The 115,343-nt window shown below is 63.7% G+C and carries 106 protein-coding genes and 3 tRNA genes (2 of these 109 only partly in view); 57 read left to right on the plus strand and 52 right to left on the minus strand.

Annotation, left to right across the window (positions count from 1 at the left end; translation table 11 throughout):
* The 4 genes from AB0323_RS09320 to AB0323_RS09335 all read right to left on the minus strand — a co-directional run.
* Positions 1–1,239, minus strand: the 5' portion of a protein-coding gene (locus tag AB0323_RS09320; protein WP_366177067.1) for an FAD-dependent oxidoreductase. It extends 42 nt beyond the left edge of the window; only the first 1,239 of its 1,281 coding nucleotides appear in the window; the start codon lies at positions 1,237–1,239; its stop codon lies off the left edge, out of view.
* A gap of 164 nt (positions 1,240–1,403) precedes the next feature.
* Entirely contained in the window at positions 1,404–3,389 is a 1,986-nt protein-coding gene (locus AB0323_RS09325) for a penicillin-binding transpeptidase domain-containing protein (RefSeq protein WP_366177068.1), read from the minus strand.
* A gap of 94 nt (positions 3,390–3,483) precedes the next feature.
* Positions 3,484–4,143 carry a response regulator transcription factor gene (locus tag AB0323_RS09330; RefSeq protein ID WP_366177069.1) on the minus strand — a complete coding sequence of 220 codons (660 nt, stop codon included), beginning with the start codon at positions 4,141–4,143 and terminating at the stop codon, positions 3,484–3,486.
* Positions 4,140–5,501: a sensor histidine kinase gene (locus tag AB0323_RS09335; protein WP_366177070.1), complete on the minus strand. Its 1,362-nt coding sequence runs from the start codon at positions 5,499–5,501 to the stop codon at positions 4,140–4,142. Before AB0323_RS09335 ends, AB0323_RS09330 begins: the two co-directional genes overlap by 4 nt.
* A 194-nt stretch (positions 5,502–5,695) precedes the next feature.
* Here AB0323_RS09335 and AB0323_RS09340 point away from each other — a divergent pair, with 194 nt between their 5' ends.
* Complete coding sequence (locus tag AB0323_RS09340) at positions 5,696–6,787, plus strand: FtsX-like permease family protein (RefSeq protein ID WP_366177071.1); 1,092 nt, start codon at positions 5,696–5,698, stop codon at positions 6,785–6,787.
* 40 nt (positions 6,788–6,827) lie between these two features.
* Entirely contained in the window at positions 6,828–7,538 is a 711-nt protein-coding gene (locus tag AB0323_RS09345) for an ABC transporter ATP-binding protein (protein WP_366177072.1), read from the plus strand.
* Here AB0323_RS09345 and AB0323_RS09350 read toward each other — a convergent pair.
* Positions 7,525–7,917, minus strand: coding sequence for a helix-turn-helix domain-containing protein (locus AB0323_RS09350; protein WP_366177073.1), 393 nt, complete (start codon positions 7,915–7,917; stop codon positions 7,525–7,527). The genes AB0323_RS09345 and AB0323_RS09350 overlap by 14 nt on opposite strands.
* Positions 7,918–7,999: 82 nt before the next feature.
* On the opposite strand from AB0323_RS09350, the gene AB0323_RS09355 reads away from it, so the two are divergent.
* A complete protein-coding gene (locus tag AB0323_RS09355) occupies positions 8,000–8,605 on the plus strand; it encodes an NAD(P)H-binding protein (RefSeq protein ID WP_366177074.1) in 606 nt (201 codons plus the stop codon).
* Between the two features lie 167 nt (positions 8,606–8,772).
* Here AB0323_RS09355 and AB0323_RS09360 read toward each other — a convergent pair whose 3' ends face one another.
* From AB0323_RS09360 to AB0323_RS09380, 5 genes are all read right to left on the minus strand, one after another.
* Positions 8,773–10,218 carry an NAD(P)/FAD-dependent oxidoreductase gene (locus AB0323_RS09360; RefSeq protein ID WP_366177075.1) on the minus strand — a complete coding sequence of 482 codons (1,446 nt, stop codon included), beginning with the start codon at positions 10,216–10,218 and terminating at the stop codon, positions 8,773–8,775.
* Positions 10,211–11,782, minus strand: coding sequence for a glycosyltransferase 87 family protein (locus AB0323_RS09365; RefSeq protein WP_366177076.1), 1,572 nt, complete (start codon positions 11,780–11,782; stop codon positions 10,211–10,213). Before AB0323_RS09365 ends, AB0323_RS09360 begins: the two co-directional genes overlap by 8 nt.
* Positions 11,783–11,921: 139 nt before the next feature.
* Entirely contained in the window at positions 11,922–12,062 is a 141-nt protein-coding gene (locus AB0323_RS09370) for a hypothetical protein (protein ID WP_234752948.1), read from the minus strand.
* A gap of 580 nt (positions 12,063–12,642) precedes the next feature.
* Positions 12,643–13,227: a histidine phosphatase family protein gene (locus tag AB0323_RS09375; protein WP_366177077.1), complete on the minus strand. Its 585-nt coding sequence runs from the start codon at positions 13,225–13,227 to the stop codon at positions 12,643–12,645.
* Positions 13,228–14,724, minus strand: a complete 1,497-nt coding sequence (locus AB0323_RS09380) for a CCA tRNA nucleotidyltransferase (protein ID WP_366177078.1) — start codon at positions 14,722–14,724, stop codon at positions 13,228–13,230. It lies immediately after the preceding gene.
* A gap of 217 nt (positions 14,725–14,941) precedes the next feature.
* Here AB0323_RS09380 and AB0323_RS09385 point away from each other — a divergent pair, with 217 nt between their 5' ends.
* From AB0323_RS09385 to trxA, 5 genes are all read left to right on the plus strand, one after another.
* Positions 14,942–15,442, plus strand: a complete 501-nt coding sequence (locus AB0323_RS09385) for an NUDIX hydrolase (protein WP_366177155.1) — start codon at positions 14,942–14,944, stop codon at positions 15,440–15,442.
* A 60-nt stretch (positions 15,443–15,502) separates the two neighbouring features.
* A complete protein-coding gene (gene murJ / locus AB0323_RS09390) occupies positions 15,503–17,584 on the plus strand; it encodes a murein biosynthesis integral membrane protein MurJ (protein WP_366177079.1) in 2,082 nt (693 codons plus the stop codon).
* Between the two features lie 143 nt (positions 17,585–17,727).
* Complete coding sequence (locus tag AB0323_RS09395) at positions 17,728–19,392, plus strand: ABC transporter substrate-binding protein (RefSeq protein WP_366177080.1); 1,665 nt, start codon at positions 17,728–17,730, stop codon at positions 19,390–19,392.
* A gap of 185 nt (positions 19,393–19,577) precedes the next feature.
* Entirely contained in the window at positions 19,578–20,534 is a 957-nt protein-coding gene (gene trxB / locus AB0323_RS09400; RefSeq protein WP_364538719.1) for a thioredoxin-disulfide reductase, read from the plus strand.
* Between the two features lie 36 nt (positions 20,535–20,570).
* On the plus strand, positions 20,571–20,897 hold the full coding sequence (gene trxA / locus AB0323_RS09405; RefSeq protein ID WP_133203770.1) for a thioredoxin: 327 nt from the start codon (positions 20,571–20,573) through the stop codon (positions 20,895–20,897).
* 5,965 nt (positions 20,898–26,862) lie between these two features.
* Here the strand turns inward: trxA and AB0323_RS09410 are convergent.
* The 8 genes from AB0323_RS09410 to rpmH form a co-directional block, all read right to left on the minus strand.
* Positions 26,863–28,050 (minus strand): ParB/RepB/Spo0J family partition protein, encoded by a 1,188-nt coding sequence (locus AB0323_RS09410; protein WP_366177081.1) that lies wholly within the window; start codon positions 28,048–28,050, stop codon positions 26,863–26,865.
* Between the two features lie 67 nt (positions 28,051–28,117).
* Positions 28,118–29,173, minus strand: coding sequence for a ParA family protein (locus AB0323_RS09415; RefSeq protein ID WP_366177082.1), 1,056 nt, complete (start codon positions 29,171–29,173; stop codon positions 28,118–28,120).
* Between the two features lie 86 nt (positions 29,174–29,259).
* Positions 29,260–29,910 carry a 16S rRNA (guanine(527)-N(7))-methyltransferase RsmG gene (gene rsmG, locus AB0323_RS09420; RefSeq protein ID WP_366177083.1) on the minus strand — a complete coding sequence of 217 codons (651 nt, stop codon included), beginning with the start codon at positions 29,908–29,910 and terminating at the stop codon, positions 29,260–29,262.
* Positions 29,911–29,916: 6 nt separating this feature from the next.
* Positions 29,917–30,492, minus strand: coding sequence for a R3H domain-containing nucleic acid-binding protein (locus tag AB0323_RS09425; RefSeq protein ID WP_366177084.1), 576 nt, complete (start codon positions 30,490–30,492; stop codon positions 29,917–29,919).
* Positions 30,492–31,463 (minus strand): membrane protein insertase YidC, encoded by a 972-nt coding sequence (gene yidC, locus AB0323_RS09430; protein WP_366177085.1) that lies wholly within the window; start codon positions 31,461–31,463, stop codon positions 30,492–30,494. Before yidC ends, AB0323_RS09425 begins: the two co-directional genes overlap by 1 nt.
* 17 nt (positions 31,464–31,480) lie before the next feature.
* Entirely contained in the window at positions 31,481–31,870 is a 390-nt protein-coding gene (gene yidD / locus AB0323_RS09435) for a membrane protein insertion efficiency factor YidD (protein WP_364538863.1), read from the minus strand.
* 1 nt (position 31,871) lies between these two features.
* Positions 31,872–32,279 (minus strand): ribonuclease P protein component, encoded by a 408-nt coding sequence (gene rnpA / locus AB0323_RS09440; RefSeq protein WP_078107069.1) that lies wholly within the window; start codon positions 32,277–32,279, stop codon positions 31,872–31,874.
* 40 nt (positions 32,280–32,319) lie between these two features.
* Positions 32,320–32,457, minus strand: coding sequence for a 50S ribosomal protein L34 (gene rpmH, locus AB0323_RS09445; protein WP_011776797.1), 138 nt, complete (start codon positions 32,455–32,457; stop codon positions 32,320–32,322).
* Positions 32,458–32,922: 465 nt separating this feature from the next.
* Here rpmH and dnaA point away from each other — a divergent pair, with 465 nt between their 5' ends.
* The 12 genes from dnaA to AB0323_RS09505 all read left to right on the plus strand — a co-directional run bounded on the left by dnaA (position 32,923) and on the right by AB0323_RS09505 (position 46,191).
* On the plus strand, positions 32,923–34,344 hold the full coding sequence (dnaA, locus tag AB0323_RS09450; protein ID WP_078107068.1) for a chromosomal replication initiator protein DnaA: 1,422 nt from the start codon (positions 32,923–32,925) through the stop codon (positions 34,342–34,344).
* A 532-nt stretch (positions 34,345–34,876) separates the two neighbouring features.
* The gene (gene dnaN / locus AB0323_RS09455) at positions 34,877–36,001 is read left to right on the plus strand and encodes a DNA polymerase III subunit beta (RefSeq protein ID WP_366177086.1); all 1,125 of its coding nucleotides are present in this window, start codon (positions 34,877–34,879) and stop codon (positions 35,999–36,001) included.
* Positions 36,002–36,061: 60 nt separating this feature from the next.
* Positions 36,062–36,982, plus strand: a complete 921-nt coding sequence (gnd, locus tag AB0323_RS09460) for a phosphogluconate dehydrogenase (NAD(+)-dependent, decarboxylating) (RefSeq protein ID WP_366177156.1) — start codon at positions 36,062–36,064, stop codon at positions 36,980–36,982.
* 23 nt (positions 36,983–37,005) lie between these two features.
* Positions 37,006–38,199, plus strand: coding sequence for a DNA replication/repair protein RecF (recF, locus tag AB0323_RS09465; RefSeq protein ID WP_366177087.1), 1,194 nt, complete (start codon positions 37,006–37,008; stop codon positions 38,197–38,199).
* Positions 38,186–38,740 (plus strand): DciA family protein, encoded by a 555-nt coding sequence (locus AB0323_RS09470; RefSeq protein WP_234752970.1) that lies wholly within the window; start codon positions 38,186–38,188, stop codon positions 38,738–38,740. The genes recF and AB0323_RS09470 overlap by 14 nt, the downstream gene beginning before the upstream one ends.
* Before the next feature lie 397 nt (positions 38,741–39,137).
* Positions 39,138–41,213 (plus strand): DNA topoisomerase (ATP-hydrolyzing) subunit B, encoded by a 2,076-nt coding sequence (gene gyrB / locus AB0323_RS09475; protein WP_366177088.1) that lies wholly within the window; start codon positions 39,138–39,140, stop codon positions 41,211–41,213.
* Positions 41,214–41,275: 62 nt separating this feature from the next.
* Entirely contained in the window at positions 41,276–44,011 is a 2,736-nt protein-coding gene (gyrA, locus tag AB0323_RS09480; RefSeq protein ID WP_366177089.1) for a DNA gyrase subunit A, read from the plus strand.
* Positions 44,008–44,706, plus strand: coding sequence for a DUF3566 domain-containing protein (locus AB0323_RS09485; RefSeq protein ID WP_366177090.1), 699 nt, complete (start codon positions 44,008–44,010; stop codon positions 44,704–44,706). Before gyrA ends, AB0323_RS09485 begins: the two co-directional genes overlap by 4 nt.
* Positions 44,707–44,819: 113 nt before the next feature.
* Positions 44,820–44,893 (plus strand) — tRNA-Ile (locus AB0323_RS09490).
* A 57-nt stretch (positions 44,894–44,950) separates the two neighbouring features.
* The gene (locus AB0323_RS09495) at positions 44,951–45,067 is read left to right on the plus strand and encodes a DLW-39 family protein (RefSeq protein WP_234752975.1); all 117 of its coding nucleotides are present in this window, start codon (positions 44,951–44,953) and stop codon (positions 45,065–45,067) included.
* Between the two features lie 72 nt (positions 45,068–45,139).
* Positions 45,140–45,215: transfer RNA gene (locus AB0323_RS09500), tRNA-Ala, on the plus strand.
* A 67-nt stretch (positions 45,216–45,282) separates the two neighbouring features.
* Entirely contained in the window at positions 45,283–46,191 is a 909-nt protein-coding gene (locus AB0323_RS09505; protein ID WP_366177091.1) for a DMT family transporter, read from the plus strand.
* 15 nt (positions 46,192–46,206) lie between these two features.
* On the opposite strand, the gene AB0323_RS09510 is transcribed toward AB0323_RS09505, so the two are convergent.
* Together AB0323_RS09510 and AB0323_RS09515 are read right to left on the minus strand one after the other, a co-directional pair.
* Entirely contained in the window at positions 46,207–47,091 is an 885-nt protein-coding gene (locus tag AB0323_RS09510; protein ID WP_366177092.1) for a glycosyltransferase family 2 protein, read from the minus strand.
* Positions 47,092–47,216: 125 nt separating this feature from the next.
* A complete protein-coding gene (locus AB0323_RS09515) occupies positions 47,217–48,212 on the minus strand; it encodes a hypothetical protein (RefSeq protein ID WP_366177093.1) in 996 nt (331 codons plus the stop codon).
* Positions 48,213–48,365: 153 nt separating this feature from the next.
* On the opposite strand from AB0323_RS09515, the gene AB0323_RS09520 reads away from it, so the two are divergent.
* The gene (locus tag AB0323_RS09520; protein ID WP_364538684.1) at positions 48,366–48,908 is read left to right on the plus strand and encodes a peptidylprolyl isomerase; all 543 of its coding nucleotides are present in this window, start codon (positions 48,366–48,368) and stop codon (positions 48,906–48,908) included.
* Positions 48,909–48,929: 21 nt separating this feature from the next.
* The gene (locus AB0323_RS09525; RefSeq protein ID WP_366177094.1) at positions 48,930–49,799 is read left to right on the plus strand and encodes a rhomboid family intramembrane serine protease; all 870 of its coding nucleotides are present in this window, start codon (positions 48,930–48,932) and stop codon (positions 49,797–49,799) included.
* A gap of 26 nt (positions 49,800–49,825) precedes the next feature.
* On the opposite strand, the gene AB0323_RS09530 is transcribed toward AB0323_RS09525, so the two are convergent.
* The 9 genes from AB0323_RS09530 to AB0323_RS09570 all read right to left on the minus strand — a co-directional run bounded on the left by AB0323_RS09530 (position 49,826) and on the right by AB0323_RS09570 (position 56,703).
* Positions 49,826–50,317: an SRPBCC family protein gene (locus AB0323_RS09530; RefSeq protein ID WP_366177157.1), complete on the minus strand. Its 492-nt coding sequence runs from the start codon at positions 50,315–50,317 to the stop codon at positions 49,826–49,828.
* Positions 50,271–50,675: a metalloregulator ArsR/SmtB family transcription factor gene (locus AB0323_RS09535; RefSeq protein ID WP_366177095.1), complete on the minus strand. Its 405-nt coding sequence runs from the start codon at positions 50,673–50,675 to the stop codon at positions 50,271–50,273. Before AB0323_RS09535 ends, AB0323_RS09530 begins: the two co-directional genes overlap by 47 nt.
* A gap of 621 nt (positions 50,676–51,296) precedes the next feature.
* A complete protein-coding gene (locus AB0323_RS09540; RefSeq protein ID WP_366177096.1) occupies positions 51,297–52,652 on the minus strand; it encodes an FtsW/RodA/SpoVE family cell cycle protein in 1,356 nt (451 codons plus the stop codon).
* A 142-nt stretch (positions 52,653–52,794) separates the two neighbouring features.
* On the minus strand, positions 52,795–53,814 hold the full coding sequence (locus AB0323_RS09545) for a cation diffusion facilitator family transporter (protein WP_366177097.1): 1,020 nt from the start codon (positions 53,812–53,814) through the stop codon (positions 52,795–52,797).
* Positions 53,811–54,173 (minus strand): metalloregulator ArsR/SmtB family transcription factor, encoded by a 363-nt coding sequence (locus AB0323_RS09550; RefSeq protein ID WP_364538673.1) that lies wholly within the window; start codon positions 54,171–54,173, stop codon positions 53,811–53,813. Before AB0323_RS09550 ends, AB0323_RS09545 begins: the two co-directional genes overlap by 4 nt.
* A gap of 304 nt (positions 54,174–54,477) precedes the next feature.
* Positions 54,478–55,080, minus strand: coding sequence for a DNA-3-methyladenine glycosylase I (locus tag AB0323_RS09555; RefSeq protein ID WP_366177098.1), 603 nt, complete (start codon positions 55,078–55,080; stop codon positions 54,478–54,480).
* A 56-nt stretch (positions 55,081–55,136) separates the two neighbouring features.
* A complete protein-coding gene (locus AB0323_RS09560) occupies positions 55,137–55,832 on the minus strand; it encodes an alpha-ketoglutarate-dependent dioxygenase AlkB (RefSeq protein WP_366177099.1) in 696 nt (231 codons plus the stop codon).
* Between the two features lie 67 nt (positions 55,833–55,899).
* Positions 55,900–56,409, minus strand: a complete 510-nt coding sequence (locus AB0323_RS09565; RefSeq protein WP_366177100.1) for a methylated-DNA--[protein]-cysteine S-methyltransferase — start codon at positions 56,407–56,409, stop codon at positions 55,900–55,902.
* A gap of 42 nt (positions 56,410–56,451) precedes the next feature.
* Positions 56,452–56,703, minus strand: a complete 252-nt coding sequence (locus AB0323_RS09570; RefSeq protein ID WP_366177101.1) for a cell division protein CrgA — start codon at positions 56,701–56,703, stop codon at positions 56,452–56,454.
* 298 nt (positions 56,704–57,001) lie between these two features.
* Here AB0323_RS09570 and AB0323_RS09575 point away from each other — a divergent pair, with 298 nt between their 5' ends.
* Together AB0323_RS09575 and AB0323_RS09580 are read left to right on the plus strand one after the other, a co-directional pair.
* Positions 57,002–57,730 carry a class E sortase gene (locus AB0323_RS09575; RefSeq protein ID WP_366177158.1) on the plus strand — a complete coding sequence of 243 codons (729 nt, stop codon included), beginning with the start codon at positions 57,002–57,004 and terminating at the stop codon, positions 57,728–57,730.
* A gap of 170 nt (positions 57,731–57,900) precedes the next feature.
* Positions 57,901–58,542, plus strand: coding sequence for an aminodeoxychorismate/anthranilate synthase component II (locus tag AB0323_RS09580; protein WP_364538663.1), 642 nt, complete (start codon positions 57,901–57,903; stop codon positions 58,540–58,542).
* On the opposite strand, the gene pknB is transcribed toward AB0323_RS09580, so the two are convergent.
* The 7 genes from pknB to AB0323_RS09615 are packed head-to-tail and all read right to left on the minus strand — an operon-like array spanning position 58,539 to position 68,092.
* Positions 58,539–60,455: a Stk1 family PASTA domain-containing Ser/Thr kinase gene (pknB, locus tag AB0323_RS09585; protein ID WP_366177102.1), complete on the minus strand. Its 1,917-nt coding sequence runs from the start codon at positions 60,453–60,455 to the stop codon at positions 58,539–58,541. The genes AB0323_RS09580 and pknB overlap by 4 nt on opposite strands.
* Before the next feature lie 54 nt (positions 60,456–60,509).
* Complete coding sequence (locus AB0323_RS09590; protein ID WP_366177103.1) at positions 60,510–62,315, minus strand: protein kinase; 1,806 nt, start codon at positions 62,313–62,315, stop codon at positions 60,510–60,512.
* Positions 62,312–63,769 carry a penicillin-binding protein 2 gene (locus AB0323_RS09595; RefSeq protein ID WP_366177104.1) on the minus strand — a complete coding sequence of 486 codons (1,458 nt, stop codon included), beginning with the start codon at positions 63,767–63,769 and terminating at the stop codon, positions 62,312–62,314. The genes AB0323_RS09590 and AB0323_RS09595 overlap by 4 nt, the downstream gene beginning before the upstream one ends.
* The gene (locus tag AB0323_RS09600; protein ID WP_366177159.1) at positions 63,766–65,133 is read right to left on the minus strand and encodes an FtsW/RodA/SpoVE family cell cycle protein; all 1,368 of its coding nucleotides are present in this window, start codon (positions 65,131–65,133) and stop codon (positions 63,766–63,768) included. Before AB0323_RS09600 ends, AB0323_RS09595 begins: the two co-directional genes overlap by 4 nt.
* Entirely contained in the window at positions 65,130–66,866 is a 1,737-nt protein-coding gene (locus tag AB0323_RS09605) for a PP2C family serine/threonine-protein phosphatase (protein ID WP_366177105.1), read from the minus strand. The genes AB0323_RS09600 and AB0323_RS09605 overlap by 4 nt, the downstream gene beginning before the upstream one ends.
* Before the next feature lie 3 nt (positions 66,867–66,869).
* A complete protein-coding gene (locus AB0323_RS09610; RefSeq protein WP_364538857.1) occupies positions 66,870–67,352 on the minus strand; it encodes an FHA domain-containing protein in 483 nt (160 codons plus the stop codon).
* Positions 67,353–67,357: 5 nt separating this feature from the next.
* Entirely contained in the window at positions 67,358–68,092 is a 735-nt protein-coding gene (locus AB0323_RS09615; protein ID WP_366177106.1) for a DUF3662 and FHA domain-containing protein, read from the minus strand.
* A gap of 362 nt (positions 68,093–68,454) precedes the next feature.
* Here AB0323_RS09615 and AB0323_RS09620 point away from each other — a divergent pair.
* Positions 68,455–68,537 (plus strand) — tRNA-Leu (locus tag AB0323_RS09620).
* A gap of 105 nt (positions 68,538–68,642) precedes the next feature.
* Here the strand turns inward: AB0323_RS09620 and AB0323_RS09625 are convergent.
* Positions 68,643–69,326: a TetR/AcrR family transcriptional regulator gene (locus AB0323_RS09625; RefSeq protein WP_364538649.1), complete on the minus strand. Its 684-nt coding sequence runs from the start codon at positions 69,324–69,326 to the stop codon at positions 68,643–68,645.
* 139 nt (positions 69,327–69,465) lie between these two features.
* Here AB0323_RS09625 and AB0323_RS09630 point away from each other — a divergent pair, with 139 nt between their 5' ends.
* The 5 genes from AB0323_RS09630 to AB0323_RS09650 all read left to right on the plus strand — a co-directional run bounded on the left by AB0323_RS09630 (position 69,466) and on the right by AB0323_RS09650 (position 75,857).
* Positions 69,466–70,857, plus strand: coding sequence for an NAD(P)/FAD-dependent oxidoreductase (locus tag AB0323_RS09630; protein ID WP_366177107.1), 1,392 nt, complete (start codon positions 69,466–69,468; stop codon positions 70,855–70,857).
* A gap of 162 nt (positions 70,858–71,019) precedes the next feature.
* The gene (locus AB0323_RS09635) at positions 71,020–71,778 is read left to right on the plus strand and encodes a 5-oxoprolinase subunit PxpA (RefSeq protein ID WP_366177108.1); all 759 of its coding nucleotides are present in this window, start codon (positions 71,020–71,022) and stop codon (positions 71,776–71,778) included.
* Positions 71,775–73,412 carry a 5-oxoprolinase/urea amidolyase family protein gene (locus AB0323_RS09640; protein WP_366177109.1) on the plus strand — a complete coding sequence of 546 codons (1,638 nt, stop codon included), beginning with the start codon at positions 71,775–71,777 and terminating at the stop codon, positions 73,410–73,412. Before AB0323_RS09635 ends, AB0323_RS09640 begins: the two co-directional genes overlap by 4 nt.
* Entirely contained in the window at positions 73,409–75,142 is a 1,734-nt protein-coding gene (locus AB0323_RS09645) for a biotin carboxylase N-terminal domain-containing protein (RefSeq protein WP_366177110.1), read from the plus strand. Before AB0323_RS09640 ends, AB0323_RS09645 begins: the two co-directional genes overlap by 4 nt.
* Positions 75,143–75,170: 28 nt before the next feature.
* Positions 75,171–75,857, plus strand: a complete 687-nt coding sequence (locus tag AB0323_RS09650) for a GntR family transcriptional regulator (protein ID WP_366177111.1) — start codon at positions 75,171–75,173, stop codon at positions 75,855–75,857.
* Between the two features lie 32 nt (positions 75,858–75,889).
* Here AB0323_RS09650 and AB0323_RS09655 read toward each other — a convergent pair whose 3' ends face one another.
* Positions 75,890–76,507, minus strand: coding sequence for a hypothetical protein (locus tag AB0323_RS09655; protein WP_366177112.1), 618 nt, complete (start codon positions 76,505–76,507; stop codon positions 75,890–75,892).
* Positions 76,508–76,658: 151 nt separating this feature from the next.
* Positions 76,659–77,108, minus strand: a complete 450-nt coding sequence (locus AB0323_RS09660) for a DUF5997 family protein (protein ID WP_366177113.1) — start codon at positions 77,106–77,108, stop codon at positions 76,659–76,661.
* 133 nt (positions 77,109–77,241) lie between these two features.
* Here AB0323_RS09660 and AB0323_RS09665 point away from each other — a divergent pair, with 133 nt between their 5' ends.
* The 4 genes from AB0323_RS09665 to AB0323_RS09680 are packed head-to-tail and all read left to right on the plus strand — an operon-like array spanning position 77,242 to position 80,534.
* Entirely contained in the window at positions 77,242–78,045 is an 804-nt protein-coding gene (locus AB0323_RS09665) for an ABC transporter permease (protein WP_284982816.1), read from the plus strand.
* Positions 78,042–79,106 carry an ABC transporter ATP-binding protein gene (locus AB0323_RS09670; RefSeq protein ID WP_366177114.1) on the plus strand — a complete coding sequence of 355 codons (1,065 nt, stop codon included), beginning with the start codon at positions 78,042–78,044 and terminating at the stop codon, positions 79,104–79,106. The genes AB0323_RS09665 and AB0323_RS09670 overlap by 4 nt, the downstream gene beginning before the upstream one ends.
* Before the next feature lie 48 nt (positions 79,107–79,154).
* On the plus strand, positions 79,155–79,910 hold the full coding sequence (locus AB0323_RS09675; RefSeq protein WP_366177115.1) for a LysR family transcriptional regulator substrate-binding protein: 756 nt from the start codon (positions 79,155–79,157) through the stop codon (positions 79,908–79,910).
* Positions 79,911–79,913: 3 nt separating this feature from the next.
* Complete coding sequence (locus AB0323_RS09680; RefSeq protein ID WP_364538627.1) at positions 79,914–80,534, plus strand: LacI family DNA-binding transcriptional regulator; 621 nt, start codon at positions 79,914–79,916, stop codon at positions 80,532–80,534.
* Positions 80,535–80,672: 138 nt separating this feature from the next.
* On the opposite strand, the gene AB0323_RS09685 is transcribed toward AB0323_RS09680, so the two are convergent.
* Positions 80,673–81,776 (minus strand): RelA/SpoT domain-containing protein, encoded by a 1,104-nt coding sequence (locus tag AB0323_RS09685; protein WP_366177116.1) that lies wholly within the window; start codon positions 81,774–81,776, stop codon positions 80,673–80,675.
* A 153-nt stretch (positions 81,777–81,929) separates the two neighbouring features.
* On the opposite strand from AB0323_RS09685, the gene AB0323_RS09690 reads away from it, so the two are divergent.
* From AB0323_RS09690 to AB0323_RS09705, 4 genes are all read left to right on the plus strand, one after another.
* Positions 81,930–82,739, plus strand: a complete 810-nt coding sequence (locus AB0323_RS09690; RefSeq protein ID WP_364538855.1) for an alpha/beta hydrolase — start codon at positions 81,930–81,932, stop codon at positions 82,737–82,739.
* Positions 82,740–82,808: 69 nt separating this feature from the next.
* Positions 82,809–83,777, plus strand: a complete 969-nt coding sequence (locus tag AB0323_RS09695; protein ID WP_366177117.1) for a carbohydrate kinase — start codon at positions 82,809–82,811, stop codon at positions 83,775–83,777.
* Positions 83,774–84,298 (plus strand): YbhB/YbcL family Raf kinase inhibitor-like protein, encoded by a 525-nt coding sequence (locus tag AB0323_RS09700; RefSeq protein WP_366177118.1) that lies wholly within the window; start codon positions 83,774–83,776, stop codon positions 84,296–84,298. Before AB0323_RS09695 ends, AB0323_RS09700 begins: the two co-directional genes overlap by 4 nt.
* A 46-nt stretch (positions 84,299–84,344) precedes the next feature.
* Complete coding sequence (locus AB0323_RS09705) at positions 84,345–85,154, plus strand: HAD family hydrolase (RefSeq protein ID WP_366177119.1); 810 nt, start codon at positions 84,345–84,347, stop codon at positions 85,152–85,154.
* Between the two features lie 48 nt (positions 85,155–85,202).
* Here AB0323_RS09705 and AB0323_RS09710 read toward each other — a convergent pair whose 3' ends face one another.
* Positions 85,203–86,477, minus strand: coding sequence for a LuxR C-terminal-related transcriptional regulator (locus AB0323_RS09710; protein WP_366177120.1), 1,275 nt, complete (start codon positions 86,475–86,477; stop codon positions 85,203–85,205).
* Between the two features lie 139 nt (positions 86,478–86,616).
* Here AB0323_RS09710 and hxlB point away from each other — a divergent pair, with 139 nt between their 5' ends.
* The 4 genes from hxlB (at position 86,617) to AB0323_RS09730 (ending at position 89,165) form a co-directional block, all read left to right on the plus strand.
* On the plus strand, positions 86,617–87,237 hold the full coding sequence (gene hxlB, locus AB0323_RS09715) for a 6-phospho-3-hexuloisomerase (protein ID WP_366177121.1): 621 nt from the start codon (positions 86,617–86,619) through the stop codon (positions 87,235–87,237).
* Positions 87,238–87,289: 52 nt separating this feature from the next.
* Positions 87,290–87,913: a 3-hexulose-6-phosphate synthase gene (gene hxlA, locus AB0323_RS09720; protein WP_366177122.1), complete on the plus strand. Its 624-nt coding sequence runs from the start codon at positions 87,290–87,292 to the stop codon at positions 87,911–87,913.
* Between the two features lie 158 nt (positions 87,914–88,071).
* Positions 88,072–88,341, plus strand: coding sequence for a hypothetical protein (locus tag AB0323_RS09725; protein WP_236814027.1), 270 nt, complete (start codon positions 88,072–88,074; stop codon positions 88,339–88,341).
* Positions 88,342–88,379: 38 nt separating this feature from the next.
* On the plus strand, positions 88,380–89,165 hold the full coding sequence (locus tag AB0323_RS09730; RefSeq protein WP_366177123.1) for a glycerophosphodiester phosphodiesterase family protein: 786 nt from the start codon (positions 88,380–88,382) through the stop codon (positions 89,163–89,165).
* Here AB0323_RS09730 and AB0323_RS09735 read toward each other — a convergent pair.
* The gene (locus AB0323_RS09735; RefSeq protein WP_366177124.1) at positions 89,107–90,396 is read right to left on the minus strand and encodes an RNA polymerase sigma factor; all 1,290 of its coding nucleotides are present in this window, start codon (positions 90,394–90,396) and stop codon (positions 89,107–89,109) included. The genes AB0323_RS09730 and AB0323_RS09735 overlap by 59 nt on opposite strands.
* Positions 90,397–90,403: 7 nt before the next feature.
* Entirely contained in the window at positions 90,404–90,754 is a 351-nt protein-coding gene (locus AB0323_RS09740) for a YciI family protein (RefSeq protein WP_366177125.1), read from the minus strand.
* A gap of 132 nt (positions 90,755–90,886) precedes the next feature.
* Here AB0323_RS09740 and AB0323_RS09745 point away from each other — a divergent pair, with 132 nt between their 5' ends.
* Both AB0323_RS09745 and AB0323_RS09750 read left to right on the plus strand, forming a co-directional pair.
* Positions 90,887–92,029 carry a glycerate kinase gene (locus AB0323_RS09745; protein WP_366177126.1) on the plus strand — a complete coding sequence of 381 codons (1,143 nt, stop codon included), beginning with the start codon at positions 90,887–90,889 and terminating at the stop codon, positions 92,027–92,029.
* 262 nt (positions 92,030–92,291) lie between these two features.
* Positions 92,292–92,756, plus strand: a complete 465-nt coding sequence (locus tag AB0323_RS09750; protein WP_366177127.1) for a GatB/YqeY domain-containing protein — start codon at positions 92,292–92,294, stop codon at positions 92,754–92,756.
* Between the two features lie 79 nt (positions 92,757–92,835).
* On the opposite strand, the gene AB0323_RS09755 is transcribed toward AB0323_RS09750, so the two are convergent.
* Positions 92,836–94,188: a solute carrier family 23 protein gene (locus AB0323_RS09755; protein ID WP_366177128.1), complete on the minus strand. Its 1,353-nt coding sequence runs from the start codon at positions 94,186–94,188 to the stop codon at positions 92,836–92,838.
* Positions 94,189–94,376: 188 nt separating this feature from the next.
* Here AB0323_RS09755 and AB0323_RS09760 point away from each other — a divergent pair, with 188 nt between their 5' ends.
* Both AB0323_RS09760 and AB0323_RS09765 read left to right on the plus strand, forming a co-directional pair.
* A complete protein-coding gene (locus tag AB0323_RS09760) occupies positions 94,377–94,982 on the plus strand; it encodes a malonic semialdehyde reductase (RefSeq protein ID WP_366177129.1) in 606 nt (201 codons plus the stop codon).
* Positions 94,983–95,180: 198 nt separating this feature from the next.
* Positions 95,181–95,681: a 2'-5' RNA ligase family protein gene (locus tag AB0323_RS09765; protein WP_366177130.1), complete on the plus strand. Its 501-nt coding sequence runs from the start codon at positions 95,181–95,183 to the stop codon at positions 95,679–95,681.
* 6 nt (positions 95,682–95,687) lie between these two features.
* Here AB0323_RS09765 and pgm read toward each other — a convergent pair whose 3' ends face one another.
* Positions 95,688–97,352 (minus strand): phosphoglucomutase (alpha-D-glucose-1,6-bisphosphate-dependent), encoded by a 1,665-nt coding sequence (pgm, locus tag AB0323_RS09770; RefSeq protein WP_366177131.1) that lies wholly within the window; start codon positions 97,350–97,352, stop codon positions 95,688–95,690.
* Positions 97,353–97,559: 207 nt separating this feature from the next.
* Between pgm and AB0323_RS09775 the strand changes: the two genes are divergently transcribed.
* Positions 97,560–98,174 carry a DUF4190 domain-containing protein gene (locus tag AB0323_RS09775; protein ID WP_366177132.1) on the plus strand — a complete coding sequence of 205 codons (615 nt, stop codon included), beginning with the start codon at positions 97,560–97,562 and terminating at the stop codon, positions 98,172–98,174.
* 82 nt (positions 98,175–98,256) lie between these two features.
* Here the strand turns inward: AB0323_RS09775 and AB0323_RS09780 are convergent, their stop codons facing one another.
* Genes AB0323_RS09780 through AB0323_RS09790 form a run of 3 tightly spaced genes read right to left on the minus strand, consistent with a single transcriptional unit; the run spans position 98,257 to position 101,984 of the window.
* Positions 98,257–99,756, minus strand: coding sequence for a peptide MFS transporter (locus tag AB0323_RS09780; protein WP_366177133.1), 1,500 nt, complete (start codon positions 99,754–99,756; stop codon positions 98,257–98,259).
* Positions 99,757–99,790: 34 nt separating this feature from the next.
* Positions 99,791–101,242: an amidase gene (locus tag AB0323_RS09785; RefSeq protein WP_366177134.1), complete on the minus strand. Its 1,452-nt coding sequence runs from the start codon at positions 101,240–101,242 to the stop codon at positions 99,791–99,793.
* A complete protein-coding gene (locus tag AB0323_RS09790) occupies positions 101,235–101,984 on the minus strand; it encodes a peptidase E (RefSeq protein ID WP_366177135.1) in 750 nt (249 codons plus the stop codon). Before AB0323_RS09790 ends, AB0323_RS09785 begins: the two co-directional genes overlap by 8 nt.
* 185 nt (positions 101,985–102,169) lie before the next feature.
* Here AB0323_RS09790 and AB0323_RS09795 point away from each other — a divergent pair, with 185 nt between their 5' ends.
* The 3 genes from AB0323_RS09795 to AB0323_RS09805 all read left to right on the plus strand — a co-directional run bounded on the left by AB0323_RS09795 (position 102,170) and on the right by AB0323_RS09805 (position 103,834).
* Positions 102,170–102,496 (plus strand): rhodanese-like domain-containing protein, encoded by a 327-nt coding sequence (locus AB0323_RS09795; RefSeq protein ID WP_364542642.1) that lies wholly within the window; start codon positions 102,170–102,172, stop codon positions 102,494–102,496.
* Between the two features lie 27 nt (positions 102,497–102,523).
* Positions 102,524–103,471, plus strand: coding sequence for a prephenate dehydratase (gene pheA / locus AB0323_RS09800; protein WP_366177136.1), 948 nt, complete (start codon positions 102,524–102,526; stop codon positions 103,469–103,471).
* Positions 103,472–103,600: 129 nt separating this feature from the next.
* Positions 103,601–103,834: a hypothetical protein gene (locus AB0323_RS09805; protein WP_364542647.1), complete on the plus strand. Its 234-nt coding sequence runs from the start codon at positions 103,601–103,603 to the stop codon at positions 103,832–103,834.
* A gap of 27 nt (positions 103,835–103,861) precedes the next feature.
* Here the strand turns inward: AB0323_RS09805 and AB0323_RS09810 are convergent, their stop codons facing one another.
* Positions 103,862–104,908, minus strand: coding sequence for a diacylglycerol kinase family protein (locus AB0323_RS09810; protein ID WP_366177137.1), 1,047 nt, complete (start codon positions 104,906–104,908; stop codon positions 103,862–103,864).
* 110 nt (positions 104,909–105,018) lie between these two features.
* On the opposite strand from AB0323_RS09810, the gene serS reads away from it, so the two are divergent.
* The 3 genes from serS (at position 105,019) to AB0323_RS09825 (ending at position 108,372) form a co-directional block, all read left to right on the plus strand.
* On the plus strand, positions 105,019–106,299 hold the full coding sequence (gene serS / locus AB0323_RS09815; protein ID WP_366177138.1) for a serine--tRNA ligase: 1,281 nt from the start codon (positions 105,019–105,021) through the stop codon (positions 106,297–106,299).
* An 85-nt stretch (positions 106,300–106,384) separates the two neighbouring features.
* Positions 106,385–107,422, plus strand: a complete 1,038-nt coding sequence (locus tag AB0323_RS09820; protein ID WP_366177139.1) for a hypothetical protein — start codon at positions 106,385–106,387, stop codon at positions 107,420–107,422.
* Between the two features lie 101 nt (positions 107,423–107,523).
* A complete protein-coding gene (locus AB0323_RS09825) occupies positions 107,524–108,372 on the plus strand; it encodes an HAD family hydrolase (RefSeq protein ID WP_366177140.1) in 849 nt (282 codons plus the stop codon).
* A gap of 37 nt (positions 108,373–108,409) precedes the next feature.
* Here the strand turns inward: AB0323_RS09825 and AB0323_RS09830 are convergent, their stop codons facing one another.
* From AB0323_RS09830 to AB0323_RS09840, 3 genes are all read right to left on the minus strand, one after another.
* On the minus strand, positions 108,410–109,492 hold the full coding sequence (locus tag AB0323_RS09830) for an aromatic acid exporter family protein (protein WP_366177141.1): 1,083 nt from the start codon (positions 109,490–109,492) through the stop codon (positions 108,410–108,412).
* Positions 109,493–109,559: 67 nt separating this feature from the next.
* On the minus strand, positions 109,560–110,159 hold the full coding sequence (locus AB0323_RS09835) for a hypothetical protein (protein WP_366177142.1): 600 nt from the start codon (positions 110,157–110,159) through the stop codon (positions 109,560–109,562).
* A 200-nt stretch (positions 110,160–110,359) separates the two neighbouring features.
* Positions 110,360–110,848 (minus strand): inorganic diphosphatase, encoded by a 489-nt coding sequence (locus AB0323_RS09840; RefSeq protein ID WP_364542665.1) that lies wholly within the window; start codon positions 110,846–110,848, stop codon positions 110,360–110,362.
* A gap of 136 nt (positions 110,849–110,984) precedes the next feature.
* Between AB0323_RS09840 and dacB the strand changes: the two genes are divergently transcribed.
* From dacB to hpt, 4 genes are all read left to right on the plus strand, one after another.
* Positions 110,985–112,532 carry a D-alanyl-D-alanine carboxypeptidase/D-alanyl-D-alanine-endopeptidase gene (gene dacB / locus AB0323_RS09845; RefSeq protein WP_366177143.1) on the plus strand — a complete coding sequence of 516 codons (1,548 nt, stop codon included), beginning with the start codon at positions 110,985–110,987 and terminating at the stop codon, positions 112,530–112,532.
* Positions 112,533–112,609: 77 nt separating this feature from the next.
* Positions 112,610–113,713, plus strand: a complete 1,104-nt coding sequence (locus AB0323_RS09850) for a zinc-dependent metalloprotease (RefSeq protein ID WP_366177144.1) — start codon at positions 112,610–112,612, stop codon at positions 113,711–113,713.
* A gap of 104 nt (positions 113,714–113,817) precedes the next feature.
* A complete protein-coding gene (gene tilS, locus AB0323_RS09855) occupies positions 113,818–114,855 on the plus strand; it encodes a tRNA lysidine(34) synthetase TilS (RefSeq protein ID WP_366177160.1) in 1,038 nt (345 codons plus the stop codon).
* 31 nt (positions 114,856–114,886) lie between these two features.
* On the plus strand, positions 114,887–115,343 hold the 5' portion of the coding sequence (gene hpt / locus AB0323_RS09860) for a hypoxanthine phosphoribosyltransferase (RefSeq protein WP_059388924.1). Its footprint extends 95 nt past the window's final position; the window shows 457 of its 552 coding nt (coding positions 1–457); it begins with the start codon at positions 114,887–114,889; its stop codon lies off the right edge, out of view.

Consider the following 115,343-nt stretch of genomic DNA (forward strand, 5'->3'; position numbering starts at 1 on the left):
GTCCGGAGCGTGCTCCGGCCGCGGTCCGAAGGCGATCATGAGGGCTGGAAGTTTTCCGAACCAGGGACCGTGGCGGAGGACAGCGACCACGGGAGCCGGCGGGCCCACCAACTGCCCTTTCACTGCGGGGCCGAAGACCGCCTTCTGGATGAGGAGCTGCACATTCTGGATCACCACGGTGGGGAACCAGCGCCTCTTCTGCACCGAAGCGAGATCCGCCTCGCCAAGGGTGCCCTGAAGCAATGGACGGGCGATGCGCTCGGCCGCGGCCACGGCGTCCTGGATGGCCAGGTTGATTCCGACACCGCCCGCGGGAGACATGGCGTGGGCGGCATCTCCGATGAGGAGGAGGCCCGGCTTGTGCCATGGCTTGATCCGGTTGAGCTTCACATCGAGCAAATGGAGATCGTCCATGGACCTGATTTCATCCACGCGGTCCGCCAGATCCGGGCGGATCCGGGCCACGCGGGCACGGAAGCTCTCCACCCCCTCGGCACGCATCTGCGGGTCCTTGCCCTTCTCCGCGATGTAGCCGATCTGGTAGAAGTCCTTGCGGGTCAGGCTGAGGAGCACATCGGTGCCGGAGAAGCGGGGCATGATCGAGGCCAACTGTCCCTGTTCGTCCGCGCGCCGGGAGAGCCTGAACCACCACGTGTCGAACGGCACGGGGAACTCGCGGGGGACCAGTCCTGCCTTCTGCCGGAGCACCGAACCACGGCCGTCGCATGCCACCGTCAACATCGCTCGAAGCTCCCCGGTCCCGGTTTCCTCTCCCGACGCCGCGTCCCGGGTGCGGTACGCCACCCCGGCGACCTTCCCGCCGTCGTCGTACAACAAGTCCGTGGCCTCAGTGTTCATCCGGAGCGTGAACTGCGGCTCTTCCTGTGCGGCGTCCACCAGGAAGTTCAAGAGGTCCCACTGCGGCACCATGGCTACGTAATCGTAGGGTGGCTTGAGGCGATCGAAGTCCACCAGGGTCACTTCCTTTCCCCGCGCGGGGAGTTTGAAATTGCCGAGCTTGCTTTGCGGCAAGGCCCGGAATCCCTCGCCCAGCCCAAGTTCATCCAGGAGTCGGATGGTGGAGGCATGGACGGTGTCGCCGCGGAAGTCGCGCAGGAAGTCGGCATGCTTTTCAAGGACGGTGACCTCGACGCCGGCCCGGGCCAGCAGCAGTCCGAGCATCACCCCGGCCGGACCCCCGCCCACGATGACGCATGTGGTGGTATCAGGCTGGTCCATGGCCGCTCCCGCGAGATGCAACTAATTCAACAAGCGATGAATTAAGTGTGCCCCCGTCGGGAAATGGTGTCCAGAGGGCGCCCATCCCCCCTGCGACGCTCGCTCACATATATCCCCCTTTCCGGCGACGCTCGCTCACATATCGCGCCGAAATACGGCGGGCGTCAGCCGGCCGCGGTCAGGAACGACTTGAGCAGGGGACCGCTGGTTGTCGCGCCGAGCCCGCCGTCTTCCACGAACACTGCCACCGCCAGGTCTCCGTGCACTGCAACGATCCAGGCGTGCGTCTTGGGCGGGTTGTCGTTTCCGAATTCGGCCGTCCCGGTCTTGGCGCCAACGGGCGCCCCCGGCACCGACGCGAGGAAACCGGCGTGACCGGAGGTCACCACGGCCCTCATCATGTCGCCCAGCGCGGCTGCCTCCGCCGGGGTAACCGGCTTGTCGGACGCCGGGGCGGCGGGAGACGCTGGCGTGGCTGAGGACGACGACGGCGCGCCGGACGCCGTCGGGGTGGCACCCGCGGAGGGTGGGACTACGCCGGGGTTCAGGACGAGTTGCGGCGACACGGGCGCGCCGTGGGCTACCGAGGCAGCCATGATGGCGGCGGCGAGCGGGGAAAGCAGCACCTTGCCTTGGCCGATCATCGAAGCTGCGTGCTCGGTGCCGTCAGCGTTTCCCGGCACCGAGCCCAGGAAGGCGTCGGCCCCCAGCTTCGGGGCTTGGACTGCCAACCCCAATGAAGTTGCCGCAGATTCGAGCTGGGCCTGGCTGACCTTGTCCCGGGAACTGATGAAGGCAGTGTTACACGAATGCGCAAAAGCGTCCCGCAATGCAACAGAGCCGAGCGACGACTCCGGATAACCCTCCGCGTTCTTGAAGGTGCGGCCGTCCACCGTAATGGTCGGAGTGCATTCAACCTTGGAATCCGGCGTCATTCCATTGCGGATCAAGGCGAGGGAATCAACGATCTTGAACGTGGAACCAGGCGCGTACTGGCCCAGCATTGCCGTGTTGTAGCCGTTGCTTCCAGGGCCGGAGGCCGCTGCGAGCACGGCGCCGGTGGAGGGGCGGAGCGCCACTATGGCCGAAGCCGGGCCAACGCCCGCCAAGGTGTCTTCAGCGAGCTGCTGCAGACGCGGATCCAAGGTGGTCTTCAACGGATCGCCGGGCTTCGTATCGACCGAAAAGAGGACCCGGCGGGGGTCCGGCTTGGCTGCCTTGATCTGATCGTCGGTCATGCCTGGCGGCCGGACCTTGATGGAGACTCCATCCTGGCCGCGCAGCTGGCTGTCGTATTGTTCCTCCAGGCCGCCGGTCCCGACGACGTCTCCGACCTTAAGGGAACCCCCGGCCTTTTGGATCTGTTCGGCGCTTGCCTCGGCGACAGTACCCAACACAGCACGGGCGAAGGTGCGTGTCGGTGCCAAAGGCAGGGAATCTGGAATGCCACGGGCGCCCGGAATCGCAGCAATCTGCTGGTCCGTGATCGTCCGCCCGTCCTGACGCAATGTGATGGCGCTGACGAAAGCCTGTGGTCCGGACGCCTGGACCTGTTTCACATACGCGGCTTCGTCCACGCCGACCAGTTGCGCGAGCTTCGCCGCCGAAGCTGCAGGATCCGCGGATCCGATTATGGTCTTGTCGATGCCGACGTAAACCACGGGACGGTAACTGATCAATTTAGCGTCCCCGGCACCAAGGATTTCTGCCCTGGCCGGAGGAGTGACCGTTTTGTCCAGGACTTCGCCGTCCTTGAGGTCCGGCTCCAAGAGCGCCGGACTCCATTGGACGGCCCATTTGTCGCCGGATTTCTTCAGTGCGGCCTGGGAGGTGTATTTCCACTCCGCAGTTCCGATCTTCCACGTGAAGTTGAGCGGGACCGACGCTTTGTCGCCGTCGAGCTTCACCGCGCCGCTTTCAACGGAAGGCTTGGCAGGATCGAGGGCCGCAAATACCGACTTGAGCTGCTCGTTTGCCGCCGCGGCATCCTTGCCGTCAACGGCGAGCGATCCGACGTCGAGCGCTGCGAGGGATGAGGCGAGCTGCTTGGCAGCGCCCTCCGCTCCCGAGCGGCCGTCATCACAAGCGGACAGCGAGCCGGCAATCAGCAGGGCGGCAAGCCCCAGGACAAGATTCTTGGTTTTCCCCATTTGCGTCATTATGCCTTCTTGGGCCGACATGAATGATACAAATCACAGCACGTTGCGCTTTTGTGATGGTTCCGGCGTTCAGTGACGCGCGAACTTATTGGCTCCGGATGATCCTGCGCTGGGTGGCCACCGCGATGGCCGCCGTCCGGTTATCGACACCTAGCTTGCCGTAAATGTGCACCAAATGGGTCTTGACCGTGGCCTCGGAAATGAAGAGTTGCTTCGCCATCGCACGGTTGCTCATCCCGGTGGCGAGGAGCTCTACGAGTTGGACTTCACGCGCACTCAGGGCGTGCACCGGATTCCGGATCCGTCCCATGAGCCGCGCAGCGACCTCGGGTGCAAGGGCCGTCTGACCCGCTGCGGCAGATACGACGGCCTGCCGGATTTGCTCCGGTGGCGCGTCTTTGAGCATGTATCCGCTGGCACCGGCTTCTACTGCGGCGAGGATGTCGGCGTCGTTGTCGTACGTGGTCAGGATCAGGACCGGCGGCGGGGGAGTCCCGGCTTCACCGGCTTTGATCTTGCCGGTCGCGGTGACGCCGTCCATCCCAGGACCCATTTGCAAGTCCATGAGGACCACGTCCACAGGTTCGCCGAGGGTGTGGAGCTTCGACAGTTCGGCCAATGCGGCGCCGCCGTCGGCCGCTTCCGCCACGACTTGGACTCCTTCGAAGTCGGCAAGCATGGCCCGGAGTCCCGCACGGACCACGGGATGGTCATCAACGAGCAAGACCCTGATGTTGTTGTTCATGAGATCGCTTCCGAAGCCGGGTTGCCAGTACCCAGCGGCAGCCGGATTGCCACCACGGTCCCCTCTCCGGGGGCCGACTCGACGTCGAGCGTTCCATTCAGGGCAGCGAGCCGCTCGCGCAGGCTTTTGAGCCCGACGCCGGTTCCGTCACCGCGTGTTGCCGCGGCAGCTGCCGCTGCGGGATCGAAGCCCACACCGTCGTCGAACACGTCCATGGTCACTTCGGCGTCCAGGAAGGACAGGGTGACGACGGCGGTACTCGCCTGGGCGTGCGCCCACACGTTCGCCAGGGAAGACTGAGCCGCGCGCAACAATGTGGTCTGGTAAGGGCTGGGAAGCGCCACCGGCGCCCCCTGGAGCTCGAAGCGGCAACGCAACGTGGCTCCGCGTGCGGCGGCCTCGGCCTCGGTCTTGGTGCACAGGCGCCGGAGTGTGTCTGCCAGCCCGGACTCGGCCAACTCCGGTGACCCGAGTCCGCGGACAAAATTGCGGGCCTCCGCCAGGTTGCCGGCTGCGGTCTCCCGGACTGTCCTGAGACGGTCGCGGGCCGCGGCGTTGTCACCGGCGTCGAGGGCCTTCTCCGCCGAGCGCCCCATCAGGACGATGCTTGAGAATCCCTGCGCCAGGGTGTCGTGGATTTCGCGGGCGAGCCTTTCGCGCTCTGCCAGCACACCGGCGTCGTGCTGGCTTCGTGCCAATTCGGCCCGGGTACGGCGCAATTCCTCAGCGGCAAGGCGTTGGTTCTCCGCCTCGACGTAGAGCGCCCGATACGCCAGGCCGGTGACAACCGCGAAGGCGGCCCCGAAAACAGGTCCGAGGACCATGGCAAGTTGCAGGGCATCCGCCCCGGCACCCCGGTTATGGAACCACATCGCCGCGATCAGGAGCGCGGTGCTGGCAGCGATCGCGGGAAGAGCGAAGCGTCGCGGGAGGATATGCAGTTGCAGGAAGAACAACGGGAAAGCTATCCAAGCGAAGTCCGGACTGATGAGCATGAGCAACAGCCACAGGAAACCGACGACGGCGAGCCACCAGCGCGCGTAAGGCAGCGGATCGAAGCGCTCAGGATTGCCGGCGTGCCTTTTTTCGAGAACCGTCCCCGCGAGGTAGACAGCAGCCAGTAGCAGCGCAAGACCGAGGCCGGCCCCGGTGGCGAACGGGGAAAGTCCCGCGACCGCAAGCCTGATAACTGCCACCAACAGAAGCACCGCAAAACCGACGTGCAGGCTGACGCGCAAGACCCGCAAAATCACGGCGGAGCCACTGGGCTGCGCCGTGACGCTGGGCTGCGCCGTGTCACCTGGTTGCTGCCGCGGCGCAGGCTGCGCAGTGGCTTGCGGTGAATCGTCTCCTTGCATGCCCTCCAGCGTAGCCTCGCCCGCCGACACTTTTGCCCCTATTCCGCGCCATGCGGGCCCAATCAACCAAACGGTTGATCCGCGGGTCAACCAAGGCGATCGGATGAGTCCATCCAGTTCCCGATGCTTCACGCGCCGACTACCCGGACAGTTGAAACAGGACCAGAAGACCGCCTCCGAACCAAAGGAATTCCATGTTTCTCGCCCTGCGCGACATCCGCTTCGCCAAGGGCCGCTTCGCCCTCATGGGAAGCGTCGTCGCCCTCATCACACTCCTCCTCGTCATGCTCTCCGGGCTTACCGCGGGCCTCGGCAACCAGTCGACGTCGGCCATTGCAGCCCTTCCGGCGCAGCAAATCGCCTTCGGCGCGCCCGCCGGGGGCCAGGCCAAGGCGTCTTATACGGAATCGGAAGTCTCCAAGCAACAGCTCGAGGCTTGGCGGAACCGGCCGGGCGTTGCTTCTGCCGAAGCCATGGGTATCAGCCAGACGCGGTTCCAGTCCTTGGATTCCTCCAATAATGCTTCGGGCACTGCAAACGTCGCGGTCTTCGGGGCCGACGGCGGCATCCCGCCTGTGGCGGTCAAGGAAGGCGAGGTGGTGGTCGGAGAGTCCTTGGCGAAGGAACTCTCGCTGCGTACCGGGAGCCGGGTGACCGTGGGCGGTACCGCCCTGACGGTTTCCGCCGTTACCCCGGACGAGTGGTACTCCCACACGGGAGTCGTCTGGACCTCCCTGGCTACATGGCAGAAACTCGCACATATTCCTGCCGGGGCATCCATCGGGACGGTTCTCGCGATCACGTACGACGCCGGTGCCTCAGTGGACCCCGACGCCGCCAATGCGGCGGCCGGCACTGTCAGCGCCACCCCGAGTGGCTCGTTCCAGGCCCTCGGCTCCTACAAGAGCGAAAACGGCTCCCTCATGATGATGCAGGCTTTCCTCTACGGCATCTCGGCCCTCGTCATCGTGGCCTTCCTGACCGTCTGGACTGTTCAGCGCACGCGCGACATTGCAGTGCTCAAGGCCATGGGTGCCTCGTCCGGTTACGTCGTGCGGGACGCGCTGGTCCAAGCGGGAATCGTCTTGCTCGCCGGGGCCGGGCTGGGTGGCGGCCTTGGCGTGCTGGGCGGCTTCTTCGCTGCCAAGGCTGCCCCGTTCCTAGTAACTCCGCTGACTACGCTCGTCCCGATTGCCGGGATCGTGATCCTCGGCATTGGCGGTGCAGCGGTTGCCGTACGCAGCATCACCCAAGTGGATCCGCTGATCGCCCTCGGCGGCAACTAGGTCATCTCCGAACACTTAATATTCCGCGAAAGGCATATCGATGAATCCCGTACTCAACCTGGTCAACGTCACCCTGGAGTACCCGGACGGTAACTCCACCCTCAAGGCCCTGGACGCCGTGGATCTCCGCGTGGACGCCGGCGAATTCTTTTCCCTCGTGGGGCCGTCCGGCTCAGGGAAGTCCTCGCTTCTAGCCGTGGCAGCAACGCTGGTCCGGCCGAGTTCCGGGCTCGTCGTCATCGACGGCATGGATGCCGCCGGACTCAAGGACACCGAACTGACTTCCCTGCGCCGGGAAAAAGTGGGCATCATCTTCCAGCAACCCAATCTCCTGCCGTCACTGACCGCCGTCGAGCAGTTGATCATCGGCGACCACTTCCGGGGGAAGCCCGCAGCCAAGGCGCGCAAGCGCGCCACGGAACTACTCGACGTCGTCGGGCTCGGGCCTTCGCTCAACAAGCGGCCGCATCAGCTCTCCGGAGGCCAGCGGCAGCGCGTGAACATCGCGAGGGCGCTCATGGGACAGCCCCGGGTGCTGCTCGTCGACGAGCCGACGGCAGCTTTGGATCACGAGCGCAGCGAATCGATTGTGCGGTTGCTGCGACGGGTCACGGACGAATTCGCGACGGCGACAGTCATGGTCACGCACGACACCGAGTTCCTGCCGCTCACAGACTCCGTCGCAACCATGCGGGACGGGCGGCTTACTGCGAGTCAGTTGGCGAAGGCCGGAAGGATCAGCCCCCGATGACAGCCTCGTCCTGGGCATCGTCATAGGCGTCGCGGGCCTTGAGGATGGTGGGCACGTGGTCCTCCGCCCAGAGACGCAAAAGAGTCAGCGGCTCCAGCAAGGAAGCTCCAAGCTCGGTCAGTTCATAGTCGACCCGCGGGGGCACCTGAGCGTGGACAGTCCGGGTGATGAGACCGTCGCGCTCCAGAGTGCGAAGAGTCTGCGTGAGCACCTTTGGCGTCACCACGTGGACCATCTTGCGAAGCTCGGAGAATCGGATGGGGCCGTCTGCGAGGACCTGGACCACCAACGAGGCCCACTTGTCACCGATGCGCTGAAAGATCACCCTCGACGGGCAATCGGGGTCGAGGACGTTTGCTGGCAGATCTTTGGTATCCATGAGGTAACTAAGTTCCTTTGAAGCTATCAGTATCAATTAGATACCGTATTCATATTGCAAGGATAGCAACCCAAGGAGAGTCATGAAAATCGCAGTTTACGGCGCAACGGGCATGGTCGGAAGCCAGATCGTCAACGAGTCCCTCACCCGCGGCCACGAAGTCACCGCCATCTCCCGCAAGGGTTCAGAGGTTGCCGGAGCGAACGCCCTCGCCGCCGATCAAGCGGATGGCCAGAGTTTCGCGGAGATCGCCAAAGCGCACGACGCCGTCATTCTCGCCACGGGCCCGAGCCGCACCGGTGGCGACCACCGAGAATGGCTTGCGGCAATGGACACCGCCTACAGCAACGCCGAAGGCACGCGCCTCATGATCGTCGGCGGCGCAGGTACGCTGGAGATCGACGGCGTCCGCCTCCTCGATTCGCCCGACTTCCCTGAGGCCTACAGGGCCGAGGCAACCACGGCGGCCGCGGCTTTCGCAGCCGTCAAAGAAGCTCCCGAGAACCTGGACTGGACCGTACTCGCCCCCGCGCCCGTCATCCAGCCCGGTGAGCGCACTGGAATCTACTCCATTGCCAAGGATTCTCCAGCGGGCGACACCATCTCCACCCAGGACTACGCCGTCGCCATGCTGGACGAACTCGAAAACCCGGCCCACCGCCGTGCCCGCTTCACGGCAGCCAACTAAGCCGACGCCCGCTCACATCTGAGGGCCGATTTCCGAACGCCCGCTCACATCTGAAGGAAAACAACGGAACGCTCGTGCAGACCATCTGCAGGAGCGATCCGTCGGTTGGGCACATAGGTGAGCGAGCGTTGGGAGAAACCGGCACATAGGTGAGCGAGCGTCGGGGGTTATGTGTCCAGGCCAAGCCCGGGTAACCGCAGTCCGAACATGTCCTTCAAGGCATATTTGGCAGCGTGGTACCCGGGCATTCCTGTCACTCCTGGCCCTGGGGGCGTGGACGATGAGCACAGGTACACGCCCGGAAGCGGCGTCCGCCAGGGTACCGGCGATAGCACGGGACGCTGCACCAGCCCTCGAACGTCCATGATCCCCGCGCTGAAATCGCCGCCCTGATAGTTGGCGTTATAGTCGGCCAAGCCTGCCGCCGTCGTCGTTTTCCAGCCCACCACCACGTCGCGGAATCCCGGCGCGAAGTCCTCGATCCTGGAGATGACCGCTCCGGCCATGTCCACGGTCGATCCTTTGGGAACGTGGCAGTAGGACCAGAGGATGTGCCTCCCGGCGGGAGCGCGCCCGGGATCCACAATGGATGGCTGGGCCACCAGGACGTAGGGCTTCTCGGGATGCCGGCCCGCAGCTACCAGGTTCTCGGCCTCGGCCATGACGGCACGCGTGCCGCCCACGTGCACGGTCCCGGCGCCGGCCAGTCCCGGAGCTGCCCAGGGCACCGGCCCGGACAGGATGAAATCCACTTTGCACGCCGCATTCCCGAAACGGAATGCTTCCAGCGACCGCCTATAGCGATCGGGAAGCGCCGTACCCGCCATACGCAGCAGTCCAGACGGCGCAACGTCCAGCAGGACCGCCTTCGCGGGACGCAGCTCCTCGAGGGAATCGATCTGCACGCCGGTCTCAATCACCCCGCCGTGGGCTTCGATATCCCGGACCATGGCATCCGCTAAGGCCACAGAGCCCCCAACCGGAATGGGCCACCCGCCGGCATGCGCCAACGCACCCAGGAGGAGTCCAGCCCCCGCCGCAGCGAGCGAAGGCAGGGGAGCCACAGCGTGTGCCGCGACCCCCGTCAAGAGTGCGGGAGCCGCATCGCCGGTGAACCGCCGGTTCCACCACGGCGAGCCCTGCTCCAGGGTCGCCAACCCTAGTCGTACCGCCGTCACCGGATCCGCCGGCATCCGCATCAGTTGGTTCTGCGTCACGTCCAGCACTCCGCCGATCCGCTCGACCAGCGGTCCCATCAAGCGGACAAACGCAGCTCCGTCAGTCCCGAGTTCAGAAGCGGTCCGCTCCAGCGAGCGGTATGCAAGGGCTGCCCTGCCGCCGTCGAGCGGAGTTCCGTATTGGACTTCCGGCAAACGCAGCTCCACGCGCCGCTCGAGCTCAAAATCCCGGAAGAAACGCGAAGCCAAGGCCATCGGATGGACTGCGGAACACACGTCGTAGGCGTGCCCGGGTTCCAGCAGTTCAGCTGTCCGAGTTCCCCCACCGACCGTCTCGGCGGCCTCGTACACCCGCACAGCCAGGCCCGCGCGGGCCATGACTACTGCGGCGGCCAAGCCGTTCGGTCCGGAGCCGACGACGGCGACCTCAGCCATCGCGGTCGGCCTCGCCGTGCCTGGAGGGCACTGAGTCGTGGGAAGGTTTGGAGGTGTCGAGCCTGGATTGAGCGTCGAGGCTCGGCTGCTCCTCCACGGAGTCCGAGGCAACGCGCCGCCAGGGCAGCACTGATGCCGCCGGACTCTTGAGGTCTAACCGGAACCAATCCTTGGCCCCGTTGAACACACCACCGTGAGGGTCGTCCGCACCCTGGACCCGAAGGGGATCCAGCCGGGGTTCCCAGATGTCCCACGCAACCCTCAACATCAAATATGCCGTTGCGAACATATGTAGCATTACGGCCATGACGTAGTACGGCATGTCGATGTTGTTCTGTGCGGCCCCGCCGCTGGTTGTCTGGCCCAGATACATCCACGTGGCGGTCCAATGCAATGCCTCGGCTGCCTGCCAGAGCAGGAAGTCGCGCCAGCGGGGCCTGGCCAAAGCGAGCAACGGTACTAGCCAGAGCACATATTGGGGGGAGTAGACCTTATTGCTCAGGATGAAGGCCGCCACAATCAGGAACGTCAATTGTGCCAGCCGCGGGCGACGTGGCGCCGTCAATGCCAATCCAGCAATCAAAAGGCAGGCAACGAGGAACATGTCCATCGCCAGGGCATTGATGGCTTCAGGACCAAGCTGGACGAGTTGAAGCCGTTCCGCAACAAGGTTGTAGGCGAACCACGGCGAGCTGTATCCAGCGGGACGATCACGGGTGTAGTCGAAAAAGTAGCGCCAACCGGACGGGTTGACGGCTGCGACCGGGATATTGACCGCCAGCCAGGCTCCCGTGGCGGACAGGGTGGTCACAAAGAGGACCCGCAGCCGGCCGCTGCGTAGCGCGAGTAGAAAGACTGCGCCCAGTATGAGCAGCGGGTAGAGCTTGGTGGCCGTCCCCAAACCGATGAACAGACCGGCCAGGACGGGACGGTCCTTTGCGAAAAAGTACATCCCCACCGCGAGCAGGGCCACGGCCCACATGTCCCAATTGATGACTCCCGCCAGCACAATTCCAGGCGCCAGGGCAACCATGGCAGCGTCCCAAGGCCGGCGCCGATCGATTCGCGCTGTGGCCAGAACCACCACGATCCACATGGCCGCAATCAGGGTGGCATTTACATCGAAATAGCCAAGGATCCGTTCGGGGCTGGCGCCGTGCCCCGGTACGAGCCATGCAGTGACACCCGCTATGAGCCCCGTGATGACGGGATATTCGAAGAGGGCTTTCTGATCGAAGAGCGGAAACACTCCATCCGCAAGGCCGCGGCTGCTGAAAAGTTCAGGGAAGTCCGAATAGCAGGTGGCGTAGAACTGCTGGGGAGTGTGCCAGCCGTTGACGCGGCAATAGCCCTTGATCATGATCGACAGGAGTGCCGCAACGATCGTGAGGATGATCAGGACCCGCTCAACCGTGAAGAATCCCGGAGAGACGACCCCGGGGGAGGACCGCCGCCCGAGGGGTCCTCCGATCAACTCGGTGAAGTTCCTGAGCAAGGAATCACTACGGCTGGGAACCACAAAGCGGGCACGCTTTTCCTGGCTGTGCGGCTTCGTCTCCTGCATGGAATCGAGCTTACCTTCAGGCGCGGCGGACAGGTTCCAAGAGAAAAGGCGGAAGCCCACGCATTGCCGCGTGGGCTTCCGAGGCGAACGGTCCGATGTGTGCCATCAGTCCCTCCTGAAGTGCAGTGGCGGGGGACACTCAGCGGATGATGCCCATTTGGTGCAGGACAACGTAGACGTCTTCCCGGCGTTGGTCCAGCAGTTGTCCGTTGAAGAGGGTCTTGTCTTTGACGACCGGCTTGCTGTTGAAGACCATCAGGTCCTTGAGGCGCTTGGCCAAGGGTTCACCTCCTTTCATCATTGAAGAGAATTGCCGGAATTCGGGCATGACAATTAAGCCCCCTGAATTCGAAAAAACAGGGGCGGAATTAGGCGCGTGAATGCCCGGCAATGAAGGGTGGATTAAGCGGATTTCCCGAACACCGTGTGAGTACCGGAGCATCGAGTTCCAGTACGTGGTATCCAGGGGCAGGCGTCCCCAACAAGAAGCTGGTTCCGAACTATGAGGAGACTGCGCACCACGTCAATCGCGTGATACCGCTCAATGGCAGGCCCGACTCGGAGCCTGATTGCACCGTGAACCGCCCCAAATAATCAGGGGAGGAAGTACATCAGGGGGAGTTAGGCCGCAAAACGGCGTCGAGCAGCGAAGGCCGGGGTGCCAGCAACGGTCATCTTCCATCCGCTAGTCAAAGTAATCATTTTCCCAACCTCCTTTTCTGCTTTGGCACTACCGCAGCTGACTGACTGGGTACTGCACGCCTCAATCCCGGCGGATCGCTCTGGGATCAAAAATAAAGTTACACCATGAATCGCGCTATTGACCAGCCAATTACAAAGAATTTATAAATTAATTCTTCCTACAGTCCCCAGCGAAGAATGGCAGGCGTCCGCTTGTCCCATCCCAAGGTACAAACTTTGGCTGTTCCCAAGATAAAGTGGCGTCCTTCCCGGGCATCCAATTCAAGCCAGCGGGCCGTGAGGATGCGGGAGAAATGGCCATGGGCGACAATCAGGACGTTGTCCATCCCAGACTCGAGGACGCGGGCAATGATCTTGTCGGCACGGGCCGCCACGGAGTCGAGCGTCTCGCCGTTGGGAACGCCGTCAGTCCAGATGAGGTAGTCCGGGTTGTCTTTGCGGATGAGGTCCGAACTGATGCCTTCGTAGTCGCCGTAGTTCCACTCAACAGCGAGCGGTTCATGAACGGCGTCGGGGAAGCCCGCCAACTCCGCGGTACGCCGGGCTCGGCGCAGCGGCGATGTCAGGACCAGGTCGAAGTCGATGCCTTCCAGGATCTTGCGAGCTTCCACGGCCTGCTGCTCGCCTTCCACCGTCAAGGGAAGGTCCGTCAAACCGGTGTATTGGCCACTCTTGGACCATTCCGTCTCGCCGTGACGCATGATCCAGAGCTGTGGCCGGGAGGGCCTGGCTGCAGGGTTCACTTAGGACTCCTCTAGTTCGGCGGTGCCTACTTTGGCATCGACGGCTGGTTCCGATGAAAGTTCGACGGCGGACTCGGGTTGCTCGGCCCACCACGCCAGGAGCTTGGACTCGGCTTCCTCCTGGGACAGCGGACCGTTTTCCATGCGTTCCTCCAGGAGGAACTTGTAGGCGCGGCCAACGACAGGTCCGGGCTTGAGTCCCAGCAAAGCCATGATCTGCGCTCCGTCCAGGTCCGGCCGGATGGCATTGAGCGATTCCTGCTCGGCCAGGACCTCAATCCGTTGCTCAAGGTCATCGTAGGCAAAGGAGAGCCGCTCCGCCTTGCGCTGGTTACGTGTGGTGACGTCGGACCGGGTCAATCGGTGCAGGCGCTCCAGCAAGGGGCCGGCGTCTGCCACGTAGCGGCGGACGGCGGAATCGGTCCAGCCCGCGTCTCCGTAGCCGTAAAAACGCATGTGGAGTTCCACAAGCCGCGCCACGGCCTTGATGGTGTCGTTGTCGAAGCGCAGTGCCTTCATGCGTTTTGCTGTCAGCTTGGAGCCCACCATGTCGTGGTGGCGGAAGCTCACCGCGCCGCCCGGTTCGAAACGGCGCGTCGCCGGCTTCCCGACGTCGTGCATTAGCGCGGCGAAGCGCAACACAAAATCCGGACCCGGCACAGGGCCGTCCGGGCCCGTCTCGAGCGACGCGGCCTGCTCCAGGACCTGCAGGGAGTGCTGGTAGACATCCTTGTGCCGGTGGTGCTCGTCGGCTTCAAGGCGCAGCGCAGAGACCTCGGGCAGGACGAATTCGGCCAGTCCTGTCTCCACGAGGAGGTCGATGCCCGCGCGCGGGTGCGCACCATTAATAAGCTTGACAAGCTCCTCGCGCACGCGCTCGGCGGAAATGATCTTGATTCGCTCGGCCATCCCGGACATGGCGAGGCGCACGTCCTCGTGCACTGCAACGCCAAGCTGCGCCGCGAAGCGGGCAGCGCGCATCATGCGGAGGGGATCGTCGGAGAACGACGATTCCGGTGATCCCGGGGTGGCGAGGACCGAGGCATGGAGGTCGCGGACACCGCCGAACGGGTCCACGAGTTCCAGGGAAGGCAGCCGGAGCGCCATGGCATTGATGGTGAAGTCGCGGCGTAGGAGGTCGTCCAGGAGCGAGGAGCCGAAGGCCACCGCGGGCTTGCGGGAATCGGCGTCGTACGCCTCGGCCCGGTACGTCGTGATCTCAATCTGGAAGCCGGATTTCTTCATCCCGATCGTTCCGTAGTCGCGGCCGATCTCCCAGAAATTGTCGGCCCACCTCTTGATGATGGAAAGGGTCTGGTCCGGAGTGGCGTCAGTGGTGAAATCCAGGTCCGGCGAGACACGGCCCAGGAAGAGGTCCCGCACCGGCCCGCCCACCAGCGACAGTTCGAATCCAGCGTCCACAAACCGCTGTCCGAGGTCCAGGACCACTGGATCCATCTGGAAATTAACTGAGGAACTGTCCAATACTCGCGCCATAGTTCCTTAAGCTTGTCAGATTTCGGAGCGCCATCCCACCGGATCCTTTGTCATTGCGCTGCGATTGCATGGCAACGGCACCGGGATCACCGCCGAACGCCATCCGCACGTCACCGTCAGTCCATGTCCCGGTCATCACCAACGGGCAAGAGTCGTTAGAGTGGACTTCATGGCCAACCCGATCCCGAGTGCTCCTGGCAGGAGGACGAACGCACCATTGCCGTCGGCAATTGGTGCCCACGTCGCGCCCGCTCCGCACCCGGCACAGGCTGCCCTTCCGACGGTGGAAGAAGTCTCCGCCGGCGGCGTCGTCGTAGACACCTCCGACGGCGAACTGAGGGTTGCGATCATTGCCCGCCTTAATAGGGGTGGCCGGCTCGAGTGGTGCCTTCCGAAGGGGCATCCAGAGGGCAAGGAAAACAATGAGGAAGCAGCCGTCCGGGAGATTGCCGAAGAGACCGGAATCAAAGGCAACGTCCTTGCTCCCCTCGGCAGCATCGACTACTGGTTCACCGTGAGCGGGCACCGCGTCCACAAAACCGTGCACCATTTCCTCCTGCGCGCCACGGGCGGGGAGTTGACCATCGAGAACGATCCCGACCAAGAGGCCATCGATGCCGCTTGGGTTCCCCTCCAGGATTTGGCCCGCAAGTTGTCCTTTCCCAATGAGCGGCGCATCGCCGATCTTGCCCGGGAAGTCCTCCCCGAACACCTCTAATGCGGCCGTTTATCCAGTCTTGACGCAACAGGCAGCCCGGCTCGTGGGACGATAATGACAATGTCTGCCGCCAAACCAACCCAGTCAGTCCAGTCCGGAGAAACACGTTCCAGCGCCGTCATGGCCGCCGGGACGCTCGTTTCACGGTTCCTCGGCTTCGCCAAAACCTGGATGCTCGGCGCCGCATTGGGGCTGGGATCGACGGTCAATGACACATTCATCAACGCCAACAACCTGCCCAACCTGATCTTCCTCCTGGTGGCAGGTGGTGTGTTCAACGCCGTACTTGTCCCGCAAATCATCAAGGCCAGCAAAGGCCCGGACCGCGGCGCGGACTACATCAGCCGGCTCCTGACCTTGGCCGTGCTGGTTCTCTTGACGCTGACGGCGCTGGTCACGCTGGCCGCGCCCATGGTCATCGACCTCACTACCCAAGGCTATTCACCCCAGCAGAAATCCCTGGCCGTAACGTTCGCGTTCTATTGCCTGCCGCAGATCTTCTTCTACGGTTTGTACGCTCTGCTGACCCAGATCCTCAACGCCAACGGCGCCTTCGGGCCCGCCATGTGGGCGCCGATCCTGAACAATGTGGTGGCCATCGCCGGACTGGGCATGTTCATCTGGATCCTTGGTGCCAACAACACCAACCCCCACACCTTGGATAATTGGGGACCCTTCCAGACCTTCCTCATCGCCGGCTTCTCCACTATCGGCGTGCTCGCGCAGACGGCCATACTCCTCGTCCCGGTAATCCGCCTGCGGCTCGGGCTCCGGCCCCGCTTCGGGTGGCGGGGCGTGGGACTGGGCCAAGCAGCAAAACTGAGCGTCTGGACGCTCCTGACCGCCGCCGTCGGGCAGCTCGCTTTCCTTTACGTCATGAGGATCGCCACGATCCCCGGCTCCGAGCGACTTCGCCTGGAGCACGCGCAGGACCCTGCGGCCGCCACCCTCCCCGGTAACGCGGTCCTGGAAGTAGCCAGCCAGCTGTACCTGTTGCCGCACTCGATCATTGCGTTGTCGCTCGCCACGGTACTCTTCAACCGGATGGCCCACGCGTCACAGGCCGGCAACAAAGCCCAGCTGCGCGAAGCACTTTCGCATGGACTGCGGACCATGGCCGTCGCCACTGTCTTCGGCGCACTGGCCCTGTTCGCCCTCGCCGGACCGCTGGGCATGTTCTTCTCCGGCGGGAAGCCACAGGACGGCGTCATGCTCGCCCAGACTCTGACAATCCTCGCGCTGAGCACGCCGTTCATGAGCGCCAACTTCATGATGTCCCGCGTCTTCTACGCCAACGAAGACGCCCGGACCCCTTTCTACATCCAGCTCATGCTTGCCCTGCTCAACGTTGTGGGCGCGTTCATCATCCAGTTCCTGCCGGTGGGCCAGATCATCTTCGCGATCGCCGTCCTGTATACGCTTGGCAACATCCTGTCCGTGGTCATCAGCGTCTGGTTCCTGCGACGCCTCCTCGGCCATGTGGACGGTCCCCGGATCGCGAACTCGTACATCCGCATGGGCTATGCCGCCTTGGGCTCGGCGATCGCCGGCGCCTTGGCTTTGTGGCTCCTGGGCAGCTACCACGCTGACGGTTTCGCCTGGAGCAGCAGGCCTGCCGCCTTGGTGACGGTCGTCGTCGTCGGGCCCGTCATGCTGCTTGCGTACCTGTTCCTGCTGCGCGTCTTCCATGTCAGCGAGCTGCGCGATCTGCTCCGGCCCGTCCTCGGCCGGCTTGGCCGGGGCGTTCCGGTTGCCAAGACGCCGTCCGCGAGCGGAAAGCAGAGCCCGACGGCGGTCCGCGCCACGGTGTCCGACGACACCGGGCTCATTCCGCGCATCTCGGGCGAGTTCGACGCAGCATCCTTCCGCGCCGGTCCCGCATTGCAAACAATCCCCTCCAAGGACGGATGGGATGGCGGCCACGATCCTGACCACCTTGACGATCGGGGCATTGCGGAACGGAAGGAAAAAGTGGACGCGTGGTCCGACGTCGAGAAGTCATATCTGCCGGATGAGGACCTCCCCAGCACCGCGCAAGGGGCCGCAGGCCGCCCGGGCATCCCGTTGCCTGGTCGCCGCACCTATCAGGGGACGCTGGGAAACAACCCATATTTCCGTGGTGGACCCCGCCGCAAAAGGTGACGCATCCTCGCAAACCGGGAGCCGGAAGGGCCCAATCAGCTAGGATCAGAAAATAATACAGGTAGTTGCAGACCACGGGTCAGCCGGCTGGCCGGATCCCGTATTCAGGACCCGCAGCTTCCGGACAGTCATAGGAGGAACCCGTGTCCCACCCGATCGATGTCGGATCAGTGCTTGGCGGCCGCTACAAAGTCACAGCCACCGTGTTGACTTCGCACGACCAGGATCTGGTGCTCGACGGCGTGGACCAGGTCCTCAACAGGCCTGTCAGTATCCTCGTGGCTGGCCCCGGAAACGCCGAGCAGGTTGCCAAGAGCGCCCGCGAGGTAGCCACTGGGGAACGGCCCGGGCATGTCCAGATCCTTGATCTCGGCGTCAGCGACAGCACCACGTACCTCATCACCAACCACAGCAGCGCCCCTGACCTGCTGGATCTCGTCGTGGCCACCAACCCGCCCTACGTCGAACCGTTCTTTACGGACACCCTCGGCAGCGAGATCTTCGGCCAGGCCAGGTCCCACGAACCCGAGACCTACGACGGACTGTACGACGACGAAGAGCACGACGCCGAGTACATCAGTTACGCCGAGGTCGAGCCCACTCCCGCAGGCGAACCACAGCCGGATGCCCCAGCACCTGTTGACCCGCGCCGCCCGGTGGTTCCTCCCATGCCCGCCGGCCGGCCGGCGTCGGCCTCTGGGGGTATCGGTTCCCGCATCGCTGCTGCGGCAGCGGGTGCAGGGGCGGCTGCAGCAGCGGCCGCGGCCGCCGTGAAGGGTACCGGCAGGGCAAACAGCGACGACGGCGAAGCCGCGCCTTCGGGGAGGACTGGATCCCCTTCGGCCAGCGAGTCCACCCGGAGCGCTGAGTCGAGCCGGACCGCTCCGCAGCAAATCCAAGAGGCGCCCGCCACGCAGGCTGTTCCGGCGTCCACCCCTCAGGCGCCTACCTCCGCGAACCCTGCCCAGGAATCCAAAGTATCTCTGTGGTCCGAAGACGACTACGGCTTTGTCAATGAGGGCGCCGGCTCCCGGGGTGCGGGCGCTTCGCGGGATGCGGCTGCCGCTACCGGCGGATACAGCCGAGGAGCATCAAGCTTCCCGGCGACTGCGCGTGAGCAGGCAGAGCCCCTTGACGAAGACGAATACTACGACGAGGAACCAGTCCGCGAGCCCCGTTCCTTCCGTTGGCTCGTGGGTGGAGTCCTTGCCGCCGTCTTGATCGTGGGTTTGATTCTGGCTGTCACCAACCTCGGCAACCTCATCCCCGGAGGGTCGCCCGCGGCCAAGCCATCCTCCACAGCGTCCCAACCAGTAAGTGGACAGCCGAGCAGCAGTGCATCTGCACCTCCGGTCGCAGCGCCTCCGGCCATCGATGGAGTCACTCGCATGGGCGATTTCGAGTTCGCCGCGACCTACGACAAAGACCTGGTCAAAGCCTACGACGGCAATGCCGCGAGTTACTGGTCGGACATGGAATTCGCCACTGCGGACTGGGGTGGGCTCGCTGCTGATGGAGTTTCGCTGCTCGTCAAGCTCAAGGCCCCCTCGCAAGTGACATCGGTCACATTGAGCCAGTTGGGCGCGTCCGGTGGAAACATCAACGTTTACACGAACGACCGTCCGGCCATGGACGGCGCCAAATTGGTGGGCACCAACAGCTTCACGTCACCGGAGCTCACCATGCCGCTCAGTTCCCCTGTCACGGCACAGTACGTAATCATCTCCATCAAATCCCTGCCCAAGCTGACCGCGCCCAAGACACGCTACGGGTTCGGCCTCCGCCTTGCGGAGATCAAGGTCCAGTAGTCGACGGCGGGAGGCGCCTTCGGGCGCAGGCGCTTCCATGCCCTGCGCCGCCGGAAGGTACCCTGAATGGTGGCGGATATTAGGGTCCCCGGGAACATCGGAATATTCCGCGCCGACAGAGGGTTGTGCCATGTGGCCGGCCGCAAGGATCCGGTGCATCGACTAAGGAAGAGGTTCACCCACCAGTGAGCAACGCAGAAAACACCGCGTCCAACGTACGTGATGTCATCATCGTAGGCTCAGGGCCTGCCGGTTACACGGCGGCCGTCTACACGGCACGCGCCAACATGAACCCGCTGCTCATCGCCGGTTCCGTGACTGCCGGTGGCGAACTGATGAACACAACAGACGTCGAGAACTACCCCGGTTTCCCCGAAGGCGTCATGGGACCTGATCTCATGGAGAACTTCGAAAAGCAGGCGGCACGCTTCGGGACTGAAATTCTGTTTGAGGATGTCACCGAACTGGACCTCGACGGCGACATCAAGTCCGTGACCATTGCCACGGGGGAGACCTTCAAGGCACGCGCCATCATTCTGTCGACCGGTTCGGCATACCGTGAACTCGGCTTGGAGAATGAAAAGCGCCTTTCCGGCCACGGCGTCAGCTGGTGTGCAACCTGTGACGGTTTCTTCTTCAAGGACCAGGACATCGCAGTGATCGGCGGCGGCGACTCTGCCATGGAGGAAGCACTCTTCCTGACCAAGTTCGCCAAGTCCGTCACAGTGGTACACCGCCGCGACACCCTCAAGGCTTCCAAGATCATGGGTGACCGTGCCCAGGCCCACGAAAAGATCAACTTCGTGTGGAACACCGCCGTCGAAGACGTCATCGGGGAGGCCAAGGTGACCGGCCTGAAGCTGAAGAACCTCGTTGACGGCACGGAGTCCGAACTCGCCGTCACCGGCGTTTTCGTGGCCATCGGCAACGATCCCCGCACGGAACTCGTAAAGGGAAAACTGGAGCTGGCCCCTGAAGGCACCATCGCCGTCGACGGCCGCAGCTCCAAGACCAGCATCAAGGGCGTCTTCGCCGCCGGCGACGTCGTGGACCCCACCTACCGCCAGGCCATCACGGCTGCCGGTTCCGGTTGTGTCGCGGCCTTGGACGTCGAGCACTATCTTGCAGACCTGCACGCCTAATCGGCACAGCAGCCATCCATTCGAAGGGAAAGAATTATGAGCAACGCTAAAGACGTTACCGACGCCAGCTTCAGCACCGACGTCCTGGCCGCTGAAAAGCCGGTCATCGTGGACTTCTGGGCAGAATGGTGCGGCCCGTGCCGTAAGTTGGGTCCCATCCTCGACGAGATCTCGGTTGAATACGGAGACAAGGTTGACGTCGTCAAGCTGAATGTCGACGACAACCCGGCTATCGCCGCTGAATACGGCATCACGTCGATTCCTGCGGTTTACCTCTTCAGTGGGGGAGAAGTGAAGAGCACGGTTATCGGCGCCAAGCCGAAGCAGTTCTTCGAAAAGGAATTTGAGTCCGTACTGTCCTAGGTCGCACCGCGCCCGCATAGCGGTCGCTTCTGATTCAGCCGGTGGTCCTCGCTTTTGAGCGAGGACCACCGGCTTTTTCGTGCCTTCGGGTACGCTGACCCAGGGGTTCTTCTGCGCCCGGCTAGTGTGATGGTGGTGTTTGCCGGAGGTATTGGTGGGCAGATGGAAGGCCTGCTGCTGGCTTCGCCTGGACACCTTTGTTTATGAACCTTTTCCATATTCAAAGTGAGCAATTCTTCTTGGTAACGGCTTGGACAGGCTAGAGAATTCAGGCGGACCGGAACCCGGCTGGGATCAGCGCAACTGCAGGCGGGTATAGCCTGCAACACGGTCGAAGGCGCACCTGCTCATCTTTGCTTTTTTCGGTCGCGGTTAGTTCCGGGAAGTTCGCTCTGGTACGGCGTTTCCGTTTCGGATATCAAGTTGGGAGTAGTAGATCCCGCTGTTTCACGTGAAACGTCGTTGGCTGACCGCTGAGTTCCGAGCAGATCGCGCTTTTAGGAACGATTCTGGATGATTTCCTGTGCGCGCTCAGCAAGCGCGTCGTTTCACGTGAAACATGGCTACCTGCTTGATTGGTTTCGAGCTGCGCACTCGTTTCACGCCCAGATGCAGGCAGTTGGATGGTTTCCCATGAAATCCCGGCAGTCCTGCGCCCTTGCACGGACCGCGGGCGCGTGCCGAATTGCCAGTCGGTACTGATGCCGCGCTGAAACTCCGTCCGGGATTCGGATCCGTTGACTCCTGCGAGCGGTACCTCTTGCCGACTGCTCTCGGCTCGCCGCCGGTTTAGCGAAGATGCCCGGCCTTGACCAACCTCTCTGTCTAGCGGGGAGTATCCGCAGATACTTCTCCGTGCCCCATGTTTCACGTGAAACACCGTCCCAACCGGAAATCCTAATCACGTGCTCATCGGCCCGGACTCGGTTCACTTGGTTCACTTGGTTACCAGCGTCCTTCACCACCGAACACCCGCAGTCCGTCGTGAGGCGGGTTCCGCACGTTGTAGCACTCAAGGGGTTCCGGCTCTTGGGATTCGGCATCCGAGCAACATTCCTGGAGATAGCAGCTGAACGAATCACCCGCCGAGGTCCTCGCTTCCGAAATTTGTCGTCAGAACTCTGTCCAGGCGACGACGACGCTGGGGCAGAGCTGCTTCGTCGCGCCATACTTCGACACTGTCTTCCGGAAAGGTGCGCCTTGCAATTAAATCTGGTTGTTTCAAGCCTTGCGGTTGGGACTCCGTGCCATGAAATCCGGTCCACCATCCATGCGGGGACGCCGGTGGCTTACGGACGTAGTGATTCTTCCTTTAGGGCGGGCAGGTTAAGGCCCAAACGGCTGGATACTGATCGGGATGAGCCATCGTTGCGCTGCGATTCGATACGCGTGCCGAGACCTGGCCCTGGCATCTAGGCTTTGCAGGCCGACGCTGCGTCGAAACATCTGCCTCCGTAGCCCCAGAAGAACGGTGACTGGCGCTCCCGGTATCCACACGAGGTAGATTTCAAGCTGGTCACGTTGACGGCCCCAGGCGCGTTCGGGGGCCAGGTCGGAATGTGGGTCCGCCCAAGCGCCGCTCAAGGGATTGAATTTGGCGTCTTGAAATCAGCCTTCGAGCATCAGAACCGACAACCAACCGTGGCAGAGAACGAAGGCGTCAGTACTGCACGCTGCACAGGAGCGCCCGGGAGGCTGGCCGGCCGTTATCACCATCTACTTCGCGCAGGGCAGCCGTTGGGCGATTGAACCGGGACTGATGGCGGGGGATAGGGGCCGATCGTGGCGGTCAGGTTCTCAAATACAGCGCCCGATAGCCAGGTCAGGGTCGTCGACCAGCAGTGGTCCGGATCCAGGTAGACCGAGGCTGCGCCTCATTTGCCCTGTCAACGGAGCCCAAACCCCAGCTCACACGTAGGAAGCTTGTCGGAACAGGGTTCGAGAGGACACTGACGCGACCCTGCACCGATGAGCGTGGCCACGGTGTCTAATCCTGAATCACGGCGCCGCGGCCGGCGCCCAGCTCGCTCCCATCGAGCTACTGCCCGGACTTCGGCAGACCCAGTTCCTACCTCACACCTACTGACTTGGTGTTACGAAGCCAGTCCCCCAGCAACGCCGGCCCCCGGAACGATCATCCAGACGCGAAAGGACTATGGGCGCCGAATCGAACATGAACATGCAGCGCCCAGGCAACCTTCGCGAGCCTGGACCCTCCCTCACTGAAAAGTGCAGGCATTGGAAGGTTGGAACATTGGAAAGGCTGGCGCGTGCAGTGCTGATCGCGCCTCCCGGTTTGTTCCAAAGCGCAAGCGAATCCACACGCACCGAGGAAGAGTTCGTATCCCCAGGGAGTGAGTCCTGAGGATACGGACTGCTGAACGTCAGCCGACGATTCCCCTTGTCGAGTGTTCGCTCGGCCCGTGCACCCTCGGCTTGTGGGCCTCCGGTCCGCCAACGGTTCTTTATGACTCCATGTGCTGACTCAAGTGCGGCGGGGCGCAGGCGGCCGTTGCTTCAGAATCGATTGGAAGCCGCAAGCCATCACACACTTAATTTGCGGACCGGCACCGCGATCGGCGACATGCCCACGCCATGAATGAACCATTCGCAGGGCAGGAGAGCGTGCGGTCCGATGGATGTCAGGACTAGATCCTCGTAGTCTAAACGGCTGCTTCTGCGTCGGGCGGCTTGGTGTGCGTCTGCCGAAAGGCAGCCTGCGCCTGCCCTTCCCCCTTCAGTGCCGAGAGAGTCCCCGCTATTGGTAGCGCGAGGCGGCCACAGTTTCACGTGAAACATGACAAGACCTTGAGCCGATACTCGCTCACGTTGGCTCAGAATTCTCGCAGGCCCTGAACCTGCTGACGGGATACGGACACTTGTGGACAATATGGCACCGACCTTCGCCAGCAGCTGCATCGAGACCGCTAAGGATATCCACCGACCGGTCCAAAGTTATGCACATAGTTATCCACAGGGATATCCACCGGGGAAAAGAGCCCGCCTGTGCAGCGACCCAAGCGTGGGCCGGACCGCCATTAGTCCGAACCAATGAGCCGCTCAGCCTGCCACTCGAAATCAGACTTACTCTGGGTCGGAAGCCTTTTGAAACGCCCGCAAATTCGCCAAAATTCGGCCAAATCGAGGTGAAATCGAGCGGTTTGAAGACGATGGTCTTGTTTCACGTGAAACAGAGCCATTGAAGAGCGCAGACACCCGCCCGTGTCACAGCATCGGCCGGATAACGAGCCGCGGAGCTAGGCCCTTCGACGCCTCAAGCCGGCCGACTTATCAACAAAGTTATCCACAGCGATATCCACCGCTGCCCTCAGACTTTTCAACAGCGGTCCGCAGGTATCGAGAGGGGTGGGAGCATCGTGCAAGGGCCACGCTTGGTCTCCCGCCTACCGAGCGACCCTCGCACCGAGCCGCGCTTTTGTACCTCCGTTGACGTCCAGGATCGTCGATAGTTCCAACCGTTCTGTTGAAGTGTCGGACTGCCCCAGTCTCAATGTTCCGACGCTGATCAGCCTAGAGACCCATCTGAATGTTTCCACACCTCCACAATTCGAATGCCGATGTGAACTGGCGGAGGTTCGCGCGCTCAACGTGCGCCGAGAATGCCGCGGATTCTTCCTCCGAAAGTCACGGTGCAGGCGACACGAGTCCAGGCGAATCCAGATACGGCGCGGGCTGCCGTGCGGATGTCTCCCTTCCAACGAATCGCTCGCTATCCGGCTTGTCTCGGAGCAAGCTCATCGCACGGGCACGCACGAACCAAAGATCACTCACACCCGAAACAGGGCCGCGCCGGGAAGGGTAGGCCCAGAACGGGTAGGCCCGGTCAAAGCGCCGAGGATGAACGTGGCGTGAGGACCGTGGGGGAGACCACTCTGCAAACAGCTTCATTCCAAACGAGCACCGCGGCCGATGCCCCGTCTGAAAATCAACCGTCCGGCCATCGGCCTGGGCGCGGATAACCGCTCCAGCATCGACCCTCCCACGCTCGCATCCCAGCCGCTTCGGACTGCAGGGCAATGCGATCACCTTGCCGGTGGAGCCGTTGACGATACTGACCATTGGTTGCCGAGTCCCGGCCGAGGGCAAGCCGAGTCAACTCCCACCCTACGGCTTGGGACCTTCGCTCACGATCCTGGGCGAGCCCCCGCATCGAGGACGCAACAATCCCGGTGGCCGGCTCGGACTCGACCCAGGCTCATCGGTGCCGCCGGGGTCCAGGAGGATCACGGAACGCTCCAGTATGTTCAAATCCAACCGCCAAGCCAACAGGGGAGCAGTACCCGAGGTCGGGGCCTCGAGCTCATGTCGCAGATCCCAGCAAAAGGGTTCAGCATCGCTTAGGTGCGAGATCTGCAGTGGCAATCACTCGCAGTCCCAGACACGAGACGACAACCAGCGCGAGCAATCGGCAAGCCCCCCACCTACCGCTGCATAGTCGCGGATAGCTCCCCGCCCTTGGCTGTTCCCACCGAGCCGAGACCAGCTGCTGGCAATTCCACGTTCCAGACGCCCAAAAGCGCCGCCTAACGCACGCCGCACTCAGTCGTCCGGATCCGCCATCGTAATGATCCTGGGCACCCGTCAGCACGCGTCACGGGCAGACGATGCTTGCTTCTCCTATTGCCACGCTGCCCAGCCAGCCTGCCGGGCAGGGTCGGTGGAAGATGGCAAGTTCGACGCATGGGAAGAAATGGTGGCAAGGCCTGGTCGAGCCCATCGCCACTGAGCCCATCACAACTAAAGACAACTTTCCTTCAGTACTCCAACCTTAGCCGGGTCCCGGGTGACCCGATGGGCGTAGCCCAATGCAGGAAATCCCCTTCTAAACGCTGAGTGGACAGAAGCAGGCCAATCAAGTGGCGCCTTCTGAGGCGCCTCACCGAGCCGGTTCGCAAGACATTGGTTACGTACTGCGAGTCCACTATCAAATATCGAACCGCAAGCCCTGAATTGCTCTTGGCCCAGCCTGTAGTCCCCGGTTTCACGTGAAACCGAGCGTACTGACAGCCGACCTCAGCGTGGCTACCAGGCCACCTGCCGGACTGACCTGTTCAGGCGAAAGTGAGATCAAGGTGTGCGGCCATCAGGGACGCACGCGCCGGGCCGGCTGTTTCACGTGAAACATCTGCACCTCAGCGAGACACAGAGAAGGTGGCCAACTGGGCGCAGCGTGCCCGGACCAGCACGCCCGGACTATTGGGGCATTACCGACTGTAGTTCAGCCCAAGGTCTGGCGCTGTGCAGGCGCAGGCGCAGAGTCCAGGTTGAAGGTTCTTCAGATGCGCCCTAGCGCGGACCTTGTCGCGAACACATGGGAAGGACGACCGTTATCTCCATCCACAAAGGAAGGCGAGCGAAATGGACCCGAAGGCCCAAGGTCAGATCGACCACGAACCGCAGATCCCTGAGTCAACAGCGAAGGATCGAGCGAGGCTCACAGGTCAACAGTAGGAGAAGGCGAACGTGCCCTACGGTTCACGTGAATCGCAAAGACATGTGGTCGCAAATGAGGCTGGCAGCCACGACCGAAACTTAGGGGAGCCCGGCATTCCTGTCACGTAGGCATGTTCCAGCGAGCTCGAGCGGAAGCGTTCGAGAGAGCACTCAACCGTGCGTTTGCCGAGGCGACTCAAATCGGACCATCGCAGCGGGCAGATGAGAAGACCGACTCCTACCTGCTTATGGGCCCAGCCCGATGCGTTTCACGTGAAACACAAGTGACAACCCGGAGCAGAGCGGCTGGCCGCGACGGACACTCCAGGGAAAGCGTGCAGGACCGCTGTACCCGCAGGGGAAGGCGCCAGCCCGAGAGCACGTACACCGCTCCAACTACGATGAACATCGCCACGGAATCAACTGATCTCCGCACACCCACGAGCACCATTAAATGAAAATGGGGCCTGCCTCCTCAGAAGCAAACCCCAGTTCCTGAGAAATCGAGCGGCTAGCCTTCATCTCCGGGCGCCAAAACATCCATGATGCGGTTCAGATCCTCGACGCTTGCAAACTCAATGCTGACCCGACCCTTTCGGGCCCCGAGGGTGATCTTGACGTTGGTGTCCAGCCGATCGGAAAGAGAAGATGCGAGGTAGTCGAGGCGCTCATGGCGCGCATTCGGGCGCGGGATGCTGTTCTTAGGCGGCACCGTAGGATCCTGGTACAACGCCACTGCTTCCTCAGTTGCCCGTACGGACATTCCTTCAGACACAATCTTCTGTGCGAGACGCTCCATCGCGGCTGCGTCGGGAAGAGCGAGCAGTGCGCGGGCATGGCCGGCCGAGAGTACGCTGGCGGCAACGCGTCGCTGCACGAGGGGAGGAAGTTTGAGGAGGCGAAGGGTGTTGGACACCTGCGGGCGGGACCGTCCGATCCGATCGGCCAGCTGCTCGTGGGTGGTACCGAAGTCCTCCAGCAGTTGCTGGTAGGCGGCTGCTTCTTCCAGAGGGTTCAGTTGGCTGCGGTGCAGGTTTTCCAGCAAAGCATCGCGCAGGAGGTCATCATCATTGGTGTCGCGAACGATCGCGGGAATGGTTTCGAGCCCGGCGGCCTGTACAGCCCTCCATCGCCGTTCACCCATCACCAGTTCGTACGGTTCTCCACCCTTTTCGGTTGAAGTACGCACAACAATTGGCTGGAGGACGCCTATTTCCTTGACGGAGTGAACCAGCTCCGCCATGTCGTCCTCGTCGAAGACGCTGCGTGGCTGCTTGCGGTTGGGATGAATGTCCCCGACCGGGATTTCGGCGAAGCGCGCCCCGGGAACCTCGACAAGTTCGACCCCGGACGATTCCGCGGGAACGGACTCGGAAAAAGCGCCATCGGCAGTATCATCGGCAGGCTCAGACGCGGCCTGCTCTTCATCGGCGGTGACCTTCGCAGCGGGCGACTTCGCAGCAGGAGCCTTTGCCGCCGTCGTGCTCCTGGACGAAGAGCCTCGCGAAGGCGAGCTCTTCGCTACCTCGGTCTCAGGCACTTCAGGAGCATCCACCGTCTCCGGGGTCTTGCGTGCGTCAGGGAAGAAGAGGTCCACAGGCCGGGACGTCGGAACGCCATTGCCCGATGCACCGGCCGAAGCGGAGCTGGGAATGAGAGCCCCAAGACCCCTACCCAGGCCTCGTCGCTTTTCGCTCATTAGTATGTCCCTCCGGTGGAATGGCAAGAATAGAGCCCGCCAAGGATATTGCAGTGATTAAGGAAGTCTAGCGCTCGGCGATTTCCGCGGCGGCTTCCATGTAGGACAACGCGCCGCTGGATGACGGATCGTAGGTCATCACCGTCTGTTGGTAGCTTGGAGCTTCCGAGATGCGCACGGAGCGAGGAACCACGGCACCGAGAACTTGTTCCGGGAAATGCTGCCGGACTTCGGAAGCCACCTGTGCGGCCAGGTTCGTGCGGCCGTCGTACATGGTGAGGAGGATGGTGGAAACGACCAGATCAGCATTGAGGTGCTTCTGGATCATTTCGATGTTCTTAAGGAGTTGGCTCAGGCCTTCCAATGCGTAGTACTCACACTGGATCGGGATGAGTACCTCGCTGGCCGCGCAGAAGGCGTTGACCGTGAGCAGGCCCAAGCTGGGCGGGCAGTCGATGAAGATGTAGTCCAGGCGACCTTCACCATTCTTTGCGCGTTCCTTCGAATACACATCGATTGCGCGGCGCAGGCGTTGCTCCCGTGCCACGAGGGAAACCAATTCAATTTCGGCGCCCGCCAGGTGAATGGTTGCCGGGGCGCAGATGAGATTGGGAATATCAGGGCAAGGAGCCACAACGTCACGTAGCGGGAGATCGTTGATCAGCACGTCGTAGATACTGTCGACGTCGGCGTGGTGCTCAATGCCGAGAGCGGTGGACGCATTTCCTTGGGGATCGATGTCGATCACCAGGACATTAAGTCCAGCAGAAGCCAAAGCGGCCGCAATATTGACGGTAGTGGTGGTCTTTCCGACGCCGCCCTTTTGATTGGACACGGTAAAGATCCGGGTCTTCTCCGGCTTGGGGAGCTCGCGCCCCAGCAGCCGTTCGCGACGTCGGGTCTCGTTGGCGAGCTGGCGCGCAATAGGGCTGGAGTCGTCGATGGAGTCCATGACGTTGTCGTGTCCGGCAATCAGGGTTTCACGTGAAACAGCGGCGTTCGCAACCGAATTCGTGCGCATCAGCGCCGATTCAAAGGACGCCGAGGGTGCAGCCATGGCCCGAGCCGACCCCAAGGAAATAAATGGCGGGATCCGCTGGGTGGAGGTTTCGCTACTGCCCACTGTCACACTCTCACTCTCATTCGGCTCTAGCTGCCGTTCTCTAGCTTAACCGCTCAGTCGGGGACACGCGGGACACAGCGCCGAAGCTAAGCGATCTTCCCCTGTTTGTTAACGACAATCCGCACCACGGTGGTGGGTTCTTCCAGCAGCTCCTGCCCACAAACCACAACAGACGTTTCCACGCCGCCGAGCCTGCGGATCACTTTTGCTGCTTGCTCGATCTCCTCAGCAGCACTGCGGCCCTTGATCGCAACCACTTCACCCTTGCCGTTGAGCAAGGGAATGGTCAAGCCAGCGAGCTTGGACAGCGCAGAGACAGCCCGCGCCGTGACAACGTCCGCGTCGACCATTCCCACTGCGAGTTCGGCCCGGGTGCGCATGACGGTGACGTTGCCCAGCCCGAGGTCGTCCACTACTTCCTGAAGCCAGATGACGCGTCTCTCCAGGGGTTCGATCAGCGTGAGTTCAAGATCGGGGCGTGCAATCGCCAGGCACAAGCCCGGAAGCCCCGCGCCAGAACCAACATCTGCAACGTGGCTTCCGTGGGCAATCACCGACTCGATGACCGCGCAATTGAGAACGTGCCGGCTCCACAGGCGGGGAACCTCGCGCGGGCCAATCAGCCCGCGCTCGGTTCCCGACGTCGCCAGATGTTCTACGTACCGCTGGGCGAGACCAAGACGGTCACCGAAAATCTTCTCTGCCGCCTGGAGTTCGGCTGCCGTAATTTCAACCATGATCCGTTAGTCGGCCGAAACCACAATGTGGCGGCCGGCGCCCTCGCCCTCGGACTCGGATACAAAGCCGAGGTCCGCGACAGCGTCGTGCACAATCTTGCGTTCGTAGGCGCTCATTGGTTCAAGTGCCACAGAGGCGCCGGTCTCCTTGACCTTCGCGACGGCGTCTTCGGCAATCTGCTGCAGATCGCCGGCACGTTCCTTGCGGTAGCCGTTGATGTCGAGCACCAGGCGGGACCGGTTTTCAGTCGCCGACAGCACGGACAGGCGAGCGAGTTCCTGAAGGGCTTCAAGCACTTCACCGTCGCGGCCGACCAGGCTCTCAAGCCCCTCGGAGTCGTCTTCAGCCGCGATGGAGATGTAGGTGCGTCCGTTGCGGATCTCAATGTCGATGTCGCCGTCGATGTCGGCAATGTCGAGGAGTTCCTCAAGGTAGTCGGCGGCGACGTCCCCCTCTTCCTCGAGGCGGCTCACGGAAGTGCCTTTGCCGGCAGCAGTGCCTTCTTCAGAAGTTTCTTCTGTGGCTTCTGCCGGTTCCTGAGCGGCAGCGGCCGTTGCCTCTTCGGTGCTTTCAACAGACATTACTTCTTCTTCCTGTTCTTACGTTGTGGCTGGATGCGCTGCTGTGCCTTGACCTCGACGGCGGCCACTTCGGCAGCGACGTCTGCGTCCTTCTTACCGCCCAGGAGTGGGTGGGAAGGCAAGCCCTTGGCTGCGCGACGTTCAGCAAGCGCCTTCGCCGCAGGGGAACCCGGAGTCGGCATGCGGCGGATGACAAAGAACTGCTGGCCCATGGTCCACAAGTTGGTGGTGGTCCAGTAGATAAGCACGCCAATCGGGAAGTTGATGCCACCCACACCGAAGACGAGCGGCAGAATGTAGAGCATCATCTTCTGCTGGCGCATGAACGGGCTGGCCATTGCCTCTTCGGACATGTTCTTGGCCATGATCTGCTTCTGCGTGATGAACTGCGACGCCGTCATGGCCAGGATCATCACGATGGAGAGAACCCACACGACCGTCTGGTCGCCGCCACCGCCGCCGTGAAGCAGCGAAGCCGAGAGGGGGGCGCCGAAGATGCTGGATGCATCGAACTGCACTACCTGCTCATGGCTCAAAGCCCCGATGCCGGTGCCGCTTTCCTTCGCAGCACTGATACCGGAAAGCACTTGGAACAGCGCGAAGAAGAACGGCATCTGGATCAGCATGGGCAAACAAGCGGAGAACGGGTTGGTGCCGTGCTTCTTGTACAGCGCCATCTGTTCCTGCGCCATCGCCTGGCGGGAGAGCTGGTCGGTCTTGCCCTTGTACTTCGCCTGCATCTTCTTCAGATCAGGTTGAAGCAGCTGCATGCCTCGCTGGGCCTTGATTTGCTTGACGAAGACAGGGATCAGGGCGGCACGGATCACCAGCACCAAGCCGATGATGGACAGCGTCCAGGTCCAGCCGTTCTCCGGCGGCAGGCCGATGAAACTCAGCCCGTCGTGGAACCCCAGCATGATCGCGGACACTAGCCACTTGAACGGGGCCAGAATTGTTCCAAAGATGTCCATACGTTTTCCCTATTTCCTCAGGCCGCTGTGCGGCGACCGTCTTCATCAGACCACACAGCCAGGAACTGGTCCGGGTTGTTCAGTACAACAATTGTGGGCGTCCGGCCTTCGGGCCAGTGACGATGTCCGGCGGGGACGTGGTCCACACCGCCGGCGTTCCAGGGGTGGCAACGCGCAAGGCGCCGCACTGCGAGCCAGCTTCCCTTGACGGCACCGTGTACCGTCACCGCTTCGAGGGCATACGCCGAGCAGGAAGGGAAGAACCGGCACACCTGGCCGTACAAGGGAGAGATGATCCTGCGATACGTCTTCAGCAAGATGATGAGGACGTTGCGCGGCAGCTCCCACAAAAATGTTCCGAGGATCCTCGGAGCGACTCTAAAGAAGCGGACGACGGCGGAGCTCAGCTCATGCACGCGGTGTCCCTTCCGTTGTGGTGCCCTGGGTGGGCGAAACAACCCGCGGAGAGGATCCGCCGAGCCGTTTCGTGGTTGCCGCCAAGGCGGCATTGTAATCCGTCAGCAGCTGGTCCCAGCTCGCCGTCGCAGCCGCGGGCAACGCCCGGACCACAACAGCAAGACCCGTGCCATGCCTATTCAAAGACAATGCACCTGCTTCTCTCAGTCTCCTCTTAACGAGGTTCCTGGTCACAGCGTTCCCGACAGCTTTGGAAACGATGAAGCCGATGCGGCTCGGTTCTCCGGCACCGATAGGTGCCGTATATAACACTAAGTTCCGGCGTCCATTGCGGACGCCGGAACGTACAGTTGTTGAAAAGTCGGTAGAAGTCCGCAGACGGTTACGGGTGGCTAGCACCTATTGACTCGCTTGGAAGGCTGACCGACGAGTCAGTTATTTAGGCCGACAGTTCGACGCGGCCCTTGCCACGACGGGCGGCCAGGATGGCACGGCCGGCACGGGTGCGCATACGAAGGCGGAAGCCATGCTTCTTGGCCCGACGGCGGTTATTCGGCTGAAAAGTCCGCTTGCTCACGTTAGTTACTCCAGTGGATCAAAGGTGCGCCCACCCGATCAAAAGGGGAAGAACTGGCCGACGCTAAGTTTATTGAGTATCCGCCGCCGCCCAACGCCGGAATTACCGGAGGTACGGGCGGTCAAAAAGCGGACACATAGGACTTCACAACGTTAGGGCAAAAAGACCCCCCAGGTCAAACCGGAAGCCGCGGAGCCCGCTATCCCCAGCTGTGGCTAAGTACCCCAGCCAGCCTGTGGATGAAGTGGCTCACAGAGCCCGTTTCAGAACCACAACGGTGTAATTATCCACAAGCTTCTTCCCAGCTATCTTCTGGAGTTTCCATCCCCTAGAGTGTCTCAGTAGCCGATTATCCACGGACTGTGCATAACCCTGTGGATTCGGTTCGGAATCCACGCCCTTTGATCGGCCACGGACCTTCGGCTGCCGCAATCCAGGCAAGCAAGCACTCGAGGGAACCAATTGATGACGGTAGACGAAGCCAACCACGCCAACACGGTCGGAAGTTCCTGGCGGCGGGTGCTGAGCCTGCTGGAACAAGACGATCGCGTCACACCCCGGCAGCGCGGTTTCGTTATCCTTGCCCAGGCGCAGGGCCTGATCGGCTCCACCCTCTTGGTCGCCGTGCCCAACGAGCTGACCCGTGAGGTTCTCCAGACGCAGGTCAAGGACGCCCTCGATGACGCCCTCCGCAGCGTCTTTTCCGACGACATCCGGTGCGCAATCGACGTCGACACGGATCTGGTTCCCATCCACGAAGAGCCGGCCCCCGCCGTCGAACTCTCTTCCGCGAACGACCTGGCCGTGGAACTGAAGCCGCAGCCCACCCCGCCGAGTACTTCGCACGAATTCGGCCGGCTCAACCCTAAGTACGTCTTTGACACCTTCGTGATCGGTTCTTCCAACCGGTTCGCGCATGCCGCCGCCGTCGCGGTCGCGGAAGCACCGGCCAAGGCCTACAACCCGCTGTTCATCTACGGTGACTCCGGGCTCGGCAAGACGCACTTGTTGCACGCGATCGGCCACTATGCCCGCCGGCTCTACAGCGGGATCCGGGTCCGCTACGTGAATTCCGAAGAGTTCACCAACGACTTCATCAACTCCATCCGCGACGACGAAGGCGCCAGCTTCAAGACCACCTACCGCAACGTCGACGTGCTCCTGATTGACGACATCCAGTTCCTGGCGGGCAAGGACCGCACGCTCGAGGAGTTCTTCCACACCTTCAACGCCCTGCACAACAACAACAAGCAGGTGGTCATCACCTCGGACCTCCCGCCGAAGCAGCTTGCCGGGTTCGAAGACCGCATGAAGTCCCGTTTCGAATGGGGCCTGCTGACGGATATCCAGCCGCCGGAACTCGAAACCCGCATTGCGATCCTCCGCAAGAAGGCCCAGAGCGAGGGATTGTCCGCCCCCGACGACGCCTTGGAGTACATCGCTTCCAAGATCTCCAGCAACATCCGCGAACTCGAAGGCGCCCTGATCCGCGTCACTGCGTTCGCCAGCCTCAACCGCCAGCCCGTGGACGTGGCCCTCGCCGAAATGGTGCTGAAGGACCTGATCACCGACGACGGCGCCCAGGAGATCACGGCCGACCAGATCCTGAAGCAGACGGCCGAGTACTTCAAGCTCAGCATGGAAGAGCTCTGCAGCAAGTCCCGCACGCGCACCTTGGTGACCGCGCGGCAGATCGCCATGTACCTGTGCCGCGAGCTCACGGACATGTCCCTGCCGAAGATCGGCCAGGAGCTTGGCGGCCGCGACCACACCACGGTGATCCACGCGGACCGCAAGATCCGCGAACTGATGGCCGAGCGCCGTGTGATCTACAACCAGGTGACTGAGCTGACCAACCGCATCAAGCAGCAACAACGCGATTCCTGACTCACTCCTCGAGGTACTACATACCTTATTAACAGGCACATGTGGATAAGCCTGTGGATACTTAAGGGGACAAGCACGGTTAATGGGCTTAAAACCCTTAAGCCGTCTGTGGATCGTTAAAAACGGCCCTGGGGGTTATCCACGTCCACACCCTGTTTAAAACCCCTGTCACCCACATATCGTGAACAGGGCTTAACCGCGGAACTGCGGGTCCAGAGGCGGTTATCCACAGTTTCCACAGGGGTTATTAACACTACTAATCCCAAAAAAATGAATTCCCTCAAATAACAATCTCCTTCCGCCCACCCATCGACGCAGCCCGTGGCTGCCTCGAACCACAAGCCAGCAGGCCGGGGATGGGTTAATGCCCGAAGTTCCGGCTAAGCTGTCTGCATCGCGTCCATCCTTGGCGCTGCTTTGTAGTTCGCTCACTGCGGACCCGGCAGCTTCGGGTTCCGGGCGCCGGATTTCGGGGCTCCTGGGGAGTTTCCGGTGGAACACTGGCAGCAGCAATGAAAGGCGGCACCCTTCCGTGAAGTTCAGAGTCGAGCGGGATGTCCTGGCAGAAGCCGTCACATGGACAGCCCGGTCCTTGTCTCCGCGGCCGCCCGTCCCGGTACTCTCAGGTCTCCTGCTCAAGGCAGAAGCCGGAACAGTGAGTCTCTCGAGCTTTGACTACGAGACCTCCGCCCGTCTCGAGATTCCAGCTGACATCACCACCGAGGGAACCATCCTGGTTTCCGGGCGCCTTTTGGCCGACATCTGCCGCAGCCTCCCCTCGGCTCCCGTCGAAATCGAAACCGATGGCAGCAAGGTCACCCTCACGTGCCGTCGAAGCAGCTTCCATCTCGCCACGATGCCGGAATCCGAATACCCGCCGCTTCCGGCGCTTCCCGCCATCAGCGGAACCTTGCCCGGCGACGCCTTCGCCCAAGCCGTTTCACAGGTCATCATCGCGGCCAGCAGGGATGACACCTTGCCGATCCTCACCGGCGTCCGGATGGAGATCGAGGATGACATGATCACCCTCCTCGCCACGGACCGATACCGCCTCGCCATGCGCGAAGTACCGTGGAAGCCGGTCACCCCGGGAATTTCCACGAGTGCCCTGGTGAAATCCAAGACCCTCAACGAGGTAGCCAAGACCCTCGGTGGCAGCGGCGATATCCATCTCGCCCTCGCCGATGACGACAGCCGGCTGATTGGCTTCGAAAGCGGCGGGCGGACTACCACTTCCTTGCTCGTCGACGGCGACTATCCCAAGATCCGGTCCCTGTTCCCGGATTCCACGCCGATCCACGCATCGGTCCAAACGCAGGAACTCGTTGAAGCCGTTCGCCGCGTGTCCTTGGTCGCCGAACGAAACACCCCGGTTCGCCTGGCGTTCACCCAGGGACAGCTGAACCTCGACGCCGGTACCGGCGAAGACGCTCAGGCATCCGAGGAACTCGAAGCCCAGCTCAGCGGTGAAGACATCACGGTGGCCTTCAACCCGCACTACCTCGTGGAAGGCTTGAGCGTGATCGAGACCAAGTTCGTGCGCTTCTCCTTCACCACCGCGCCCAAGCCGGCCATGATCACCGCCCAGGTTGACGCCGACGGCGATGACAAGGGCGACTACCGCTACCTCGTGATGCCCGTCCGCCTCCCCAACTAGCTAGCAATTGTTGTCGTTCCGGGCTCCCCAAACGACAACAAGTGCGAGCCAGTCGGGTCAATACCAAATACACCAACGCAGAAAAGAGTTCACACCGTGCACATCGGACTGATCGGCCTTGGAAAAATGGGTTTCAACATGCGCGAACGCATGCGCAAGGGCGGAATCGAAGTCACTGGCTTCGACCGCAATCAGGACATCGCCGACGTCGCATCCGTTGACGAACTGATTGCTGCCCTTCCAACGCCGCGCCTGGTCTGGGTCATGGTTCCTTCCGGCGACATCACCAATGCAGTGATCAGCGAACTCGGCGAGAAGCTTTCCGCCGGGGATATGGTCATCGACGGCGGCAACTCACGCTTCACCGAAGACCAGAAACACGCGGCTTTCCTGGCGTCCAAGGACATCCGCTTCGCCGATTGCGGTGTTTCCGGCGGCGTCTGGGGCCTGCAGAACGGCTACGGACTCATGGCAGGCGGCGCGGATGAGGACATCGAACTGGCCATGCCGGTATTCGACGCGCTCCGCCCCGAAGGCGATCGCGCCGACAGCTTCGTCCACGTGGGCGGCGTCGGAGCGGGCCACTACGCCAAGATGGTCCACAACGGCATCGAATACGGTCTGATGCAGGCCTACGCCGAAGGCTACGAGCTGCTCGCGGCCAAGGACATCATCAAGGACTTGCCCGGCACCTTCCGTGCCTGGCAAAAAGGCACGGTTGTCCGTTCCTGGCTCCTGGACCTCATGGTCAAAGCCTTGGACGAAGATCCGGGCCTGGCCTCCATCGGGGACTACGTCGAGGACTCCGGCGAGGGCCGATGGACCGTTGAAGAAGCGATTGCCAACGCGATCCCCGCCCCGGCAATCACCGCGGCGCTCTTCGCCCGCTTCTCCTCCCGCGAAGACAACTCGCCGGCCATGAAGATGGTGTCCGCGCTGCGCAACCAGTTCGGCGGCCACGCCACCCGTCCGGCCAAATAGGCCCCGGTCGCCCAGCAGTACGCGTGTACCTCGAACATCTTTCGCTGACCGATTTCCGCAGCTACGCGCAGGTTGACCTCAAGCTCGGCCCCGGTGTCACCGTCCTGGTGGGGTCCAACGGCATGGGCAAGACGAACCTCATGGAAGCCATCGGATACCTGGCCGCCCTGAGTTCACACCGCGTGAGCACGGATGCGCCGCTCCTGCGTTTCGGCACGGATCGCGCGTTGATCCGGGCGAAGCTCGTCCGCGGGGAACAATCGACGGTGGTGGAGCTCGAAATCAATGCCGGCCGTGCCAACCGAGGCCGGATCAACCGTGGAAATCCTGTACGTGCCCGCGACATCCTGGGCATTTGCCAGACCGTGCTTTTCGCACCTGAGGACCTTGCCTTGGTCAAAGGTGATCCGTCCAATCGCCGTCGATTCCTCGACGAACTGCTGGTCAGTCTCATGCCGGTGCACGCGGCGACCCGCAGCGACTACGACCGCGTGCTCAAACAGCGCAACGCCCTCTTGAAATCGGCCCGCACCGGAAAATTCACCACGGGACACGAGGCGACGCTCGATGTCTGGGACCAGCACATGGCGCGGGCCGGTGCGGAACTCCTGCATGCGCGGCTGGAACTCGTGGAACGGCTCCGACCTCATCTCAAGAGCGCTTATGCGCAACTGACGGATGGATCCAAAGAGGCCGGCGCGGTCTACCGCTCCACCATTCAAGGCGTCTTGGACGACGACGGCGGTCCCGCCGAGCGGCCCGCTGAAGGTTCGGAGGGGGTGGAGGAGCTCCGCTTGCTGTCCGTGGATCAACTCACTGAGCGCTACGTCCAGGCCTTCGCTTCCTCGCGCCGCAAGGAGTTGGAGCGCGGGATTTCCCTCGTCGGACCCCACCGGGACGAACTGGAACTGGTTCTGGGCCAAGCTCCGGCCAAGGGCTATGCCTCCCATGGCGAGACATGGTCCATGTGCCTCTCCCTGCGCCTGGCCTCGTACTACGTCATGCTCGATGACACCCGCACCGGCGGTTCCGCTCCGATCCTCATCCTCGACGATGTGTTTGCCGAACTGGATGTGCAGCGCAGGCGTAAACTGGCTGCAATAGTGGCCGGCGCCGAGCAGGTATTGGTGACGGCCGCCGTCGACGCCGACATTCCCGAGGAACTGGCGGGGCGACGCGTAAAGGTTGTGCCCGGAGGCATTGATGGAGAAGGATAGCCCAGGCGGACGCCAGCCGGGCAGGGACCCTGACGAGATTGACGCTGCCCAATCAGCTTTGAACCGGATGCGCGAAGCGGCCGCCGCGCGGGGCGAAATCCGCCGCGCCGCCCCGCGGACGGGCGCCGCTCCTAAACGCAAAGGCGTCCGCGACACCCGCGGGTTCAGTCAATTCCACGGCACCGGCCGGGATCCGCTTGGCCTGGGGAAAGTCGTCGGGAGGCTCGTGGCCGAACGGGGCTGGACTTCTCCAGTGGCCGTCGGCTCCGTGATGGCAGAGTGGGATGCCTTGGTGGGGCCGGAGATTTCCGCGCATTGCACTCCTGAGAGCTTCACGGACACCACGCTCCATGTCCGCTGCGATTCCACCGCGTGGGCAACGCAGCTCAGGCTCCTGAGCACCAGCCTCCTGGACATGTTCCGAAGGGAACTCGGAGACGGAGTGGTGACGTCCATTCAAGTACTCGCGCCCACGGCACCGAGCTGGCGCAAGGGCGGCCGAAGCGTCAATGGGCGGGGCCCGCGGGATACCTACGGGTAACTTCATCGGCTCCCGCGTCAGCGGATTTGCGTGAACGGCGCACAGGGGCGAGAAACCTCCCCGGACTGTACAGCTCCCTAGAGGGTGCCGTTTTGGCGGCTTGCAGATGGGGCCAGCGGCCTCCCAGAGCTAGTTTCCTGAGCATAAGGGCCGGGTTTTGCAAGGAACAGCGCTCAGTCACGATAGAATCGGGATAGACAACTGGGCGCCGGTGAACGTTGATTGGCTCCGCTGAACAGCACTTGTAACAGCGGATCAGCCAATCACGAAGTAGCCGGCGTTAGCAGTGACGTCCCTGTTGGCGGCTGCCGTATCCCTGTGGTGTGTCCTGACGGACATGCTTCCTTGGTGCGGTGACGGCCGGCGACCATCGAACACGGAGGAGTCGAAAGCGCCTGTGGCTAACGACAATGCAGAGACCTTGGCAGTAGATCCCGCGAAGGAGAACGCCCACAAGCCTGACACACCCTCGGGGGCCAAGGAGTACGGTGCGAGCGACATCACCGTCCTTGAAGGTCTCGAAGCGGTGCGCAAGCGCCCGGGCATGTACATCGGATCCACCGGCCCGCGCGGTCTCCACCACTTGGTGTATGAAGTGGTGGACAACTCGGTGGACGAGGCTCTTGCCGGGTACTGCAGCCACATTGAAGTGACCCTCCAGGCCGACGGCGGCGTGAAAGTCGTGGACGACGGCCGCGGCATTCCGGTGGACATGCACCCCACGGAAAAGAAGCCGACCGTCGAAGTTGTCATGACCATTCTGCACGCGGGCGGAAAGTTCGGGGGCAGCGGCTATGCGGTGTCCGGCGGCCTCCACGGCGTCGGTATTTCCGTCGTCAACGCGCTGTCGCGCAGGGTCGACACCGAGGTGCGTCGCCAGGGCCACGTTTGGCGGATGAGTTTCGCTGACGGCGGCAAGCCACAGGGCGGACTCGTCCAGGGCGAAGCAACGGACCAGACTGGAACGTCCCAGACGTTCTACCCGGACGGCACCATCTTCGAGAGCACCGAATTCGATTTTGAAACCCTCCGCGCCCGGTTCCAGCAGATGGCCTTCCTCAACAAGGGGCTGCGCATCACCCTCACGGACGAGCGTCCTGTCGCAGGAGCAGGCGACGACGACCTGGATCTCGACGCCGTTGCCACCGAGGGCGAAGTGGCGGCAGAACACCGCACGGTGGTTTACCAGTACAACGACGGTCTCCTCGACTACGTAAAGCACCTGAACTCGAACAAGAAGGTGGACGTCGTCCACGAGGACGTCATCGCCTTCGAAACCGAAGACACTGAGCGGCACATCGCCGTCGAGGTCGCAATGCAGTGGACCACGGCCTATTCCGAGAGCGTCCACACGTACGCCAACACCATCAACACGCACGAGGGCGGAACCCACGAAGAAGGCTTCCGCGCCGCGATGACGTCGCTCATCAACCGCTACGCGCGCGAGAAGACCATCATCAAGGAAAAGGATGACAACCTCACCGGTGACGACATCAGGGAGGGCCTCACCGCCGTTATCTCGGTGAAGTTGTCCGAACCCCAGTTCGAGGGCCAGACCAAGACCAAACTGGGCAACTCCGAGGTCAAGGGCTTCGTCCAGCGGGTGGTCACCGACCAGCTTGGCGACTGGCTGGAACGGAACCCCGGCCCGGCCCGTGACGTCATCCGCAAGGCTGTCCAGGCGGCCCAAGCCCGCATGGCCGCCCGGAAGGCACGCGACAACGCGCGACGCAAGAGCCCCTTGGAATCCTTCGGTATGCCGGGCAAGCTGTCGGACTGCTCCTCAAAGGACCCTTCGCGTTGCGAGGTCTACCTCGTCGAGGGTGACTCCGCAGGCGGTTCGGCCAAGCGTGGCCGGAACCCCGAAACCCAGGCCATCCTGCCGTTGCGCGGCAAGATCCTGAACGTGGAGCGCGCACGCCTGGACAAGGCCCTCGGCAACAACGAAGTCCAGTCCATGATCACGGCTTTCGGAACCGGGATCGGCGAGGACTTCGACATCTCCAAGCTGCGGTACCACAAGATCGTCCTGATGGCCGATGCCGACGTGGACGGCCAGCACATCACCACGCTGCTCATGACGCTGCTGTTCCGTTACATGCGTCCGCTGATTGAGAACGGCTACGTCTACCTGGCCCAGCCGCCGCTGTACCGGATCAAGTGGTCGAACGCCCCTCACGACTACGTCTACAGCGACCGTGAACGTGACGCCAAGCTGGTCTCCGGCCAGGCCGCCGGCCGCCGGATCCCCAAGGACAACGGCATCCAGCGCTACAAGGGCCTCGGCGAAATGGACTACACCGAACTCTGGGACACCACCATGGACCCGGACCACCGCACGCTCCTGCAAGTAACCATGGACGATGCCCTGGCGGCGGACCAGACCTTCTCCGTACTGATGGGTGAGGATGTTGAATCGCGCCGGAACTTCATTCAGCAGAACGCCAAGGACGTCAGGTTCCTGGATATCTAGGGACGTCAAAGCCCTAGGAATATTCCAGTACTGACATATACCTGAAACGGAAATCATAAAATATGAGTGACGAAACACCCGAGATTCCCGCCGAGTCGGCCGGCATTCCGGAACCCGTGCTTGAGGGCGATGTGCTGACCGACCGCGTAGACCAGGTGGACCTGCAGACGGAAATGCAGCGTTCATACCTGGACTACGCGATGGCGGTTATCGTTGGCCGCGCGCTTCCGGACGTCCGCGACGGCCTGAAGCCCGTCCACCGCCGAGTGCTCTACGCGATGTTCGACGGCGGCTACCGCCCGGACCGCTCCTTCAACAAATGCGCCCGCGTCGTGGGCGAGGTCATGGGCCAGTACCACCCGCACGGTGACACCGCGATCTACGATGCCCTGGTCCGCCTCATCCAGGACTGGACGATGCGCTATCCGCTGGCGCTGGGCCAAGGAAACTTCGGTTCCCCGGGCAACGACGGCGCTGCGGCTCCGCGATACACCGAGACCAAGATGGCCCCGCTGGCCATGGAAATGGTCCGCGACATCGACGAGGAAACCGTCGACTTCCAGGACAACTACGACGGCAAGAACCAGGAACCCACCATCCTGCCGGCGCGTTTCCCCAACCTGCTGGTCAACGGTTCCTCCGGAATCGCCGTCGGCATGGCCACCAACATCCCGCCGCACAACCTCCGCGAAGTGGCCGATGGCGTGCAATGGTATCTGGCCAACCCCACGGCCAGCCGCGAAGAGCTGCTTGAGGCGTTGCTCGTCCGCATCAAGGGTCCGGACTTCCCGACCGGTGCAACCATCCTCGGCCACAAGGGCATCGAGGACGCGTACCGGACGGGCCGCGGCTCCATCACCATGCGCGCCATAGTCAACGTCGAGGAACTCCAAGGCCGCACATGCCTGGTGGTCACCGAGCTTCCCTACCAGGCAAACCCGGACAACCTGGCCATCAAGATCGCCGAACTGGTCAAGGACGGCAAGATCCAGGGCATCGCGGACCTCCGCGACGAGACGTCCGGCCGTACCGGACAGCGGCTGGTGATCGTGCTCAAGCGCGACGCCGTTGCCAAGGTGGTGCTCAACAACCTCTACAAGCACACCCAGCTCCAGGACAATTTCGGCGCCAACATGCTGGCGATCGTCGACGGCGTACCCCGCACCCTGAGCCTGGACGCCTTCATCCGGCACTGGGTGGCCCACCAGATGAGCGTCATCGTCCGGCGTACCCGCTACCGCCTGCGCAAGGCCGAGGAAGAGGCGCACATCCTGCGCGCACTTCTCAAGGCCCTGGACATGCTGGACGAGGTAATCGCGCTCATTCGGGCCTCCAACACCACCGAGGCCGCCCGCGATGGCCTGATGGGGCTGCTGGACATCGACGAGCTCCAGGCCCGCGCCATCCTGGACATGCAGCTCCGCCGGCTTGCCGCGTTGGAACGGCAGAAGATCCAGGACCGGCACTCCGAGCTTGAGGCCATGATTACGGAGTTCAACTCGATCCTGGCCTCCGAGCAGCGCCAGCGCGACATCATCAGCCAGGAACTGGCCGAGATCGTGGCCAAGCATGGCGATGACCGCCGGACCCACATCCTCATGGGCTTCGACGGTGACATGTCCATGGAAGACCTCATCCCCGAGGAAGAAGTGGTGGTCACCATCACCCGCGGCGGATACGTCAAGCGGACCCGCAGCGACAACTATCGTTCGCAGCAGCGAGGCGGCAAGGGCGTAAAGGGTGCCCAGCTTCGCGGCGACGATGTCGTGGAGCACTTCTTCGTCACCACAACGCACCACTGGTTGCTGTTCTTCACCAACCTGGGCCGCGTGTACCGTGCCAAGGCGTACGAGCTTGCCGAGGCCGGCCGTGACGCCAAGGGACAACACGTGGCAAACCTGCTGGCCTTCCAGCCGGACGAACACATCGCCCAGGTCCTTGACTTGCGCGACTACGAGCAGGCCCCGTACTTGGTGCTCGCCACCAAGAACGGCCTCGTGAAGAAGACGCGCCTGGAAGACTACGACACCAACCGCACCGCCGGCGTGATCGCCATCAACCTTCGGGATGGGGACGAACTTGTCTCGGCGCAGCTAGTGTCCGAAACCGACGATCTCCTCCTGGTTTCCCGCAAGGGCCAGTCGATCCGCTTCACAGCGACCGACGAGGCACTGCGTCCCATGGGGCGCGCCACCTCGGGCGTGACCGGCATGAAGTTCCGTGAAGACGACGAACTCCTCGCGGCCGACGTCGTCCAGGATGGCTCGTTCGTGTTCGTGGTGACCGAAGGCGGGTACGCCAAGCGCACCGCCGTCGAGGAGTACCGGCTCCAGGGCCGTGGCGGCCTGGGCATCAAAGTGGCCAAGCTCCAGGAAGAGCGAGGCGACCTCGTCGGTGCGTTGATCGTCAACGAAGAAGACGAAGTCCTGGTGGTCATGGAGGGTGGCAAGATTGTCCGCTCCGCCGTGGCCGGCGTTCCCGCCAAGGGCCGTGACACCATGGGCGTCATCTTCGCGAAGCCTGACAAGAACGACCGCATCATCGAGGTGGCCCGCAACAGCGAACGCGGCCTCGAGGAGTCCGACGACGATCAGGGCGAGGGCACAGACGACGCTTCAACCGCCAATAATGTCGAAAATCCTCTCGGAGGAACGTCCGGGACGGACGATGACGTAACGTTGGCTGCAAACGGCGGCGCCGATCAGGCGACCGCAACGGCCGAATCGGGATCGGCCGCAGGATCCGGCAATGGGTCCGGCGTCGAGCTGAACGAAGACAACACCGGAGGTAACGAGTGAGCAATTCGGACTCATATCCCAAGCCGAGTACGGGTGTCCCTGGAGGATTGCGGCAGCCGTCGGCTACTCCGCGGGTAGACGCACCGGCCCGTCCCCAGCAGCGCCCTGTGGCATCCGCTTCGGGTGCGGCAGGAACCGGCGCGGAAAGGGTCCCCGGTCAACGCCCGGCCGTTCCCGGTCAGCGCCCGGCGGTTCCCGGCCAGCGTCCCGCAGGAATGCAGCGCCCGGCGGGCCAGCAGCGTCCCGCTGCGCCCGGCCAGAGGCCCGTGCAGGGCCAGCAGCGGCCCGCCTCCGGCGCTCCAGGGCTTGTGAAGCCGGCACCTAAGGCGAAGGTTCGCCGCGCCCGCCTGTTGGTCAGCAAGGTAGATCCGTGGTCTGTCCTGAAGATGGCGTTCCTATTGTCCGTTGCCTTGGGCATCGTGACCGTGATTGCCGCAATCGTACTGTGGACCGTTCTGGACCTCACCGGCATTTTCAACCAAGTGGACAGCCTTCTGGGCACCCTGGCAGGTTCGGAAAGCGGTGGCTTCGAACTCAAGAAGGTCGCATCGCTCGGACAGGTGGCCTCCTTCGCCACCATCATTGCCGTGGTGAACGTTGTGCTCCTGACTGCCCTGTCCATGCTGAGCGCGGTGCTTTATAACATTGCCGCAACACTCGTGGGCGGCATTGGCGTGACCCTCACCGACGACTAACCCAAATGGTCCGAATTTGAGGGAAACGGCTGGAAAACAGTGGTGAAAATACCTCGATTTGAGATCGGGCCGGGATGTGCTGTAAAGTCATGTCTCGGCCCGAAGAGGTATCGGGGCGTATAGCTCAGGCGGTTAGAGCGCTTCGCTGATAACGAAGAGGTCCCAGGTTCAAGTCCTGGTACGCCCACGGAACCTGCACAGGTTTTGCTAAAGGTTCGGGAAACTGAACCGGAACGGGGTGCGTGTGAAGAAGTTGCTAGTAGTTGCAGCTGCGATCGCAGGCGTCTTGCTCTACAGGAAAGTGCAGGAATCCGAAGCCCGGAAAACAGTCTGGAGCAAGGCAACCGACACGGTTGACTAGCAAAGGCGCCCGGTCTTGAGATGGTGCAAACCATCGAAGGAACTAGGGTAGTATGGACGGGTTGCTTCTTATGGGGGCATGGCGCAATTGGTAGCGCACCTGCTTTGCAAGCAGGGGGTTCGGGGTTCGAGTCCCCGTGCCTCCACCATAAGAAAGAGTCCCGGTCAGAAATGACCGGGACTCTTTGCTTTAAGCCGCCCCACTAAGGTTGGAATGTGAACTTCATTGTGGCTGCTTTGGGTGTGCTCGGCGTCGCATCATCCGGACCCCTCATCGCCGGAACGCTTGGAGCTACCTCCGTCACGGCGCTTGCTATCGCCTTCTGGCGCAACGCAATAGCCGCCGTAGTCATGGCCTCGCCGGTCTTGGTCCGCGAGCCGCGCCAGTTCCGCAAGATCACCCGCAACGAATTCACTTGGTCCGCCGTCGCAGCAGTGGCACTGGCCTTCCACTTCGCTTGTTTCATCACGGCGCTCCAGCTCACGTCAGTTGCGGCTGCTACCGCCCTGGTGTGCCTGCAGTCTGCGTGGATCGCGGTCTTCCAGCTTCTGCGCGGCACCAGGCACCGCTGGCCGGTCCTGGTGGGCCTGGGCATCGCGCTGGGCGGCGTCGCGGCCATCACGGGCTTCGATATGGGTAACTCGCCGAAAGCCCTCCTTGGTGACATCCTGGCCCTCGCCGGAGGCGCCCTGGCAGGCCTGTACACCTTGGCCGGAGGCAAAGCCCGCCAGAGCATGGGCATCGGAACGTACACGAGCCTTTGCTATGGGATCTGCGCGGCCATCGTCGCTGTCCTTGCCCTCACGGGCGGCCAGCCGCTCGTAGGGTTCGACGCCGGCGGCTGGCTGGGGATCGTGGCCATCACCGTATGCGCACAACTGGTGGGCCACACAGCCTTCAACCATCTCCTGGCGACCATGAGCCCGCTCCTGGTGTCCATGATCATCCTGCTGGAGATTCCGGGCGCAGCCCTTCTCGCCGCTGTCTTCCTGCACGAGTCCCTGCCGGCCGGTACCTACGCGGGACTCGCCTTGATCCTGGTTGGACTCGCCGTCGTCGTCGCCGGTCAGCGGCAGGGCAAGGGCGATGCGGAGGGCAAGATTGCCGGGCTTGGTGCCGACTGAGTTCGGTTCGCGCGGCTACAGGCCGCCGCGGCGGACGCCTTGGCCTGCATTGGCCGTGTGGATGGCCCGGAGAAGCTTGGCCGGGAAGTAGACGGAGAAGAACACCACCATGGGGGCCTTCAGGGCCATTTTCTTGACGTTGTGGGCCTTGTAGGTGCGGTCGAAGCGGGTCACGTAATAGCGGTAGTCGCGCGGTGAATCCTCAAGCCGCCGTGCAGACATGCCCGAGACCATCTGCGGCCAGTACTGCACCCTGAGATCGTGGTCGGCAAGGTGCAGGGAAAGATCGATGTCCTCATGCATCTCGTCCTTTTCATCCAGGCAGGTTTCGTCGCGGATGGTTTCCCAAGCGGAACGGCGAAGGGCCATGTTGGATCCAAAAAGGAAGTGGTACTGGTGCTTCGCAAGCCGAAGCATGAGTTGGCGCATTTTGTCGTCGGCTTTGAGTCCGAATCGACGCATGGGCATGTCGTAGTAGACCACGGGACCCGTGGCCGCCTGCACCGAGGGATCAGCGAAGGCCTTTTGGACCTGCTCAACCCAGTCAGGCTCCACGACGGAGTCGGCATCGATCCGGCCGAGGATGTCAGACGTGGCGCTATTGAGGCCAAAGTTGCGGGTGGGGATGAGTCCTTGCGCCTTGTCCTGGCTCAGCAGGATGATGGGGCTCTCCGGGTATTCCTGCTGCATTTGCTGGACGATCTGCGCAGTGCGGTCCGTGGATCTGTTGTCCACGACGATGATCTCGTCCGCAGGCACTGACTGGTAGATGGCCGCGATCAGGCATTGCCGCACGACGCTTTCCTCGTTGTAGGCCGGGATGATGATTGAAACGCTCGGCTTCACGGGTGCGACGGCTGCGTTGGTTGCTGCATCTACGAAAGATCTATCGGCTGGCATCACCATAAATCTAACATCAGGGCGGTGCTCCTCAAGGAAGCCTCCGGGTGACAAGCGGCCAAACAATTGAAGGGATCCCGGCGAACCGGAATCCCTTCAATGCTGAGCTAATCTACGGCGTTCGGCTAGGCCTCGTGTTTGCCGGCTTCGTCCTTGGCTGCTTCGTCCATGGCTGCCTCGTCCTTGGCCGCTTCGTCCTTGTGGAGGCTGGCTGCGATGTTCTTTACGGCGGTCTTCGCATCGGTTGCCACCTGGGCTGCGGTGTCCGTTGCGTCCTCGACGGCGTGCTTTGCCTTCTCGGCCACAGCTTCGGTCTTGTCCGCTACGTTGAGCCTCACCTCGTCGACCTTGTCAGCTACCTTGGCGGCGGCTTCGTTGGCCTTGTCAGCGACTTTTTCGGCCGCCGCTGCGGCAGGCACGGGCGATGGCGTCACCGGGGCGGGGGTCTTCCACGGGTCCTCCACCGGGCGGCTGGCCCTCCACGCTGCGACCCCGGCCGCGGCAGCTGCTGCAATAACCGTGAAGATCAAGAGCCCGCGCTTCTTCGGCTTCTTGGTCTTGGCGAGTTCCTTCGAGACGGCCTTGGACGCTTCCTCCGCAGCGGCTTTCAGCTGGGCCCCGGTGGCTTGCGCTTGCTCCTGCAGATTGTGGACCACTCCCGAGTCCACCAGCTTCTGGGCGACGGCGTCCACCTGCGCGGGTGCATTCTCAAGGGCTTGGTGGACAACCACCGAGGCCTGCCCGAGCTGCTCTGAGAGCTTGGGCAGGTATTCCTCAACAACTTTGTCCCGGGCGTGGCCCAGCGCCGGGGTGGCTTTGTTAAGGGCTTCCTGGATCTTGGGTGAGGCGCCCTCGACGACGTCGTGGATTTTCGGTGCGAGGTTCGCCAGGCCTTCCTGGAGCTTCGGCGTGACGGTTGCAACGCCGTCGGCGAGGTTGTGCGCAGCTGACTTCAGGCCTTCCTGAAGCTTCGGCGAAGCGGTGTCGATTCCGTGCTGGATGCGGGGAACCGCCCAGTTCACGGCTGCTTCGACGCGCGGCGTCGCCCAGTCCTTTGCATTTTCGACACCATTCGCAACGGTGTGTTCAAGTTCGCGGGCAATCCGGTCCGATTTCTTCACAACTACCTCCCGATCAACATGCTCGTTTGTTGTTAGCCTACGTCGCTTGTTCGGCACCGGCTATTCATCCAGCGGATTCATGGAAGATTTCACCTAGCGCGGAACCGCCTTCCTGGCCGACTCTGCGTTGACCCCGCGTGAAACAATGGCCGTATGACCATCGCAACCGCAAAAGCAACTTTCCACACGAGCCTCGGTGACATCGTGGTTGACCTCTTCGGCAACCACGCGCCCAAGACGGTCGCCAACTTCGTTGGCCTGGCCACAGGCGAAAAGTCCTGGACGCACCCGGAGACCGGTGAAGACAAGACCGGTACCCCGCTGTACAACGGCACCATATTCCACCGCATCATCAAGGACTTCATGATCCAGGGCGGCGATCCCCTTGGTCGCGGCATCGGCGGACCGGGCTACAAGTTCGACGACGAGATCCACCCGGAACTCAACTTCAACACCCCGTACAAGCTGGCCATGGCCAACGCCGGCGTCCAGATGGGCAAGGGCACCAACGGTTCCCAGTTCTTCATCACCACGGTCAACACCGATTGGCTTTTCGGCAAGCACTCCATCTTCGGTGAGGTTGCTGACGAAGAGTCCAAGAAGGTAGTAGACGCCATCGAGGCTGTCCGCACCGGCATGGGCGACCGCCCTGTCGAAGACGTCGTCATCAACAGCATTGACATCGTCCAGCTCTGATCCACGGATTCTGAACAGCGTATGAGTTACGGAATCCCGGCGGCAGAGCCGTCAGCTGACATTCCGGTGTGCCCCAGGCACCCGGACAGGCCCTCCTACGTGCGGTGCCAGCGTTGCGGGCGTCCTGCGTGCCCCGAATGCCAGCGGGCGGCCGCCGTCGGGTTCCAATGCATTGACTGCGTCAATGAAATGAAGCGTTCGACGCCGGCAGTGCGTTCCGCCTATGGCGGCGCTGTCGCGACCGGACGTCCTTTGGCGACGTACCTGCTAATCGGGTTGTGCGCCCTGGTGTACGTGCTGCAATGGCTGATTCCCGCCGATGCAGTTTTCCAGCAGCTTGCTTTCGCGTCCGTTTACGCCACTCCGCAGTACGGGGCATTCGAGCCATGGCGGATGCTGACGAGCGCTTTTGTCCATTCACAGGGCTTTGTCCTGCACATCGTGCTCAACATGTACATGCTCTGGATTTTTGGCCAGGTACTTGAGCCCGTCCTAGGCCGCGTCCGCTTCCTCGCCGTTTATCTGTTGTCCGCCATTGGCGGCTCTGTTGGTTTCATGCTCCTGACGCCGGCGTTGCCTGCAATCCCGGTCGTAGGTGCGTCAGGTGCGATCTTCGGCCTGTTCGGCGCACTGCTGGTGATCCAAAGCCGGCGCGGCGGAGATACCCGGCAATTGTGGATCCTTATCGTCATCAACGGCGTGATTGGCTTTGTTGTCCCGGGAATCGCCTGGCAGGCCCACTTGGGCGGACTCATCACGGGTGGACTGTGTGCCGGCGTGATCGCTTTTGCTCCGCGCGGACCGCGCCAGGCGTTGTTGCAGACTGCCGGCATGGCCCTGGTGGCCGGAGTCCTGGTCCTGGCCACCGTCCTTCGGGCCACTGCGGGCTAGCCGCTCCGTTTTACCGTAGGAGTTCCTTACCGTAGGAGTTCCTCCAAGCGGTCCATCGACTCTTTGATGCCCGCATCCATGCCGCTGGCTACTGCCATGTCCCGGGCCTCCACCGAGGGAAACACGGAGTGCTGCACCACCCGCGTGCGGCCTCCGAGGTCCTCAAACCTGGTGGTATCCAAGGTGACTTGCCCAGGGGCGCCGTCGAATTCGAAGGTCTGGATGATCCGCAACGGCTCCTGGACCTCGTGGAAGACGCCGCGGAAGCCGAACTCGTTGCCCTGGCCGTCCAAATGCGTGTAGCGGTAGCTGCCCCCCGTGCGCGCGTCGTAGGACTCGAGGCGCATTTCCAGTCGACGGGGACCCAACCATTTGACGACGAGTTCGGGATCCGTGAAAGCCTGGAACACACGCTCCGGCGCCGCATCGAAGTCGCGGCTCGTGTCGATGAACGGCGTGCCCGCTGCGACATCAATGGTTGTTGTATTGGTGCTCGTTGTCCTTCTCCTTTTCCGGATTGTCCTTGTGGGCTGTGCTGGCCAATAGTTCGTCCAACCGGGCGAAACGTTCCTCGGCCTGAAGCCGGTAATTCTCGATCCACTCGGCCAAGGGACCCAGCGCCGTGGTGTTCAAGTGGCAGGGACGGCGCTGCGCTTCCCGGCTCCTCGTGATGAGCCCTGCACCCTCGAGCACTTGAAGGTGCTTGGAGATGGCTTGGAGGGTGACGGTGAAGGGCTGGGCGATCTCATTGACGGTGGCATCGCCCAAGGCCAGCCGCGCCAGTATCTTGCGGCGGACAGGATCAGCGAGGGCCATGAACGCCCTGTTGAGCTGGCCTTCCTGATCCAGCACCGCCATACCAATCGTGTCCGGCATGCGTCTCCCCTGCCCTGCTCCAGACTCAAGGGTTGCGGATTTTCCGAGTCCTCCGCAGTACTCAAGTAAATGGTTTATCAACTAGTTCATTGAATAAGCTCAGTCTAGAACTGGGCGTCGAGTCCGTCAACACCCCCGGATATGTTTTCCACAGGGGTTATCCACAATGTGTGTAACTTACAAGGGTGTAGTTCGATGGCGAATGGACTCTCAGGGGCGGGATGGCAGGGGCTGCGTTTTGCGCTGGGGATTAACGTCCACATCTGTGGATAACTTTTGCCCCAACGCCTGTGGGTATGTGGATAAGAAGTGCGTTATTCCGGGTTCTGTGGACAACCTCAAGGGTGGCAGCCGCGAGAGCGCGGTATCAACAGAGTTATCAACATTGTTAATAACTCACATTGCTGTAGTTCGGTGGCCTTCCCTGCCGTTGAGGGCCGCCGTTCCGGGGGTTTTCCACTTTGTGGGCGCGGCTTTTCCCCAACTGTGGATAACTTGTGGGTAGCTGCCTGTTGTTAAGTGTGTAACTACCCGTTGACGGCCAGAAGGGCCTCGCTGGGTGGGTATCAACAGATTGCGATAGGCCGGTTGGCCGCTCGCCCAGCCGGAAGAAGTGGCGTCTCAGACGGGGACGTGTTCGGTGTGGGGAGCAACTGCCTGGGGCCTGCGTGCTGCGTCGCTGATCCGCAGCAGCAGGGCGACGATGATCCAGTTGGCAAGGAGGGAGGATCCGCCCGCGGAGAGGAACGGCGTCGTCAGTCCAGTGAGGGGAATGAGTCGCGTGACGCCGCCGATAATGATGAAGCACTGGAGGGCCATGGAGAAGGCCAGCCCGCAGGCAAGGAGCTTCCCGAAGGCATCCCGGATTCCCAGGGCGGCGCGGAATCCCCTCGTGAAAAGCAGCAAGTAGAGAAGAACGATCGCGAACAGCCCGATCAGGCCGAGCTCTTCACCAAGGGAAGCGATGATCATGTCGCTGTTCGCGAAAGGCACAAGGTCCGGGCTTCCGAGCCCGAGGCCCTTGCCGATCAGGCCGCCGTCGGCCATCCCGAAGAGACCCTGGACGATCTGGGCGCTACCTCCGGGGAAGCGGGTGAAGACCTGCGGGTCGAAGGCATTGATCCACGCGTCAATGCGCAAGCCGACATGGGAAAAGATCTTTGCTGCCGAGTATCCGCCCAGAAGCATGAGCACGACGCCGAGGACGAGCCAGCTGGCCCGGCTCGTCGCAACATAGATCATCACGATGAAAAGGCCGAACAGCAGTACGGACATGCCGAGATCGTGCTGGAAGACCAGTACGCCCACGCTCGCGGCCCAAGCGGTGATCATCGGTCCGGTGTCCTTGATCCTGGGAAACTGCAGGCGCCCGAATTTCCTGCCGGCCAGCAGGATCAAGTCCCGGTTGGAGGACAAGTAGCCCGCGAAGAAGACGGCGAGAGTAATCTTCACGATCTCGCCAGGCTGGAACTGCAGGGAACCGAGGCGTATCCAGACATTCGCGCCGTTGATGTCTCCGGCGGAAATACCCGGAACGAGGGGAAGGATGAGGAGGGCGGCGCTGACCGCGAGTGCAATGAAGGTGTACCGGCGCAAGAGCCGGTGGTCCTTCAAAAGCCACAGCACGGCGGCTGCGACCAGGACCGAGACGATTGTCCATGTGAGCTGATTAGTCCCGGCAGTAGTGCCGTTTGACGCATCCAGGCGTCGGATCATGGCGATGCCGAGGCCGTTCAAAGCCACCACAATGGGGAGGATCACCGGATCCGCATACCTTGCCTTGAACCGCAGGACAACGTGGAAGATCCCGGCCAGCGCCGTCAAGGTGCCCGCTTGAAGCCAGAATCCCACGTCAAGGGCTTCCTTCTTGTCCACGCTGGTCATTGCAAGGGCACCAACGCCCACGCCAAGTGCCAGCACCAACAGCACCATCTCCACGTTTCGGCGAGGCTTCGCCAGAATCGCTTGCTGGCTCATGGGCATCTTCTTTCGTGGATCCCGGGCACCTGCGCGGGTCCGGTTAAGTGGCACAAGATCGGGTCAGTGGCTCAACGTAAGGTTCAGTGGGCCATCATAGCCGCAGCGGCTGGGCAGCGGTTGGGAACAGGAATCCGGTTGCTCAACGGCCTGCTTCCGTAACGGTTTGTATCACCATGTCATCGAGTTTGGGGAGCGCATGCTCAAGCCGATGCCTGGCCTCGCCGACAGTTTCTTCCACCGCTGACAGCGGCGCGTCAGCGACGACAATCGTCGCTGCGCCTTGGAGGCGATGGCCGACCCAACGCAGTTGCAGCTTCGGCGCGGAGAGTACGCCGGGTGTCATGTCCAACGCAGCCTGGGCGCTGTCCAGCAGTTCCGGTTCCATACCGTCCATCAAGCGCCGACCGATGCTGCGCACCGTCCCCCAGAGCAGGACAATGATGGCCGCCGAAATCAGCAGGCCGACAATCGGGTCCGCCAAAGGGAAACCGAGCAGCACACCGCCGGCGCCAAGCACCACTGCGAGCGAGGTGAATCCGTCAATGCGCGCATGCACGCCGTCGGCGACGAGCGCAGCGGACCCGATCTGCCGGCCGACCCTGATCCTGTACACGGCCACAATTTCATTGCCCGCAAAGCCGATGAGTCCGGCCGCAAGGACCCACCACAGATTGTGCACGGGTTGCGGATGGAACAGGCGATCGATGGATTGCCACGCGGCCACCACTGCCGAAAGCGCGACCACGCCGACAATGAACAGACCCGCAAGGTCCTCCGCCCGTCCGTATCCATAGTTGTAGCGTCGAGTTGCCGCGCGACGTCCCAGAATGAACGCAATCCACAATGGCACTGCGGTGAGAGCGTCCGAAAAGTTGTGGATGGTGTCGGCCAGCAATGCGACCGAGCCGCTGATGAGGACCACGAGGAACTGCAGGACGGTGGTGCCCAGGAGTATGAAAAGACTGATCTTAAGTGCGCGGACGCCCTGGGTACTCGACTCAAGGGCATCGTCGATCGAATCGGCGGCATCGTGGGAGTGCGGGACGAAAAGCTCGTACAGCCACCCCTTGAGACCCTTGTGATGCTCGTGCGGGTGTCCGTCGTGGTCGTGGTCGCGCACGTGGTGCTCGTGGTGACCAATTTGCTGGTGGCCGCTCATGCCGGTTCCTGTTCCGCGCGGTGGTGTGCCGGGGTGCCGCCCAGGGCGTGCTCTGCTTGGAATATTGCATCCGCGACCAACTGGCGGGCATGCTCGTTCTCAAGCCGGTACATGACCCTGGTTCCGTCCTGCCGCGTGGAAACCATTCTCGCCAAGCGCATTTTGGCAAGGTGCTGCGATACAGCCGCCGGGGACTTCCCTACGAGTTCCGCCAATGCACCGACGGCCATTTCGCCGTTCCGGAGCGCCAGGACGATCCGGACCCTCGTGGCATCGGCCAGCATCGCGAATACTTCCACAGCCAATTCAACGTATTGGCTGTCGACTCCGAGCGAGCACCCCCTACTATCTGCATTCATACGCAGATTCTTTCATACATCGCGAAACCACATCGAGGACCCGGGATAGCGACGACGAAGAGGATCAGGCGCCACGATCGATGGGGCCCGAATGAAGTTCTCAATGCCTCGGGAGTGAACTCTCGGTGAACCCGCGGACACTATCCACAGCCTTGTGCACACTGGGTAAAACCATGGGTCAATGGCGCGAGGACCTGGTTGTCACCTGAATGTCGGGGATCCTGGCTTCATGTACGTGGATGTCCACATGAATTGTCCACAGCTGTGGATAAAGTTACGCACTTCTGTGGAAAGAGGGTGGATATCAGAGCCAAACTCCGGAGCTGCCCCGACGGTGGCTGTCGAGCAGATGCGTATCGATCATGCCGATCGCCTCCATCAGCGCATACATGGTGGTGGGGCCCACGAAAGCGAAGCCCTTCTTACGCAGGGCCTTGGAAAGCGCGATCGACTCCTGCGACTGGGTGGCGACGTCGGCATAGGTACGCGGTTCCGGCGTCGTCTCCGGTTGGAACGACCACACGAAGTCCACCAACCCGCCCTCGCTGCGCAATGCGATCGTCGCTTTGGCGTTGGTGATGGCCGCACGGATCTTGAGGCGGTTGCGCACAATGCCCGAATCCTGCATCAGCCGTTCGACGTCCGCCTCCGTGAAAGCCGCAACGCTTTCAGGATGGAAGTCCAGGAAAGCGGACCGGAACGCGTCGCGCTTACGCAGGATGGTGGCCCAGGACAAGCCGGCTTGGAATCCCTCAAGGCTGATGCGCTCATACAGGCCCCGTTCGTCCCGTACAGGCATGCCCCACTCGTGGTCGTAGTACTCGCGCATGAGCGGGTCAACGGATGCCCAGGGCGGACGGGCAAGGCCGTCGTCGCCAATGATGGTGCCGTTCTCGGGCGGGTTCATGGGTATTCCTCCACAGGGAGCCGGGCCGAAGCTGTTGCTGACATTGTCCCCCGGTCCTACGACATTCCAGTGACGCGCATCGTGATGTTGATCCGGCCTCTCGGCAGCCCGCAGCCTTCAGGAGCCGTTCCGGGGAGCACTTTGGTGATGCCGTGGTACGCAAAACGGGATGCGCCTCCGAAGACGAACAGGTCCCCTGAAGACAGCTCGACGTCGGTGTACGGCTTGGTGCGCGTCTCTGTGTTTCCGAAGCGGAAGACGCAACTGTCTCCGATGCTAAGCGATACCACAGGGGCCCGGGACTTCTCGTCCTTGTCCTGGTGCATCCCCATCTTGGCGGCCTCGTCGTAGAAATTCGCCAGCGCAGTGTCCGGCGTGTAGCCGGCGGCCTCGGAAGCGTCTCCGTAGGCCTCGAAAAGTGCTTTGCGGCCCAGGCGAACCATCCAGTCAGGAAACTCGAGCACCCGCCGGCCGTTGACGTCAAAGGCCTCGCGTGTGTACTTATAGGGCTGCCAGTGCCAGCCGAGGCAGACCGTCCGGACGGACATGGGGTGCCCGCCCGGAAGGACGGCGGCGCGCAAGGGGACGGGACCCCGCGTCCACTCTTCGAAACGGGCCGCGATCCACCGCTGCTGCTCAAGGCCCAGCCAGCCGGGAACGTGCACGGCGCCGGGCGCGATCTCCCGTGGACCGGCGTCGGGCACGTCCGGCAACTCAAGCGGAAACAGCGGCTCCGTCCATCCTGAGCTCATGCTGCCTCCGGGGCCCACAAGGCTCGTTTGGCTTCCGCGGGCAGCTCTAATGGCTTCCTCGGCTCCATTAGAAGAGCTTGCTTTCCTTCGCCGCGGCTGGTTCTTCGAGTTCCAGGAGGAACCGCTTGTTGTCGAGTCCGCCGGCGTATCCGGTGAGCTTCCCGTCGCGCCCCACAACCCGATGGCACGGAATGATGATGCTCAGTGGATTGCGGCCAACCGCCGAGCCGACGGCCTGGGAAAGGTTGCGATCGCCCAGTTCGATGGCCAGTTCTCCGTAGCTGACGGTTTCCCCGTACGGAATTTCTTCGAGTCGGGCCCAGACCCGCTGCTGGAACGGATTCCCTGAAGCCTTGAACGGTACGTCGAAAACGGTTCGCTCGCCAGCCAGGTATTCGCCAAGTTCAGCGGCGGTTTGCCGGAACAAGGGATCCTCGGCGGGGACGGCTGCACCGAAGAATTCCGAAGGCGGCATATGCCAATGGCCCTCGAAGAAAATGCCGGTGAGCAGCTCGTCCCGGGCAGTCAGCGTGAGCCGGCCCAGCGGCGAATCAATGGTTGTGTGCCTGGTGGTCATGTCTGGTAGACGCTGCAGGCGGTCGAAGTGTGAGGCCGCCGTTCAGGAGCGCCAGCGGGTGGTCATCAGGAAGCCGATAATCGCGATGCCGAAGCCTGCCACGATGTTCCAGGACGCCCACGCCTGCACGGGAAGCTGGCCGCTCGTGATGTAGAACGTGATGATCCACAGCAGGCCGATGATCATGAGACCGAACATGACCGGCTTGTACCAGATCGGGTTCGGCTTGTACTGCTGTGCGGTGGCCGCTTCGGTGGGGCGGGCGGCCTTCTTACGGGGCTTGGACTCGGGCACGGATCCTCCTTGGCCGGCTGAATGAAAGGCCACGCGCCAGCTTGATATCCTGCAGGAAGGAAAATTCCAGCGGTCAACGCGCACGCGGCAATTCCGGGGTTCGTTCTAGCAGACAAGTCTAGCTGGATTCCGGAGACTGCTCGTCGTCGGGCAGCCGCGCCTGTAAAGAGGAGATCCAGTGGCGCAGCAGCAGACGCAGCAAGCCGCTGCCGTGCCGGACGACGGCACAGGAACCGGCGCGGAGGGTCCCGGCCCCGGGGGTCGCAAGCCGCGCAAGGCGCGGCCCAGCAGGGGCGACATAGTGCGCAGGATCGTCCAGATCATGGGTGAGCTGCTCCTTACCGCGGGCCTCATCCTTTTGCTCTTTGTGGCCTGGGAGCTGTGGTGGACCAACGTTGAAGCCGACGCCAAGCAAAGCCAGGCCGTCCAGGGTTTCGCGAAGAGTTTTGCGGGACCTGTGGCTCCTGTTGCCCCTGCCAACCCTGCTGCACCGCCCGACTACGGGAAGCCGGTGGTTGCCGAGGCTCCCGAGCACGGCGGCATGATCGGCATCATGTACATTCCCCGGTTCGGCCCGGATTATTCGCGGCCCATCATTGAGGGAACCGGTTCCGACATTCTGGACACGCTGGGCCTTGGCCACTACGGAACCACCAGCATGCCCGGAGCCCCGGGCAACTTCGCCGTCGCGGGACACCGCCAGACCCATGGCGCAGTGTTGGACAACATCCATCTCCTGGTACCGGGCGACAAGATATATGTGCAGACCAAAGACGGGTACTACACCTACGTTTTCCGGAACAACCAGATCGTGCTGCCTTCGCGGACGGACGTCCTTCTTCCGGTCCCCACACAGCCCGGCGCGACGCCTACCGAAAGCTACCTGACCATGACCAGCTGCAATCCGCGCTTCGGCGCGGAAGAACGCATCATCGCGTACTCCTTGCTGGAAAGATGGCAACCCGCCTCCGTGGGCCCACCGCAGGAGATCGCCAAGCAAGTCGCCCAGACACGCGGAAAGGGCTAAGCCATGTACGGATGGATCTTCCGCCACCTTCCGGGGCCCCTGTGGGTGCGTATCCTGACATCAGCGGCCCTCGTGGCATGCGCACTTGTCCTGATGGTCCAGTTCCTCTTCCCCTGGATGTCAGAGTTCACTACCTTCACCGACTCAACGATTGGTTCAGCACAGCAGCCATGAGCACAACAAAAATCCTCGTCGTGGACAACTACGACAGCTTCGTCTACACCTTGGTCGGCTACTTGCAGGAACTCGGCGCGGAAACCACCGTGGTCCGGAACGACGACGTCACCCTCGCCGAGGCGATTGAACTGGCGGAGGCGCGCGACGGCGTGCTGATCTCCCCCGGCCCGGGCACCCCGGCCGAAGCCGGCGTCTGCATTGAGCTGATCAAGTGGTGCGGAGACAACAACAAGCCGATGTTCGGAGTCTGCCTCGGGCACCAGGCGCTGGCCGAAGCCTATGGCGGGACTGTCACGCACGCGCCGGAGCTGATGCACGGCAAGACATCACCTGTCCAGCACGACGGCAAGAGCGTTTTCGCCGGTCTGCCCTCGCCGGTGACGGCCACCCGCTACCACTCCCTGGCGGCTGTCCGGGAAAGCATTCCCGACGTCCTGGAAATCACGGCAGAAACCGCCAGCGGGGTTGTCATGGGCCTGCAGCACCGTTCGGCGCCGCTGTGCGGTGTGCAGTTCCACCCGGAATCGGTGCTCACCGAAGGTGGCTACCTCATGCTCGGCAACTGGCTTGAGTCACTCGGGATGTCCGGAGCAGCCGCCCGTGCGGCCACCCTGAGCCCCCTGATCCAGCGCTAGCCGCCGCCCAGCAACCCGCCCGAGCTTCCGCGGCCGCCGCCCCTGGTGTCGCTGGGAGACGGCGTAGGCGTCGGAGTGGGACTCGGGGGCGGGGCGGGAGCCTTGGCGACAATCACGCTGATGGTCTTGCCCTGCTCCACCAGGGAATTGAAGGCATCGCCCTGGCTCGTCACCTTTCCCGGGGTTACTTGCGAATTCTCCTGTTCGGTGACCGCGATGGCCAGGCCGTTCGCTTTGAGCAGCGCTTCGGCATCGGCCTCACTCAACCCAACGAGTTGAGGCACGGATACCTTGCCCGTGGACACCACCAAGTCAACGGTGCTGCCCACCCCAACCACAGCCCCTGAAGCCGGCTTGGTGCTGATCACGGAGCCTGCTGGAACGGTTGGGCTATTGGCCAAGGTACTCGAGCCGCCGACGAGGCCGGCCTGGCGCAGGAGGTCGCGGGCCGCGGCTTCGGTGAGGCCGCTCAAGCCCGCCGGGACAGTCGCCGAGACCGGCCCGTCTGAAACGTTGAGCATGACTTGCGATTTCGGCGCCACTTGGGACCCTACGCCGGGGTCGCTGCTGATCACGGTCCCTTTGGGAACCTTGTCATCCGGGACATGGTGCGACTCCGGGCTGAGATTGGCGCCATAGAGCGTCTGCAATGCCGTGGCCTCGCTCATTCCGGCGACCTGCGGTACCGCGATCAACGCGGGCGGAGCCGGCTTCTGGTTCACCGTGCTGTACACCCAGAATCCGCCCCCCGCCAAGACCAGCAGGACCAAAATAACCACCACCGCGGTCCACGCACGACGGCGGGACTTCTGCCGGGCGGTCCGCTCGCGTTCAGGGGCGAAACCAAGCGGCATGGCGCCGTCGTGGTCTGCTTCAGGTTCCGGCGGTATGTCCTGGTCGCCGGGGGCATGGCCGTTGCCCGAGCCCCCGATCAGGGTGCTGTCCAGGAATTCGGCGCCCGTCAGGCCGTGCACCAAGCCACCTTCCGGAATCTGCTGTGTCGACGGAACCGCCTCCTGGACGTCCGTGGGTGTTCCGGCGGCAAGGGCCGGGACTGCTACGCCGTTCTTGGCCGCACGCAAGGCACGCCGGAAGGCGGCCGCATCCTGGAAACGATCGGCGCGATTCTTTTGCAAGCCTTTGGCCAGGACGCTGTCCAGTGCCTCCGAAACGGCCGGATTGAAGGTGCTGGCAGGCTCCGGGATCTCGCGGACGTGCTGGTAGGCCACCGAGACGGGGCTGTCGCCCGTGAACGGGGGGCGGGACGTCAGCATCTCAAACAGGAGGCAGGCCGCGGAGTACAGATCGCTGCGGGCATCCACGGTCTCGCCAAGGGCCTGCTCGGGCGACAGGTACTGGGCAGTACCGACCACGGCTTGCGTCTGGGTCATGGTTGCCGCGGAATCGGCCATCGCCCGGGCGATTCCGAAGTCCATGACCTTCACATCGTTTGACTCCCCGGTCACCATGACGTTGGCAGGCTTGATGTCGCGATGCACGATCCCGGCCTTGTGGCTGTACTCCAGCGCGGCAAGGACACCAAGGATGAACTCGATGGCTTGATCGATGTCCAGTTCCTTGGCACGGATCAGGTCGCGGACAGTCCGGCCGGACACGTATTCCATGACGATGTAAGGGACGCGGACGTCCTCGCCCGGTCCACCGGGCACCGTGTACTCGCCGGTGTCATAGATGGCGACGATCGAGGAGTGGTTCAAGGCCGCCACCGCTTGTGCCTCGCGCTTGAAGCGGGCATGGAACTGCGGATCGCGGGCAAGATCGGCACGGAGCAGCTTCACCGCCACGGTTCGTCCGAGCACAGTGTCGACGCCCTTGTAGACATCGGCCATGCCACCACGGCCGAGCAATTCACCGAGTTCGTACCGCCCGTTGAGGACGCGCTGGGATGTCATTGGAGTGCTGTCCTCTCTGTGGGCAGGGGTGGAGCGTCCGGTTGGCATGGTGTCTTATTGGCTGGCTGAAGGAGAAGGGGATGCGGCCGGCTTGGACAGGTGATAGGTGACGACGGATCCGGCGGTTACTTTCTGTCCGGCGGCAGGATCGGAACTGACGAATGTTCCCGGCGCCTGTCCCGTTGCTCCGTTGACGGGGTTTCCGGTGACCCAGCGCAGGCCGGCGCCTTCGATGGCAGCCTGTACTTGTGATTCGGTGGCTCCCTTGCCGATGGTGGGGACCGTGACCATCTGCGGTCCCTTGGAGTAGCTGACGGTGATGGTCGATCCCTTGGCTACGGGGCCGGAGGGATTGATGTCAGTGACCGTCCCCGGCGTGGATGGATCGAAGACCTGGACACCGCTGACCACGAGGCCGAGTGCATTGAGGTCCGAGCGCACCTTGTCGTACGGCTGTCCCTTGTACTGCTCGGGGATCAGGTTGATGGTCTCGGGGGTGGAGGTCGTAGGCGTGGGGGTGGCCGAGGTCTCCGTGGGGCTTGGACTTGCCGAAGTTGGAGGTGCGCTCGAGACCCGGGACGGAGGGGTAGTGCCCGCCGGTGCTGGACTGCTGGGCGAGAACAGCCCGGACTGGGTCAGGAGCGCCCCCACCACGGCGAGCAGCACGAGCACGATCAGGGCGACGAGCGGCCACGTCCACGGGCTGCGCTTCCTCCGCTGCGGCTGCTCCTGGTACTCCTCTTCTTCATGGAAGTACTGGTTGTCCTCGTCGGCCTGATCCAAACTGCGTTCGGCTGCCAGGGCATTGGCACGGGCCAGCGGATTTCCACCTTCGGCTGCGGCCGCCCCCACTGCAGCGGCTCCCGCAGCGGCGGCGCCGACCACCGGGAGCGCCGACGTCGACGTCGACCGGGCTTCCCTGCCGTACGGTGAGGTGACAATGCCTGTGGGCGCGGTGGCGATGTCCGTGGGCGCAGTGATGGGGCCCGTGGCGGATTCGAACAGCAGCATCCCCGGCACGGCCGCGTGTGCCGTCGCGATATCGCCGGCGCGGATCGCTTCTGCGGCTTCAGCCAGTTTGATGGCATCCGCAGGACGGTTCTTCGGATCCTTGGCGAGCATGGACATCAGCAGGGCGCGTATCGGGGTGGGCAGGCTTTCGGGCAGCGGCGGCGGGGCGTCGTTGACCTGTGCCAGCGCAATGGCGATCTGGGATTCGCCGGAGAACGGACGATGCCCTGTAAGGCACTCGTAGCCGATAATCCCGAGGGAATATATGTCCGAGGCGCCCGTGGCCGTTTGCCCCGTGGCCTGCTCCGGAGCCAGGTACTGGGCCGTACCCATGACCTGGCCGGTCTGCGTGAGCGGAACTTGGTCCGCCAGGCGGGCGATGCCGAAGTCGGTGATCTTGACACGGAAGTCCGGCGTGATCAGGAGGTTCCCCGGTTTGATGTCCCGGTGCACCAGGCCCTGGGCATGCGCAGGCGCCAGCGCCCGGGCGGTCTGGGAAATGATGGACAGGGTACGGTCCGGGGAAAGCACCTGCTCGTGTTCCAGGATGCTGCTCAGCGGCTGACCAGGCACCAATTCCATGACCAGGTAGGCGGAGCCGTCTTCCTCTCCGTAGTCGAAGACGTTGGCGATCCCGACGTGATTGAGCAGCGCGGTGTGGCGGGCCTCGGCTCGGAACCGCTGGAGGAATCCGGGGTCACCCGTGTATTCCTCCTTGAGTACCTTGATGGCGACGATCCGGCCAAGGATCTGGTCCTTGGCCCTCCAGACCTCTCCCATGCCGCCAATCGCAATGCGACTGGTCAGCTGGAACCTGCCGCCGAGGGTGATTCCTGACGTAGGCCTCACTTGTTCAACACCGCCTCAAAAATCTTCTTCGCGTTCGGACTGGTTAGCTTTGCGCCGGTAGACACATCAACGCCTTCCATGACAATGGTGACGGCTACCTGCGGGTCGTTGGCCGGGGCGAACCCGGTAAACCATGAGTTGTTCAAACCTGAATTGCCGAGTTGCGCCGTGCCGGTCTTGCCGGCCACCTGGACTCCCGGTACCGAGGCGCCGCTCGCAATGCCCTTGGACACGACGTCGGTCATCCACTGTGTGATCTGGCTGGCGATGTCAGGCGTGGTGGAAGTACGCAGCGCCTCGGGCTTGGGCTCGCTGATGACACGCAGGTCCGGTGCCCGCACAGTCTTGATGAGGTTCGGCTTCATCTGGACGCCCTTATTGGCAATAGCCGCGGTCATCATGGCGATTTGCAGCGGAGTGGCCCTGACGTCACGCTGTCCGACGGCGGACTGGGCCAACGCTGCCTGGTCCAGATTCTTGGGGAAGACACTGACCGCGGACTGAAGCTTGAGCTGGTCCCCGAAATCCTGTCCGAAGCCAAACTTGCTGGCCTGGTCCGCGATGGCCTGCTGGCCCAGGTCCAGGGCGATGCTGGCGAACGGGGTGTTGCACGATTGTTCCAAGGCGAAAGGGAAATCGGCCGTGCTGCGGGTTGAACAGTTGCCGCCGGCATAGTTGGGCAGCGAGGCGCTCGAACCGGGCAAGGGAAGGCTGTCCGGGTTCGGCAAGACACTGTCCTTGTTGTACTTCCCGGAGTTCAAGGCGGCCGCGGTATCTACAAGCTTGAACACCGAACCGGGCGCCAGGAGCTCGCCGGTGGGTCCGCTCACGGACTGGTTGAGATTGATACCGGGGACCTGGTTGATTTGGTCGTAGCCGGCCTTTTCCTTGGCGGGATCGTGCGTGGCGATCAGGTTGGGATCATAGGACGGCTTGGAGACCATCGCGATGATGGCGCCCGTCTTCGGGTTGGTGACGACAATCGAGCCGCGCTGGCCGTCAGGAATGAGGTCGTAGGCGAGCTTCTGGATCACCGGATCGAGGGTCAATTCCACCGAGGCGCCCTTCGGCTGGCTGCCAAGGAAGATCTGGCTCACCCGGTCCAGGAAGAGCTGGTCGGAGCTGCCGCCCAGTTCATCACGAAGCTGCTGCTCAAGCCCGGTGGACCCGTAGGTCCTGGAGAAGTAGCCCGTGATCCCCGCATAGAGCTCCGGCTGGTTATATCTGCGTTGGTACTTGCAGGTTTCGTCTCCGGCAACGGATTCGGCGATTGGCTTGCCGCCCACGATGATGGCCCCGCGGTCGTTGCAGTAGTTCGCCAGGACGGCGCGCTGGTTCCACGGATTGTCGTTGAGGTCGCCGGCGCCGATGACCTGGACATAGCTGATCGCGCCAAAGAGGAGGGCGAACATGGCAACTGCTGCCATCCACGCATTGCGTATGGAATGGTTCATGAGGTCTGCACCGCCTCTGTGGGGGCATGGGTAACGGGCGTAGTGTCCACCGGGCCGCGCGCGGTGTTCGAGATCATGAGCAGCAAGCCCACGATGATCCAGTTGGCAAGCAAGGAAGAACCGCCTGCCGCGAGGAAGGGAGTGGTGAGCCCCGTCAGCGGGATCAGCCGCGTTACCCCGCCGATCACCACGAAGCACTGCAACGCGATGGCAAAGGACAGGCCACAAGCCAAGAGCTTGCCGAACGCGTCCCGCGCTCCAAGAGCCGCGCGGAACCCTCGGGTGAAGAGCAGCATGTAGAGCATCACGACCGCAAAGAGACCGATCAGTCCCAGTTCCTCACCGATGAGGGCTACGATCATGTCGCTGTTGGCGAACGGCACCAGATCCGGCCTGCCTTGTCCGAGCCCCGTGCCTGCGAGACCGCCGTCGGCCATGCCGAAGAGGCCTTGGACGATCTGTCCGCTGCCGCCCGGAGACCGGTCGAAGACTTCCGGGGTGAACGCGTTCCACCAGCTGTCCAGGCGGAAGGCGACGTGCGAGAAGAACCTTGACGCCAGGAATCCGCCACCAAGGATCAGCGCGACGCCGATGACCACCCAGCTGATCCGGCTCGTTGCGACGTAAATGATCACGATGAACAGGCCGAAGAAAAGGATCGAGGTGCCGAGGTCCCGCTGGAACACGAGGATGCCGATGCTCACGAGCCAAGCGGTGATCATGGGGCCAAGATCCTTGAAACGCGGCAATTGCATGGGGCCGATTTTGCGGCCGGCAAGCAGGATGAGGTCCCGGTTGGAGGAAAGATAACCTGCGAAGAATATAGCCAGGGTGATCTTGGCGATTTCGCCCGGCTGGAAAGTCATGGGACCGATCCGGATCCAGACGCTGGCGCCCAGCACTTCGCCGGCGGAAATACCGGGAACGAGCGGCAGTACAAGGAGAACTGCGCTGGCCGCCAGCGAGATAAAGGTGAAGCGGCGAAGGAGGCGGTGGTCCTTGAGGAACCAGATCACGACGATTGACACGGCCATGGCCAGGAGGGTCCAGCGCAACTGGTTGTTCCCCGTGTCCTCGCCTGGCTGGTCCATGCGATGGATAAGGGCCAGTCCCAAGCCGTTGAGGGCAACCACGATCGGAAGGATGATCGGATCGGCATATTTTGCGCGGAACCTGAGGATCATGTGGAAAGCGAATGCCGCCACGACCAAGAGACCCGACTGGAACCAGAAATCGCTGTTGAAAGCGGCCGGACTATTGAGCCCGACCATGGCGCTGGCGCCGATTCCCACGGCAAGGGCAAGGACCAGCAGGACGAGCTCGACGTTGCGGCGCGGCTTGGGTGCAGTGATGGCCGGAATCATGGGGACACCGCGCACGTAGGGACCGCCGTGGACGAGGGTGACGATGTTGGCCGGTTCGAAGGACTCGGGCTTGGCGGCGTGGGGGTTGCCGTGGCGGTCGGACTTGCCGTCGGCCTGGCTGTGCCCGTGGGGCAATTGACGGGCAGCCCCGTGGTGCCCTTTTCCTGCAGGTTCTTCACAATCTGCTGGGCATCGGAGAGATCCCGCGCCGGAACGGTCTGGCGAACAACCTGTTGCGTGTATTCAGGCAAAGAGTCCATGCGGATGTTCGTCGTGGCTTCTACTTTCGAGAGCTGGAAAGGGCCAAGGCTCTGGGAAATGCCGTTGAAAATTGCGACGTGCTGGTTGAATTCACCGACGTAGTAGCGCGTCTGGGTCCACGCATAGCCGAGCCACAATCCGGCGACCACGAATATGGCCAGGACCGCGGCAATGGCCGGCGTCAACCAGCGCCGCTTCTGCGCGACGAGGGGTTGTGGTTCCTGGCGGTCCTGTTCGGCCTTGTGGGTCAGCACAGTGGCAGCCCGGCGTGCAACGCTGCGTCCGGCTACGGTCGGAATCGAACCCGTGGCCGCGGCGGTTGCGGCAGCACCGACCAGTTCGTGCGGACGGCTAGCGAGCTCTTCGCGGAGGATCTCCGCCGACAGGTGCTCGCCAAGGTGGGGGTCTGTCGCCGTCGGAGGCTCAGTAGTCGCGGCGGGTTTTCCAGGATCCTCCGCAGCGGGCTCGGTCGCGGCGGTGGGTTTCGCCGTCGTGGCGGAAGGCCCGGCGTCGGACGTTGTTTCCGGCGGCGTGACCGGCGGCGTGACCTGGCCGGCCGCGGGGCTGTTGGCTCCGGTCTCTTTGGCCGCGGCTGCCTCGTTGCCCGCCTTGCCCTTGTCCGGCGCGGACTTTCCGGGATCCGCATTCGGTAGCGCTGGCGCTTGCGGGACGACGTCGACTGCGGCGGTGCTCAGGTTGTCGCCGGTTTCTTCCACGATTTCCAACAGCACCACGGTGACGTTATCCGGAGCGCCGTTGGCGAGCGTGAGCTCGACGAGGAGCTCGGCGCATTCGGCGAGGTCCTTGGTTTCCCGGACTACTTGCTCCACGACTGCGCCTTGGACGTAGTTCAGGCCATCGGAGCAGAGGAGCCAGCGTTCGCCCGGTTCGACGTCGAGCTCGTCAAGGTCCAGTTCGGGGCTGGCGTCCACGTCGCCCAGAACGCGCATGAGGACGTTTTTGTGCGGGTGGGTTTCGGCTTCTTCCGGACGGAGCCGGCCTTCATCGATCAGCCTCTGGACGAAAGTGTGGTCCACGCTGATTTGCTCGAATTTGCCGTTGCGCAGGCGGTAGGCGCGGGAATCGCCGATGTGCGCGAAGTGCAGCCGCCTGCCTTCGAGCAGCAGGGCGGTGACCGTGGTGCCCATGCCTGCGAGCTTCGGGTCCACGTGGACGAGCTCGGAGAGGAGGGAATTGGCGGTCTGGATTTCGTCTGCCAGGACTGTTTCCGCGCCGTCCGGGTAGGAATCGTGATCGAGGTGGATCATGTCCAGCACGGTGGATGCTGAGGCGACATCCCCGCCCGCGTGCCCGCCCATGCCGTCCGCGACGACGGCAAGATGCCGGCCGGCATACGCGGAGTCGTCGTTCTTCGAGCGGACACGCCCGACGTCGGACCGCGCCGCGTAACGCATGATGAGGCGGGTTTCCGGAGGCAGCGACTTGCCTTCGGATGCCTGGGGGGAAGCCATGGGCTACGCCCTCAATTCGATGACCGTCTTGCCGATCCTCACGGGGACGCCAAGCTCCACCGGCAGGGCGCGGGTCAATTGCTGATCGGCGAGGTAGGTGCCGTTGGTGGAACCAAGATCTTCGATGAACCATCGGCTGCCCTGGGGGAACAAGCGCGCGTGCCTGCCCGAAGCGTAGTCATCCTCGAGGACCAACGTGGCCTCTTGTGCGCGGCCCAGCAGAATGGGGCTCGCCGCCAAAGGAACCGTGGTCCCCTTGAGCGGCCCCTCGACGACGACTAGCTGGTGCGCCTGCTGCTTCACGGGCTGGGGTGGTGCGGGGGCGAGCTCCGGGTGCTTGCGTACTTCGCGCGCCGTCGGAGTTCCCATGGCTGCTTTGCGGCCGATTACGAGATCGCGACGCATGGTCGAGACGATGCTGAAGATCAGTATCCACAGCAACAGCAGGAAGCCGAAGCGGAGCGCGGTGATGGTCAGTTCGCTGATGTTGCTCACGGGCGCCCACCAGAGGGCTGGGGGAGAAGTCTGAAGATGATCTTGGTCCGTCCCATGGTGATGGTGGATCCGTCAGTAAGTTCCACACTGCCGTCCACTCTGTGGCCGTTGACGTAGCTTCCGTTGGTGGAACCGAGGTCGACGGCGCGGATGACTCCGTCCGCCGTCTGGATTTCCAAGTGCTTGCGCGAGACGCCGGTATCTTCCACCAGGATGTCGGCCTCGGATGACCTGCCCAGGACGATGGAAGGCGCGTTGAGGGAATAGCGTTGCCCGCCGATATCCAGGACCGGCTGGAGTCGCGTGGGCTCCCGGTTCGGCGCGGCGGGGACTACCGGCCGAGGCGCCGCAGCCCCGTCGGATTTCTCCGTGCGGGACGTGATTTCGAAATGGCCTTCGCGCTGGGCATCGTCGTGACGGAAGGAGATCCGTACCGAACCCTGCAGGATGTAACCTTGGCTGCGCACGTGCTGGATGACGACATCGCACAATTCTTCGGCCAGGGGAGTTCCCCATTCCTGGGCGCGCGCGAAGTCTGCATCGCTCAAGAGGACATCGAAGACGTTGGGAGCCAAGGTACGGCCGGCCGAAATAGTGATGGACTTGTTGTCCAGTTCACGGCGAAGCTTGCTGGCTATCTCCACGGGCTCCACCCGTGCCCGTGACCCGGTAGAGAAGACGCCGCGGACGGCCTTTTCGATGCCACGCTCAACCCTGTCAAGCAAGCCCATGGTCCTTCTCCTTCCGTTTCGTTGACCCTGCAGTATCAGTAGCCAGGACGAATCCCTGCAGTGGCCGGAGCGCACGCAAGAAGCCTGTCTTCAACCCCGATACTACTGGGCAAGACTGTGAATGGCCTTATTCCACAACGGCTGGAAGGCCGGAAAAGTTCGCCGGCCAGCATCATTCCGGGACGCTTCCTGCGTGATTTCTGCTTCACGCGGGGGACCGGCAATCCGTGGCGCTCCGGGGTTTTACGGCCCCGTCCTTGGTCGATTGGCGTTTTCAAGAGGTTGTCCGTTATGCTTGATCTCGCTGCTTTCGCAGGGGTAACGCCGGGGAAACCTGGTTCGGCCCGGGCGAAAGAAGTTGCGCGCGAGTGGCGGAACGGCAGACGCGCTGGCTTCAGGTGCCAGTATCCGAAAGGGTGTGGGGGTTCAAATCCCCCCTCGCGCACGCAATTCAAGGAACCCCGGTCTCTGACCGGGGTTCCTTTGTTTAACACCCAACTGACTCGCATTTGTTGTCGCTATGACGGCTCATAACGACAACAAATGCGAGTCAGTTGGGCTGGGTCCGGAGCGCCCCGAGCCCGGTGATCAGTGCATCCAGGCCCATGCTGAACGCGAGATCGGACGGGTAGTTGTTCCGTTCGGGACCGAGGCTGCGGACCGCCGAAGTGAAGTGCGGCGTGGAGTCGGCCAAGCGGCCGGAATCGAAAATGTCCGCCGGCGCGTTCGCGTCGAAAGCGGCACCGAAAATGTAGGCCTCGAGAGCCACGATGCTCGGGATGATCTGCTTCTCAGGGAAACCCGCGCGGAGGAAGCCCTCGGTGACGGCTTCGTACATGGCGAGCGTCTGGGGGGCGTCCGTGACGGGAAGGACCGCGATCACTGAGATCAGCGGGGTGTGCCTTGCGAAGATACCGCGATAGGAATACGCCCATTGTCGGACGGCCTCTTCCCAAGGGAGTGTGCTGAAACCTCCGAAGTCGACCTTGGACATCAGATCCTCTTCCACGAGCTTGAGGACTTCATCCTTGGAGGACACATGGTTGTAAAGGGCCGACGGCGCCACGCCCAGGGAGCGCGCAAGTGCGGCCATGGTGAGGCCGTCGTAGCCCTTCTTGCTGATCAGTTCCAGCGCCGCCGCCGTGATGCCGTCCTGGTCCAGGACCGCCGCCATTGGCCGGCCTGCCCTGCGACGCGCTTTGGTCTCGCCGGGAGCGGGGGTGGGTTCAGGCATTGCTGACCTTTCTGGAGGCTGTGTCAAAGCATTATTCCATTTGGGTCTTCACAGCCGCGGCCAGGCCAGCTACAGTGGAGATAAATGAACGTCATTCATTTATTGGTCAGCCAACGGGGACGGCCACAGAAAGGACATCATGTTGAAACTTGATCGCGACGTCGTAATTGTCGGTGCCGGTCCGTCGGGGTTGACGGCCGCCCGCGAATTGAAGAAGGCCGGACTCAGTGTTGCCGTACTCGAAGCACGCGACCGCGTCGGTGGCCGCACGTGGACCGACACCATTGGCGGGGCCATGCTGGAAATCGGCGGACAATGGGTGTCCCCGGACCAGACCGCCCTCATGGGGCTCCTCGACGACCTCGGCCTGAAGATGTACTCCCGCTACCGCGAAGGCGAATCTGTCTACCTCGCGCCGGACGGCAAGCGTACCCGCTACACCGGGGCTTCCTTCCCGGTGGGCGAAACCACTGCAGCCGAGATGGACAAGCTCACCGCCATCCTGGACGGCCTCGCCGCGGAGATCGGCGCGGAGGAGCCTTGGGCGCACCCCAAGGCCCGTGAGCTGGACACCATCTCCTTCCACCACTGGCTGCGCCAGAACTCCACGGACGAGGAGGCCTGCAACAATATCGGCCTCTTCATCGCCGGCGGCATGCTCACCAAGCCGGCCCATGCTTTCTCCGCGCTGCAAGCGGTGCTGATGGCAGCTTCGGCAGGTTCCTTTTCCAACCTGACGGACGAAGACTTCATCCTGGACAAGCGGGTTATCGGCGGCATGCAGCAGGTCTCCCTGTTGATCGCCGCGGAACTGGGTGACGACGTCGTACTTAACAGCCCGGTCCGCACCATCAATTGGGAGCCGGCCGGCGAAGGCCATCGCGTCACTGTTGAATCCGAGCGTGCAACCGTCAATGCGCGATTCGTGATCATGGCTGTCCCGCCAAACCTGTACTCCCGGGTCTCCTTCAACCCGCCGCTGCCGCGCCGCCAGCACCAGATGCACCAGCACCAGTCCCTTGGCCTGGTCATCAAGGTCCACGCTGTCTACAGCACGCCGTTCTGGCGCGAAGACGGACTGTCCGGTACGGGCTTCGGCGCCGACGCCCTGGTCCAGGAGGTTTACGACAACACCAACCACGGAGACACGCGCGGGACCCTGGTGGGCTTCATCTCGGACGAAAAGGCGGACGCCGTCTTCGAGCTCAGCGCCGAGGACCGCAAGAAGAAGGTCCTCGAGTCCATCGCGAGCTTCCTGGGCGAAAAGGCCCTGGATCCCGAGGTCTACTACGAATCCGACTGGGGTTCCGAGGAGTGGACCCGGGGAGCCTACGCGTCCAGTTACGACCTGGGCGGTCTGCACCGCTACGGCAAGGACCAGCACGCCAATGTAGGACCCATCTACTGGTCCTCCTCCGACCTGGCCGCCGAGGGCTACCAGCACGTGGACGGAGCAGTCCGGATGGGCCAGGCAACGGCCGCCCGGATCGTCACCGCGAACAACCGCGTCGCTGCGGTACCGGTGGCCTAGAAAGTCACAAATCCACACGTGAGGTCTCGGCTCTTTCGCTCGTCGAAAGGGACGAGACCTCACTTTTGGAATCCGGGGAGCTGGTCCATGAGGCAAGATTGTTGAACAATCTTGGCATTTCAGGCATGATGGTGGGGTATTCAACCTGAGACGGGGATCACAATGCCTTATATCGACCTCAACAGCGACGTCGGAGAATCCTTCGGCAACTGGACCATGGGCGACGACGCTGCAGTCTTCCGCCACGTGTCGAGTGCCAATGTGGCCTGCGGATTCCACGCCGGAGATCCCACCACCATCGCCAGGACCTGCCGCGAGGCCGTCGCCGCAGGAGTGACCATTGGCGCCCACGTGGGTTACCGGGACCTCGCGGGTTTCGGCCGACGCTTCCTCGATTGCTCCGCAACCGAACTGGCCGACGACGTTCTCTATCAACTCGGCGCGCTCCAAGCCCTGGCCCATGCTGCCGGCTCCGGGATCAAGTACGTCAAGCCGCACGGCGCCCTCTACAACACGATCGTCCACCACGAGGTCCACGCCCAGGCTGTGGCCGACGCCGTCCACGCCTTCAGTCCCGGACTCCCGATCCTCCTCCTGCCGGGTTCCGTCGCGCTCGCCAAAGCCGAAGCGAAGGGGCTCCGGGGAGTGGCCGAGGCGTTCGCCGACCGGGCCTACAATGCGGACGGCACCCTCGTATCGAGGCGCGAAGAAGGTGCCGTTCTCCACGACCACGCCGCCATTACCGAGAACATGGTCCGCCTGGCAAAGGAGGGCAAGATCGTGGCCCGCGACGGTTCCGTCCTGAATGTCCACGCAGAAAGCATCTGCGTCCACGGAGACACTCCCGGCGCCGTGGCCATGGCAGCAGCCGTCCGCGCGGGACTCGAAGCCGCTGGGGTCACCGTACGGAGCTTCGCGTGAGCCTCACGGGAACACGCTGGGCGGGCCCGCGCGCCCTGCTGGTGGAACTTTCCGATCTCCCTTCCGTGCTGGCGTTTCATTCCCGGCTGCTCGCCGAGCCCCTGCCCGGCCAGCTCGACGTGGTCGCCGCGGCAGCCACCGTACTCGTTAAGTTCGGCACGCACGCCGAGGCACTCGCGGCGCGAACCGCCGTCGGGCATGTTGACCTGGGCGCGGTGCCATGCGACGGTTCCCGCGACGTCACCATCGAAGTGGTGTACGACGGCGAGGACCTCGCCGAGGTGGGCATGCTCACCGGTCTGGGAAGCGACGGCGTCGTGGCCGCCCACACTGGGCAGCTCTGGACCGCGGCGTTCGGCGGCTTCGCACCGGGCTTCACGTACTTGCTCGGCGAGAACCACAGCCTCGACGTTCCGCGCCGCAACTCGCCGCGCACCGCCGTTCCCGCCGGTTCCGTGGCGCTCGGCGGAACGTTCTCCGCCGTCTACCCCCGGCAATCGCCGGGCGGCTGGCAGCTGATCGGACGCACGACGGCGGTCCTTTGGGATCTCGAGCGGGAGTCACCGGCGCTGGTCCGTCCGGGAGACAGGGTCCGGTATGTGGCCGTCCGCGAGGCCGTTGCCCTGACTCCCGCACCGCCTGCGGCACCGACCGCTGTCCGCGAAGACACCGGCCCCGCCCTGGTGGTGGACTCACCCGGACTGCAATCGCTCGTCCAGGACCTCGGCCGCCCCGGGCTGGGGGACCTGGGCGTGTCGGCTGCGGGCGCCGTGGACCAGCAATCGACCCGACAGGCCAACCGCTTGGTGGGCAACGAGGCCGGCGCCGCAGTGATTGAAAACGCGCTGGGCGGCCTTTCGGTCCGGGCCGTCGGCGACCAGGTACTCGCTCTAGCTGGAGCGGCGGTGCCCTTGGAAATCCGCGATGCATCGGGGGCTCCGGCCCGCTGCGCCGCGATGTGCGCGCCCTTCGCTCTCCTGGACGGGGAAACCCTCAGCCTGGGAGAGCCGGCGCTCGGGGCCCGAAGCTACCTTGCCGTCCGCGGCGGGATTGATGTGCCTCCGGTGCTCGGCAGCCGCTCAAGCGACTCGATGTCCGGAATCGGTCCCGCACCGTTGTCTGCCGGTACCCGCCTGCCCGTCGGAAGAGCGCCGCTGTTCCAGATGGTCGGCGCCCCGGAGGAATCGACGCTGCGGCTAGGAGGGGCGTCCGCGGAACTCCGCGTCACCTTGGGCCCGCGGGACGACTGGTTCGATTCCCGCGCCTTGGAGACGCTCACGGAGCAGGACTGGATCACCAGCGAGCAGTCCAACAGAATCGGTGTCCGGCTCAAGCCCGCCGGCAACCACGCGCTCGAACGAAACGCAGACCGCGGCGCCGGCGAGCTCCCAAGCGAAGGGACAGTTGCCGGCGCACTCCAGGTCCCGCCCACTGGACATCCCGTCCTCTTCCTGGCCGACCACCCGGTGACGGGCGGGTATCCGGTGATTGCCGTCGTCGTACCCGAAGACCTGCCGACGGCGGCGCAATTGCCGCCCGGCCACAGGGTGCGGTTCACGATCGTGGACCCCGCAACCCTTGAACCCCGTGAACCTGCCGCTACCGGCGCTATCTCCGAAGGAACCCAGCCATGAAAAAGGTCCTGATCGCCAACCGCGGCGAGATCGCCGTGCGGATTGCCCGCGCCTGCTCCGATGAGGGCCTGGAGTCTGTTGCCGTGTACTCGGACCCCGACGCCGATTCCCTCCACGTCCGGTTTGCCGACCAGGCCTATGCGCTGGGCGGTTCCACTAGCGCCGAGACGTACCTGGACATCGCCAAGCTGATCGACGTCGCCCGCCGCGCCGCGGCCGACGCCGTGCACCCCGGATATGGCTTCCTGTCCGAGAACGCCGATTTTGCGCAGGCCGTGATCGACGCAGGGCTTACGTGGATCGGCCCGGCTCCGCAGTCGATCCGGGAGTTGGGCAATAAAGTGACGGCCCGGGAGATCGCCGTACGCGCCGGGGCTCCGCTTGTCCCGGGCAGCGATGGGCCCGTGGCCGACGCGGCTGAAGTACTTGCGTTCGCCTTGGAATACGGCATGCCAGTGGCCATCAAGGCTGCTTTTGGCGGGGGAGGCCGCGGCCTCAAGATTGCGCGGCGCCTCGAGGATATCGAGGATGCATTCGAATCTGCCGTGCGTGAATCCAAGGCAGCTTTCGGACGGGACGAATGCTTCGTGGAGCGCTTCCTGGACCAGCCGCGGCACGTCGAGGCCCAGATCCTGGCGGATATGCATGGCAACGTTGTGGTCCTGGGAACCCGCGACTGCTCGCTGCAACGCCGAAACCAGAAACTCGTGGAGGAGGCCCCGGCACCCTTCCTGAGCCCTGAACAACGCACGCTCATCCACGAATCGGCCAAGGCCATTTGCCGCGAGGCCGGATACTACGGTGCCGGAACCGTCGAATACCTCGTGGCGGTGGATGGCACCATCTCCTTCCTGGAGGTCAACACGCGTCTGCAGGTGGAGCATCCTGTCACCGAGGAGACCTCCGGGGTGGACCTGGTCCGCGAACAATTCCGGATCGCCGCAGGCGGCATCCTCTCCCTGACGGAAGACCCCGAGCCCAAAGGACACGCCTTCGAGTTCCGCCTCAACGCCGAGGATCCCGCGCGCGGCTTCCTGCCGGGCCCCGGCACGGTGGACGTGTTCGAGGCCCCCACCGGTCCGGGCATCCGAGTGGATTCGGGCGTTCGATCCGGCTCGGCGGTTCCCGGAGAATACGATTCCCTCCTGGCCAAGCTGATTGTCTGTGGCGAAAACCGGCAGCAGGCCCTGCGCCGCGCCCGGGCTGCCCTGGACGAGATGCAGATCAAGGGATTGCCCACCGTTCTTCCTTTCCACCGGGCCGTGGTCCGCCACCAAGCCTTCACCTCGGAGGACAAGCTCGGCGTGTACACCACGTGGATCGAGACCGAGTTCGCCGAGGAGCTTGCCGCGTCTTCGGAGATCGCCCGCGTGGCCCCCGGCTCCGAACGCAGGACGTTCACGGTGGAGTTGGACGGGAAGGCGGTCCAGCTTGGGCTCCCCCTTCGCTTGTTCGAGGCACTGATGAGTGGCGGTGGCGGATCCGAAGCTGATGTTTCGGCGCCGGTAGTGGCAGACGACGCCGGGCTGGCCTCGCCGATGTCCGGCTCGCTGGTGAAGTGGCTCGTTGAGGATGGTGCCGTCGTGGAAGTTGGACAGCCGGTGGCCGTGTTGGAGGCCATGAAGATGGAAACCACCGTCCCTGCGCACCGTTCCGGCACCGTGGCGCGTGGACCGCACGGGCCGGGCACGGCCGTCGGGCGCGGAGACCTGCTTGCGAGCATCAACTGACGGGTTCGGCGTTCGGTAGATTTGGGGCATGCCCATGAACGCTGCGCTTCAAGGAATCGCCGACGCCGGCCACGCCACCCACGCCCACACTGGAGCGTGGGTTGCCGCCCAGCTTCGCCAGCGCATCTCCCAGGGCCTGTTGCCGCCCGGCGCGAAGCTCTCCGAACAGGCCTTGTCCGAGGCGCTCGGCGTTTCCCGGAACACCCTGCGGGAGGCCTTCACTGTCCTGGCGGGTGAATCCGTGGTCCAGCGCATCCCCAACCGTGGCGTGTTCGTAGCCGCCCCCGGTGCCGAGGACGTCCGCGAAATCTACCGGGTGCGGCGCCTGATCGAACCGGCGGCCGTGTTGTGGGGCGATGTCCCGGCGGGAGCCCTCGATACTATGGACGCCATCGTCGACAAAGCCCGGGCTGCCCTCGCGGAGGGATCGGTGGCTGGCATGGCGGACGCCAACCAGGAGCTGCACAAGGCCCTGGTGTCGTTGTCCGGAAGCGCCTCGCTGGACGCACTGATGGAGAAAGTGCTGGCCGAGATGCGATTGGTCTTCCACGCGATGGCCACCACCCCCGACTTCCACGGGCATTACGTGGAACGCAACGCCGCCTTGGTCGCCCAGATCCGTAACGGACAGCGCGAAGAGGCCGCAGCCGAGTTGCGCCGTTACCTCGACGGTGCCGAACACGAACTCCTGGTGCACATCGGGGCAATTCCGTAGGCACTTGAGCGACCACGAAGGGCGCGAGCCAGCTACGGGGCAGAAACGCCCGCCGCTGCTTCGGCTTGGGCCATCGCAACTTCCAACTGCCTGACGGCGCGGGCGTAGTCCGCCCCCGCTGTCAGCCGGCAGCGTTGGGCTTCCTGCAGCGCGCGGACCAAGGCGGCGGTTTGTGGAACGTTGACGTCGCTCATTGCGGGGAAGTCGATGCCCTTGGCGGGATCCAGTTCATACCTTTGCCAGCGGGCCAGGATGGCGTCGTGACGGTCTGCAGCTTCCGTGAAACCGCTGCGGTCTTGGCGCCTCTGCTCCAGGTTCCGGCCGACGGCAAAGGCGGCAACAGCGGCAGTTATGCCGAGGAAGAGCATCAAGAGCCCGACGGCGGGCGAGGCCAAGGCAGGGATGACGACTGCGGGGACAACCACCACGAGTCCGGCGAAGATGTTCCAGAAGATGGCGTCCGGCTCTTTGAGCAGGTCCCGATCACGGTGTCCGAGGGGCCCCTGCAAAGCGAGGTGGCCGCCGTTGGAGGCTCCAGGGATGACCCCTTTGCGGACGGCGTTGACCGTAAAGGCCACCGCGCAGATGAGCAAAACCGCCCACAGCCCGATCTCCCAGGCCGTCAGCTGGATTCCAGTTGTGGCGGGCAATCGGACCACCTCCACGCGAATGCGCACCGCTTTGAATTCAGTATGCGCCGAGGAAGACCTGGAGGCGAGAGCCCGATTTGGGCGTAAAAACAGGAAGGCAGGACACCCCGGCCCGGGGTGTCCTGCCTTCCTGCGGAAGTCCGGTTGGAGCTTAAGCGTGGTCCCGCTTGGATGCCTTGGGCGCATCCCGCTTGGTAGTGGCGTTGGTCTTGGCTTCCTTCGTAGCTTCCTTCTTGGCAGCTTCTTCCTTGATGCGCTTTGCCTCGGAGCGTACGGCTGCGTGCGTGGCGCGCTCGACGACGAGCCACTGCGGGGGAGCTGCCAGCAGTTCGGTGATTTCCGCCGTCGTCAGGGGCTCGGTGATTCCGCCGCGGGCCAGCCCGCTGATGGAGATATTCAGCTTCTGTGCCACCACGGGACGCGGGTGCGGACCCGTCCGGCGGAGCTCGGCGAGCCACTCCGGGGCGTTGGCCTGGAGCTCGGCGAACTCGGCGCGGGTGATTTCCGAATCCTGGAACTCCTGGGGTGTTGCAGGCAGGTAGATGCCAAGTTTCTTGGCAACGGTGGCCGGCTTCATGGACTGGGAGTTTGCAGAGGTCATGGTTCAAGGGTATCCGCCACCGCAGGGAAGTGGCACAGCGGCTGTTCTAGGATGAAGCCATGCCGCACATAAGAGTCGCCGGGGCCGCCCGGGAAGTCCCGGTGACGCAAGCCTCGGCGTACCGTAGGCGTTGATGAACTTCAGCGGGATTCCACGGTGGGTCTATGGCCTTGCGGTAGTGGGCGGTTTGTTCGTCCTGTTGCCGCTGGCCGCCATGGTCGCAAAGGTCAATTGGGCACAGTTCATCCCGCTGGTGACCTCAGATTCCTCGCTGACGGCGTTGGGGCTCAGCCTCCGTACCTCTGCCGCGAGCACCGCCCTCTGCGTTGTCCTGGGCATTCCCCTGGCGCTTGTCCTTGCGCGCCGGCCGTTCCGCGGGCAGCGGCTCCTGCGTGCCTTCGTCCTCCTGCCCTTGGTGTTGCCGCCGGTGGTGGGCGGTATCGCGCTGCTCTACACGTTCGGGCGGCAGGGTCTTCTGGGCAAGAGCCTTGAGCTCGCAGGCATCCAGATCGCCTTTTCGACGACGGCGGTGGTCCTGGCCCAGACATTCGTCGCCCTGCCGTTCCTGGTAGTCAGCCTCGAAGGCGCCTTGCGGACTGCCGGCAACCGCTACGAAGCTGTTGCCGCGACGCTCGGCGCCCGCCCCACCACCATCCTGCGGCGCGTGACCGTGCCTATGGTCCTCCCCGGGCTCGCGTCCGGGGCGGTGCTGTCCTTTGCCCGAAGCCTGGGCGAATTCGGGGCCACGCTGACTTTCGCCGGGAGCCTGCAAGGTGTCACCCGGACCTTGCCTTTGGAAATCTACCTGCAGCGCGAGACCGACGCGGACGCCGCCGTCGCGCTTTCACTCGTGCTCGTCGCCGTGGCCGTGATCGTCGTCGGTCTGTCCTACCGGCGTCCCCACCGCGCGGACATTCCGGCGGAGGCGGCTGCATGAGCTTCCACATCGACGCCACGGTCCGGGCCCGAAACCTGGATGTGTCACTGAGCCTCGGACAGGCGGAAACCGTGGCGATCCTCGGACCCAACGGCGCCGGAAAGTCGACGCTGCTTTCCGTCGCGGCGGGCCTCGTGCGGCCGGACGCCGGCTCTGCCCGGCTAGGGGATCAGGTTCTCTTCGACCTCGACGGCGGCAGCCGGGTATGGACACCTCCGCACCTTCGCGGCACTGCACTGCTGGCCCAGGAACCGTTGCTGTTCCCACACCTGAGCGTCCTGGACAACGTGGCTTTCGGCCCGCGAAGCGCAGGCGCTTCCCGGGCGGAATCACACGAAACTGCGCGGCACTGGCTCGCCGAAGTCGACGCCACGGAGTTCGCCCGGCGGAAGCCCGGGCAGTTGTCCGGGGGACAGGCCCAGCGTGTCGCGGTGGCCCGCGCGCTGGCGGCCGGTCCCGAATTGCTGCTCCTTGACGAGCCGATGTCCGCGTTGGACATCCACGCCGCCCCGCACTTGCGCCGGCTCCTCAAGCGCGTCCTGTCCGGGCGCCGAGCCCTGATCATTACCCATGACGTCATGGACGCGCTCATGCTCGCGGACCGCGTGATCGTCATGGAAAAGGGCGGGATCGTCGAGGAAGGCGCCACCCGTGAGGTGTTCCGGCGTCCGCGAAGCCAGTTCGCCGCAGGCCTGGCCGGGGTGAACCTCATGGCGGGCACCGTCACGACGGACGGACTCAGGACGATCGCCACCGCGGAATTTCCCGGCCTGCATGTCGCGGGACACCTCGATGACGAAGCGGAACCGGGCCAGCCCGGCGTCGCCGCCTTCCCGCCGTCGGCCGTTTCCATCTTCCTGGATGCCGCCCACGGCAGCCCGCGCAACTCTTTTCCCGTTGCCATCACGGATCTTGAACCGCATGGAGACCACATCCGGGTCCGGGCCGGCGATCTGGCAGCGGACATCACACCCTCGGCCTCCGCCGAGCTGGGACTGGAACCCGGCTCCCGCGTCTACTTCGTGGTCAAGGCCACTGCGGTCCAGGTGTACGCGGCGTAGCTTGGGCAGGCGCTGCGTCGGCTACCGCCCGCGCGGTACTGTGAACTGGTGCCTTCCGATCAAGAATCCCTGCCCGACGTCGGCGTTCCCGACGCCTCCGACGCTGAAACCAGCGGTCCCCGGGGGCTCACTTTCGCCTACGTCGCCGGCGTGACGCCCGGCAAATGGATCCGGCGCTGGGAAGAGCGCATGCCCGATGTTCCCCTGCACTCGTTCATGTCCGACGACGGCGCGCAACTGGAGGTTCTGCGCGACGGTTCCGCGGATCTCAGCTTTGTGCGGTTGCCGGTGGATCGCGAGGGACTCCACGTCATTCCACTCTACGAAGAGCAGCCGGTGGTCGTGGCCCCGAATGGTCACGAAATCTCGGTGTTCGAAGAGGTGGCGCTGGAGGATCTCGCAGAGGAGAACTTCCTGGATGTCGCCGGGATGGGCGGGCCGGAGATGGCCATGCAGGTGGTGGCCTCGGGTGCCGGTCTGGTGATCCTGCCGATGTCCGTGGCACGGCATTTCAACGTCAAGGACACCGTGGCGCGGCGCCTGACAGGGGCCCAAGGCACACAGATCGCCCTTGCCTGGCCAAGCGACTCCACCAGCGAGGTCATCGAGGAATTCATTGGCATTGTCCGAGGCCGGACCGCGCAGAGCTCGCGGCAGCCTTCGGCCCAGCAAGAGAAGCCCAAGAAGGCACCCAAGCCGGACCGGCGCGGCACGGGCGCGAAAAAGCCGGCGGTGGCTCAGCGTTATGCGCCGAACCCCGACAAAGGCCGGGGCAAGGGCTCCCGCAAGAAAGGAAAGCGCTAGGCCATGGGACTTGGAGCGAAACCGACCATCCGCGACGTCGCCAAGAGCGCCGGCGTTTCCCTCACCACCGTGTCCTATGTCTTGTCCGGTCGCCTTGGCGGGACCACCCGCATCAGCGAAGCAACACAAGAGCGCGTCCAGGCCGCGGCCAAGGAACTGGGTTACGTACCGAATCAGGCGGCCCGCGGAATGCGCCGCGGCAAGACCGACCTCGTGGCGATTGCCATCGGCGACCTGGAATGGCCGTGGGACCGGGCCTTGGCAACGGCCGCCGCACGCATCTTGCCCCAGCACGGCTACCAGCCCGTGATCCTCATAGGCGACGGATGGCGGCGGTTCATGCTCTCCGGCGGTGCCGACGGCGCCATCATCGGTGCCCTTCCGCCCGGGACCGTCCTTGACCTCACGGTGGGCGAACTGGCCAGGCGCGGAGTGGCCCAAGTCATCATTTCGGACACCATGCAGCCTGCCGGCTTCGATGTCCTGGCACCTGGATCCGCGGGCGGGACCCCGGAACCGGAAGCCCTCGAAGGAGCCATCACCCTGCTCCTGGACCGGCTGGCCGGCCGCACCATTGGCGCGGGAACCACCAAGGCCGCGCCTTGGGAGTTCAAGTCTCCGTAGCCACCCAACTGACTCGCATTAGTTGTCGTTTTGGCGGCTCATAACGACAACAACTGCGAGCTAGTTGGGGCCGCCGCTCGCGCATCCGTACGCTCGCCGCTGAGGCCAATCAGCTCCACCTCCCGGTGTCATGGGTCCTTAGCTTTTGGTCAGGCGGTACCGCTCAATCTGCTTGAGACGCCGCTGGAGGCTGTCCCGCCGGGGGTGGGGGACGACGTCGGGCGCCTCAGCGGTGAGGTCGATGTGTTCAGTGCCGTACTGCCACAGCAGGAGGTCATCCAGGAGGCGGTCCGGTCCAGGGGAGTAACGGTGGTCCAGGGCTTTGCGGACCTCGGTGATCCGGTTGGCGCTGAGGAGACCGGCGAGTTCCACGGTCTTGTTCAGTCCGTGGGCCGCAAGAAGCTCTGCAGCCCAACCCCAGTCGTCATCAACTTTACGGTCAACGTGCGGAAGAAGCGTCCGCCATACGTCACGCACACGATTGGGGGTGAGGGGCATGGAACCTTCGCCATCGAGATCCCAGTAGCCGCGGACTTGCTCGTAGCGTTCGTGGAGGTCGGCGAAGGCGCTCTCCACGGTTTCCAGCATTGCCGCTGTGGCAGTGAACTGGCGGTCGAAATGCGGCGTCCAGGCGCGTGGATCCTCGGCTTTGAAGCGGATGTCGTGTTCGATCTCGCTCCAGGCGTGCGCAAACACCGTACGGATCTGGCATTCGAAGAAGTAGCTGCCATTCGGCGGAATGTCCGGATTGAAGACCTGTTGGTACGCCTTCACGGACTCGTTCTGGATGGTGCGGAGGATAAGGTGGCGGCTCGAGTATCCATAGGTGCCGGACTCGATGGAGCCGATGTCCTTCTCGAGGTCGCCGCGGCAATCGAAAAGCTGGCGCTGGCGCTTGATCAGGTTGGCGACCGCGGCGTTCTCAGCTGGAAGCTTGGTGATGACGCGCAGCCCCACCATGTCGTTCAGGGTCCGGAACGGGTCCGGGAACTTCAGGACCCGCGGACCCCCCTCCAAGGGCACCTCGGTGCGGGAAATCTTTTCCCGGAAAGATTCGACCGTTTTGGTACGCCCCGTGACGAAGAGGGGCACGGACTCGCTGTTCTTGAGCATGTCCCGCAGGGTCAAGAGGACGTCGCGGGTGACGAGTTTCAGGGCAGGACGTACGCGCTCGTAAAGCTCCACGTTCGCCTGTACTGATTCGCGCAGCTGAGGATCCAAGCTGTCCCAATTGCTAGCCATGCCTCCAGCTTACGGGGGATGGCCGACAGTGAAGCGGAGCCGGACCCGGCCACGCGCAGCACCGCGGTCCGTTGCCTGTGTCCGCGCGGAAATGGCAACGGCTCCCGCTCCGCGGCGCTCCTCCGCGATAGGCTCGGCACAAAGGAGGACACGATGAAGCGGCACAAGTACTACTACGGCCAGCACTCCAGCCAATGGGGCGAGCTGTTCGTACCAGATTCGCTGCAGCCACACCGCACTCGACCCGACGGCGTGGTGGTGGTGATCCACGGCGGCTATTGGCGCTCCCAGTACGGCGCGGAACTTGGTGAGCCGATTGCCAGGGACCTCGCTGCGCACGGAATAGCTGCCTGGAACCTTGAATACCGGAGGGCGGGAAACGGTGGCGGATGGCCGCATACGTTCGAAGACGTCCTCGATGGGATCGACCATCTGGGCGAGATTGCCGGCAAGCATGAACTCAATCTGAACAAAGTGGTTGCGCTGGGACACTCCGCAGGCGGCCATCTGGCGGTCTGGGCAGCGGGGCGGGATAAGCTCTCCAAAATCGGTGCCCCCGACGCCGACCGGCAGCTCCATCGGCATGACAACGGCGCGGCAGTGCGGCTGACCGGCGTCGTGAGCCAATCCGGACTGCTGAACCTGGCGGACGCCGAGCGGCTCAACCTGAGCAACGGCGCTGTTGACAACCTCATGGGTGGCGACTCGGTGAGATACCCCAAACGGCATATCTATGCGGACCCCATGAGGTCGCTGCCTATCCCCGTTCCGGTCTTCGCGGTCCATGCCGCATCGGACGAGGATGTCCCGTGCAGCCAGTCCGAGGCTTATGTTGCCGCAGCCACCGCTTCCGGGGGAGCGGCCCAGTTCGTCAAGGTACCCGGCGACCATTTCGACCTGATCGACCCCAGGGCCGTTGCGTACAAGAAGTGCCGGGAGTTGGTGCAGCGGCTGCTGGTGTGAGGGATTGCCGACAAAGTCACTGGCTCTCATCGCGAGACGCACGCCAGATCCGCGTGGCAGAGTTGTCCCATGCTGACAGTCATAGGTGAGGCGCTGGTTGATGTCGTCCAGCGTTCTTCGGGAGTCGACGCCCACGTGGGCGGAAGTCCGCTCAACGTTGCCGTGGGTCTGGCCAGGTTGGACCACGCGGTCCAGTTCATTGGCCGCTTCGGCAAGGACGCCTACGGGGAATCGATCGCAGCGCATCTGCGCTCCAGTTCCGTCATGGTTCCGCTGCCGCCGGACGAGCGTCCCACCAGCGTGGCCACCGCCCTGATCGACGACGACGGCGCTGCCAGCTACACCTTCGACCTCGCCTGGGAGCTTCCCGGCCTCGCTGCGCGCCTCCCCTTGATGCTTCAGGGGACATCACTCCTGCACACGGGCTCGATTGCCACCATGTTGGAGCCGGGTGCAGCGGAAGTCCTTGCCGCCGTCGAGCATGCCCATCCGAACGCGACCGTTAGCTTCGATCCCAACTGCCGGCCGAGCATCATCGGGGATCGCGACTATGCGCGCACCCAAGTGGAGCGTTTCGTGGCACTTGCGGACGTGGTCAAGGCATCGGACGAGGACCTCGAGTGGCTCTACCCCGGCGTCGACGTCTTGGAATCGGCCCGGCGCTGGCTGGCCCTGGGTGGCAGTGGGGGACCCGCCGTCGTGGTCGTCACGCGAGGCGCAGACGGCCCCTGGGGCGTCACGGCCAAGGGCGAGGTCCAAGTGGACGCCCCGAAGGTAGAGGTGGCGGACACGGTGGGTGCTGGCGATTCCTTCATGGCCGCGCTGCTCTCCGGGATCGTTGACCGCGGATTGGCAGGGGCCCAAAACCGGGAAGAGCTGCACGCCTTGCCCTCCGAAACGCTTGAAGGGATCCTCAACCATGCGGCGCGCGCCGCGGCAATCACAGTTTCCCGGCCGGGCGCGAATCCGCCCACACGGGCCGAACTCAACGCCTTGGGCGTCCCGGAGTCCGGGACACGCGTCGAAAGGCAGCCATGAGCTACACCGACCTTCCACAAGTCCCATCCTTCAATGTCACCAGCAAGTCGCTCAAAGATGGTGATGTACTCAGCAGCGCGCAGACCAGCAAGCGCTTCGGCGTGGCGGGCGGCAAGGACGAATCCCCCGAATTGAGCTGGAATGGAGCCCCGGCGGGAACCAAGGGCTACGTCGTCACCCTCTTCGACCCCGATGCACCCAAGGCCGGCGGCTATTGGCACTGGGCCGTGGTCAACATACCCGCGGGTACGAACTCCTTGCCGGCCGGCGCCGGCGTTCAGGGCAGCTCGCACTTGCCCGCCGGCGCGTTTCAACTAAAGAACGACGGCGGGTTCCCCGGTTACCTGGGTGCCGCACCTCCGCCTGGGCACGGCCCGCACCGGTACATCGTGGCCGTGCACGCCGTCGACGTCGAAGAGCTGGGTCTCGACGCCGGTACCTCGACGGAAGCGCTCGTCCGCAAGCTGGCAGCCCACACGCTGGCCCGGGCCGTCATCACAGGCCACTTCGAGCGGCGCTAGCTTTGGGGCGAAGTCGACGGCGGCCGCCCCCACGTAGACTGACATAATGCGGCTCGTAGCAAGTGACATTGACGGCACCATCCTCGGCCATGACGGCAAGATCAGCAGCCGCACCATCCGCGCTTTCCATGCCTGCCGTGACGCGGGCATCGAGGTGGTGTTCGTGACAGGGCGGCCGCCGCGCTGGCTCTACCCCCTCCGCGAGCAGATCGGCCACAGCGGTATCGTGATTTGTTCAAATGGGGCAGTCGTGTGGGACCTTGAAGCCGACAAGCTGATTTCGGCAAATGCCTTGAGCATCGGGTCCGTGCTGGAGGCCCGGCGGATCATCAAGCAGCTCCGGCCGGACGCTTTGTTCGCGGCCGAAACCCTGACCGGATTCCATCTCGAACCCGGGTTCATTGAGAACGAAACCAGTGAGCTCCTGGCCGAGTTCACCCCTGCTTGGCTGGACGAGACTCTGACCGGGGACGACGCCGTCGTGAAGTTCCTTGCCGTGACGCGCAGCGGCACCCCGGATGATTTCCTGGCAAAGGTGCAGCCCGCCGTCGCGCACCTCGTGGAAACCACCCACTCGGCGCCGCGGACCGCGCTCCTGGAAATGTCGGCGCCCGGTATCAACAAAGCCGTCACGCTCGCTGAATATGCCGCGTCCCGGGGCATCGACGCCGCTGAGGTAGTCGCTTTCGGCGACATGCCCAACGACGTCGAGATGCTGCGCTGGGCGGGAGACGGTTACGCAATGGCCAGCGGCCATCCGGAGGCGATCAGCGCAGCCGGCCAGCAAGCCCCCCATTTCGACGACGACGGCGTGGCCCAGATCCTCGAGGCAAAGCTCGCTTCCCTGCGGGTTTAGTAGGCCGTGGGTTCCCTGGCCGCGGCGCTGGGCCGCCGCGCTGGGCCGCTAGTTCGGCGCCCGCAGCCCGTGGCTGTGCGCCAAGGCTATTGCTTCTGTTCGTGAACCTACGCCGAGTTTCCTGAAGACATTCCTGACATGGAATTTAACGGTGTTTTCGCTGATATGCAGCGTGGCGGAGATGGCTCGGTTGCGCTGTCCGGCCGCCAGCAGTTGAAGAACTTCCATTTCGCGCTCGGCCAGGCCCCATCCACCGATATCGCCCACGGGCGCTGATGGCGGGTCCAGCGGCATGACCACCTGCACGTCCGCTCCCCAGCCGGCCATGACCTCGATGTTCATTCGGCCGTCCAGCGCTGCCACTCTGCTGTTGAGCCGGGCAATGTTGGGCGAATCCGCGCTCAGTTCACCCAGGCCATCGTCTCGCACATTGATGAGCAGGTTCACGCCGTCGCAGTCCCACTGCACCCGGACGCGCCTCACCGCGGGCTGCTCCACGATGGCCAGTACCAGACCCCGCACGATCGCCCGGGCAGCGTGCGCGACTTCGCCGGGCAAGGCGCGGCCGTTGACGGGCGGTTCGATGAACTGGACGTCGAGTCCGCTGAAGTGCATGAGTGGGCGCAGGTCCTCCCGCAGCCTTTCGAACGCGGTGGCCACAGGCTCTTCCACGAGATCCGAAGTGCGGTCGCTCACCGTCCGCAGATTGACGAGCGAGGTCGCGGCAAGGTCCGTGACGGCCTTGCGGGCCGCGGCGTCCTCGAGGGAGCTTGATCGTAGGGCCGCCAGCATCGTCTCGAGCGTGGTGGAATGCTTGTCCACGAGTTCGGCAGTGACGCGGAGCCGCTCGGCGGACGCCGCCCGGGATTCCAAGAGGTACGACGGCGGCGCGTCCGCCACCTTCTCCCGGATGCGCCGTGCCGTGAGTTGCCACAGGTAGTCAAGCATCCGCAGTGCCGACTCCCGCTCCAGCGGTTCCTCGGGCAGGACCGGCTCCGTCAGGGTCAGCAGCGCATTGGTCCCGGAGGTCAAGGCAAGAACGGGCCGCTGGCTTCCGGCGATGGTCGCTTCTCCCTGCCAGGCCTCGCCCTCGGCAACATGGGAGCGCAACTGGTCAAGTTCAGGAATGGAGACGCGGCTGATGATGGCTTCCGCCCCGGCCTTCTTCTGGGGCCGGCCAGTGCAGTCCTCGGTGAAAATGACCAGCGCGCTGCTGCCCACGTAGGGCAATGCTGCTTCACGAAGCCGCTCGGCGATACTCATCAACGGGGCGTTCGCTAGTGCCGCAATTGCTTCGAGGAGCGTCCACGTGCTGGGAGTCATCCCGCCACTCTAGCGGCTCACGTCTTGCGCATACTACCCAAACGGGTAGCCAACACTGCCCATGCTCAGCGTTACACCTATCCGTTCAATCCAGAACGATTGATTCAAACGGAGGATTCACCTGAGCAGGAGGTTACGCATGACCACCACCGCAGAGACGTTCCAGGCCGCCTCGGATGCCGAGCCAAGCGTGGATGTCGAGCTAAGCCTGGCCCTCGTGGGCAGCGAGATCGCAGAAACGGCCGCTGAAGTGGACCTGGGGCAACTGTCCCGCCTGGCCACGGAAGTCCAGACCGCCGGGAACTCGGCCACAGGAAGGATCTTCGTGGCAGGAGCCGGCCGCAGCGGCCTTGTCCTGCGGATGGCCGCGATGCGGCTGATGCACCTCGGATTCGACGTGCACATCGCGGGGGACACCACGACGCCGGCCATCCGTTCGGGCGACCTCCTGCTGCTTGCCTCGGGCTCCGGGACGACCTCCGGCGTTGTGCGGGCTGCCGAGACGGCCTCCAAAGCCGGCGCCAGGATCGCCGTGTACACCACGAACGCAACCTCCCCGCTCGCGGAACTGGCCGACGTCGTCGTCATCATCCCTGCGGCGCAAAAGACGGACCACGGATCCACACTGTCCCGCCAGTACTCCGGCAGCCTCTTCGAGCAGGTCCTCTTCCTCGCTGCCGAAGCCGTCTTCCAGACCCTTTGGGACAACGACGCAACCCCGGCCGAGGAACTCTGGCTCCGCCACGCCAACCTCGAATAGCCCCTGATTTCCACCGCAACAACACCACAACAAACGACGGAAAGAGAACCCCATGAAGCTGCAAGTCGCCATCGACGTCCTCACCACCGAAGCTGCCCTCGAGATCGCCGGCAAAGTGGCCGAATACGTTGACATCATCGAACTCGGCACCCCGCTCGTGAAAAGCGAAGGTCTTACGGCCGTAACCGCCATCAAGGAAGCCCACCCGGACAAGATCGTGTTCGCCGACCTCAAGACCATGGACGCCGGCGAACTCGAAGCAGACATCGCTTTCAAGGCCGGCGCAGACCTCGTCTCAGTGCTCGGCGGCGCGGACGACTCCACCATCGCCGGTGCAGTCAAGGCGGCCAAGGCACACAACAAGGGCATCGTGGTGGACCTGATCGGAGTCGCGGACAAAGTGACCCGAGCCAAGGAAGCCCGCGCCCTCGGTGCCAAGTTCATCGAGTTCCACGCCGGGCTCGACGAGCAGGCAAAGCCGGGCTACAACCTGGACGTCCTGCTGAGCGCCGGCGAGGAAGCCCGCGTGCAGTTCTCCGTTGCCGGCGGCGTGAACCTGTCCACCATCGGAGCCGTGCAACGCGCAGGAGCCGATGTCGCCGTCGTCGGTGGTTCCATCTACGGCGCAGAAGACCCGGCCCTTGCCGCGAAGCAACTCCGCGCCGCCATCATCTAGCAGCACCTTCAGCCGGGCGGGCCCAACTGACTCGCAGTTAACGTCGTTTTCAGGCCTCAAAACGACAACAATTGCGGGTCAGTTGGGCACGCTCACCTATTACACAGCTTCAGTCCAACTGCCGTTCAACTACTCCCCGTAGGCTCTTGCCGTATTCGATGCCGATCACAGGGGACATGATGGCCAAGAGAAAGACGACGGGGTGGCCCGAGGCCCCCGTTCGCCGCGCAGTGCCGGCTGAACATTGGAAGCAGTTGCGCCGCGGAGACCGGGTGCGAGTCAAGCTTGCCCCCGGGTTTGAGAACCCCGGCCAGGTGGACGCCGTTTCGAGCGACCACAGCGTGGTCTGGGTAAACCTCGACGGCGGTCGCGGCCGCACGCTGGTGCACTGCGGCGACGGCGTGGAGATCGTCCCGCAGGAATCCTGACGAGGTCGCGGGCGGCACGGCCGGGTTACGCTACCCGTGTGAGCTCGCATTTGCCCTTCTTCAGTCGCCCGGACGGACAATCCGCTCCGCTTGCCTTCGCGCACCGCGGGTTCTCGCCGGATGGGCTTGAGAACTCGGCCGCGGCATTCAGGGCCGCGCTTGAGCTTGGCTTCACGCACCTTGAAACCGACGCCCGCACAGCTGCCGACGGCGTGGTGCTCCTCTTTCACGATGACACCCTCGACCGTGTCACAGATGCCCACGGCCCCATCTCCAGCCTCAGCGCTGCCGAGATAGCCAAAGTCCGCATCGGGGGCCGCGAAGCTATTCCCCGCTTGGCAGAGGTCCTCACGGCATTCCCCGAGGCGCGGCTGAACGTCGATGTCAAGGATTGGCATACGGTCAAACCCCTCGCTGGAGTCATCGAACAACTCGATGCCCATGACCGGGTGCTGATCGCGAGCTTTTCCGACCGCAGGCGCCGTGCGGTCCTGCGGCTGCTCCGCCGTCGAACAGCATCGTCAGCGGGAATCGTCTGCAACGCCGCCTTTACACTCATGGGATCGCTTCTTCCGGAGCGCTGGCTTCGGAATATCCTGCACGACGTCGATGCCCTCCAGGTGCCGGTCCGGTACGGCCCCCTGACGGTAGTGACGCCCGGTTTCCTGCGGCGCGCGCATCGGCTTGGGCTCCAGGTTCACGTCTGGACGGTCAACGATTCCGCCGAGATGGCCAGGCTGCTGGACATGGGCGTCGACGGCCTGGTCACGGACCGCGCGGATCGTCTGAAGTCGGTGCTGCAAGTCCGGGGCCAGTGGTGGTGAGCGCCCGGGCGCGCGCCGCCAGGAAGTCTCGCTCGGCGTCGTTGTCCGTGCGCTCCTGCGCGGCCCGGTAGGCGGCGACAGCTTCTGTATTGCGGCCCAGGCGCCGGAGCAGATCGGCCCGCACTGCGTGGAAAAGATAGTAGTTGCCCAGCTCAAGGACGTCGACGGCGGCAAGCCCCGCGGCGGGTCCTTCCACCTCCGCGAGGGCCACGGCCCGGTTCAATGCGACCACCGGCGTCGGCTCCATAGCCAGAAGTTGCCCGTACAACGCCAGGATTTGGCGCCAATCCGTGTCCGCGGGCTGTGCGGCATCGCTGTGCACCGCGTTGATGGCAGCTTGCAATTGGTACGGTCCGGGCTGGTTCCTCTTCAGGCACTGCCGCACCAAGGATTGCCCTTCGGCTATTTGGTCCCGGTCCCAGAGGCCGCGGTCCTCGTCCGCGAGGAGTACCAGGCCGCCGTCGGAAGTTGTCCGTGCTGCGCGACGGGCATTTAGCAGAAGCATGAGGGCCAGGAGCCCTTTGGCTTCGGGCTCGTCAGGCATGAGCTCCATGATGAGCCAGCCCAGGCGCAAAGCCTCGCGGCAGAGGTCTTCGCGCACCAGTCCGGCTCCCGAGCTTGCCGCGTAGCCCTCGTTGAAGACCAAGTAGATGACGGCCAGCACCGACTTCAAGCGCTCGGGCAGTTCGGCCCCGCTCGGCACACGGTAGGGGATGCGGGCGTCGCGGATCTTTCCTTTCGCCCGCACGAGGCGCTGCGCCATGGTTGGCTCAGGCACGAGGAAAGCGTGGGCGATTTCGGCGGTGCCGAGCCCGCCCAGGAGCTTGAGTGTCAGGGCCACTTGCGCGGCCCGGTTGAGTGCGGGGTGGCAGCACGTAAAGATCAGCCGGAGCCGGTCGTCTTCCACGGTGTCCACCTCGATTCCTTCGGTTCCATCCCCATGTTCATTGCCATGTTCATCGCCGTGCAGGTGCGCGGCCTGGGCTAGCTTCTCCCTCCCGGAAGCCTCGCGGCGGAGCCGGTCGATGGCGCGGTTGCGGGCGGTGGTGATGATCCAGCCGGCGGGGCTTGGCGGCAGCCCGGCGTCGGGCCAACGGGCCACGGCCTCCGTGAAGGCGTCCTGGACCGCGTCTTCCGCGGCATCGATGCTGCCCAAAACGCGGACCAGGACCGCTACGGAGCGTCCATACTCTTCGCGGAATATTTGCCCGATCTCCGAAATATGGACCATGGAGAAACTATTCCCGGTAGCCCGCGAACGGCCGGACCTCGATAGGCAGCGTCGTGGCTTGGGCGGCTTTGCGTCCCCAGCCGAGAGCAGCGTCCAGGTCCGGGGCTTCGATCACCCACAGGCCGCCCACATGTTCCTTGGCCTCGGCGAAGGGGCCGTCCGTGGTGAGTACTTCGCCGTCGTTCACACGCACTACCGTGGAGGTGCTGGCCGGGTGCAAGCCGCCCGTGAAAACCCAGGCGCCGGCGTCGCGCATTTCCTGGTTCAGGGCGTCAAGATCGGCCATGATTTTGTTGAGGACTTCAGGTTCCGGGGCGGGGCCGTCGGGCTGGTAGATGCTGAGCAGATAGCGTGACATGACTGTTCCTCCTTGGGATGTGGCGCCGGCACCTTGCCTGCGTCTCACCCCCTATACGAACGGCGTGAGCTGTTTTCGACATCTCCACGTACGAATCTGCGAAAAGCTTAGCCCCGCTGGCAGGATGGGAGCATGCGTATCCTGATTGCCCCGGACAAGTTCAAAGGTTCCCTCACCGCAGCAGAAGCAGCGTCGGCGATGGCCGAAGGGGCATTGCGCGTCTATCCGGATGCCGTGGTGACGCAGTTTCCCATCGCCGACGGTGGCGAAGGAACACTGGAAGCAGCCGTGGCGGCAGGCTACGAAGAACGGATCAATGCCGTCGTAGGCCCCATTCTCAAGCCGGTGGGCGCCGCATGGGCCATCCGGCAAAATGCTTTCGGCGGAGCCACCGCGGTGATCGAAACAGCACAAGCGTCCGGACTGGCACACATGGAGCCGACGCCGGAAAACGCCTTGCGCGCCCACAGTTACGGTTGCGGCCAGCTCATCGCCGCGGCCCTCGACGCCGGAGCAACCGAGATTGTGCTCGGCCTGGGCGGATCCGCGATGTCCGACGGCGGCAGCGGGGCCCTGCGTGCGCTCGGACTGAAGCCCCTCGACGCGGCAGGAAATGTGGTTCCGCTCGGCGGTGGCTCGCTCGCCGACGTCGTGTCCCTCGACGTTTCCGGGCTTGATCCGCGCCTGACCGCAGCGAGGTTCCGGATCGCTGTCGACGTCCAGAACCCCCTCTTTGGCAGCGACGGCGCTGCGCATGTGTTCGGCCCGCAGAAGGGTGCGGACGAAGACGCGGTGGAACTGCTCGACGCCGGCCTGCGCAACTGGGCATCCCTGCTGCGGGAAGCGGGCGGACAGGACGTCAACGTTCCCGGCGCAGGGGCGGCCGGCGGATTCCCGGCGTCGTTCCTGGCCTTCACCCAGGCGACGCTGGAAGGCGGGTTCGCCCTCGTAGCGGGACTGACAGGGCTTCCCGAGCAGCTCGGCGGCGCGGACTTGGTGATCACGGGCGAAGGATCCATGGACTCGCAGTCGCTGACCGGCAAGGCACCCATCGCCCTTGCGGATTCGGCACACGGCCAGGGCATTCCGGTGATTGTCGTAGCCGGCAGGATCATGGTGACCCCCGAGGAACTAGCCGGCCACGGCGTGGTGGCCGCGGCGCAGCTCCTCGACGTCGCACAGCGTCGCGATGGAGTGCCCGATGCAGCTGATGCCGTAGCGAACGCGGCCAAGTACCTTGCATGGGCCACGAGCCAGGTGCTGGAAGGGGTCTAAGCTCCGGTCCAAGCGGGACATGCCCTCCGTTGGGTGCCAGGAATGGACATAGTGCGAATATGCCCAATCCTGAGTACCAGGAGGGGGCATGCCCGTGTTGGATTGTGGTTACCCGGTGTCACCGGGCAGATAATTAACGTACAAAGCATGGCTCTGACTTCTGCCATGCACTCACGATGCGACGACCCCCGCCCGGGACGCCGTCACCGCCTGCCGGGCTGGCAGCCGGCCAGCACGGCACCATCGAATCGAGGAGCACACCATGTCCACCTTGAAAGAGCGGCTGCACGCAGACGTCGTCAGCCACATGAAGGATGGCAACCGCATCGCCCTGAACGCCACACGCAACGTCCTCAGCGAGATTGACACCCGTGAGAAAGCCGGCCAGACGCCGATCCAGCTGGACGACGCCCAGATCACGACCATGTTGCAGAAGGAGGCTTCCGAATATCACGAGGCCGCCAGGCTTTACGAGGAGGCCGGAGAGTCCGAGCGTGCCGCCACGGAGATCGCCGATGCCGAGGTAATCGAGGCCTATCTGCCGGAACCACTGACCGCCGAGGAAGTTGAATCCATCGTTGACGAGGTCATCGCCTCGCTCAAGGCCGACGGCGTGGAGTTGTCCCTTATGCACATGGGTTATGTCATGAAGCCGGTCACCGAAAAGATCGGCGGCCGCTTCGACGGCAAGGCGGTCAGCGAGATTGTTCGCCGGCGCCTGTCTTAACTAGGTGTGTTCGGCTAGGTGTGTTCGGCGGGGAGGGCTGCCCTCCCTGCCGAACACATGAATTCCCCGGGGAGGGACGCTACCGCTTCTTCCCGCTCCTCTTAGCGGCCGCATTCATCGCTGCCTTTGCCGCCGGCGGCAGCCCCGCCGTCTCCATCTCGGGCTCGGCAACCGTCCCGCGCCAACGGGCCAGGCCCTTCATGCCGTGGTAGACCGCCAAGGCAGCGGCCGAGCCCAGTGCGATACCCGTGAACTTCAGTTCGCCGATGGTCCACGTGTAGTCGGCGATCCCGATAATCAATGCGACGGCTGCCGTGGTCAGGTTGATGGGGTTGGAGAAGTTGACCTTGTTCTGCACCCAGATCTTTACGCCCAGGACGCCGATCATCCCGTAGAGCATGGTTGCGGCACCGCCCAGCACGCCGGCGGGAACTGTAGCAATCAGTTCGCCGAACTTGGGCGAGAAACTCAGCAGAATGGCGAAGGTCCCGGCAACCCAGTAGGCCGCCGTCGAGTAGACCTTCGTGGCTGCCATGACGCCGATATTCTCGGCGTAGGTGGTGGTCCCGGAACCGCCGCCGAATCCGGCGAGGACCGTCGCGACGCCGTCGGCCATCAACGCGCGGCCGGAAACGTCGTCGAGGTTCCGTCCGGTCATCGCAGCCACGGACTTCACGTGCCCCACGTTTTCGGCCACGAGCACCAAGACAACCGGCACGAACAAGCCCACGACGCCGAGGTGGAATTCCGGCGTCTGGAAGTGCGGCAGCCCGATCCATGAGGCCGAGTCCATCTTGGAGTAGTCCACTTCGCCGCGCGTCATGGCGGTGAAGTAGCCAACCACCACGCCCACGAGGATGCTCAGGCGGCCCAGAATGCCGCGGAAGAGGACGCTCACCAGGATGATCGTCACCAGCGTCACGAGGGCGGTGACCGGGGCCTTGTCGAAGTTCGCCTTTGCTGCCGGAGCCAAGTTCAGGCCGATCAGGGCGACGATCGCGCCCGTGACGATAGGCGGCATGGTCCGGTTGATCCACTCAGCGCCGAACTTGTGCACCACCGCGCCGACAAGGGCAAGTACGACGCCGGCAAGCACCACTCCGCCGAGCGCGCCGGGAACGCCGAACTGCTGCTGGGACGCCAGGATGGGGGCGATGAAGGCAAAGCTCGAACCAAGGTAGCTGGGTACGCGGCCCTTGGTGATGACCAGGAACAACAGGGTGCCGATGCCGGAAAAGAGCAGTGTGGTGGCCGGCGGCATGCCCGTGATGATGGGCACCAGGAAGGTAGCTCCGAACATCGCGACGACGTGCTGCATGCCGACGCCGATGGTCAACGGCCACGCGAGCCGCTCCTCGGGTGCCACCACGTGTCCGGGCCGGATCGTCTTGCCGTTGCCGTGCAGCTTCCATTTGGTTCCGAGCATGCTCATCTACGGGAGCCTTCCCTGAAAGTTGTGATTGTCCGGGTGCAACCTTACCGCCCGGACGGCCTGCTGATTCCGCTGTGTGGAACGTCACGTGGCTTCACGGGAAGAGGCGCGGCGAAGTTGAAGTTGCAAGCATGGAAAGCATAAGCGCCCGGCCATCCATGGCTGCGGGCACAGCGAAAGGTACGCGAATGACGATCGCCCACGAAGAAGCAGTGATTGACGCCGCAGCAGTCGACGCCATCTTTGCCGAAGCCCGCACTGCCAACTCGTTTGCCGGCGAGGTCTCCGAGGAGCAGGCACAGGCCATCTACGAACTGACCAAGTACGGCCCGACGGCGTTCAACTCCCAGCCGTTGCGCGTCACCTACGTCCGTTCGGACGGGGCCCGCGCCAAGCTCGTCGAGACACTCTCCCCGGGCAACAAGGCCAAGACCGCTTCCGCCCCATTGGTCGCAGTGCTTTCCTACGACACCGCCTGGCACGAGCAGTGGGACAAGTTCCTCCCGGTCTACTCCGCACCGAAGGCCATGTACGACGCCAACCCCGAATTCACTGCAACTACGGGCAACAACAACGCCCACCTGCAGGCCGGCTACTTCATCCTCGCCGTCCGCTCCCTCGGCTTCGCTGCCGGCCCCATGACCGGTGCCGACTTTGCTGCGATCGACGCCGAGTTCTTCCCGGCCGGTGACCAGAAGAGCTTCCTCGTGGTCAACATCGGCCAGCCAGGTCCGGACGCTTTCGGCGATGCCAAGCCGAAGTTCGCCTACGAAGACGTCGTCCGCACCGTCTAACCCCCGCTCACTTTGACGTCCAAGCGCGAACGCCCGCTCACTCTTGTGAGCGGGCGTTCGCGCTTGGGGGGACATATGTGAGCGGGCGTGTTCCCCGACCGACGCTCGCTCACCTTTGGCTCCTTTTCCGCCAACGCTCGCTCACCACTGTGGGTAGGCGTCGCTGTGGGAGGGGCGCCGCGGTGGCAAAATTTCCTTATGCGGAACCTGATTCTGGTGGCGTTCGTCGAAGCCGTGGCTGACGGGCTGGTCTTCCCGCGCAGTGACTGGCCGCTGCACATCACCCTGTTGAGGTTCGACGTCGAGCCCTCCGATGGTGACGACGTCGCCGCGCGCCTCGCCGAGCTTGTTGCGGTGCCCGCGATGGGCGCCTTAGGTGCGGATCTCACCGTAGGGCCCGACGCCGGATTCGGTCACCAAGGGTCCATACCGGTCAGCCTTGTGGAACACCATCCCATTCTGCAGGGGCTGCACGAAGAAATGTTCGATGCCGTGGCAAGCGTCGGAGGGCGCGTGGCAACCCCGCGCTACGTCATGGAGAACTACCGCCCGCATATTTCGCATCACGACGGCAAGCGCCCCAAGCCGGGTGACGCCGTTGTGCTCGACCGGATCGCGCTGGTGGACATGGCGCCGGAAGGCAACCACACCATTCGCCGAATCCTCAAGCTGTGGCGCCTCCCGGCGGAGTCAAACTAGCTAGGGCTAGGAGATCACGCCGTCCACAAGCGCCTTGGCCTCTTCCTGGACCTGCTTGAGGTGGTCGGCACCCTTGAAGGACTCGGCGTAGATCTTGTAGACGTCCTCGGTTCCCGACGGACGGGCCGCGAACCAGGCGTTTTCCGTGACAACCTTGAGGCCGCCGATTGAGGCGCCGTTGCCCGGAGCCTCGGTCAGCTTGGCGGTGATTTCTTCGCCCGCCAGCGTGGTGGCTTTAACGTCCGACGACGAGAGCTTGCCGAGTGCCGCCTTCTGCTCACGCGTGGCGGCGGCGTCGATCCGGGCATAGACTGGCGCGCCGAACTGGTCCGTGAGGCCCTTGTACAGCTGGGACGGCGACTTGCCGGTGACCGCCGTGATCTCCGATGCCAGGAGGGCCAGCAGGATTCCGTCCTTGTCGGTGGTCCAGACGCTTCCGTCGCGCTTGTTGAACGAGGCGCCCGCCGACTCTTCGCCACCGAAGGCACCCTCGCCGGAGAGCAGTCCGGGGACGAACCACTTGAAGCCCACGGGAACCTCAACGAGCTTGCGGCCCAGTCCGGCAGCCACCCGGTCAATGATGGACGAGGAGACGAGGGTCTTGCCGACCACGGACTTGGGGTTCCAGCCCGTGCGGTTGCGGTAAAGGTAGTCGATCGCGACGGCGAGGTAGTGGTTGGGGTTCATCAAGCCGCCGTCGGGGGTCACGATGCCGTGGCGGTCGGCGTCGGCGTCGTTTCCGGTAGCGACGTCGAAGGCTCCGGTGCCGGCCGAAGCACTGTCGGACATGCGCTTGATGAGAGAAGCCATGGCCGACGGCGAGGAGCAGTCCATGCGGATCTTCTCATCCCAATCGAGGGTCATGAATGCCCATTGCGGGTCCACGGTTGGGTTGACCACGGTCAGGTCGAGCTGGTGACGCTCGCCGATTTCACCCCAGTAGTCCACGGATGCGCCGCCCATGGGGTCCGCGCCGATGCGCACCCCGGCGGTGCGGATCGCATCGAGGTCCAGGACGGATGGGAGGTCGTCCACGTAGCTGCTCAGGAAATCGAACTTGCCCGTGCCATCCGCTTTGAGGGCGTCGTTCAACGGAATCCGCTTGACGCCGCGCAGCCCGTTTTCCAAGAGCTCGTTGGCCCGGTTGGCGATCCAGCCGGTGGCGTCGGTGTCGGCCGGGCCGCCGTGCGGAGGGTTGTACTTGAAACCACCGTCGGCCGGAGGGTTGTGGCTCGGGGTGACCACGATGCCGTCCGCCTGGGGCTGGCCGGGGCCGGCTTCGTTGTTGTACTTCAGGATTGCGTGGCTCAGGGCCGGGGTGGGTGTGTAGCCGTGCCGGGCGTCGATCAGCACGTTGACGCCGTTGGCAGCGAGCACTTCAAGGGCGGAATTCTGCGCTGGTTCGCTCAGCCCGTGGGTGTCCTTGGCCAGGAAGAGCGGGCCGGTGATTCCCTGCCCTGCACGGTATTCCACAATCGCCTGCGTAATGGCGAGGATATGCCCTTCATTGAATGAGGCCTTGAGGCTCGACCCCCGATGCCCGGAGGTGCCGAAGGCAACGCGCTGCGCGGGATCACTCAGATCCGGCGTCACGTCGTAGTACGCGTCAAGAAGAGCGGTGATGTCTACAAGGTCCTGGGGAAGGGCAACAGTGCCCGCACGGCTAGCCATTGACCCAGCATGCCAGACCGTCAGGTGAGCTTGAAGAGAAAACCCACTATTGCGGTGCCTGTGACTTCGTATTTCCGCTTGACCGAGGAAGATTCACTGCCCGTTTACCGGAGTGCTGCATGGGGTTGGGGAGCCGGGCCTCCGCAGCTTATGTGCGCCTTCGCTCGGCGGTAGGCTGGGCACAAAGACTCGCAAGGGGGATTTTCCATGACCGACCAGCCAGCTAAACCCGAGAACGCTCCGGAAGGCGACGAACCGCCCAAGGGCTACGAACCGCCGTCGTACAGTCCGCCTGCACCCCAACCGGGCGAAAACCCGTACGGTGAGCAGCCGTTTGCCTCGCCGGCGGCCGCTGGCCCCTACGGACAGCCCCAGGCGCAGCAGCCACAATCACAGCAGCCGCAGGAACCATACGGCCAGCCCGCCTACGGACAGCAGCCGGCAAGCCCCTACGGACAGCAGCCGGCCGGCCCCTATGGACAGCCCGCTTCGCCGTATGGGCAACCTCCCCAAGGCTACGGGCAGCCGGCCAGCCCTTACGGACAGCCCGCTTACTACGGCATGCCGGTCGAGCCCAAGGGCCTGAGTATTGCGAGTATGTGCTGCGGGATCTCGGTCTTCGTGGGCTTTGGCTTCTTCGTCCTGCCCCAGATTGCCGCCGTGATCCTCGGCCACATGGCCCTCAGGAAGGAACCGGCCGGCAAAGGCATGGCCATTGCGGGCCTTGTAATGGGGTACCTCGGCATTGTTCTCGTGACCATATTCTGGGTCTTTGTCGCGATTTTTGCTGCGGCTGCTTCGCGTTACAACTACAACTACTAGCAACAACGACGGCGGCCGGTGCCTCTGGCGGGAGTCCCACCAAACGCACCGGCCGCCGTCGCGGTTTAAGTCGGTGGCGTGACTAGCGCACGCCGCCCATCAATTTCTTGATGGCGGGTGAGCCGGCTGCCAAGGCCACGGCGATGACCACAGCCGTGCCGCCGACGCCCAGGAAGTAAGGCAATTCGTCGTCAGGGTTGTACAGTCCGGCCAGGATGCCGGCCAGTGCGGTGCCCAGAGACACCGAGAGGAAGAACAGGGCCACCATCTGGGTGTGGAAGGCCTTGGGGGCCAGCTTGGTGCTCACGGACAGGCCGATTGGGGACAGGAACAGCTCCGCCAAAGTGAAGAGGAACAGAATTCCCACAAGCACCAGCAGGGGGGTCTTTCCTGCCCCGGTCAAGGGGATGAAGGCCAGGAACGCCAGGCCCATGACGAAGAGTCCGGCAGCGAACTTGATGGGGGAACCCGGCTGCTTCGGACCAAGCTTCGTCCACAGGGCAGCCATGACGCCTGCGAACACGATGATGAATACAGGGTTGATGGACTGCACCCAGGCTGCCGGCATTTCCCAGCCGAAGAGGTTGCGGTCCAGTTTTTCCTCCGAGTACACAGCAATGAACGTGAACTGCTGCTGGAAGAGTGCCCAGAACGCTGCCGACGCGATGTACAGCGGAATGAACGCGACAACGCGCTTGCGCTCAAACGGCGTGACCTTCTTGCTTCTGAAGATCAAGGTGAAGTAGATCAGCGAGGCGACAATGGCTGCGTAAGCCATGCTGCGGGCCAGGTTGCCGGGGTTCACTACGCCGGTCATCAGGAGCACGGCGATCACGACGGCGATGCCGAAGAAGATGAGCCCGTAACGGCTCCGCTGTGCGGAGGGAAGGGGGTTCGGGACGCGGTGGGCTTCCTCCGGGAGCTTGTTTCGACCCAGTGCGTAGATGACCAGTCCGATCGCCATGCCGATGGCGGCTGCGCCGAAGCCCCAGTGGAAGCCGTCGCTTTCCTGCAGCCAGCCGGTAACGAGCGGTCCAATGAGGGCGCCGAGGTTGATGCCCATGTAGAAGATGGAGAAGCCGGCGTCACGCCGTTCGTCCTTCTCCCCGTAAAGGGTGCCAACCAGTGCTGTTGCGTTCGCCTTGAGGCCACCGGATCCGATGCCCACCAGCACCAGGCCTGCCACAAGGCCCGGGATCCCGGGCAGGAGGGCAAGCGCGACGTGGCCGGCCATGATCATGATGGCGGAACCGAAAAGTACCCGTTCGGAGCCGAAAAGCCGGTCCGCCAACCATGCGCCCAGGATCGTGGAGAGGTATACACCTCCTCCGTACGCGCCAACCAGTCCGGCGGCGAGCGATTTGTCGATCGAGAGTCCGCCGTGGTCTGCGGTGAAGTACATGTAGTAAAGCAGGATGCCCTGCATGCCGTAGAAGGAGAATCGTTCCCACATTTCTACGGAGAAAAGGCTGGCCAGCATCTTTGGGTGGCCGAAAAATGACGTATCGCCCGCGTTTTTGGCGGGCGTCCGCGTGTCTAGAGTTGTGCTCATCTGATCCATGGTGACATTGACTGAGCGCATTGTCACATCATTTAGATGCCTCGGGCAACTATTCTCAGGCGATAGGGGCAGGTTTTTGCTGCCCCTCAAGCTGCCTTGCGAGCCGCAGGAGCAGGAGCTCGGATCCTGGCTTTCCGATGAGCTGGATGCCCATCGGAAACCCCGTTCCCGGTGTCAGGCCGGTCCAATGGACGGGCACACTGATCGCCGGCAGCCCGCACACGTTCACCATGGAGGACCAGGGCGCAAACTCGCATTGCTTGCGGTAGTCATCGTCCGCGTCGCCGGGCCAATCGGGGGCCGGCCACTGCTCGCCTCCGGGCGTTGTCCCGGTGAACCAGCCCACGGGCCGTGGCGTCTGTGCCAGCGACGGCGTCAGGACGAGGTCCCACTGCGCGTACTGGGCGACCGTGTCGTGGGTGAACTGGCGCAGGAAACCGAGCGCTTCGTTGACCTTGCCTGCGGTCCGCTGTTGCGCCCTACGCCGGAAGGTCCGGGTCAGCGGGGTCAGCAAGGCTTCGCGCTGGGGCAGGATCCGTGCGCTCCCGACGCCGGCTGTCCAGGCAGTCGTGAACGCTTCCGGATAGCGATTGTCGTAGCGTATCTCGGCGTCGAGCACTGAATGGCCCGCTTCCGTCAGTAGTTCGATGCCCTTGGCGAGGGCATCCAGGGCCTCCCGCTCCGGGGCGAAGGGGAAAGCGGTGGACCACGGGCCGTCCAGGCTCGCGCCGATGCGCAAGGCCGCGGGCGTTTCCTCAAGGCCCGCAAGGTAGCCACCTTCCGGCCGGACTCCGTTCGGGACGAGGGCATCCATCATGAGCGCCGCGTCCGCTGCGGAGCGCGCCAAGGGCCCGGCAACTACCAAACGCGCGGCGTCGCCGACGCTTTCGCCAGCGGGCACCAAGCCCCGGCCCGGCTTCAACCCCAGCAGTCCACATGCTGCAGCGGGAATACGTATCGACCCGCCGCCGTCGCTCCCGGGCGCGAAGGGGACCAAGGCCGCCGCAACCGCGGCAGCGCTGCCTCCCGACGATCCGCCGGAGCTGCGGCTCAATGCGTGGGGATTGCGCGACGGCGGTGCGATGCGGTTTTCGCTGTAGGCCGTGAGTCCGAACTCCGGAACCTGAGTCTTGCCCAGTGAGATGGCACCGGCGCCTTTAAGCGTCGCGGCAAGGGCTCCGTCCTCCGGAGCGGGCTTACGGTCCAGGGCTCCACTGCCGTGGGTGGTCACGACTCCCGCGACGTCGGTGAGATCTTTGAAAGCCAGCGGCATGCCGTGCAGGAGGGGAAGCCCGGGACCTCCGCTGCTCCGGCGAACGAACGCTGCGTCAGCGGCCCGGGCGTCGAGCATGGCCTGGTCTGCCGTCACCGTGATGAAGGCGCCCAACGTACGGTTCAGCCGTCCGATCCTCGCAAGGAAGTGCTCCGCCGTCTCAGCCGCAGAGAGCTGACCGGAGGCCAAGGCCTGGCGCAACTCGACCGCGCCGAGTTCGTGGATGTCAGCCAAGGAAGCGGGACTCCAAGCGCTCCTCCACAGCGACGGGAACGGCGTCGGCCGAATCACCGGGCACCGCGGTGACGCGGTAAGCAGCCTTGCCCCTGACTTCGGCGACGACGTCCACAAGTTCCGTGCCTCTGTAAACGAGCCCGACGCCGTCGTCGGTGCAGTGCGTTTCCCCCAGCACGCCCTCTGCCACCAACTGGTGGACCAGCGGGCGGCGGCCAGGCTCGGAGTCATAGTGGACGCCGTTGGCGTAGGGGAGGAAGCCCAGTCCGTTGGTCACGGCACGCAATTCCGGGCCGTAGGAATCCGTGGTGCCGCCCTGGAACCAACAAATCGAGCCTGCGGACACTCCGGCCAGCACCACTCCCTGTTCCCAGACGCGGCTCAAAATGCCATCCAGCCCGTGGGCACGCCACACGGCCAGAAGATTGACCACGGAGCCACCGTTGACCCACACCACGTCCTGTTCCAAAAGGTAGGCCTCTGGATCGCCGTAATTGGGCATCGTGAAAAGGTTGAGGTGGCTGAAATCGAACCCCGAAACCCGTGCGGCTTGGTCCAATTCCGCCGCGAACCAACGCTGGTCACCGGAGGCCGTGCCAATATGCGCCACCCGCGGTGCGCGTCCGCTCACCCCGGAGAGTTCGACGGCGTGGTGAACCAGGAGGTCGAACTCCATCCTGGTGCGATGACCGGACTTATAGCCTCCGGAGGTTGCCAGAATGGTGGGCTCGCCGGCAGCCATGGTGCCTCCTCCCCGACTTGAGTGGTCTCGCTCGCAACAACGGCGAACATTTAACGCCAACACTAGTGCCGCAGCGGCCGAGTGAGGAAGTGCCGTTACGTTCCCTTGCCGTAGCGAAGCGAGGCAAGGGTAGCGGCGGGGACTAGGCTTGATTTGGAGATCTGAATCTACTGGAAGGGACTCACGTGAGCGATTTCGAGACCGTGCCCGTCGGCGATGTTCCGGCGGACGCGAAAATCTTGGATGTCCGGGAGGATTACGAATGGGTAGCGGGCCACGCCGAGGGTGCATTCCATATTCCCCTTGACCAGATCCCGGCCCGGCTTGACGAACTCGACCCCGACGATGACCTGTATGTCATCTGTCGTACGGGTGGGCGGTCCTACCGGGTGGTTCAGTGGCTGGTGGGGCAGGGCTACACCGCCACCAACATTGCTGGAGGCATGGACATTTGGTGGGAGTCCGGCCGCCCGATGGTTTCGGAGAACGGCCTCAAGCCGGTTGTCCTCTAGTCACGTATAACACCTAAGGAATATTCAATGTCGTCATCCGCGCTCACCTACACCTTCCTGGGTCCGGAAGGCACCTTCACCGAGGCTGCCCTCCTACAGGTCCCCGGCGCGGCCGATGCCAACAGGGTGCCTTGCACCAACGTGAACACGGCTTTGGAGAGGGTTCGCCAAGGCGAGGCGGATGCGGCCATGGTGCCGATCGAGAATTCGGTGGAAGGCGGCGTGACCGCCACCCTGGATGCCATCGCCACCGGAACCGAACTTCGGATCATCCGTGAAGCGCTCGTTCCCATCACGTTCGTGCTGGTTGCCCGGCCCGGCGTTAAGATCTCGGACATCCGCCGGATATCCACCCATGGCCATGCCTGGGCCCAGTGCCGGCTGTGGGTCGACGAAAATATCCCGAATGCGGAATACGTGCCGGGCTCCTCCACGGCTGCAGCCGCCGTCGGGCTTCTTGAAGGCGAGGCGCACTATGACGCCGCCATCTGCGCCCCCCTGGTCGCGGCCGAGCGGCCGGGCCTGAATGTCCTTGCGGAGAACATCGGCGACAATCCCGGCGCAGTTACCCGCTTCGTCCTGGTCAGCCGTCCCGGGGCACTGACTGAACGCACGGGCGCGGACAAGACCACCGTCGTCGTGCCCCTTCCCGAAGACCGCCCCGGCGCCCTGATGGAAATCCTGGACCAGTTTGCCACCCGCGGAGTCAACCTCAGCCGCATCGAGTCCCGGCCCACCGGCCAGTATCTGGGGCACTACTTCTTCAGCATCGATGCCGACGGCCACGCGTCGGACGCCCGGGTAGCCGACGCCCTGGCGGGCCTGCACCGGATCAGCCCGGCCACCCGATTCCTAGGGTCCTATGCGCGGGCGGACGAGCAGAAAGCCTTGGTTGCTCCGCATACCTCCGACGCCGCGTTCGCATCAGCACATGCCTGGGTCCAGCGAATTCTGGGTGGGGAACCGGGCGCTTGACCGGCCCGGATCCGCTTCGCCAAGCGTTGGATAATTGACTCTTCAACCCCTATCGCGTGGATAAAACTGTGCGTATGCTTGCTTGATCCACAAGTGATGGACGCATGCCCCAAACGGAGGGAGCGGGCCATGTCAGGAAATAGCAATGACACCAGCGGCCAGGGAATGATCGTCAATCCCAAGCCCAAGGCGGACAACCAAGACTGGGACGGCGACGACGCCGACCGGGCTGATCGGCTGCGCTTTGAGGAAGAACAGGCAATGATTCGCGAGCAATCGGAAGCGCGCGCAGCCGCCAAAGCCCTGGCAGAACGCAAGTTGGCAGAAGACAAAGCAACCGGAGCGGCGAAGAACGCCAAATAGCGCGTCCCGCTATTCCACGCGCAGGGCTTATTGCACGCGCACAAGCAGAGAACGCGGCTCCACCTTGACGGTGACCTTTGTGGCTTCGCCCGAGGGATCACCGTCAAGTTGCGTGGCCATCGGTTCGCTGCTGCTGATGACCACCTTGCCCGAACGGTAGTAATTCATGACCGGCAGGTTCCGGTTGTGCTTGAACAAGATCTTGGTGTACACCGCGATCCAGCCGATGGCACTGCGCGGGCTCATGACCACAACATCCAGGACGCCGTCGTCGATCATCGCGCCGGGGATGAAGTCGATGCCCCCTGGAATCAGGCCGCAGTTGGCGAACAAGACGCTTCGGATTTTCCGGGATTGCTCTGGCGCGTCGTCCATGGCAATGGTGACCCTTTTGCGCCGGCCGGGCAGGTGGCGGACGCCCGCCTCGGTGTAGGCCAGCCAGCCGACCGCCTTCTTGAGGCCGTCGTTGGTATCGCCCACAACCTCGGCATCCAGGCCCATGCCGGCGATCACCAGGAAAGCATGCTCGGAAGAGGCGCCCGTCCGGTCGTTGTGGATCGCCATTCGGGCGGTGTCGATGTAGCGCTGGTGGCCGAAGAGGGCTGTGTGGACGTTGCCGCGGAGATCGTTGACATCCAGATTCACGTTGCGCGCCAGCAGGTTTCCCGTGCCCAGGGGAATCAAGCCCATCGCGACGTCGGTGTGCGCGAGTGTCTCTGCCACCACGCGCACGGTACCGTCGCCGCCGCCCACGAGTACGACGTCGGGCTTATACGCAAGTGCCGCCTTGGCCTGCGAATGGCCGGGGTCCTCCGCGGTGGTGTCGAAGAAACGGGGTTCGTCCCAGCCGGCAAGATGGCAGGCTTCGCGGATGATCCTCCGTGCGTCCTCAGCCTTCGCCTTCACCGGGTTGAGGATCACGGCGACCCTTTGCAAGCCGGCCTCGGGCTTGTGGGCGTCTTCGCGTACAGCGCTGCGGGTATGCCTGGCCCTGAGCCGGCGCACGCCCCACCAACTGGAGACGGCGAAGACCACGCCCCCAGCCAGAATCACGTACAGGATCCAGTTGCTCATGGTGCTTCAACCCTATCCCGCTGCAGGTGTGGCCGCGCACGGCGGCAGGGGTGCCTGCCGCCGTCGGGCACTGGCCGCGGAGCAGTGCGCTCATTCGATACTCTTGTCTGGTGATCGACGTAAAAGACCTCAGCGAAAACCCGGACAAGTTCCGTGCCAGCCAGCGCGCCCGCGGCGCCGACGAGTCCGTGGTGGACGCGATCATTTCCGCCGATGCAGACCGCCGCGCGGCACTGATCCGCTACGAGAACCTCCGTGCGGAACAGAACGTCTTCGGCAAGAAAGTGGCACAAGCCAAGGGCGAAGAAAAGCAGGCGCTGCTGGCCGAGGTCAAGGAACTGGCCAACTCGGTCAAGGCTGCCTCCGCCGAAGCCGACGCCGCCCAGGCCAAGCAGGAAGAGCTGCTCCGTGTCATCCCCAACCTGATTGTGGACGGCGTGCCCGAGGGTGGCGAGGACGACTTCGTGGTGGTCAAGACGGTCGGCACACCACGCGAATTCACTGATTTCGAGCCACGGGACCACCTGGAAATCGGCGAACTCATCGGCGCGATCGACATGGAACGCGGCGCCAAGGTGTCCGGTGCGCGCTTCTACTTCCTCCGCGGCGTGGGTGCCCGCCTGGAGATGGCATTGCTGCAGATGGCCATGGACCAAGCCGTCGAGGCCGGTTTCGTGCCGATGATCACCCCCACCTTGGTGCGTCCGGAGATCATGCAGGGCACCGGTTTCGATGTAAAGCACGACGCCGAGATCTACCGTCTCGCCGAAGACGACCTTTACCTTGTGGGAACCTCGGAAGTGGCCCTCGCCGGCTACCACGCTGACGAGATCCTGGATCTTTCCGGCGGCCCCATCCGATACGCCGGGCAGAGTTCCTGCTACCGCCGCGAAGCAGGTTCGCACGGCAAGGACACACGCGGCATCATCCGCGTCCACCAGTTCAACAAGGTGGAGATGTTCATCTACACCACGGTTGAAGAGGCCGCTGCCGAGCACGAACGCCTCTTGGCCTGGGAAGAGGAAATGCTGGCCAAGGTCGAGCTCCCGTATCGCGTGATCGACACTGCGGCGGGCGATCTCGGCATGTCCGCGGCCCGGAAGTTCGACTGCGAAGCCTGGGTCCCCACCCAGAACGCGTACCGCGAACTCACGTCGACGTCCAACTGCACCACCTTCCAGGCCCGCCGCCTCAACATCCGGGAGCGTGCGGTCAATGAGGATGGCGTGGCGAAGGGCACCCGCGCGGTCGCGACCCTGAACGGCACGCTGGCCACCACCCGCTGGATTGTGGCCATCCTGGAGCACCACCAGAACCCGGATGGTTCGGTCAACGTCCCCAAGGCACTCCAGAAGTACCTCGGAGGGCTCGAGGTCCTGCCCGTTCTGTAACCCCGGAATGCCGGGACGAACCGGTCCTCCACAGCCTCGCTTGTCCACATAGAGCGAAAGCACGGCTGACGCTGCGGAGCGATCCATGGATAGTAATCACATGGACATCCCTCCGCAGCTCATTGTCTCCGCCGAGCGGCTGGCGCTCACGGGCTCCACGGCTGTGATCCACCGGCCGTTCCGGGCAGGACACCTCGTCCGGCTGAGGCGCGGGTACTACGTGAAAACCTCCACCTGGGTGGAAGCAACGCCTGCCCAGAGGTTCGAATGGTCCGCAGCTGCGGTGGGTCTGGCATTCGACCGGCCCGTCTTTTGCGGTGAGTCCGCAGCCGTCGTGCTTGGCGTCCCGACACTTCGGCCCCCGGAGTTCGTCGATCTAGCCACTTCCTCGGAGCGAATCACCGGACGGCGGCCAGCCACGTTCGTTGTCCACGGAAACAGCGCGCTTGCCGAAAAAGCCCGGAATGCAGGCAACCATCCCATGCGCTACGTCCTTCGACGCGACGCGCAGGCCGTGCTTTCCGGCCAGTTTTCCTGCACCAGCCCGGTGCAGACGGCCATGGATGTCATGTGTACCTCGTCCTTCAGCCGCGCGCTGGTTGTAGCTGACGGAATCGCACGAATGCTGCGGGAACAGGGTTTGCTGGGGCAGGATGCGTGCTTGCTCGAACACCCTGGGATCGCCTTGGCACTGGACGGGATCGTTGCGGATGCCACCAAGCACCGGGCAGTCCGCATCGCGAGCCTGGCCAACACGAAGGCCGAATCAGCGGGGGAGTCATTCAGCAGGGCTGTCATCGAACTGTTGGGCTTTGAGCAACCGCTCCAACAGCACACGATTGTTGACTCCGGCCAGTTCGTTGCCAGAACCGATTTCTGGTGGCCGGAGCAATCGATCGCCGGCGAATTCGATGGCAAGCAAAAGCACGCGGACGAGGACATGCGGGGGGATTGGAGCGCGGAGGAGGTCCTCCATCGGGAGAAGCTACGCGAGGACAGCATCCGTGCACTGGGGTTCACCGTAGTCAGGTGGAATTGGGCGGATCTGGAACAGCCAGGCCGCCTTCGGCAGAAGCTTCTGCGTGCCGGACTACGGCCTCGTGCCGGGCACCGCCCAAGTTAACATTCACACTGTGGACAAACGTGGGAGTATTCACCGCGTGTTAATCCGTTGCTGTGTCCTGCGTCCTAGCTGGTGTCGGTGGGGTCTGCTTCACTGGAGGCATGACTATTTTGACTGGTACCTCAGTCGCTGGCATCGATGACCAGCGGAATTTGAATCACAAGCTCATGATCGCGTTGGACGTCGACGGAACCCTCGTGGATCACGATGGCCACATGTCGCCAAGTGTCCGCGATGCCGCAAGGGCCGTCGTCGCCCACGGCCACGACGTCCTGATAGCCACCGGCCGCTCGTTGAACGCCACGTTGCCCATCATTGAGCAGATCGGACTGGAACGCGGTTATGCCGTGTGCTGCAACGGCGGCGTCACATTGCGGCTCGACCCCCAGCTGGACGCAGGCTACGAGATCATTCACAAGGCAACTTTCGATCCCGCCCCGGCGCTGATGGCTCTTCGCGAGCAGCTTCCGTCCGCCAAGTACGCGCTCGAGGACGAGGACGGGAACTTCCTCTCCACCGAGCGGTTCCAGGACGCCAGCTTCGGAGTCGAGGCAATCGGCGTCGACTTCCAGACCATGCTCGATGCCACTGCGGTGCGTGTCGTGGTGTTCAGCAGCGAGAACACGGCCGAAGAATTTTCCACAGCCATCCGCAGGATCGGGCTGTCCGGGGTCACCTATTCAGTGGGCTGGACGGCCTGGCTGGATATCGCCGCCGCCGGGGTCACCAAGGCCAGCGCCTTGGAGCAGTTGCGCCAGCGGCTCGGCACCCACCCCCGCCACACCGTGGCAGTGGGGGACGGCCGCAATGACATCGAGATGCTCAGCTGGGCCGGGCGCGGGGTCGCCATGGGCCAGGCGCCTGAGGAAGTCATCGCCGTCGCGGATGAGGTCACTGCTTCGGTGTACGACGACGGCGCGGCCCTCATACTGCGTCGCCTGGTGGGCTAGCCCCGCGCGGTCGGGCCAGCCGGCAGACGCTCACGGCTCAGGCGGCGTCGGAGACTACTGTGATCATGCGCCGCAGGCTCATGGCAACCGACGCGGCGGCGTTCACGGGCGCTTGGCCGGCCGCCGCCTCCGTGACGGTTTCGCTCAGTGCTGCCACACTATCCCGGGCTTGGTCCAAGGCATTCTTGAAATCCTCGGCGTCCCCATGCCTCCACTGCCGGATCATTTCCGCAACGTCTTCCAGCGCCTCAGCCAAATTCGGCGGGACACCCTCCGGAATGACCGTTCCGGCGTTCTCTTCCCAGATCACGCTTGCCAGGATGTCCGTGATGTCCTGCACGTGAAAGGTCAGCCGTTCCACCACCCGCAAACCGGCGAGGTCGCCGGTCAGCCGCCTGGCCCGACGGCGGGACCGTGGGTTCGCTTTGGCGCTCAACTTCGCCGCATGGACCGCTGCACGAACCGCGGCGGCGGTGCGGGAGAGCTCTCCGCTACGGCTCGCCCACTCCTCGTGGTTCGGCGGCCAGGATTCGGTCATGGCGCTGGCCATGTCCCGGAGTTGCTTGGACAGCGCCCGTTGGTGTCCGTCGATGGCAGGATCGATGCCTTCAAGATGCAGGGGAGGGAAGATCAGCCAGTTCACTGCGAAACCGACCGTCACTCCCATGCCCATTTGCAGGACATACGCGAAAGAGAAGCCCTGCGCATTCGAGTAACCCAGCACCAGTACGAACAACGCCGCCATGGGAACCCATTCGGAGGCGCTGCCGAGTCGTGGCAGGCCGCCGATGACCACCCCCAGGCCGACGACGACTGCGACCGCCAGTACGTTGGGGGTGGCGACCGTGGTCACTGCGAAGGCCATGGCAATGCCCAATCCGAGTCCCAACAGGCTTTGCAGCCCGTGCTTGGCGGAATCCGCCACGGTGGGGTGCATGCTGACTAGGACGCCCAAGGGCGCGTAGTAGGGGTACGCGGCGGCAGTCCCAGGCATAAATGGCGCAAGGTACCAAGCCAGCCCGGCCGCGACCGCGGTCTTGGCAGCAAACAGGAGTCGGTGGCCTGTGACAGCCTGCCTGAGGGCGGGAAGAAGCCGCCCAAGCTTCGGCTTGGAGATCATGGACTCAAGGTAGGCCGGGAGGAATGGATGTGTCGAGGACGATATGGCTGGCGGCGTTCCGAGGTAATCAGTAAACCTCAAGGATCAACTGCAGCAAGCGGGCTGCGGCCGGCCTGGCGGCGTGCTCCTCCACCCATTGGGCGCGGGCCAGGGCCTTACTCACGGCTTGGGTGCTGATTCCCAGTTCCTGGGCCACGGCTTTCTGTTGTCCACGCACCCCCGGTGTCAGCAGGTCCAGGACGCGCCACTCAGCGACGCTCCGATGCTGCACAATGTGCCCTAGGAGGCGCAGTACTGCCTCCGATTCGGCGGCGAGGGCAGCGATCGGGCCCTCGACGGCCACGGGGATCCGCTCTTTGCCATTCCGCAAGCGGTCAACGGCGCGGCGTGCGTAGACCAGCCCGTGTCCGGAGGCGTCTTTGATTTGCCTGGGCAGGGGTTCGTTGACGGGCCCGACGCCGATTCCCACATACCACTGTCCGCTCCGCAGGGCGATGAGCGCCGAATCCACGGCCTGATGCGGAAATTCCACGATGCCCTGGACCTCGTCCTCCACCGAGCGGTCAAAGTCCAAGCACGCCGGGATGTGGCGCAGGTCCTTGAGCAGCTGCGGTACGAGGTCTCCGTTGCCGCGGCTGTCGCGTTGGTTGATGGTCAGGGTGAACATGGTGGATCAAACATTACCGGCAGGTAGCGGACTTTCAAGCGGTTAATTCAGAGTCAACTGCTCGTTACGATGGCGGCTGCCCGGCGACTGTGGGCCGATCCGCTGCGCGGGGGACCCTACGCCTTAACGACGACGGCGGCGGGTGCGGTTCGCTTGGAACCGCACCCGCCGCCGTCGGACGGGTTGCTTGCCGGACGCTGTTAGTGCGCGCTCGGAACGTAACGCTTGATGGAAGCTTCCAGCTCGGCTTCGGCGGCGGCGCGGTCGGCCCAGCCTTCAGCCTTGACCCACTTACCCGGCTCAAGATCCTTGTAACGGGTGAAGAAGTGCTCGATTTCCTTGATCAGGAATTCGCTGACATCAGTGATTTCCTGGATGTGGTCGAAACGCGGGTCGGCCGGAACGCACAGGATCTTGGCGTCTCCGCCGCCGTCGTCGGTCATGTTGAAAACGCCGATGGGGCGGGACTCAACGATGACTCCGGGGTACAGGTCGAAGTCCTGCAGGAGCACCAGTGCGTCCAGCGGGTCGCCGTCCTCGCCAAGGGTGTTCTCGAAGAACCCGTAGTGGGTGGGGTACTGCATGGAGGTGAACAGGACGCGGTCCAGGCGGACGCGGCCGGTCTCGTGGTCAACTTCGTACTTGACGCGCGACCCCTTGGGGATCTCGATCGTGACGTCGTGCTTCATGGAATGCTCCTTGACGGTATTGGCATGGGCGCGGCAACAGAGCAGCCGACGCCGCCGACTACTATTGAGGATATAGCGAGAGGCCCAAGTTTCTTGAAACGGTGGGGACATTCAAGACTTTGAGGACTAAGGCTGCATGAAGGGCGTTGACGAGGCGGGGGCTGAAAAGCAGGCTCCGGAACAGCAGGAAACTCCCGTTCTCAGGCCCAGGAAGCGCAGACCCGCGAAACCTGCGTCGAAGGGCGTCGTCCGCTTTCTGCCGCTGCTCTTGTTGACCTTGGTGATCGCGGCATTGGCCGTTCCGATGGGCCTCGGAGTCGCGAGCGGATTCTTCGGTCCAAGCTTCTTCGGGGTAGCCGGTACGCCCGCGCCTAAGATGCCGGCCTGGCAACAGGTCCCCAAGCAACTGAGCCGCACCCAGATCGTTGCGCCCTTGGACGCTTCCGCCCCGGTTCCGCTGCCGGCAGATGTCACGAACCAGCTCAACGCCCTCCTGACGCCCGACGGCGGGGGAGACTTCACCGGCGTCGTTGAGGATGCGTTGACCGGGCTTCCGCTTTACGATCGCGACGGCGCCAAGAACCGGGTGCCGGCGTCCAACATGAAGCTGCTCACCGCAGTCGCGGCGCTGCGGGCGATCGGCCCGGAGACACGCTTCAGCACGCGGGTGCTGGCGGGACCTTCGCCCTCGACCATCATCCTGAGCGCCGGGGGTGACGTCCTGCTCGGCGACGGCCCGTCCCAGCCAAGCGGGGTGCTTGGCCATGCCGGCCTGGAGACCCTCGCCAGCGATGCGGCGAAAGCGCTCCAGGACCGCGGCGTGAAGGGCCCGGTCACGGTGCAATTGGACGATGGACTATTCACCGGTCCGGCTTTGAATCCGGCGTGGAGCCCCGACGACGTCGCTGCCGGCGAAACTGCGCCGATCTTTCCGATCGCCCTGAACTCGGCCCGGACGAGCGCGGGGGCAACCACCGGTCCGCGTCCGCAGGACGCCGCGCTCACCGCGGCCGAGGCTTTCGCAGGGAAGCTCCAGGCCGCGGGCGCTTCTGCCGGATTTACTGTGGTCCCCGGCGTGGAACGCGCCTCCGCTCGGGCGGCAAAGCAGGACGTCCTCGCCAGCGTGGTGTCTGCGACCGTCCGCGAGCAAGTGGACTTGATGCTCCAAACCTCGGACAACTACCTTGCAGAGGTATTCGGCCGGATGGTAGCTCTGTCCACGGGAAAGCAGGGCTCGAACGACGGCGCGACGGCGGCCGTGAGCGCCCAGGTGGCGGAACTGGGGATCGCCACGGACTCCATGCACTTGGCAGACGTCTCCGGCCTTGCCTTGGGCAACCAGGTGTCGGCGCGGCAGTTCGCGGATGTGGTGCGGGCCATCACCTCGGGACCGGACACCCGTCTCCGGGCCGCCCTCGCCGGGTTCCCGGTGGCCGGGCTGACCGGGACGCTTGGCGACCGCTACGGAGACGCCAGCACCTCCCAAGGGGCGGGACTGGTGCGGGCCAAGACCGGCACCCTGAATTCAGTGATCGCTTTGAGCGGCTATGTGGTGGACGCGAACGGCCGCCTGTTGGTCTTTTCCTTTATCGGCAACGGGCTGACCCCGGGCGCGGCGGGGAACAAGGTAGCGCTGGACAGATCCGCCACGGCACTGGCGTCATGTGGTTGCACTGGTCGTTGACGTCCGCCGCTGCCTGACGTTCGCCGCTGAGCGAACTTAAGGGTGCAGATTCAGACTGTTGTGTTCTGATGGTTCATATGGAGTCTCAGCAGCAAGCCCAGTCCCTCATCAACTGGGAGCTGGCCGCCTCCACGGCCGCCCGCCTCGCTCCCCCCGGCCCCGTACTGAGTGCGGCCCAGATCGGCAAAGCCGTGGACAGCCTGCGTTTCAGCGCGGACATCTCGGTACCGCACGTGCACGACATCACCGGTTTGGAAGCCGCACGGGATCTTCGCGATTCCCACGTGCTGGTGGTTGACCGGGCGTCGTGGGCGAAGGCCAATACCCAAAGTTTTGCCGTGATGCTCCAGCCGGCCCTTAAGCAAATGCTGGATTCCCGGCGGGGCCCGGCGATGACACCGGCTGCGGCGGCCGCGAGCGGCGCCATCACCGGCAGCCAGCTCGGGGCTGTGCTTGCCTTCTTGTCGAGCAAGGTCCTGGGCCAATACGATCCCTTCGCCGCGCTCGCCCCGGACTCGAAAGCGCCGCCCGCGGGCCGGCTCTTGCTGGTGGCTCCGAACATCATCTCCGTGGAACGCGAGCTCAACGTCGATCCTGACGATTTCCGGCTCTGGGTCTGCCTTCACGAGCAGACCCACCGGGTGCAGTTCGCGGCGGCACCCTGGCTCCGGACCCACATGCTTGAGGAAATCGAACGCCTGAGCACCAACTTGCTCGGCAATGTGGACTCCATCATGGACCGCGCCACGGCTGCCGCCCGGTCCCTGCGCGACCGCTCCACAGGTGCGGTGCCCGGCCGCGGGGCCATCCTGGACCTGCTGCAAAACCCCGAGGAAAAGGCCTCCCTTTCGCACCTCACAGCCGTCATGAGTTTGCTGGAAGGCCACGCCAATGTGGTGATGGACGCCGTCGATTCCACCCTCATCCCCTCGGTGAAGACCATCCGGCAGCGCTTCAACGCACGGGGCAAGGACCGCGGAATGATCGAGAAATTCATCCGCAACATCCTCGGCCTGGATGCCAAGATGCGCCAGTACAGCGACGGAGCCAAGTTCGTTCGTGAAGTGGTCGCGGTGGCTGGCATGGAGGGCCTGAACCGGGTCTGGGAGTCGGCCGAAAAACTGCCCACCGAAGCCGAAATCCACGACTCCAAGCTGTGGCTTGAGCGGATGGGGCTGTGACCGCAGGCACCACATCGGGCCCTGAAGCAAGCGGCAAAGATGCGGCAAGCAGCGGACGACGGCGTCCCGGGCGTTTGGCGCCCGTCGTCGGCAAAGCACGGAACATGGTGCAGGACGCGCTGGCATCCGCAGGCTATCCCGAGCGGATCCTGGTGGCTTGCAGCGGCGGGCCGGACTCCTTGGCGCTCGCCTCAGTGGCAGCCTACTTTGCACGCCGAGGCCATGTGCACGGCCGTCCCGTGAGCGTGGCCGCCGTCGTGGTTGACCACCAGCTGCAGGAAGGCTCCGGTGAGGTCGCGGCACGAACGGTGTCGATCCTGGAGGAGCTGGGTCTCTCACCCGTCCAGCTGCGGACCGTGGAGGTGGCCGCTACCGGCTTCGGGCCCGAGGCGGCAGCCCGGGACGCCCGGCACGCGGCCCTCGAAGCAGCCGCCACCGAACTCGACTGCGGAGCAATCCTTCTCGGGCACACCCTGGACGACCAGGCCGAACAGGTCCTGCTGGGCCTGGCCCGGGGCTCGGGGACTCGCTCCCTCGCCGGAATGCGGCCCGCCCGCGGCAAGCTCCTTCGTCCCTTCCTCGGCCTTCGCCGCGCGGAAACACTCGAAATCTGCGAGGTCGAGGAACTCGAAACCTGGCACGATCCCAGTAACGCGGACCCCGCCTTCGCCCGCTCGCGGACCAGGGCTGAGGTGATGCCCTTGCTTGAGGACAAGCTGGGGCCCGGTGTTGCCGAATCGCTCGCCCGCACCGCCGCGATCCTCCAACAGGACGCCGACTTCCTGGAGCAGCTTGCCGCAGAGAGCTATGCGGGCCTGGCGAACCGGACGGACGACGGAGTCTGGCTCCACGAAGACGCCTTGAGGAATTTGTCCCCCGCGCTGAGGTTCCGGGTGATCGCGAAGGCAGCGGTCGACGTCGGGGGCCAACAGCCCGGCTACGGGCGGCTTCAGGCGGCCGAAGCGCTACTGCGCCGGCAGGGATCGGCGGGTCCCGTGCAGCTTCCCGGAAACGTCAGCGTCTACCGAGTATCCCTGAGCGAATTGGAGCGGGAGGCCTCAGCGGGGACAACTGCCGTTCCCCGCGAAGGCGGCGGCTGTGGGAAGCTAGTATTCCGGCATCAAAGATCGCCCCAACACTAGCCGCACCCACGCATCAACACAGGAGCCATTGGTGGATTCAAACGACGTCCAGGCAGACCTCAAACACGTTCTCTACACCAAGGAGCAGATCCAGCAACGGATCGCCGAACTTGCTGCACAAATTGACAAGGACTACGAGGGCCGCGAACTGCTGATCGTCGGTGTGCTCAAGGGCGCCGTCATGGTCATGGCAGACCTCGCGCGTGCGCTGCACAGCCACGTCAGCATGGACTGGATGGCGGTGTCTTCCTACGGCTCCGGTACCCAGTCCTCCGGCGTGGTGCGCATCCTCAAGGACCTTGATACCGACCTGATGGGCAAGGATGTCCTGATTGTCGAAGACATCATCGATTCCGGCCTGACCCTCTCCTGGCTCAAGACCAACCTCGAATCGCGGGGCACCGCTTCCGTGGAAATCTGCACGGCTTTCCGCAAGCCGACGGCCGCCAAGGTCGAGATCGACGTCAAGTACGTCGGCTATGACATTC

It is taken from the genome of Arthrobacter sp. NPDC080031, assembly GCF_040702485.1.
GTDB lineage: Bacteria > Actinomycetota > Actinomycetes > Actinomycetales > Micrococcaceae > Arthrobacter.

Coding starts and splice junctions, on each gene's coding strand:
- AB0323_RS09325 (WP_366177068.1), bottom strand. CDS start 3,389: ATGGGGAAAACCAAGAATCTTGTCCTGGGGCTTGCCGCCCTGCTGATT.
- AB0323_RS09330 (WP_366177069.1), bottom strand. CDS start 4,143: ATGAACAACAACATCAGGGTCTTGCTCGTTGATGACCATCCCGTGGTC.
- AB0323_RS09335 (WP_366177070.1), bottom strand. CDS start 5,501: ATGCAAGGAGACGATTCACCGCAAGCCACTGCGCAGCCTGCGCCGCGG.
- AB0323_RS09340 (WP_366177071.1), top strand. CDS start 5,696: ATGTTTCTCGCCCTGCGCGACATCCGCTTCGCCAAGGGCCGCTTCGCC.
- AB0323_RS09345 (WP_366177072.1), top strand. CDS start 6,828: ATGAATCCCGTACTCAACCTGGTCAACGTCACCCTGGAGTACCCGGAC.
- AB0323_RS09350 (WP_366177073.1), bottom strand. CDS start 7,917: ATGGATACCAAAGATCTGCCAGCAAACGTCCTCGACCCCGATTGCCCG.
- AB0323_RS09355 (WP_366177074.1), top strand. CDS start 8,000: ATGAAAATCGCAGTTTACGGCGCAACGGGCATGGTCGGAAGCCAGATC.
- AB0323_RS09360 (WP_366177075.1), bottom strand. CDS start 10,218: ATGGCTGAGGTCGCCGTCGTCGGCTCCGGACCGAACGGCTTGGCCGCC.
- AB0323_RS09365 (WP_366177076.1), bottom strand. CDS start 11,782: ATGCAGGAGACGAAGCCGCACAGCCAGGAAAAGCGTGCCCGCTTTGTG.
- AB0323_RS09380 (WP_366177078.1), bottom strand. CDS start 14,724: ATGGCGCGAGTATTGGACAGTTCCTCAGTTAATTTCCAGATGGATCCA.
- murJ (WP_366177079.1), top strand. CDS start 15,503: ATGTCTGCCGCCAAACCAACCCAGTCAGTCCAGTCCGGAGAAACACGT.
- trxA (WP_133203770.1), top strand. CDS start 20,571: ATGAGCAACGCTAAAGACGTTACCGACGCCAGCTTCAGCACCGACGTC.
- AB0323_RS09410 (WP_366177081.1), bottom strand. CDS start 28,050: ATGAGCGAAAAGCGACGAGGCCTGGGTAGGGGTCTTGGGGCTCTCATT.
- rsmG (WP_366177083.1), bottom strand. CDS start 29,910: ATGGTTGAAATTACGGCAGCCGAACTCCAGGCGGCAGAGAAGATTTTC.
- AB0323_RS09425 (WP_366177084.1), bottom strand. CDS start 30,492: ATGTCTGTTGAAAGCACCGAAGAGGCAACGGCCGCTGCCGCTCAGGAA.
- yidC (WP_366177085.1), bottom strand. CDS start 31,463: ATGGACATCTTTGGAACAATTCTGGCCCCGTTCAAGTGGCTAGTGTCC.
- dnaA (WP_078107068.1), top strand. CDS start 32,923: ATGACGGTAGACGAAGCCAACCACGCCAACACGGTCGGAAGTTCCTGG.
- AB0323_RS09470 (WP_234752970.1), top strand. CDS start 38,186: ATGGAGAAGGATAGCCCAGGCGGACGCCAGCCGGGCAGGGACCCTGAC.
- gyrA (WP_366177089.1), top strand. CDS start 41,276: ATGAGTGACGAAACACCCGAGATTCCCGCCGAGTCGGCCGGCATTCCG.
- AB0323_RS09510 (WP_366177092.1), bottom strand. CDS start 47,091: ATGCCAGCCGATAGATCTTTCGTAGATGCAGCAACCAACGCAGCCGTC.
- AB0323_RS09520 (WP_364538684.1), top strand. CDS start 48,366: ATGACCATCGCAACCGCAAAAGCAACTTTCCACACGAGCCTCGGTGAC.
- AB0323_RS09525 (WP_366177094.1), top strand. CDS start 48,930: ATGAGTTACGGAATCCCGGCGGCAGAGCCGTCAGCTGACATTCCGGTG.
- AB0323_RS09535 (WP_366177095.1), bottom strand. CDS start 50,675: ATGCCGGACACGATTGGTATGGCGGTGCTGGATCAGGAAGGCCAGCTC.
- AB0323_RS09540 (WP_366177096.1), bottom strand. CDS start 52,652: ATGAGCCAGCAAGCGATTCTGGCGAAGCCTCGCCGAAACGTGGAGATG.
- AB0323_RS09545 (WP_366177097.1), bottom strand. CDS start 53,814: ATGAGCGGCCACCAGCAAATTGGTCACCACGAGCACCACGTGCGCGAC.
- AB0323_RS09550 (WP_364538673.1), bottom strand. CDS start 54,173: ATGAATGCAGATAGTAGGGGGTGCTCGCTCGGAGTCGACAGCCAATAC.
- AB0323_RS09555 (WP_366177098.1), bottom strand. CDS start 55,080: ATGAACCCGCCCGAGAACGGCACCATCATTGGCGACGACGGCCTTGCC.
- AB0323_RS09560 (WP_366177099.1), bottom strand. CDS start 55,832: ATGAGCTCAGGATGGACGGAGCCGCTGTTTCCGCTTGAGTTGCCGGAC.
- AB0323_RS09565 (WP_366177100.1), bottom strand. CDS start 56,409: ATGACCACCAGGCACACAACCATTGATTCGCCGCTGGGCCGGCTCACG.
- AB0323_RS09580 (WP_364538663.1), top strand. CDS start 57,901: ATGAGCACAACAAAAATCCTCGTCGTGGACAACTACGACAGCTTCGTC.
- pknB (WP_366177102.1), bottom strand. CDS start 60,455: ATGACATCCCAGCGCGTCCTCAACGGGCGGTACGAACTCGGTGAATTG.
- AB0323_RS09595 (WP_366177104.1), bottom strand. CDS start 63,769: ATGAACCATTCCATACGCAATGCGTGGATGGCAGCAGTTGCCATGTTC.
- AB0323_RS09600 (WP_366177159.1), bottom strand. CDS start 65,133: ATGATTCCGGCCATCACTGCACCCAAGCCGCGCCGCAACGTCGAGCTC.
- AB0323_RS09605 (WP_366177105.1), bottom strand. CDS start 66,866: ATGGCTTCCCCCCAGGCATCCGAAGGCAAGTCGCTGCCTCCGGAAACC.
- AB0323_RS09615 (WP_366177106.1), bottom strand. CDS start 68,092: ATGGGCTTGCTTGACAGGGTTGAGCGTGGCATCGAAAAGGCCGTCCGC.
- AB0323_RS09625 (WP_364538649.1), bottom strand. CDS start 69,326: ATGCCTGAACCCACCCCCGCTCCCGGCGAGACCAAAGCGCGTCGCAGG.
- AB0323_RS09630 (WP_366177107.1), top strand. CDS start 69,466: ATGTTGAAACTTGATCGCGACGTCGTAATTGTCGGTGCCGGTCCGTCG.
- AB0323_RS09635 (WP_366177108.1), top strand. CDS start 71,020: ATGCCTTATATCGACCTCAACAGCGACGTCGGAGAATCCTTCGGCAAC.
- AB0323_RS09645 (WP_366177110.1), top strand. CDS start 73,409: ATGAAAAAGGTCCTGATCGCCAACCGCGGCGAGATCGCCGTGCGGATT.
- AB0323_RS09650 (WP_366177111.1), top strand. CDS start 75,171: ATGCCCATGAACGCTGCGCTTCAAGGAATCGCCGACGCCGGCCACGCC.
- AB0323_RS09660 (WP_366177113.1), bottom strand. CDS start 77,108: ATGACCTCTGCAAACTCCCAGTCCATGAAGCCGGCCACCGTTGCCAAG.
- AB0323_RS09665 (WP_284982816.1), top strand. CDS start 77,242: ATGAACTTCAGCGGGATTCCACGGTGGGTCTATGGCCTTGCGGTAGTG.
- AB0323_RS09670 (WP_366177114.1), top strand. CDS start 78,042: ATGAGCTTCCACATCGACGCCACGGTCCGGGCCCGAAACCTGGATGTG.
- AB0323_RS09680 (WP_364538627.1), top strand. CDS start 79,914: ATGGGACTTGGAGCGAAACCGACCATCCGCGACGTCGCCAAGAGCGCC.
- AB0323_RS09685 (WP_366177116.1), bottom strand. CDS start 81,776: ATGGCTAGCAATTGGGACAGCTTGGATCCTCAGCTGCGCGAATCAGTA.
- AB0323_RS09690 (WP_364538855.1), top strand. CDS start 81,930: ATGAAGCGGCACAAGTACTACTACGGCCAGCACTCCAGCCAATGGGGC.
- AB0323_RS09695 (WP_366177117.1), top strand. CDS start 82,809: ATGCTGACAGTCATAGGTGAGGCGCTGGTTGATGTCGTCCAGCGTTCT.
- AB0323_RS09700 (WP_366177118.1), top strand. CDS start 83,774: ATGAGCTACACCGACCTTCCACAAGTCCCATCCTTCAATGTCACCAGC.
- AB0323_RS09705 (WP_366177119.1), top strand. CDS start 84,345: ATGCGGCTCGTAGCAAGTGACATTGACGGCACCATCCTCGGCCATGAC.
- AB0323_RS09710 (WP_366177120.1), bottom strand. CDS start 86,477: ATGACTCCCAGCACGTGGACGCTCCTCGAAGCAATTGCGGCACTAGCG.
- hxlB (WP_366177121.1), top strand. CDS start 86,617: ATGACCACCACCGCAGAGACGTTCCAGGCCGCCTCGGATGCCGAGCCA.
- hxlA (WP_366177122.1), top strand. CDS start 87,290: ATGAAGCTGCAAGTCGCCATCGACGTCCTCACCACCGAAGCTGCCCTC.
- AB0323_RS09725 (WP_236814027.1), top strand. CDS start 88,072: ATGCCGATCACAGGGGACATGATGGCCAAGAGAAAGACGACGGGGTGG.
- AB0323_RS09735 (WP_366177124.1), bottom strand. CDS start 90,396: ATGGTCCATATTTCGGAGATCGGGCAAATATTCCGCGAAGAGTATGGA.
- AB0323_RS09740 (WP_366177125.1), bottom strand. CDS start 90,754: ATGTCACGCTATCTGCTCAGCATCTACCAGCCCGACGGCCCCGCCCCG.
- AB0323_RS09745 (WP_366177126.1), top strand. CDS start 90,887: ATGCGTATCCTGATTGCCCCGGACAAGTTCAAAGGTTCCCTCACCGCA.
- AB0323_RS09750 (WP_366177127.1), top strand. CDS start 92,292: ATGTCCACCTTGAAAGAGCGGCTGCACGCAGACGTCGTCAGCCACATG.
- AB0323_RS09755 (WP_366177128.1), bottom strand. CDS start 94,188: ATGAGCATGCTCGGAACCAAATGGAAGCTGCACGGCAACGGCAAGACG.
- AB0323_RS09760 (WP_366177129.1), top strand. CDS start 94,377: ATGACGATCGCCCACGAAGAAGCAGTGATTGACGCCGCAGCAGTCGAC.
- AB0323_RS09765 (WP_366177130.1), top strand. CDS start 95,181: ATGCGGAACCTGATTCTGGTGGCGTTCGTCGAAGCCGTGGCTGACGGG.
- pgm (WP_366177131.1), bottom strand. CDS start 97,352: ATGGCTAGCCGTGCGGGCACTGTTGCCCTTCCCCAGGACCTTGTAGAC.
- AB0323_RS09775 (WP_366177132.1), top strand. CDS start 97,560: ATGACCGACCAGCCAGCTAAACCCGAGAACGCTCCGGAAGGCGACGAA.
- AB0323_RS09780 (WP_366177133.1), bottom strand. CDS start 99,756: ATGCGCTCAGTCAATGTCACCATGGATCAGATGAGCACAACTCTAGAC.
- AB0323_RS09790 (WP_366177135.1), bottom strand. CDS start 101,984: ATGGCTGCCGGCGAGCCCACCATTCTGGCAACCTCCGGAGGCTATAAG.
- pheA (WP_366177136.1), top strand. CDS start 102,524: ATGTCGTCATCCGCGCTCACCTACACCTTCCTGGGTCCGGAAGGCACC.
- AB0323_RS09805 (WP_364542647.1), top strand. CDS start 103,601: ATGTCAGGAAATAGCAATGACACCAGCGGCCAGGGAATGATCGTCAAT.
- AB0323_RS09810 (WP_366177137.1), bottom strand. CDS start 104,908: ATGAGCAACTGGATCCTGTACGTGATTCTGGCTGGGGGCGTGGTCTTC.
- AB0323_RS09820 (WP_366177139.1), top strand. CDS start 106,385: ATGGATAGTAATCACATGGACATCCCTCCGCAGCTCATTGTCTCCGCC.
- AB0323_RS09825 (WP_366177140.1), top strand. CDS start 107,524: ATGACTATTTTGACTGGTACCTCAGTCGCTGGCATCGATGACCAGCGG.
- AB0323_RS09830 (WP_366177141.1), bottom strand. CDS start 109,492: ATGATCTCCAAGCCGAAGCTTGGGCGGCTTCTTCCCGCCCTCAGGCAG.
- AB0323_RS09835 (WP_366177142.1), bottom strand. CDS start 110,159: ATGTTCACCCTGACCATCAACCAACGCGACAGCCGCGGCAACGGAGAC.
- AB0323_RS09840 (WP_364542665.1), bottom strand. CDS start 110,848: ATGAAGCACGACGTCACGATCGAGATCCCCAAGGGGTCGCGCGTCAAG.
- dacB (WP_366177143.1), top strand. CDS start 110,985: ATGAAGGGCGTTGACGAGGCGGGGGCTGAAAAGCAGGCTCCGGAACAG.
- AB0323_RS09850 (WP_366177144.1), top strand. CDS start 112,610: ATGGAGTCTCAGCAGCAAGCCCAGTCCCTCATCAACTGGGAGCTGGCC.
- tilS (WP_366177160.1), top strand. CDS start 113,818: ATGGTGCAGGACGCGCTGGCATCCGCAGGCTATCCCGAGCGGATCCTG.